The organism is Haemophilus haemolyticus M19501, assembly GCF_000222025.1.
Classification (GTDB): domain Bacteria; phylum Pseudomonadota; class Gammaproteobacteria; order Enterobacterales; family Pasteurellaceae; genus Haemophilus; species Haemophilus haemolyticus_G.
In genome coordinates this window covers 115,343-230,685 of record NZ_AFQO01000015.1, presented here as the reverse complement: position 1 = coordinate 230,685, position 115,343 = coordinate 115,343, and the positions used below count along the sequence as shown (strand labels likewise).

97 protein-coding genes, 5 tRNA genes, 1 other RNA gene, 1 pseudogene and 1 riboswitch (2 of these 105 running past the window's edge) are annotated in these 115,343 nt (G+C 38.3%); of the genes and pseudogenes, 61 read left to right on the top strand and 43 right to left on the bottom strand.

The genetic code is table 11. The annotated features are described in order from the left end of the window. Positions 1-2,080, bottom strand: the 5' portion of a protein-coding gene (locus tag GG9_RS01125) for a PqiB family protein (RefSeq protein WP_005632561.1). The gene continues 563 nt to the left of window position 1, outside the view; only the first 2,080 of its 2,643 coding nucleotides appear in the window; it begins with the start codon at positions 2,078-2,080; the stop codon falls past the left edge of the window. Next, complete coding sequence (locus tag GG9_RS01130) at positions 2,064-3,314, bottom strand: PqiA/YebS family transporter subunit (protein ID WP_005632559.1); 1,251 nt, start codon at positions 3,312-3,314, stop codon at positions 2,064-2,066. Before GG9_RS01130 ends, GG9_RS01125 begins: the two co-directional genes overlap by 17 nt. A 179-nt stretch (positions 3,315-3,493) precedes the next feature. Between GG9_RS01130 and proQ the strand changes: the two genes are divergently transcribed. The 8 genes from proQ to odhB all read left to right on the top strand — a co-directional run bounded on the left by proQ (position 3,494) and on the right by odhB (position 14,167). Then, complete coding sequence (proQ, locus tag GG9_RS01135) at positions 3,494-4,132, top strand: RNA chaperone ProQ (protein WP_005632557.1); 639 nt, start codon at positions 3,494-3,496, stop codon at positions 4,130-4,132. 27 nt (positions 4,133-4,159) lie between these two features. Beyond that, on the top strand, positions 4,160-6,235 hold the full coding sequence (gene prc / locus GG9_RS01140; RefSeq protein WP_005632555.1) for a carboxy terminal-processing peptidase: 2,076 nt from the start codon (positions 4,160-4,162) through the stop codon (positions 6,233-6,235). Between the two features lie 75 nt (positions 6,236-6,310). Next, complete coding sequence (locus tag GG9_RS01145; RefSeq protein WP_005632554.1) at positions 6,311-7,774, top strand: L,D-transpeptidase family protein; 1,464 nt, start codon at positions 6,311-6,313, stop codon at positions 7,772-7,774. A gap of 15 nt (positions 7,775-7,789) precedes the next feature. Continuing rightward, positions 7,790-8,350, top strand: a complete 561-nt coding sequence (gene mepK / locus GG9_RS01150) for a peptidoglycan L,D-endopeptidase MepK (RefSeq protein ID WP_005632553.1) — start codon at positions 7,790-7,792, stop codon at positions 8,348-8,350. Positions 8,351-8,401: 51 nt separating this feature from the next. Beyond that, entirely contained in the window at positions 8,402-9,157 is a 756-nt protein-coding gene (locus GG9_RS01155) for a TatD family hydrolase (RefSeq protein ID WP_005632551.1), read from the top strand. Between the two features lie 9 nt (positions 9,158-9,166). Continuing rightward, positions 9,167-9,799, top strand: a complete 633-nt coding sequence (locus GG9_RS01160) for an MBL fold metallo-hydrolase (RefSeq protein ID WP_005632549.1) — start codon at positions 9,167-9,169, stop codon at positions 9,797-9,799. A gap of 204 nt (positions 9,800-10,003) precedes the next feature. Beyond that, on the top strand, positions 10,004-12,811 hold the full coding sequence (gene sucA / locus GG9_RS01165) for a 2-oxoglutarate dehydrogenase E1 component (protein ID WP_005632547.1): 2,808 nt from the start codon (positions 10,004-10,006) through the stop codon (positions 12,809-12,811). 126 nt (positions 12,812-12,937) lie between these two features. Next, entirely contained in the window at positions 12,938-14,167 is a 1,230-nt protein-coding gene (gene odhB / locus GG9_RS01170) for a 2-oxoglutarate dehydrogenase complex dihydrolipoyllysine-residue succinyltransferase (RefSeq protein ID WP_005632545.1), read from the top strand. Positions 14,168-14,282: 115 nt separating this feature from the next. On the opposite strand, the gene nrdB is transcribed toward odhB, so the two are convergent. The 8 genes from nrdB to GG9_RS01205 form a co-directional block, all read right to left on the bottom strand. Further along, complete coding sequence (nrdB, locus tag GG9_RS01175) at positions 14,283-15,413, bottom strand: class Ia ribonucleoside-diphosphate reductase subunit beta (protein WP_005632543.1); 1,131 nt, start codon at positions 15,411-15,413, stop codon at positions 14,283-14,285. Between the two features lie 77 nt (positions 15,414-15,490). Beyond that, entirely contained in the window at positions 15,491-15,694 is a 204-nt protein-coding gene (locus GG9_RS0108945; RefSeq protein WP_032825145.1) for a hypothetical protein, read from the bottom strand. Then, positions 15,681-16,346, bottom strand: coding sequence for a hypothetical protein (locus GG9_RS01180; protein WP_005632540.1), 666 nt, complete (start codon positions 16,344-16,346; stop codon positions 15,681-15,683). Before GG9_RS01180 ends, GG9_RS0108945 begins: the two co-directional genes overlap by 14 nt. Before the next feature lie 55 nt (positions 16,347-16,401). Further along, positions 16,402-18,672, bottom strand: coding sequence for a class 1a ribonucleoside-diphosphate reductase subunit alpha (gene nrdA / locus GG9_RS01185; protein WP_005632538.1), 2,271 nt, complete (start codon positions 18,670-18,672; stop codon positions 16,402-16,404). 254 nt (positions 18,673-18,926) lie between these two features. Further along, positions 18,927-19,508 (bottom strand): division/outer membrane stress-associated lipid-binding lipoprotein, encoded by a 582-nt coding sequence (gene dolP / locus GG9_RS01190; protein WP_005632536.1) that lies wholly within the window; start codon positions 19,506-19,508, stop codon positions 18,927-18,929. 56 nt (positions 19,509-19,564) lie between these two features. Then, positions 19,565-20,149, bottom strand: coding sequence for a D-sedoheptulose-7-phosphate isomerase (locus GG9_RS01195; RefSeq protein WP_005632534.1), 585 nt, complete (start codon positions 20,147-20,149; stop codon positions 19,565-19,567). Positions 20,150-20,161: 12 nt separating this feature from the next. Then, positions 20,162-20,521: a YraN family protein gene (locus GG9_RS01200; RefSeq protein ID WP_005632532.1), complete on the bottom strand. Its 360-nt coding sequence runs from the start codon at positions 20,519-20,521 to the stop codon at positions 20,162-20,164. After that, entirely contained in the window at positions 20,521-22,248 is a 1,728-nt protein-coding gene (locus GG9_RS01205; RefSeq protein WP_005632530.1) for a penicillin-binding protein activator, read from the bottom strand. Before GG9_RS01205 ends, GG9_RS01200 begins: the two co-directional genes overlap by 1 nt. Before the next feature lie 71 nt (positions 22,249-22,319). Between GG9_RS01205 and rsmI the strand changes: the two genes are divergently transcribed. The 3 genes from rsmI (at position 22,320) to GG9_RS01220 (ending at position 25,395) form a co-directional block, all read left to right on the top strand. Next, on the top strand, positions 22,320-23,171 hold the full coding sequence (gene rsmI, locus GG9_RS01210) for a 16S rRNA (cytidine(1402)-2'-O)-methyltransferase (protein WP_005632528.1): 852 nt from the start codon (positions 22,320-22,322) through the stop codon (positions 23,169-23,171). A gap of 102 nt (positions 23,172-23,273) precedes the next feature. After that, complete coding sequence (tldD, locus tag GG9_RS01215) at positions 23,274-24,722, top strand: metalloprotease TldD (RefSeq protein WP_005632525.1); 1,449 nt, start codon at positions 23,274-23,276, stop codon at positions 24,720-24,722. A 121-nt stretch (positions 24,723-24,843) separates the two neighbouring features. Continuing rightward, positions 24,844-25,395, top strand: coding sequence for an NlpC/P60 family protein (locus tag GG9_RS01220; RefSeq protein WP_005632523.1), 552 nt, complete (start codon positions 24,844-24,846; stop codon positions 25,393-25,395). Between the two features lie 83 nt (positions 25,396-25,478). On the opposite strand, the gene fbp is transcribed toward GG9_RS01220, so the two are convergent. Next, complete coding sequence (fbp, locus tag GG9_RS01225) at positions 25,479-26,480, bottom strand: class 1 fructose-bisphosphatase (protein WP_005632521.1); 1,002 nt, start codon at positions 26,478-26,480, stop codon at positions 25,479-25,481. Between the two features lie 234 nt (positions 26,481-26,714). Here fbp and truA point away from each other — a divergent pair, with 234 nt between their 5' ends. After that, positions 26,715-27,524, top strand: coding sequence for a tRNA pseudouridine(38-40) synthase TruA (gene truA, locus GG9_RS01230; RefSeq protein WP_005632520.1), 810 nt, complete (start codon positions 26,715-26,717; stop codon positions 27,522-27,524). Positions 27,525-27,616: 92 nt separating this feature from the next. Here the strand turns inward: truA and GG9_RS01235 are convergent, their stop codons facing one another. From GG9_RS01235 to GG9_RS01260, 6 genes are read right to left on the bottom strand one after another with little or no spacing between them, the layout of a single operon-like run. Continuing rightward, positions 27,617-28,633, bottom strand: a complete 1,017-nt coding sequence (locus tag GG9_RS01235) for a YeiH family protein (protein WP_005632519.1) — start codon at positions 28,631-28,633, stop codon at positions 27,617-27,619. A gap of 11 nt (positions 28,634-28,644) precedes the next feature. Continuing rightward, positions 28,645-29,454: a peptide ABC transporter ATP-binding protein gene (locus GG9_RS01240; protein ID WP_005632518.1), complete on the bottom strand. Its 810-nt coding sequence runs from the start codon at positions 29,452-29,454 to the stop codon at positions 28,645-28,647. Next, a complete protein-coding gene (locus GG9_RS01245; RefSeq protein WP_005632517.1) occupies positions 29,454-30,503 on the bottom strand; it encodes a peptide ABC transporter ATP-binding protein in 1,050 nt (349 codons plus the stop codon). The genes GG9_RS01240 and GG9_RS01245 overlap by 1 nt, the downstream gene beginning before the upstream one ends. 3 nt (positions 30,504-30,506) lie before the next feature. Next, positions 30,507-31,394: an ABC transporter permease subunit gene (locus GG9_RS01250; RefSeq protein WP_005632516.1), complete on the bottom strand. Its 888-nt coding sequence runs from the start codon at positions 31,392-31,394 to the stop codon at positions 30,507-30,509. Next, complete coding sequence (locus tag GG9_RS01255) at positions 31,384-32,349, bottom strand: ABC transporter permease (protein ID WP_005632514.1); 966 nt, start codon at positions 32,347-32,349, stop codon at positions 31,384-31,386. Before GG9_RS01255 ends, GG9_RS01250 begins: the two co-directional genes overlap by 11 nt. Further along, the gene (locus GG9_RS01260; protein WP_005632512.1) at positions 32,349-34,043 is read right to left on the bottom strand and encodes an ABC transporter substrate-binding protein; all 1,695 of its coding nucleotides are present in this window, start codon (positions 34,041-34,043) and stop codon (positions 32,349-32,351) included. The genes GG9_RS01255 and GG9_RS01260 overlap by 1 nt, the downstream gene beginning before the upstream one ends. Positions 34,044-34,112: 69 nt before the next feature. Between GG9_RS01260 and GG9_RS01265 the strand changes: the two genes are divergently transcribed. Beyond that, the gene (locus GG9_RS01265) at positions 34,113-35,525 is read left to right on the top strand and encodes a YcjX family GTP-binding protein (RefSeq protein ID WP_005632511.1); all 1,413 of its coding nucleotides are present in this window, start codon (positions 34,113-34,115) and stop codon (positions 35,523-35,525) included. Between the two features lie 37 nt (positions 35,526-35,562). Here the strand turns inward: GG9_RS01265 and ppc are convergent, their stop codons facing one another. Both ppc and purR read right to left on the bottom strand, forming a co-directional pair. Further along, positions 35,563-38,202: a phosphoenolpyruvate carboxylase gene (gene ppc, locus GG9_RS01270; protein WP_005632509.1), complete on the bottom strand. Its 2,640-nt coding sequence runs from the start codon at positions 38,200-38,202 to the stop codon at positions 35,563-35,565. A 183-nt stretch (positions 38,203-38,385) separates the two neighbouring features. Next, on the bottom strand, positions 38,386-39,396 hold the full coding sequence (purR, locus tag GG9_RS01275) for an HTH-type transcriptional repressor PurR (protein ID WP_005632506.1): 1,011 nt from the start codon (positions 39,394-39,396) through the stop codon (positions 38,386-38,388). Between the two features lie 358 nt (positions 39,397-39,754). Between purR and dapD the strand changes: the two genes are divergently transcribed. Together dapD and GG9_RS01285 are read left to right on the top strand one after the other, a co-directional pair. Beyond that, the gene (dapD, locus tag GG9_RS01280; protein WP_005632504.1) at positions 39,755-40,582 is read left to right on the top strand and encodes a 2,3,4,5-tetrahydropyridine-2,6-dicarboxylate N-succinyltransferase; all 828 of its coding nucleotides are present in this window, start codon (positions 39,755-39,757) and stop codon (positions 40,580-40,582) included. Positions 40,583-40,922: 340 nt separating this feature from the next. Beyond that, positions 40,923-53,900 (top strand): ESPR-type extended signal peptide-containing protein, encoded by a 12,978-nt coding sequence (locus tag GG9_RS01285; protein ID WP_005632500.1) that lies wholly within the window; start codon positions 40,923-40,925, stop codon positions 53,898-53,900. Between the two features lie 131 nt (positions 53,901-54,031). Here the strand turns inward: GG9_RS01285 and purA are convergent, their stop codons facing one another. Both purA and lysC read right to left on the bottom strand, forming a co-directional pair. Beyond that, complete coding sequence (gene purA / locus GG9_RS01290) at positions 54,032-55,330, bottom strand: adenylosuccinate synthase (RefSeq protein ID WP_005632497.1); 1,299 nt, start codon at positions 55,328-55,330, stop codon at positions 54,032-54,034. Positions 55,331-55,459: 129 nt separating this feature from the next. Further along, the gene (gene lysC, locus GG9_RS01295; protein WP_005632496.1) at positions 55,460-56,812 is read right to left on the bottom strand and encodes a lysine-sensitive aspartokinase 3; all 1,353 of its coding nucleotides are present in this window, start codon (positions 56,810-56,812) and stop codon (positions 55,460-55,462) included. 364 nt (positions 56,813-57,176) lie between these two features. Between lysC and GG9_RS0108940 the strand changes: the two genes are divergently transcribed. The 5 genes from GG9_RS0108940 to GG9_RS01300 all read left to right on the top strand — a co-directional run bounded on the left by GG9_RS0108940 (position 57,177) and on the right by GG9_RS01300 (position 58,216). Next, a tRNA-Met gene (locus GG9_RS0108940) sits at positions 57,177-57,253 on the top strand. Positions 57,254-57,258: 5 nt separating this feature from the next. Then, positions 57,259-57,343 (top strand) — tRNA-Leu (locus GG9_RS0108935). 28 nt (positions 57,344-57,371) lie between these two features. Next, positions 57,372-57,446, top strand: a tRNA-Gln gene (locus GG9_RS0108930). 46 nt (positions 57,447-57,492) lie between these two features. Further along, a tRNA-Gln gene (locus tag GG9_RS0108925) sits at positions 57,493-57,567 on the top strand. 151 nt (positions 57,568-57,718) lie between these two features. Beyond that, positions 57,719-58,216, top strand: a complete 498-nt coding sequence (locus GG9_RS01300; RefSeq protein WP_005632494.1) for a DUF2726 domain-containing protein — start codon at positions 57,719-57,721, stop codon at positions 58,214-58,216. Between the two features lie 169 nt (positions 58,217-58,385). Here the strand turns inward: GG9_RS01300 and rplY are convergent, their stop codons facing one another. Then, complete coding sequence (gene rplY, locus GG9_RS01305; protein ID WP_005632491.1) at positions 58,386-58,673, bottom strand: 50S ribosomal protein L25; 288 nt, start codon at positions 58,671-58,673, stop codon at positions 58,386-58,388. A 225-nt stretch (positions 58,674-58,898) separates the two neighbouring features. Here rplY and GG9_RS01310 point away from each other — a divergent pair, with 225 nt between their 5' ends. Next, the gene (locus tag GG9_RS01310; RefSeq protein ID WP_005632488.1) at positions 58,899-59,495 is read left to right on the top strand and encodes a DedA family protein; all 597 of its coding nucleotides are present in this window, start codon (positions 58,899-58,901) and stop codon (positions 59,493-59,495) included. 70 nt (positions 59,496-59,565) lie between these two features. Here the strand turns inward: GG9_RS01310 and ribE are convergent, their stop codons facing one another. Then, positions 59,566-60,180 carry a riboflavin synthase gene (ribE, locus tag GG9_RS01315; protein WP_005632486.1) on the bottom strand — a complete coding sequence of 205 codons (615 nt, stop codon included), beginning with the start codon at positions 60,178-60,180 and terminating at the stop codon, positions 59,566-59,568. 42 nt (positions 60,181-60,222) lie between these two features. Here ribE and hmrM point away from each other — a divergent pair, with 42 nt between their 5' ends. The 3 genes from hmrM to tyrS all read left to right on the top strand — a co-directional run bounded on the left by hmrM (position 60,223) and on the right by tyrS (position 63,727). Next, positions 60,223-61,617, top strand: coding sequence for a sodium-coupled multidrug efflux MATE transporter HmrM (gene hmrM, locus GG9_RS01320; RefSeq protein ID WP_005632485.1), 1,395 nt, complete (start codon positions 60,223-60,225; stop codon positions 61,615-61,617). Between the two features lie 8 nt (positions 61,618-61,625). After that, a complete protein-coding gene (gene sfsA, locus GG9_RS01325; RefSeq protein ID WP_005632483.1) occupies positions 61,626-62,342 on the top strand; it encodes a DNA/RNA nuclease SfsA in 717 nt (238 codons plus the stop codon). A gap of 197 nt (positions 62,343-62,539) precedes the next feature. Next, positions 62,540-63,727 (top strand): tyrosine--tRNA ligase, encoded by a 1,188-nt coding sequence (tyrS, locus tag GG9_RS01330; RefSeq protein WP_005632482.1) that lies wholly within the window; start codon positions 62,540-62,542, stop codon positions 63,725-63,727. Positions 63,728-63,809: 82 nt separating this feature from the next. On the opposite strand, the gene GG9_RS01335 is transcribed toward tyrS, so the two are convergent. The 7 genes from GG9_RS01335 to GG9_RS01365 form a co-directional block, all read right to left on the bottom strand. Then, on the bottom strand, positions 63,810-64,757 hold the full coding sequence (locus tag GG9_RS01335) for a ribose-phosphate pyrophosphokinase (protein WP_005632481.1): 948 nt from the start codon (positions 64,755-64,757) through the stop codon (positions 63,810-63,812). A gap of 1 nt (position 64,758) precedes the next feature. Then, entirely contained in the window at positions 64,759-65,700 is a 942-nt protein-coding gene (gene ispE / locus GG9_RS01340) for a 4-(cytidine 5'-diphospho)-2-C-methyl-D-erythritol kinase (protein ID WP_032825168.1), read from the bottom strand. Positions 65,701-65,711: 11 nt separating this feature from the next. After that, positions 65,712-66,332 (bottom strand): lipoprotein insertase outer membrane protein LolB, encoded by a 621-nt coding sequence (gene lolB, locus GG9_RS01345; RefSeq protein ID WP_032825167.1) that lies wholly within the window; start codon positions 66,330-66,332, stop codon positions 65,712-65,714. A 64-nt stretch (positions 66,333-66,396) separates the two neighbouring features. Further along, entirely contained in the window at positions 66,397-67,653 is a 1,257-nt protein-coding gene (locus tag GG9_RS01350; RefSeq protein WP_005632478.1) for a multifunctional CCA addition/repair protein, read from the bottom strand. Positions 67,654-67,659: 6 nt separating this feature from the next. Next, positions 67,660-68,271 carry a TIGR04211 family SH3 domain-containing protein gene (locus GG9_RS01355; RefSeq protein ID WP_005632476.1) on the bottom strand — a complete coding sequence of 204 codons (612 nt, stop codon included), beginning with the start codon at positions 68,269-68,271 and terminating at the stop codon, positions 67,660-67,662. Positions 68,272-68,335: 64 nt separating this feature from the next. Continuing rightward, positions 68,336-69,598, bottom strand: a complete 1,263-nt coding sequence (locus GG9_RS01360; RefSeq protein ID WP_005632473.1) for an inorganic phosphate transporter — start codon at positions 69,596-69,598, stop codon at positions 68,336-68,338. Between the two features lie 24 nt (positions 69,599-69,622). Then, positions 69,623-70,303: a TIGR00153 family protein gene (locus GG9_RS01365; protein ID WP_005632472.1), complete on the bottom strand. Its 681-nt coding sequence runs from the start codon at positions 70,301-70,303 to the stop codon at positions 69,623-69,625. Positions 70,304-70,525: 222 nt separating this feature from the next. On the opposite strand from GG9_RS01365, the gene GG9_RS01370 reads away from it, so the two are divergent. From GG9_RS01370 to GG9_RS01415, 10 genes are all read left to right on the top strand, one after another. Then, entirely contained in the window at positions 70,526-70,966 is a 441-nt protein-coding gene (locus GG9_RS01370; protein WP_005632470.1) for an HvfX family Cu-binding RiPP maturation protein, read from the top strand. Between the two features lie 38 nt (positions 70,967-71,004). Further along, positions 71,005-71,292 carry an oxazolone/thioamide-modified RiPP metallophore HvfA gene (hvfA, locus tag GG9_RS01375; RefSeq protein ID WP_005632469.1) on the top strand — a complete coding sequence of 96 codons (288 nt, stop codon included), beginning with the start codon at positions 71,005-71,007 and terminating at the stop codon, positions 71,290-71,292. A gap of 77 nt (positions 71,293-71,369) precedes the next feature. Beyond that, positions 71,370-72,290 carry an HvfB family MNIO-type RiPP peptide maturase gene (locus GG9_RS01380; protein WP_005632468.1) on the top strand — a complete coding sequence of 307 codons (921 nt, stop codon included), beginning with the start codon at positions 71,370-71,372 and terminating at the stop codon, positions 72,288-72,290. Further along, complete coding sequence (locus tag GG9_RS01385) at positions 72,280-72,996, top strand: HvfC family RiPP maturation protein (protein ID WP_005632467.1); 717 nt, start codon at positions 72,280-72,282, stop codon at positions 72,994-72,996. Before GG9_RS01380 ends, GG9_RS01385 begins: the two co-directional genes overlap by 11 nt. 323 nt (positions 72,997-73,319) lie before the next feature. Further along, positions 73,320-74,366: a CYTH domain-containing protein gene (locus GG9_RS01390; RefSeq protein ID WP_032825142.1), complete on the top strand. Its 1,047-nt coding sequence runs from the start codon at positions 73,320-73,322 to the stop codon at positions 74,364-74,366. 344 nt (positions 74,367-74,710) lie between these two features. Then, positions 74,711-76,087 carry a DNA repair protein RadA gene (gene radA / locus GG9_RS01395; RefSeq protein WP_005632465.1) on the top strand — a complete coding sequence of 459 codons (1,377 nt, stop codon included), beginning with the start codon at positions 74,711-74,713 and terminating at the stop codon, positions 76,085-76,087. A gap of 122 nt (positions 76,088-76,209) precedes the next feature. Beyond that, the gene (lrp, locus tag GG9_RS01400) at positions 76,210-76,689 is read left to right on the top strand and encodes a leucine-responsive transcriptional regulator Lrp (RefSeq protein WP_005632464.1); all 480 of its coding nucleotides are present in this window, start codon (positions 76,210-76,212) and stop codon (positions 76,687-76,689) included. A gap of 1 nt (position 76,690) precedes the next feature. Further along, positions 76,691-79,459, top strand: coding sequence for a DNA translocase FtsK (locus GG9_RS01405; RefSeq protein WP_005632463.1), 2,769 nt, complete (start codon positions 76,691-76,693; stop codon positions 79,457-79,459). Between the two features lie 17 nt (positions 79,460-79,476). Beyond that, complete coding sequence (gene lolA / locus GG9_RS01410) at positions 79,477-80,094, top strand: outer membrane lipoprotein periplasmic chaperone LolA (RefSeq protein ID WP_005632462.1); 618 nt, start codon at positions 79,477-79,479, stop codon at positions 80,092-80,094. Positions 80,095-80,154: 60 nt separating this feature from the next. Continuing rightward, positions 80,155-81,495 carry a replication-associated recombination protein A gene (locus GG9_RS01415; protein WP_005632461.1) on the top strand — a complete coding sequence of 447 codons (1,341 nt, stop codon included), beginning with the start codon at positions 80,155-80,157 and terminating at the stop codon, positions 81,493-81,495. An 81-nt stretch (positions 81,496-81,576) separates the two neighbouring features. Here the strand turns inward: GG9_RS01415 and aroA are convergent, their stop codons facing one another. The 3 genes from aroA to GG9_RS01430 form a co-directional block, all read right to left on the bottom strand. Further along, positions 81,577-82,875: a 3-phosphoshikimate 1-carboxyvinyltransferase gene (gene aroA / locus GG9_RS01420; protein ID WP_005632460.1), complete on the bottom strand. Its 1,299-nt coding sequence runs from the start codon at positions 82,873-82,875 to the stop codon at positions 81,577-81,579. Then, complete coding sequence (gene purU, locus GG9_RS01425) at positions 82,875-83,711, bottom strand: formyltetrahydrofolate deformylase (RefSeq protein WP_005632459.1); 837 nt, start codon at positions 83,709-83,711, stop codon at positions 82,875-82,877. Before purU ends, aroA begins: the two co-directional genes overlap by 1 nt. Before the next feature lie 70 nt (positions 83,712-83,781). Further along, positions 83,782-84,186 (bottom strand): H-NS histone family protein, encoded by a 405-nt coding sequence (locus GG9_RS01430; protein ID WP_005632458.1) that lies wholly within the window; start codon positions 84,184-84,186, stop codon positions 83,782-83,784. 218 nt (positions 84,187-84,404) lie between these two features. Next, a riboswitch (Lysine riboswitch) is annotated at positions 84,405-84,581 on the top strand. A gap of 57 nt (positions 84,582-84,638) precedes the next feature. Between GG9_RS01430 and GG9_RS01435 the strand changes: the two genes are divergently transcribed. The 3 genes from GG9_RS01435 to ilvN all read left to right on the top strand — a co-directional run bounded on the left by GG9_RS01435 (position 84,639) and on the right by ilvN (position 88,637). After that, a complete protein-coding gene (locus GG9_RS01435) occupies positions 84,639-86,159 on the top strand; it encodes a Na+/H+ antiporter NhaC family protein (RefSeq protein WP_005632456.1) in 1,521 nt (506 codons plus the stop codon). 266 nt (positions 86,160-86,425) lie between these two features. After that, positions 86,426-88,153 carry an acetolactate synthase 3 large subunit gene (locus tag GG9_RS01440; protein WP_005632455.1) on the top strand — a complete coding sequence of 576 codons (1,728 nt, stop codon included), beginning with the start codon at positions 86,426-86,428 and terminating at the stop codon, positions 88,151-88,153. After that, complete coding sequence (gene ilvN / locus GG9_RS01445; protein ID WP_005626246.1) at positions 88,146-88,637, top strand: acetolactate synthase small subunit; 492 nt, start codon at positions 88,146-88,148, stop codon at positions 88,635-88,637. The genes GG9_RS01440 and ilvN overlap by 8 nt, the downstream gene beginning before the upstream one ends. Before the next feature lie 293 nt (positions 88,638-88,930). On the opposite strand, the gene argS is transcribed toward ilvN, so the two are convergent. Next, the gene (gene argS / locus GG9_RS01450) at positions 88,931-90,664 is read right to left on the bottom strand and encodes an arginine--tRNA ligase (protein ID WP_005632452.1); all 1,734 of its coding nucleotides are present in this window, start codon (positions 90,662-90,664) and stop codon (positions 88,931-88,933) included. Between the two features lie 79 nt (positions 90,665-90,743). On the opposite strand from argS, the gene GG9_RS01455 reads away from it, so the two are divergent. Genes GG9_RS01455 through GG9_RS01465 form a run of 3 tightly spaced genes read left to right on the top strand, consistent with a single transcriptional unit; the run spans position 90,744 to position 92,108 of the window. Continuing rightward, a complete protein-coding gene (locus GG9_RS01455; RefSeq protein WP_005632450.1) occupies positions 90,744-91,313 on the top strand; it encodes a VOC family protein in 570 nt (189 codons plus the stop codon). A 4-nt stretch (positions 91,314-91,317) separates the two neighbouring features. Next, positions 91,318-91,614, top strand: a complete 297-nt coding sequence (locus GG9_RS01460) for a hypothetical protein (protein ID WP_005632448.1) — start codon at positions 91,318-91,320, stop codon at positions 91,612-91,614. A 29-nt stretch (positions 91,615-91,643) separates the two neighbouring features. Then, positions 91,644-92,108, top strand: a complete 465-nt coding sequence (locus tag GG9_RS01465; RefSeq protein ID WP_005632446.1) for an outer membrane lipoprotein — start codon at positions 91,644-91,646, stop codon at positions 92,106-92,108. Positions 92,109-92,332: 224 nt separating this feature from the next. On the opposite strand, the gene pgi is transcribed toward GG9_RS01465, so the two are convergent. The 4 genes from pgi to pyk all read right to left on the bottom strand — a co-directional run bounded on the left by pgi (position 92,333) and on the right by pyk (position 98,165). Next, positions 92,333-93,982, bottom strand: coding sequence for a glucose-6-phosphate isomerase (pgi, locus tag GG9_RS01470; protein WP_032825141.1), 1,650 nt, complete (start codon positions 93,980-93,982; stop codon positions 92,333-92,335). A gap of 106 nt (positions 93,983-94,088) precedes the next feature. Next, entirely contained in the window at positions 94,089-95,171 is a 1,083-nt protein-coding gene (gene alr / locus GG9_RS01475) for an alanine racemase (RefSeq protein ID WP_005632443.1), read from the bottom strand. Between the two features lie 9 nt (positions 95,172-95,180). After that, the gene (locus tag GG9_RS01480; protein ID WP_272941228.1) at positions 95,181-96,596 is read right to left on the bottom strand and encodes a replicative DNA helicase; all 1,416 of its coding nucleotides are present in this window, start codon (positions 96,594-96,596) and stop codon (positions 95,181-95,183) included. 132 nt (positions 96,597-96,728) lie between these two features. Further along, positions 96,729-98,165 carry a pyruvate kinase gene (gene pyk, locus GG9_RS01485; protein WP_005632441.1) on the bottom strand — a complete coding sequence of 479 codons (1,437 nt, stop codon included), beginning with the start codon at positions 98,163-98,165 and terminating at the stop codon, positions 96,729-96,731. Between the two features lie 229 nt (positions 98,166-98,394). Here pyk and GG9_RS0108920 point away from each other — a divergent pair. Continuing rightward, positions 98,395-98,471, top strand: a tRNA-Val gene (locus GG9_RS0108920). A gap of 134 nt (positions 98,472-98,605) precedes the next feature. On the opposite strand, the gene GG9_RS01490 is transcribed toward GG9_RS0108920, so the two are convergent. Then, positions 98,606-99,010: a Z-ring associated ZapG family protein gene (locus GG9_RS01490; protein ID WP_032825139.1), complete on the bottom strand. Its 405-nt coding sequence runs from the start codon at positions 99,008-99,010 to the stop codon at positions 98,606-98,608. Between the two features lie 29 nt (positions 99,011-99,039). Further along, positions 99,040-99,390 (bottom strand): RidA family protein, encoded by a 351-nt coding sequence (locus GG9_RS01495; RefSeq protein ID WP_005632439.1) that lies wholly within the window; start codon positions 99,388-99,390, stop codon positions 99,040-99,042. Positions 99,391-99,501: 111 nt separating this feature from the next. Between GG9_RS01495 and GG9_RS01500 the strand changes: the two genes are divergently transcribed. Together GG9_RS01500 and GG9_RS01505 are read left to right on the top strand one after the other, a co-directional pair. Continuing rightward, positions 99,502-100,218, top strand: a complete 717-nt coding sequence (locus GG9_RS01500; RefSeq protein ID WP_005632438.1) for a YwiC-like family protein — start codon at positions 99,502-99,504, stop codon at positions 100,216-100,218. Continuing rightward, a complete protein-coding gene (locus GG9_RS01505; protein WP_005632437.1) occupies positions 100,219-100,761 on the top strand; it encodes a tetratricopeptide repeat protein in 543 nt (180 codons plus the stop codon). A gap of 13 nt (positions 100,762-100,774) precedes the next feature. On the opposite strand, the gene GG9_RS01510 is transcribed toward GG9_RS01505, so the two are convergent. Beyond that, positions 100,775-101,182, bottom strand: coding sequence for a Cd(II)/Pb(II)-responsive transcriptional regulator (locus tag GG9_RS01510; RefSeq protein ID WP_005632435.1), 408 nt, complete (start codon positions 101,180-101,182; stop codon positions 100,775-100,777). 89 nt (positions 101,183-101,271) lie between these two features. Between GG9_RS01510 and GG9_RS01515 the strand changes: the two genes are divergently transcribed. The 8 genes from GG9_RS01515 (at position 101,272) to hypE (ending at position 107,412) form a co-directional block, all read left to right on the top strand. Beyond that, complete coding sequence (locus GG9_RS01515) at positions 101,272-101,955, top strand: DUF4198 domain-containing protein (RefSeq protein ID WP_005632432.1); 684 nt, start codon at positions 101,272-101,274, stop codon at positions 101,953-101,955. A 12-nt stretch (positions 101,956-101,967) separates the two neighbouring features. Continuing rightward, complete coding sequence (locus GG9_RS01520; protein ID WP_005632431.1) at positions 101,968-102,453, top strand: hypothetical protein; 486 nt, start codon at positions 101,968-101,970, stop codon at positions 102,451-102,453. Continuing rightward, positions 102,453-103,073 (top strand): cobalt transporter CbiM, encoded by a 621-nt coding sequence (gene cbiM, locus GG9_RS01525; protein WP_005632429.1) that lies wholly within the window; start codon positions 102,453-102,455, stop codon positions 103,071-103,073. The genes GG9_RS01520 and cbiM overlap by 1 nt, the downstream gene beginning before the upstream one ends. Next, on the top strand, positions 103,073-103,705 hold the full coding sequence (locus GG9_RS01530) for an energy-coupling factor transporter transmembrane component T family protein (RefSeq protein WP_005632427.1): 633 nt from the start codon (positions 103,073-103,075) through the stop codon (positions 103,703-103,705). The genes cbiM and GG9_RS01530 overlap by 1 nt, the downstream gene beginning before the upstream one ends. Before the next feature lies 1 nt (position 103,706). Next, positions 103,707-104,324 carry an energy-coupling factor ABC transporter ATP-binding protein gene (locus tag GG9_RS01535; protein ID WP_005632426.1) on the top strand — a complete coding sequence of 206 codons (618 nt, stop codon included), beginning with the start codon at positions 103,707-103,709 and terminating at the stop codon, positions 104,322-104,324. Positions 104,325-104,471: 147 nt separating this feature from the next. Further along, positions 104,472-105,281 carry a hydrogenase nickel incorporation protein HypB gene (gene hypB, locus GG9_RS01540; RefSeq protein ID WP_005632424.1) on the top strand — a complete coding sequence of 270 codons (810 nt, stop codon included), beginning with the start codon at positions 104,472-104,474 and terminating at the stop codon, positions 105,279-105,281. 3 nt (positions 105,282-105,284) lie between these two features. Beyond that, on the top strand, positions 105,285-106,397 hold the full coding sequence (gene hypD, locus GG9_RS01545) for a hydrogenase formation protein HypD (protein ID WP_005632422.1): 1,113 nt from the start codon (positions 105,285-105,287) through the stop codon (positions 106,395-106,397). A 1-nt stretch (position 106,398) separates the two neighbouring features. Continuing rightward, positions 106,399-107,412, top strand: a complete 1,014-nt coding sequence (gene hypE, locus GG9_RS01550) for a hydrogenase expression/formation protein HypE (RefSeq protein ID WP_005632421.1) — start codon at positions 106,399-106,401, stop codon at positions 107,410-107,412. Positions 107,413-107,463: 51 nt separating this feature from the next. Here hypE and ssrA read toward each other — a convergent pair. After that, positions 107,464-107,829: a transfer-messenger RNA gene (ssrA, locus tag GG9_RS09370) on the bottom strand. A 173-nt stretch (positions 107,830-108,002) separates the two neighbouring features. Here ssrA and dinB point away from each other — a divergent pair. The 5 genes from dinB to GG9_RS01570 all read left to right on the top strand — a co-directional run bounded on the left by dinB (position 108,003) and on the right by GG9_RS01570 (position 110,532). Then, the gene (gene dinB / locus GG9_RS01555) at positions 108,003-109,070 is read left to right on the top strand and encodes a DNA polymerase IV (protein ID WP_005632419.1); all 1,068 of its coding nucleotides are present in this window, start codon (positions 108,003-108,005) and stop codon (positions 109,068-109,070) included. A gap of 32 nt (positions 109,071-109,102) precedes the next feature. After that, positions 109,103-109,612: an elongation factor P hydroxylase gene (locus tag GG9_RS01560; RefSeq protein ID WP_005632418.1), complete on the top strand. Its 510-nt coding sequence runs from the start codon at positions 109,103-109,105 to the stop codon at positions 109,610-109,612. Positions 109,613-109,788: 176 nt separating this feature from the next. Next, the gene (locus GG9_RS01565; protein ID WP_005632416.1) at positions 109,789-110,028 is read left to right on the top strand and encodes a hypothetical protein; all 240 of its coding nucleotides are present in this window, start codon (positions 109,789-109,791) and stop codon (positions 110,026-110,028) included. Continuing rightward, complete coding sequence (gene yidD / locus GG9_RS09365; RefSeq protein ID WP_005632412.1) at positions 110,028-110,231, top strand: membrane protein insertion efficiency factor YidD; 204 nt, start codon at positions 110,028-110,030, stop codon at positions 110,229-110,231. The genes GG9_RS01565 and yidD overlap by 1 nt, the downstream gene beginning before the upstream one ends. 76 nt (positions 110,232-110,307) lie before the next feature. Next, positions 110,308-110,532, top strand: coding sequence for an excalibur calcium-binding domain-containing protein (locus GG9_RS01570; RefSeq protein WP_005632410.1), 225 nt, complete (start codon positions 110,308-110,310; stop codon positions 110,530-110,532). 215 nt (positions 110,533-110,747) lie between these two features. Here GG9_RS01570 and GG9_RS01575 read toward each other — a convergent pair. Then, positions 110,748-111,637: pseudogene (locus GG9_RS01575) on the bottom strand (LysR substrate-binding domain-containing protein). Positions 111,638-111,747: 110 nt separating this feature from the next. Here GG9_RS01575 and GG9_RS01580 point away from each other — a divergent pair. From GG9_RS01580 to GG9_RS01600, 5 genes are all read left to right on the top strand, one after another. Beyond that, positions 111,748-112,326, top strand: a complete 579-nt coding sequence (locus tag GG9_RS01580) for an NAD(P)H-dependent oxidoreductase (protein WP_005632404.1) — start codon at positions 111,748-111,750, stop codon at positions 112,324-112,326. A gap of 555 nt (positions 112,327-112,881) precedes the next feature. After that, on the top strand, positions 112,882-113,442 hold the full coding sequence (locus tag GG9_RS01585; RefSeq protein WP_005632400.1) for a Pycsar system effector family protein: 561 nt from the start codon (positions 112,882-112,884) through the stop codon (positions 113,440-113,442). 9 nt (positions 113,443-113,451) lie between these two features. After that, the gene (locus GG9_RS01590) at positions 113,452-114,201 is read left to right on the top strand and encodes an adenylate/guanylate cyclase domain-containing protein (protein WP_005632397.1); all 750 of its coding nucleotides are present in this window, start codon (positions 113,452-113,454) and stop codon (positions 114,199-114,201) included. 261 nt (positions 114,202-114,462) lie between these two features. Beyond that, on the top strand, positions 114,463-114,999 hold the full coding sequence (locus tag GG9_RS01595; RefSeq protein WP_005632394.1) for an elongation factor P hydroxylase: 537 nt from the start codon (positions 114,463-114,465) through the stop codon (positions 114,997-114,999). A gap of 200 nt (positions 115,000-115,199) precedes the next feature. After that, positions 115,200-115,343, top strand: partial view of a tetratricopeptide repeat protein gene (locus GG9_RS01600; RefSeq protein ID WP_032825137.1) — the start only. It continues 408 nt past the right edge of the window; only the first 144 of its 552 coding nucleotides appear in the window; it begins with the start codon at positions 115,200-115,202; the stop codon falls past the right edge of the window.

The following is a 115,343-nucleotide window of genomic DNA, read 5'->3' as shown; positions in this document are numbered from 1 at the left end:
CTTTTGCAATCATATTCATATAATTAGGGTTGATTAACGCTTTTGCAGTGATGCGTTTAGATTTGGCATCAAGCTGAATACTGTCAATTTGCCCCACGTCTAAACCCAAATAGCGCAGACTCATCCCTTTACTCAGATTGGTTGCATCATCTGCCGTTAAGGTGATGGCGAGTCCGATGGATTTTGCATAACTTTCATTTTCGTAAAGTGTTCGATTATTACCCGAACCAATATTATCAAAGCTAATCGCACCTTTTAACGAACGTGCAAGTGGCGTCGCTTGAATGCTAATTCCTTTTGGTGTGATATCAATTTTCGCCGCACTTTCTACCCAAAAGAGGCTTTTATCCGTTAATAAATGTTGATAGGCAGGGTAAATATAAACTTCTACATCAAAGCTATTAGTTTTAGGTTTAATATTTAAAATTTTTCCCACTTCAAATTGGCGATATAGTACGAGGGAACCTTTATCAATGCTTGGTAACGTTTGGGTTTGTAAGGTTATCGTTGGCGTAAGAATATTTCCTGTGATGCCATGTTCAGCATTGCTGATATTTTGATAAAGCGGATAGCTATCTTTAGCTTTTCCCTGACCTTGTTTCGTTAGTATTCGTACGCCACCTTGTAACCATTTTTCTGGTGTCGCGGATTCAAAACGCAATCCGTCTAATCCAACGCTGATATCAAAATTTGTTGCGGCGACAAATTGTGTATTTTCGTGAATTAAATTGCGATATTCAGATGCAATTGCTGCCTTAAATTGCACACCATTTACGTCGATTTTTTGTGAAACAATTTGTCCGATTGGCATGTTGTTATAAAACACATTTTGCCCTTCACTTACACCATAATTTTCTGGTGCGGTGAGTGTTAAAACTAATGTATTAGGTGCATTGAGTAATAACTCATTTTCTTTAATGACATCAAATTGATGCTTAGTTTCACCATCTCCAGCAATGACATCAAAATATTCGCCACGAAAGAATTTTTTGGGATCTGCTAAATTACCAAGATCCGTTTTTTTATTGCGAAGTACGATTTTGCTATTCGCTTTAAATAAAGAGGCTTGGTTTGGATCTATCAATAAACTGCCTTCTAAAATTTCATCGTTATTTTCAACCGCACTTATTTTAGAAAGAATCCCGATAGGATTATCTTGAGAATAAACTTCGGTCTGTCCTGCAACGAGACCAGCAGATGCAGGGATATTTACGCTGACTTCAATCCCACGTTTTGCGGCTTTTAAATTGGTATAGAGTGTGAAATGACTATTTTCATCTGCTTTTGGACTGTCAGCTGGAGAGTCAAAAGAAACAGCACCTTGTACAACCGCATTTAAACTTTCTACATTTAGATTTAAGCCTGACGGGCTAATGTTGGCGTTAATGCCGCTGATGTTCCAAAAACGTGAATCTTTTTTCACAAACTGTGCATAGGCTTTATCAATCACCACATCTATTTGCACTTTATTGTCTTTATTAATGCGGTAATCGTAAATTTTTCCTACAGGTAGTTTTTTAAAATAGACGGATGCACCGATAGAAATTGAGCCTAAGTCATCAGAAATTAAGTGAATCAATAAATCTCCAGGCGAAACTTGGGCAATGGGGCCTTGTTCTTCCGCAATAAATTCATCTTCGCGATCACCATCACCTGGTTGAAGAGTGATGTAATTGCCTGATACGAGAGAATCTAAACCTGAAATTCCTGCAAGTGAAACATTTGGTTGAACCAGCCAGAATTTTGTATTTTCACGCAAAATACTTGACGCTTCAGAATTGATATTGGCAACAACTTCCACTTTTTGCATGTTATCTGTGAAATTTACTTTTTTCACCACACCAATTTGCAAACCTTGATAGCGAACTTGTGTTTTATCCGCAACGATGCCAGAGCCATTGGTAAAAGTAATCGTGATGCTTGTGCCACGTTCCTTAACAATTTGGAAGAATAAAATTGCCCCAATACATAATGCAATAAAGGGAAGTAACCAAAATGGAGAAATACGACGAGTTTTTCGAACTGCCGCTGTCATTTCTGTATGTTGATCTTTCATTGAAGAACTATTTTTCTCTGTCATAAATTTTCCAAATTAATCGACTATCAAATTGTGAGGTTGAAATCATGCTGCAAAATACGGCAGCGCCGAAGTAAAATGCGCCGGGACCAACGGTAAAATTAATAATTTCACCGCGTGTTACTAGTGACATCATTAAGGCTAATACAAATAAATCGAGCATCGACCAGCGCCCAACGAAATGCACAATATGCAATAAACGTATTTGCCATTTTATAGAGTGTCGCCATTTAAAATGAACACAACTTAGCAAATAAAGTAAAATTGCAGCTTTACTGATTGGGACAAAAATACTCGCAAAGAATACCACGAAAGCAACAAAATAACTGCCCATGTTAACAAAAGAAATTACACCAGATATTAATGTATCTTCAGAGAGCGAACCTGTTAAATAAATGCCTGATATGGGTAATAAATTTGCTGGGAAAAGCATAATAATCCCTGCAATTAAACTTGCCCAAGTGCGTTGTAACTTAATATTATCTGAAATATGAACAGGCGATAAACAGCGCGGACATCGTGGGTTGTTCTTTTTATCGTAATGAATACCATTTTTTGAAAATGTATAGTTGCAAGCATCACATAATTCAATATTGTTTGCATCATAAGCTGGCTCATTTTCGGGATAAAACTCTTTCCATAATGCTTTAAGGTTTAATTTGATAAAAAGTAAGGTTGTCAAAAGTGCGGTGAAAATAAAGGGGATTAAATAAACATTAATTTCCAGTGTTGCATATTCACGCACTTTGAACATCGTCACGCCTAGTGCGACTAAATAAACATCAAACATAACCCAAGGTTTTATATAACCTAAAAAAAGCAAAATACTACGTGGTTTAATATGCAAAATTTTTGCAATCCAGAGCATGATGACTAAAATTGCAAAGGTAATAGGCATCACAACGGCACAGATAAACACCATAAAGGCTGTGTATTCATAGCCTGCCACTGCCATTTTCCAAATACCATCCCAAATAGAAGCATCAATTTTTACACCTAATAAATGAAGACTTAATAGGGGATAATCCAAGGCAAATGGCATCAAAATAAGGATCGATAAAGCAACCATTGCACAACGATGAACAGACCAACGCCCACCTGTCGCTAAATAGTGATGACAACGTGGACATTCAGCTTGTTCATCTTTATTTAATATTAAAGGTGTCGTTACACTAGCATCACATTCTTCGCATTTTATAATTTGAAATGATTTTTGTGTGAGGTTTGATTCTTGCACGAAAGATTATCTTTTATTCAATTGTTAAAAACGGCGCATTTTAGCCTTGTTTAAGTATATATGGGAAGTGATCTTGACTATTTTTGTGCGAAATTTATTCACAATGTTTTGATTCATTGTAAATTTTGTAAAAAGTGCGATAAACTAAGTCGGTTTATATTTACCCTAGGATAACTAACATGACTGATTCTCAATCTAGCGTTCAGACCACTGATGCACAAGTAAATTCACAAAAATTAACCAATACAAAAGATATTATTGCGTATTTGGCTGAAAAATTCCCACTTTGCTTTATTTTAGAAGGCGAAGCAAAACCATTAAAAATTGGTCTGTTCCAAGATTTAGCGGATGCATTACAAGATGATGAGCGTGTAAGCAAAACTCAGTTGCGTCAGGCTCTTCGTCAATACACATCAAATTGGCGTTATTTACATGGTTGTCGCGAAGGCGCGGTACGCGTAGATTTACAAGGTAATACAGCTGGAGTATTAGAAGCGGAACATGTAGCCCACGCAGCTCAACAGCTTGCTGATGCTAAAGCGCGTGTTGCTGAAAAGCGTAAAGCCGAAGCTGCAGCGAAAAAAGCTCAACAAAAACAACGCCCACGTAAACCTGCAAATAAAAATGCTAAACATTTCAATAAGCCGTCATTAAGTGCGGTTGATTTTTCACAAATTTCTGTGGGTTCTGTGGTGAAAGTGAAAGCAGGTGATCATGCGAAAAAAGCAACTGTGGTGGAAGTTCTAAAAGATTCAGCACGTGTTCAACTTGAAAACGGTTTGGTTATGAGTGTAGCTGCAGATCGTTTATTTGCATAATGATTTAATTTTTACTCGGGAAAGGTTATGAGATCTAATATTTCAAAAAATGTGATTACTCGCGCATTGTTATCGGCATTGTTAATTGGCTCTATGCCTGCTTTTGCTGTGCAGCCTAAATTAAAATTGAGCGATATTACTATTCCAACAGCAAGCGAAGCGAATCAGTTGGCGACCAAGCGTGCAACGACTCGATTAACCCAATCGCATTATCGAAAAATCTCATTGGATGATGCTTTTTCTGAGAAGATTTTTGATCGTTATATTAAAAATATTGATTTTAGCCATAACACCTTTTTGCAATCTGATGTAGATGAACTTCGTCAAAAATATGGCGCGAAGTTGGATGACCAGTTAAATCAAGGTGATCTTTCTGCTGCTTTTGATATTTATGATGTAATGATGAAACGTCGTTATGAACGTTATGCTTATGCGTTGTCTTTATTAGATAAAGAGCCTAATTTGAATGGACAGGATCAAATTGAAATTGATCGTGAAAAAGCGGCATTTCCGAAAAACGAAGAGGAAGCCAACAAACTTTGGGAAGAACGAGTAAAAAATGACATTATTAATCTTAAATTAAAAGATAAAAAATGGTCAGAAATTAAAACAAAACTTACCAAACGTTATAATTTGGCAATTCGCCGTTTAACTCAAACGAAGGCAGATGACATTTTGCAAACTTATTTAAATGCATTTGCTCGCGAAATTGATCCGCATACCAGCTATCTTGCACCAAGAACCGCGAAAAGTTTTAATGAAAGCATGAATCTTTCTCTTGAGGGGATTGGGGCTACTTTACAATCAGAAGATGATGAAACAAGCATTAAGTCGCTTGTTCCTGGCGCACCAGCGGAGAAAAGTAAAAAATTACATCCTGGAGATAAAATTATTGGTGTGGGCCAAGCAACAGGTGAAATTGAAGATATCGTTGGCTGGCGTTTAGAAGATATTGTTGAGAAAATCAAAGGTAAAAAAGGCACAAAAGTGCGGTTAGAAATTGAGCCGTCTAAAGGTGGAAAATCCCGTATTATTACTTTAGTGCGCGATAAAGTGCGTATTGAAGATCAAGCTGCAAAATTAACCATGGATAAAGCAGATGGTAAAAATATTGCGGTAATCAAAGTGCCAAGTTTCTATATTGGTTTAACTGATGATGTTAAAAAATTATTGGTTAAAGCAGAGAAACAAAAAGCCGATGCGTTAATTATTGATTTACGTGAGAACGGTGGTGGTGCATTAACAGAAGCGGTTGCTTTAAGTGGTTTGTTTATTACGAATGGTCCCGTTGTCCAAGTACGTGATGCTTACCAACGAATTCGTGTACACGAAGATGATGATGCTGAGCAACAATATAAAGGTCCTTTATTTGTGATGATTAACCGTTACAGCGCTTCTGCATCAGAAATTTTTGCAGCGGCAATGCAGGATTACAATCGTGGTATTGTTATTGGACAAAATACTTACGGTAAAGGTACCGTTCAGCAAAGTCGTCCTTTGAATTTTGTGTATGATTTGGATCAGACGCCGTTAGGTTTATTGCAATATACTATCCAAAAATTCTATCGAATTAATGGCGGTTCAACACAATTAAAAGGTGTTGCGGCAGATATTAATTTCCCTGAAATTATCGATGCGAAAGAGTATGGCGAAGATAAAGAAGATAATGCATTGCCGTGGGATAAAATTCCATCCGCAACTTATAAAGAAGTTGGTAATGCGCGTAAAGATGTTGATGTATTAAATAAAAAACATCTTGAGCGTATTGCCAAAGATCCTGAATTTGTTGCATTGAATGAAGATTTAAAAATCCGTAATGAACGCCGTGATCGTAAATTCTTATCGTTGAATTATCAAACTCGTAAAGCTGAAAACGATAAAGATGATGCAAGACGTTTAAAAGATATTAATGAACGTTTTAAACGTGAAGGCAAAAAAACGTTAAAGGATATTGATGATTTACCAAAAGATTATGAAGCACCAGATTTCTTCTTAAAAGAAGCTGAAAAAATGGCTGCAGATTTTGTTACGTTGAATTTGAGCGAACAGGATATTGGTAAAGAAATTCAGAAACCAACAGAAACAGTAGAAGAGAAAAAATAAAATTATTTTAGCCGCACTTTGTTTTAGCATTTAAATAAAGTGCGGTTGTTTTTAGGAAATGTTTAAGGAATGGCTATGTTTAAAAGCACTGCAAAGCTCTCAGTATTTGTATTGTCATTATCAATGATGATGTCAGGATGCGCTTTAGCAGATTTTGCAAAAAATGGGCAATCGGCGCAACTTCATGGCGTTGATGTTTCGCGTTTATCCATGGAAGAAAGGCAAAAGCTTGAAGAAGAAATTAAATTTGATCAATCTCGTCTAGCGCAAGAAAAGCAAGCGATTCTAGAGATGTCGCTAACCCATGAAATAGGCGAGCATACTTTACAGTTTAAGCCTTTGTTGGCTCGTTTATATGCAGAACGTAAATATGCACCATTATGGAAAGATAATGCTGCGACTCGCCAATTATTACAGGATTATGCTGCGATGGTGGCTAGCGGTATTTCTAAACGTTCAGCAAAATCCTTAGAATCCTTTGAATTGATCGAGCAACAAGGCGGGTTAGCTTATGATGTTTTATTGAGCGATATATTGCTAGATTATTTGTATTATACTCAAAATGTAGGTGTGCAAGCTCAACGTTGGCTTTATTCATCTAGCGCTTATCAAGTTCAACAACCTGCAGATGAGCATATTCAACGTTGGTTAAGTGCGGTAGAAAATGGCCAACTTTTAGGTTTTGTACAAAGTTTATCGGGCGATAATCACTTATATCATCAAACTGTTAAAGCGTTATCATCAATGGTATCTGCATCAGGCTTGTCAGAAGTTGGGCAGAAACTTGCAATTAATGCACAGCGTTTGCGAGTAATTCCTGATTTTCATAATGGTATATTTGTAAATATTCCAAGCTATAAATTACAGTATTATCGGGATGGTGAGCTGATTTTAGAATCTCGGGTGATTGTTGGAAAAAATTCGCGCAGAACACCAGTAATGTATAGTAAATTAAGCAATGTAGTAGTTAATCCCCCTTGGAATGCGCCAACTCGTTTAATCAATGAAGATTTATTGCCAAAAATGAAAGCGGATCCAAATTATATTGCGGAGCATAATTATTCAATTTTAGATAGTCAGGGAAATGTCGTTGATCCAGCTTCTATTGATTGGGAATCTATTAGTAATAAATTCCCTTATCGTGTTCGACAAGCCGCTGGCGATAGTGCATTAGGTAATTATAAATTTAATATGCCAAGTTCTGATGCAATTTATTTACACGATACGCCAAATCACGGCTTGTTTAATCGTAAGAATCGAGCATTAAGTTCTGGCTGTGTACGTATTGAAAAATCAGATCAATTGGCAAGTATTTTATTAAAAGAAGCAGGTTGGACAGAAACTCGAAAAAATACAGTATTAGCAAGTAAAAAAACCACTTCTGCGCCGATACGCTCGGATAATCCTGTCTTTTTATATTATGTTACTGCGTGGATTGAAAACGGAAATATTGTAAATTTACCTGATATTTATGGTTATGATCGCCAGATTAATCTTGCTGAGATTAATTGGGATCTCGTAAAAAAATATCTTCAATAAAATAAGGGAGCTATAATGAATTATGTGGATCAAAATAAACGAAAATGGTTATCGCTGGGCGGTATTGCGTTAGGAATATCTATTTTACCCAATTCTGTATTAGCAATGGTTTCAACGCCTAAACCTCGTATTTTAACTTTCCGCAATATTAATACGGGCGAAAGATTAAGTGGCGAGTTTTCTTTAGCAAAAGGTTTTTCGCCAGCGATGTTAAAAAAATTGGATTATTTAATGCGTGATAAAAGGACAAATCAAGTGCATAAAATGGATCCAAATTTATTCCATAAATTTTATAATATTCAAACTAATTTAGGTTTACGCAATGCTGAAATTGAAGTCATTTGTGGTTATCGTTCAGCTGCCACTAATGCAATGCGTCGTCGCCAAAGTCGCGGTGTAGCGAAAAATAGTTATCACATTAAAGGAAAAGCCATTGATTTTCGTATTGCGGGAGTGCCTTTGATTAAAGTGAAATCTTCTGCGGAAAGTCTTAGAAATGGTGGCGTGGGTTATTATCCAACCAGCAATTTTATTCACGTAGATACAGGCCCTGTGAGAACTTGGAAAGGCGTGTAAAACAAATGTAAAATTAACCGCACTTTTGTGCGGTTTTTCATTGGAAAAGATATGTTATTTGACAGCCATCTTCATTTAGACCAACTCTCTGACGAGAATATTCAGCAAACACTTGGTCATTCAAAGATTATAGCTATGCTTGCGGTGAGCACTAATCTCAAAAGTGCTAAAAAACTGCTGAATTTAAAACAGACTTACCCAAAGAAACTTTATATTGCAGCTGGTTTTCATCCTGAACAGCAATTACCTAGTTTAGAAGAACAAAAAGAATTATTTCAGTGGATTGACGAACATCATTCCTTAATTTCTGCCATTGGCGAGGTGGGCTTGCCACATTATTCTAAACGAGAAAATCCGAATTTAGATTACGCACCTTACATTGAATTACTAGAACGATTTATTCTGATCGCGAAAAAATGGGATTTACCGTTAAATTTGCATATTGTACATAACGATGTAGAGATTGCCCTTGAATTATTGCAGAAACATAATATCCAATGTGCTCATTTTCATTGGTTTAAGACAGATGAAAAATCTTTTCAGAAATTTTTATCTACACCCTATTTTGCAAGCCTAACGCCTGATATTTTATGGAACCCTAAAACCCAATATGTCGCACAACATTTACCCCTAAATCGCTTGATGATTGAAACGGATAGTCCTTGGCCACATGAAGGATTTGAAAGTGCGGTCATTTCTGAGCAATTATTCGCAGTAGTGAAGAAAGTAGCTGAATTAAAATCTTTGCCATTACATTATGTTCAAGAGAAAATGTTTTTGAATACTCAACAGTTTTATCGATTATAAGGATCAAACATGAATATTGAAATTATCCCAGTCACCGCATTTCAACAAAATTGTTCTTTGATTTGGGATGACGACAAAAATTCAGCAATCATTGATCCGGGCGGCGAAGCTGAACGCCTAATTCAGCGTATTGAAGAACTAGATTTAAATCTTAAAGTGATTTTGCTTACCCACGGTCATTTAGATCATGTTGGCGCAGCGATGCAATTAAAACAACATTTTGGCGTCGAAATTTGGGGCTCTCATGAAGAAGATAAATTTTTATTTGAGAGTTTGCCAGAACAAGCACAACGTTTTGGTTTACCAAATATTGAGTCCTTTTTACCTGATCGTTGGTTTAATCAGGAAGGTGAAATTTTAAAATTAGATGGCTTTAATTTCGAGATTTTACATTTACCGGGGCATACGCCAGGGCATATTGGTTTTATTGAACATGAGAAAAAAGTGGCATTTACAGGCGATGTATTATTTCAAGGCGGAATTGGTCGTACCGATTTCCCTCGCGGGGATTATGAAACATTGATTTCTTCAATTCGAACAAAACTATTACCGTTGAATGATGATCTGATTATTATTGCTGGGCATGGGCCTTATACAACCATTGGCCGAGAAAAACAGACAAACCCATTTTTAAATCGTTAAAAGTGCGGTGAATTTTATTCTTATTTTCTAAAAGAGTTGATTTTTTATCGGCTCTTTTTATTTGAAAAAGGAAAGAGTTTGAGTCAGATCACAAATCTGTAACAATTTCTGATAATAGGCTTATTTCCTTTTCAATCCTATGTATAATGCATAAAAAATGGAGCGAAAACTATTGTTCCAAATAATCATAATAAAGAGGTAATTATGCAGCAAAACAAGGCATTTGATGATTGGTTAGCCAGCACAGCATTAGGCGGTGCAAATCAATCTTATATAGAAGAGCTTTATGAAAGCTATTTGAGTGATCCGCAGTCGGTGGAGGAAAGCTGGCGAGCCACTTTTGATTCTTTACCAAAAACGACCGCACTTGAACAGCCTCATACACCAGTACGAGATTATTTCCGTCGCTTAGCGAGAGAAAATCATAATGAAGCGGTGACAGTGATAGATCCTGCTGCTGGCGCAAAATTGGTGAAAGTTCTACAATTTATCAATGCCTATCGTTTTCGTGGCCATTTAGAGGCTAATCTCGATCCCCTCAATTATTATCGTTGGAAAGTATCTTCCGTCCCTGAATTAGATTATCGTCATCACGGTTTTACTGAACAAGATCTCAACGAAACCTTCAATATTAATCATTACGTTTACAAACGCGATACCATTAAGCTTGGTGAGTTAGCTCAAATGTTGAAAGAGACATATTGTGGCTCAATTGGTTTGGAGTTTATGCATGTGCAAGATATGGCACAGAAAACTTGGCTTCAGAGCAAGATGGAAAGTGTGTTAGATAAACCGCTTTTTACATCTGAGGAACGTGTTAATTTTCTTCGTGAACTGACCGCCGCAGACGGTTTAGAACGTTATCTGGGTGCAAAATTCCCGGGAGCGAAACGTTTTTCTTTAGAAGGAAGTGATGCGTTTATTCCATTGATGAAAGAAATTATCCGTCATGCTAGTCGCCAAGGCGTAAATAATGTGGTAATGGGAATGGCACACCGTGGGCGTTTGAATATGCTCGTGAATGTATTAGGTAAAAAGCCTGAAAATTTATTCGATGAATTTGCGGGTAAACATTCGAGCGAACGTACGGGAGATGTGAAATACCATCAAGGTTTTTCTTCTGATTTCGCCGTAGATGATAAGCGAGTTCACTTAACTTTGGCATTTAATCCGTCTCATTTGGAAATTGTAAGCCCTGTTGTGATTGGTTCTGTTCGATCTCGACAAACTCGTATGAATGATACAGAACATAGCAAAGTGCTTGCTATTACTGTTCACGGAGATTCAGCCGTGGCAGGGCAGGGGGTTGTTCAAGAAACATTGAATATGTCAAATTCCCGTGGTTATAGTGTGGGTGGTACTATTCGCATCGTGATTAATAACCAAATTGGTTTTACGACATCTAACCCGAATGACACTCGTTCCACAGAGTATTGCACCGATATTGCGAAAATGATTCAAGCACCGATTATTCACGTTAATGGTGATGATCCTGAAGCGGTGGCTTTTGCTGCGCGTATGGCGGTGGAATATCGTAATTTATTCAAACGAGATATTTTTATTGATTTGATTTCTTATCGTCGTCATGGTCATAACGAAGCCGATGAGCCATTAGCTACTCAGCCAATGATGTATAGCATCATCAAAAAACACCCTACACCGCGTAAAGTTTATGCAGATCGCTTAGTTTCAGAAGGCGTGATGACTGAAGAACAAGTTACCGAAATGGTGAATGATTATCGCGATGCGCTAGATAATGGTGATCGAGTCGTATCTGAATGGCGAGAAATGGATACGGCAAAAATGGATTGGTTGCAATATCTCAACTATGATTGGACTGCGCCGTATGAAAGCAAATTTTCACAGGAACGTTTTTTAACACTGGCTAAACGTGTATGTGAATATCCAGAAAGTTTACGTGCGCATCCTCGTGTAGAAAAAATCTATAATGATCGTAAAGCAATGTATCAAGGCGAAAAATTGCTCGATTGGGGGATGGCTGAAACCATGGCTTATGCAACCTTGCTTGATGAAGGTGTTAATGTTCGTTTATCAGGCGAAGATGCGGGGCGGGGAACCTTTTTCCATCGTCATGCCGTTGTGCATAATCAAAATGATGGTACGGGGTATGTACCATTAACACATTTGCATGCTAACCAAGGTCGTTTTGAAGTATGGGATTCTGTACTTTCAGAAGAGTCTGTACTTGCTTTTGAATATGGTTATGCAACAACAGATCCAAAAACGTTAACCATTTGGGAGGCGCAATTTGGTGATTTTGCTAATGGTGCACAAATTGTTATCGACCAATTTATTAGCTCTGGCGAACAAAAATGGGGCAGAATGTGTGGTTTAGTTATGCTATTGCCTCATGGCTATGAGGGACAGGGCCCAGAACATTCTTCTGCTCGCCTTGAACGTTATTTGCAACTTTGTGCTGAACAAAATATGCAGGTCTGTGTGCCATCAACGCCAGCACAGGTGTATCACATGTTGCGTCGTCAGTCATTGCGTAAAATGCGCCGTCCATTGATTGCGATTTCTCCAAAATCTTTGCTACGTCACCCATTAGCCGTATCTAGTTTAGATGAGTTGATTAATGGGGCTTTCCAAACGGTAATTGGAGAAATTGACGAGCTTGATCCTAAAGATGTAAAACGTGTGGTAATGTGTTCAGGCAAAGTTTATTACGATTTACTTGAACAACGTCGTGCAAATAATCAGAAAGATGTGGCGATTATTCGTATTGAGCAGCTTTATCCATTCCCGCATGAGGATGTGAAGAAAGCGCTTGAGTCTTATGCACATGTCTCGGATTATGTATGGTGCCAAGAAGAACCACTTAACCAAGGGGCTTGGTATTGCAGCAAACATAATTTTGAATCAGCAATTCCAGAATCCGTTAAACTTAAATATGCAGGGCGTCCAGCTTCAGCTTCGCCTGCAGTGGGTTATATGTCGCTTCACACTAAACAGCAAAAACAGTTAGTGGAAGATGCGCTAAGCCTATAAAGTGCGGTTAAAAATTAAGATATTTTTATAAATTTACAGGTGTACTTGTTGCATCTCGGATAAAAAGTAAAAGAGTAATTCAGTGCAATAAGTTGCACTTTAAGTTAAGAGATAAGGAAAAATAAAATGACCATTGAAATTCTTGTTCCAGACCTACCTGAATCAGTTGCGGATGCAACAGTGGCTACTTGGCATAAAAAAGTAGGTGATACTGTTAAACGTGATGAAGTTATTGTAGAAATTGAAACGGATAAAGTTGTGCTAGAAGTGCCCGCACTTTCTGATGGCGTACTGGCAGAAGTTGTTCAAGCTGAGGGTGAAACTGTGGTGAGTAAACAGCTGCTAGGCAAAATTTCTACGGCTCAAGAAGGGGATGTGAGTTCTGCGACATTAAAAGCAGTGAATGAACCCACTCCATCTGATCGTCAAAATGCAGCGATTGAAAACAGTCATAATCATAATGCGGATCAAGGCCCTGCGATTCGTCGTTTATTAGCAGAACATGATTTACAAGCAGATCAAATTCAAGGTTCTGGCGTGGGTGGCCGTTTAACGCGTGAAGATATTGAACGTGAAATCGTAAAACGACAAGCACTGCAAGCAAAACAAGAAGCTGCCACTGAGCAAAATACAATTAGTACGGTAGCTTATAGTGCACGTTCTGAAAAACGTGTGCCAATGACCCGTTTGCGTAAACGTATTGCTGAACGTTTACTGGAAGCCAAAAACAGTACGGCGATGCTAACAACTTTCAATGAAGTGGATATGCAGCCGATAATGACTCTGCGTAAAACCTACGGCGAAAAATTTGAAAAACAGCATGGGGTGCGTTTAGGATTTATGTCTTTTTATATCAAAGCGGTTGTGGAAGCATTAAAACGTTATCCTGAAGTGAATGCTTCTATCGATGGGGATGATGTTGTTTACCATAATTATTTTGATATTAGTATTGCGGTTTCGACTCCTCGTGGATTAGTCACTCCAGTGCTTCGTGATTGTGATAAGCTCAGTATGGCAGAGATTGAAAAACAAATTAAAGCATTAGCTGAGAAGGGGCGTGATGGAAAATTGACTGTAGAAGATCTCACTGGCGGTAATTTTACCATTACAAATGGAGGAGTGTTCGGTTCTCTTATGTCCACTCCAATTATCAATCCACCACAAAGTGCGATTTTAGGAATGCACGCTATTAAAGAACGCCCGATTGCGCTTAATGGTCAAGTTGTGATTCGTCCTATGATGTACCTTGCTTTATCTTACGATCATCGTTTAATTGACGGCCGTGAATCTGTTGGTTTCTTGGTAACGATTAAAGAATTATTGGAAGATCCAACAAGATTGTTATTGGAAATCTAAGAAATAAAAGGCTTTCTGTGTTAGAAAGCCTTTTAAAATGAACAAAAAATTAACCGCACTTTAAATATTTAAAAAGAATATTCCAAAGTGCGGTTATTTTCTTATGTGTTTTTAATTAGAGATCGAAATCTCCAAAATCATTCGTATCAACTTTTGAGTCAATTTGGCCTACAAGGTAAGAACTCACTTCCACTTCTTGTGGTGCCACTTGTACGTTGTCAGAAACAAGCCATGCGTTAATCCATGGAATTGGGTTAGAACGCGCACCAAATGGCAATGGAAGACCAACGGCTTGCATACGGATATTGGTGATGTATTCCACGTATTGCACCAAAATGTCTTTGTTCAAACCGATCATAGAACCGTCTTTGAATAAGTAATCAGCCCAGTCTTTTTCTTGTTCCGCAGCAGCTAAGAATAGATCATAGGCTTCTTGTTTACATTCTTCCGCAATTTCTGCCATTTCAGGATCGTCTTGACCCGCAGCCATAATGTTTAAAATGTGCTGCGTACCAGTTAAGTGTAGGGCTTCATCACGAGCGATAAATTTAATAATTTTCGCATTACCTTCCATTAATTGACGTTCTGCAAAGGCAAAGGAGCAAGCAAACGATACATAGAAACGAATCGCTTCAAGCGCGTTTACACTCATTAAGCAAAGATAAAGTTGTTTTTTCAAATTACGTAATGTGACGATACATTCTTTGCCATCCACGGTGTAAGTGCCTTCGCCGTATAGGCTATAAAGTTGGCTGTCGCGGATTAAATCATCGTAATAAGAAGAAATGTCACGTGCACGTTTTATGATTTCTTCGTTGGTCACGATGTCATCAAACACGATAGATGGATCGTTCACAATATTACGAATAATGTGGGTGTAAGAGCGAGAGTGGATGGTTTCAGAGAATGTCCAAGTTTCAATCCAAGTTTCCAATTCAGGAATGGATACCAACGGCAACAACGCCACGTTTGGACTACGACCCTGAATAGAATCTAATAAGGTTTGATATTTTAAGTTACTGATGAAAATGTGTTTTTCATGCTCAGGTAACGCGGCATAGTCGATACGGTCTTGAGACACATCCACTTCTTCCGGACGCCAGAAGAAAGAAAGTTGTTTTTCAATGAGCTTTTCAAAGGTCTCATATTTTTGTTGATCGTAACGCGCAACGTTAACGTTTTGACCAAAGAACATTGGTTCTTTTAATTGGTCGTTTTTGTTTTGTGAGAAAGTGGTGTATGCCATTTTTGTTTGTCCTTTAATCTTAAGAGTAAAGTGGGGTCATTTTTTAAAACGTTTTTTCATGTTGGCGCAAGCGTACGCTATGGTTGTTTCCTATTTTTTATTTGAGGACTTACTGGTGGTTTTGTTGGTCTAGGTCTTGAAGGTTGAGGATTAACTCTTAAATTAAAGCCTTCCATTCCAAGTTGGCTATTAAGGGGAACAACACCAGATCTTAAATTTACACCCTCATTTAGACTTACACTTCCTGGAACAAAATTTGTTTTTGTTTTACTGTCGCTCATATGTTACCTCATCATTTGGAGCTGTTAATATTATTAAATTATCATATTTCTCAGATATACTAATATAATTTACTCGGTATAAAGAATTAGTTGATTCATCATCAAAATTAAAAACCTCAGCATCATATATACATAGTTCACAAAGTCCATTTGATTCATGTATAGAAACGGGAATTCCTCGAATGATTATTTTTTTATCCCAAATTGTAATATCCATCCAATCATTTTCGTTCACTCTGAGTATCTGCTGATAAACACTATAATCTCCATATTTTCTTGTTATTTTTAATGTCATAAGAAGTTTAGCTAAATATTCTTTGTTATCTATATAAGTCATAAATAAACCAAGAAAAAATGAGATCATGCTTGCAGCAATTACTTCACTATAAGGTAGAGCAAAATTTGAATTAACTTCCCATACTTGGAGATATTCTGCATTATTTAATTTGAAATTTTCATATCCAACTTTAGCGCATTGATTTAGTAATGATAGAATTTGCAATATTAAATAAGACAATATTCCATAAGAAATAACAAATAATGAATATTTATAATTATTCCATATTTTATGTTCAGTAAACTTGTCTATAAGCATAGTAACTATAATGCCGGGAAGTAAAAGCATTACGATTTTAATTGTTAGTTCATTCATATTAATTAACTCATTAAATTAATCAGACCTATCCAAATGAGAGAAAAATTAGGAACTAAATCTTACACGCTCCACCGGCACAGCCGTCATCAAGATCTTCTTGAGCATCTTCAGCGCCATCGCGAGTGTTTTGATAGTAAAGGGTTTTTAAGCCATATTTATAAGCGGTTAAAAGATCTTTTAACAACACTTTCATAGGTACTTTTCCATCTTCAAAACGTTTCGGATCGTAGTTGGTGTTGGCGGAGATCGCTTGGTCTACGAATTTTTGCATAATACCGACTAGGTGTAAGTAGCCGTCATTGCTTGGGATATCCCAAAGTAATTCGTAGTTGTCGCTTAAGTTTTCGTATTCCGGTACAACTTGTTTTAGGATGCCATCTTTTGACGCTTTAATACTTACATGACCACGCGGTGGCTCGATACCATTAGTCGCATTTGAAATTTGCGATGAGGTTTCAGATGGCATTAAGGCGGTTAATGTTGAGTTACGTAAACCAAATTCTTGAATATCTTTACGCAAACTTTCCCAATCATAATGTAATGGCTCTTGTGTTAAGGCATCTAAATCTTTCTTATAGGTATCAATAGGTAAAATGCCTTTTGCATAAGTGGTTTCATTGAAGTATTCGCAAGCACCTTGCTCTTTTGCTAAGTTCATAGAGGCTTTCAATAAATAGTATTGAATGGCTTCAAAAGTGCGGTGAGTTAAGTCATTGGCTGAGCCATCGGAATAACGAACACCATTTTTCGCAAGATAATAAGCATAGTTAATGACACCGATACCTAATGCACGACGAGCAAGTGAACTACGTTTTGCCGCCACAACAGGGTAATCTTGATAATCTAATAATGCATCAAGTGAACGCACAGCAAGATCGGCAAGTTCTTCTAATTCATCTAAGTTTTCAATTTTACCTAAGTTAAATGCGGAAAGGGTACAAAGTGCGATTTCTCCATTTTCATCATTAATGTGCTCAAGCGGCTTCGTAGGTAACGCGATTTCTAAACATAAGTTAGATTGGCGGACGGGTGCCACTTGTGGATCAAACGGAGAGTGAGTATTACAGTGGTCTACATTTTGAATGTAGATACGACCTGTTGATGCACGCTCTTGCATTAATAAAGAGAAAATCTCAACTGCTTTGACAGTACGTTTTCGGATAGTTGGATCTTGTTCGTATTTTACGTACAGTTCTTCAAATTTGTCTTGATCCGCAAAGAATGCTTCATAAAGTCCTGGTACATCAGATGGACTAAATAAAGTAATTTCTCCGCCTTTAATTAAGCGTTGATACATTAATTTGTTTAACTGGACGCCATAATCCATATGACGAACACGGTTGTCTTCTACACCACGGTTATTTTTTAACACAAGCAAGCTTTCCGCTTCTAAGTGCCAAATAGGGTAATAAAGTGTCGCAGCACCGCCACGAACGCCACCCTGTGAGCAAGATTTCACTGCAGTTTGGAAATATTTATAGAATGGAATACAACCCGTATGGAATGCTTCACCACCACGAATCTCACTACCTAATGCACGAATTGCACCTGCATTAATACCAATCCCCGCACGTTGTGAAACATATTTTACAATAGCTGATGCCGTTGCATTGATTGAATCTAAACTGTCATCACATTCAATTAATACGCAAGAGCTGAATTGACGAGTTGGAGTACGCACACCCGCCATAATTGGCGTTGGTAAGGAAATTTTGAAAGTCGATGTTGCATCGTAGAAACGTTTTACATAATCCAAACGTGTTTCTTTTGGATATTTAGAGAATAGACTTGCGGAAACGAGCAAATATAAGAATTGTGCAGACTCGTAGATTTCTCCTGTCACACGATTTTGTACTAAATATTTACCCTCCAATTGCTTCACGGCTGCATAAGAAAACGTCATATCACGCCAATGATCGATGAAGCCGTCCATTGTGTCCCATTCTTCACGGGTATAATCATCCAATAAGGCATGATCGTATTTTCCCATGCGTACTAATTTTTTAACGTGATCGTATAAACGAGGGGGATCGAAATGACCATAGGCTTTTTTACGTAAATGGAAAATCGCTAAACGAGCAGCTAAATATTGATAATCTGGCGAATCTTTGCTGATTAAATCTGCGGCTGCTTTAATGATGGTTTCGTGGATGTCTGAAGTGCGAATGCCTTCATAAAATTGAATATGTGAACGAAGTTCTACTTGGGAAACAGAAACATTGTCTAGTCCTTCAGCAGCCCACGTAATCACACGATGGATTTTATCAAGATTGATTTGTTCTTGCGTACCGTCACGCTTTGTAACCATTAAACTTTTATTCATTGTATTAGCCTTCTTGTTGTTATTTAAAACAGGATTTAAAACACAAGATATAGTGTTTTTATGAAAACGATGCACAAGATAATGTGTTTGAGAAAAGATCGCAAGTAATAAATTTTTTGTTTTAATTCTTGACAATAGATAACTTATTTAAAAATAAACGGTTTTTGTAAGAATAAAAATTAAAATCTTTTATTTATAAAAATAAGAAAAAGTGCGGTAAAAATTTGTTGAATTTTTCACCGCACTTTGAAAGATTAGTCTAGGTATTTGAATACTTTAATTACTTTTTTTACCCCGCTGATTTTGCTGGCAATGTCGGCTGCCGCATTGGCTTGGGATTGTGTGACGTTACCCAGTAAAAATACTTCTCCATTTTCACTAATCACTTTGACATCGGTGGCTTTAACTCGACCATCAACGAACATCTTAGATTTGACTTGTGTTGTGATCCAACTATCTTTACTTATTTGTGCAAAGGAAATTTTAGGGCCTATAGTGAGTTGGTTATAAGTATCATTAACGCCTTCAACGCCACGTGTTAAGTCCGTTGCTGTTTCCTTGACGTTATCATTTGGTACTTGACCGATTAAAAGTACTCGGCCATTGTAAGATACTGCATTTACACGGCCTTCAGATTTAATTTGGGCATCTTTTTCAATAGCATTTTCTACTTTAAATTCTAGGGTTTCGTCATCAATTTGGGAGCCAGTGGTTCGAGGATCTGTTCCTACTTTAGCTGCGACAGCTCCTCCTCCAATAACTGCAGCGACACAGCCTTGTAAAAAAATGGTAGTCCCAAACACTATAGCGAGTTTTTTTAATAGGGATAATGTCATAATTAACTCCTTTTTAGATTAAATTACTATTAGTTTGAAAGTGATTTATTTTCCTGTCAAGCACTTGGGAATAAAGTCTGATCAACTAATTCACAAAGTGCATTAATCACAAAAAGATGGTTTTCTAAAATGCGGCTTTCTTTGCTGGCTGGGATTGATATTTCTAAATCCTTGTCTGCTAAAATTCCTTGAATGGCATCGTTGTTAGAGCCAGTTAGCGCAATAACATTAATTTCTTTGCTGACAGCGTGGGAAATCGTATTTAGCACGATTTTTTCTGTCCCTAAAGGTGCAAAAGCAATAAGTAAGTCGCCCGATTTTGCAACAGCATTAAATTGATGACAATACAATTCTTTAGGCGATTGTTCAAAAATAAGCGAAGAACCCACCGCACTTTCTAAGCTTAATAACACAGATGGGAAGCTCGGTCTAACTAAATCATATCGATTCAGCAAGTTAGATACGAGAAACTGTGCATTGGCATAAGAACGCGAGACGCCACAAGCGATCACTTTATTACCGCCTAATAAACATTGCATTACCATTTGTGTGGCGTTGGTAATATTTTCAGAAAGCATACTTGATGCTGCAATTTGAATTTGAATACTTTCGCTATAAATATCTTTTACTTTTTGTAACATTATAAAAAGCCGTTAATCGAGAAAATTAGGAATCCATTGAATATCTTGAGGTGTTTTGCCAAAAGCGATTAAATCAAAGCGGCAATTAGCATCTTCTAAGCTCATATTTTGTTTTGCAAGCCATAAATTTGCGGCATCTAACCATTTTTGTTGTTTTCGCCAATCTACGCTTTCTATTGCAGAACCAAAGGCGGAATGACTTCGTTGGCGAACTTCAATAAAGACGATAGTTTCTTTGTCATTCATTATTAGATCAAGTTCACCACATTTGAAATTTTGATTAGCCGCAATAAATGTTAAGCCTTTTGCTTCTAAAAAAAGGCGAGCTTGATGCTCAAAGCTCGCCCCTTGCTGACGTTTTAAAGAAAACATTAGTTTGCAACTGGTACAATTGCACCATCTTGATATTGATACCAAGTCATATCGCGTTCAACATTACAGTTGGTATCAGCACTTAAAATACCCGTTAAGCCACTCAAGCGATAGCCTGGCACTTGGCGTAATTCATTGAATTGATTAATTAGCAACCACGCATCCGCACCCATTGCATATAAACGCATCAATTGATATTCGCCTCCCGTGGATTTTGCTAACTTCTGATATTGTGGAGAATTGGTATCTTTAAAAAATGGAATATCACTAAACTGTACGCCATTCATCTGTGTAATGAAGTCAGCATTAGTGTTTGTTGCACTTGCGCTTGCTCGAGAGCTGGCATAAATCGGTAAATTAGGTACGATATTTGTTAAATAACCTTTCATTTCTGCCAGTTCAGTTGGACTTGCTACGACATAAAGTGCGGTTGTATTTGAGTTATTTTCTTGAACGAAATAAGTCACATCCGCAGGCAAATTGTAGTAACGGATATTCGCATCAGTACCTGCTAATTGCTGCCAACGTACATTAAAGGCATTGCCTACGCGTTGTCCTAAATCATTTTGCGGCATTGCGACAAGTGGATTACGCACGCCATCGTTCCACATTTTATTGGCAGCAGATTCAGCTTCATCTTCTGGAGAAAGTCCGTAATAACAAAGTTGAGGAATCGCACGAGAATTTGGTGTGGCATTTAATGCAAGCACATCTATACCTTGAATTTGAGCAGGATCCGCTAAAATCACATCAAGATTTTGTTTTAGTAATGGACCCACTAAGGTTTTAATCCCCGCTTGTTTTGCTTGCGCAATGATATCTTGTACAGAATTCATTGAGGTATCAAACACTTGCACTGGAATGGTTGAGTTACCTTTCGCGTCGTTGAAACCCGATTGAATGGTTGTACCAAGAATTTGTCCGTCACCACTTAATGGCAAGAGTAAACCAATTTGTGACACATTCGTTTGTTGGAAATTAAGCAATGTAAGCAATTCTTTTGGGAATAACGTTGCGGCTGCATGATTTGGGTAAGCATTTTTCCAACTTTGCAATGCTTGGCTTAATTGAACTGGTTGACGAATATAATCATTGTAGGTTTTGATTAAGTTTAACCAACCGCCTAAAGCCGCGTTGCCTTCATCTGAAGCATTATTGATTACGCCAGTATTTGCTGAACGTAACAATGCCCAAGTTTTATCAACGTTATCTTGGCGACGTTGTACATCTGTTAAATTCTCATCAATTTTTACCCGCGCTTTTACGGCTTCAATGATGTCTTTACGGTTTTCAGCAACAATAGCTAAGGTTTCGTAATAACGAGATTTTTGTGACGGGCTTAATTTATTTAAATCCAATGCACGTAATTGATTTTGAGCGATTTCATTAGCATTTTTTGCAGCAGAAATTCTCGCTTCAATTAATGTACGATCTAATTTTTGCGCATCATTTAATTCACCTAATTCACTTAATAACGCTTCTGATTGTTCAACTTTATTTTCACTGATTAACACGCGAGCCGCGAGCAATTTATAGGTTTGTTGATCTTCGAGTTCTTGTGCTTGTCCTAATTTATTCATATAAAATTCAGAACTTGCATTCGCATCTTGTTGTAAAGTTTGCGTAAAACTGCTGCCAAGTAGATTTGAACAGCCAGCTAAGGCCATTGACAATAAAATTGGTATTAAACGTTTTTTAAAACGTCCGCCTTGTAATAGAATAGACATTCTTGCTCCATCATTAACAGACAATAGTTGTGGCAGATCTTACTTATCTCATAACTTAAAAGCAAACAAAAATGACTGATTTAACCGGAATTTTATACATTGTTGCCACGCCGATTGGCAATTTACAGGATATTACCCAGCGTGCTTTAGATACTTTTGCTCAAGTGGATTTAATTGCAGCAGAAGATACCCGTCATAGTGGCCTTTTATTAAGTCATTACGGTATCAAAAAGCCCTTTTTTGCTTTGCATGATCACAATGAACAAGAAAAAGCCCATATTTTGGTGGAAAAACTTAAACAAGGTAGCAATATTGCTTTGATTTCTGATGCGGGGACGCCATTAATTAGTGATCCTGGTTTTCATTTAGTACGCCAATGCCGTGAAGCTGGTATTCGCGTTGTTCCTTTACCCGGAGCATGTGCGGCAATTACCGCTCTTTGTGCATCGGGGATTGCTTCTGATAGATTTTGTTTTGAAGGCTTTTTACCTGCGAAAAGTAAAGCGCGCAAAGATAAATTAGAAAATATCGCAGAAGAAGACCGCACTTTGATTTTTTATGAATCCACTCACCGTATTTTAGATACGCTAGAAGATATGCAATTGGTGTTAGGGGAAGAACGATATATTGTGTTAGCCCGCGAAATTACTAAAACTTGGGAAACGATTACGGGTAATACGATTAAAAATTTACGAGAATGGCTTTCAGAAGATCCAAATCGTACAAAAGGCGAGATGGTTTTGATTGTTGAAGGCAAACCAAAGTCTGACAATAACGATGAAATCTCCCCACAAGCGGTGAAGGCGCTTGAATTAATTGCAGAGGAATTACCGCTAAAAAAAGCGGCGGCTATTGTTGCTGAGTTGTATGGTTATAAGAAGAATGCTTTGTATCAATTTGGATTAGCGCATTTGGAAAAATAACCTCAAAATTAACCGCACTTTATTAATCCGATTTTAATCTGTTTGGTTGCTCCAAACTGATACAAGCTCTTACAAGATATTTACTTTTAGACTGGAAAAAATATGTTAAACCAAGTTTCAAATACATTACTGACACCAAGTAATCTTTCAACTAAAGCATTGCTCAATATTTTTGACATGATGTCGCATCGTAATATTGACTATGCTGATTTGTATTTTCAACTTAGCCAAGATGAAAGTTGGGTATTGGAAGATGGCATTATAAAAGAAGGCGGTTTTCATATTGATCGTGGTGTTGGCATGCGGGCAGTTTCTGGTGAGAAAACAGGCTTTGCTTATTCTGATCAAATTAATCTTGCTTCTTTGCAGCAATGTGCGGAGGCGGTAAAGGGGATTGCGCAAGTAAAACAGGGAAATTTGATTTCGCCATCTGCTTTTAATGTTGTAAATCCTATTGCTCGTTATGCAGCGATTAATCCTTTGGAAAGTTTGACTAAAGAGAAAAAAATTGAGTTATTACATTTGGTTGATCGTACAGCACGCGCAGAAGATCATCGCGTAACTCGCGTATCAGCAAGCCTTAGTTCCGTTTATGAAGAAGTATTAGTCATGGCGACGGATGGTACGCTAGCTGCAGATATTCGTCCTTTAGTTCGCTTATCTATTTCTGTGCTAGTAGAGGAAAATGGCAAACGTGAACGAGGCAGTTGTGGTTCTGGTGGGCGTTTCGGTTTAGATTGGTTCTTTGAAGTGATTGATGGCGATATTAGAGCAGTACGATTTGCTAAAGAAGCGGTTCGTCAAGCTTTAGTAAATCTTAGCGCAGTTGCAGCCCCAGCTGGATTAATGCCTGTTGTATTAGGTGCTGGTTGGCCAGGCGTATTGTTACACGAGGCGGTAGGGCACGGTTTAGAAGGGGATTTTAACCGTAAAGAAAGTTCACTTTTCACAGGCAAGATTGGTGAACAAGTGACTTCAGCGTTATGTACGATTGTGGATGATGGCACGATTGAAAATCGTCGAGGTTCATTAACTATTGATGATGAAGGTGTGCCAAGTCAATGTAATGTATTAATCAAAGAGGGTATTTTGCAAGGTTATATGCAAGATAAAATGAATGCCCGTTTGATGGGTGTCGCGCCAACAGGAAATGGTCGTCGCGAGTCTTATGCCCATTTGCCAATGCCTCGAATGACTAACACCTATATGCTTGCGGGACAAAGTCAGTTTGATGATTTGATTGCTTCTGTAGAACAGGGTATTTATGCACCGCACTTTGGTGGCGGTCAAGTGGATATTACCTCTGGTAAATTTGTATTTTCTACTTCAGAAGCTTATTTAATTGAAAAAGGAAAAATCACGAAACCTGTGAAGGGCGCAACTTTAATCGGTAGCGGCATTGAAGTTATGCAAAAAATTTCTATGGTTGCAGATAAATCAGAGCTTGATTTAGGTATTGGGGTTTGTGGTAAAGAAGGGCAAAGTGTGCCTGTCGGTGTTGGACAGCCAGCACTAAAAATTGATGAAATTACTGTTGGTGGTACAAATTAAATTAAAATTGCGCAAAAGATCACAAAAATCCCATTAAAATTGGATTTTTACTAGCAATCTTATTCAAATTTTGATAGTCTCAGGCAGAATTTTATTTTATATCTTTTAATTATTTTAAATTATGTTGAAAAGAATTTTAGTTATTATCGGTTTAGCGACGCTCGCAACTGCTTGTTCTAATGGTCCACGAACGGCAAATCATCAGATTATTTCAGAAAATGATGATGTTCAATTAACGGGTTTAATTAATAATTTAGAAAAAGATAATCGAACAGGTATTTTTCACAAAGTGAGAACAAACCGCTCCTCGGCTTTGATGGGCGATAAGGCTCTCGCTAGTGTTTATAATGAATGGGTTGGCACTCGCTATCGTATGGGCGGTACGACTAAACGTGGTATTGATTGTTCAGCATTTATGCAAACAACTTTTTCTGAAGTTTTTGGTATTGAATTGCCTCGCTCTACGGCTGAACAGCGTCATTTAGGTAGAAAAATTAATAAATCCGAACTTAAAAAAGGCGATTTAGTTTTCTTCCGTAAAAATAATCACGTTGGTGTTTATATTGGTAATAACCAATTTATGCACGCAAGTACAGGGCAAGGTGTGACGATAAGTTCCCTTGATGAAGAATATTGGGCTAGAACTTACACTCAATCGCGCCGTATCATGTAATGAAAAAGAAAACCGAACATTAAGTTCGGTTTTTTTGATCAGTTTATTGATAAAAACCCCCTCTTTAGTCGAGGGGATTTTTATTATTCTTTAAATTCTTCCATCATTTCTTGCGCTTTTTTCACCATGTCTTGTGAACCAACAAATAGTGGAACACGCTCATGAAGTGCGGTCGGTTCTATATCTAAAATTCGACGATAACCATCTGTTGCCACACCACCAGCTTGCTCCGCTAAAAATGCAATTGGATTGCCTTCATATAATAAACGGAGTTTTCCATTTGGATAGTTGGTTGCACTTGGGTAAATATAAATGCCGCCTTTTAATAAATTGCGGTGGAAGTCTGCTACAAGTGAACCAATATAGCGAGAGGCGTAAGGACGATGAGTCGCTTTATCTTCTTCTTGGCAATATTTAATATATTTTTTCACACCTTGTGGGAATTTGAGGTATTGCCCTTCATTGATGGAATAAATGCGACCCGTTTTTGGCATTTGCATATTTTCGTGTGATAGACAGAATGTACCGATTGATGGATCATAAGTAAAACCATTAACCCCATTACCAGTGGTATATACCAACATAGTTGATGAACCGTAAACAATATAACCCGCGGCAACTTGTTTATTCCCTGGTTGTAAGAAATCTTCTAAGGTGACAGGTGTGCCAATTGGAGATACGCGACGGTAAATAGAGAAAATTGTACCGACGGATACATTTACATCAATATTTGAAGAACCATCAAGGGGATCGGTTAAAATAATGTATTTTGCATTGCGTCCACGTTCCGTATCAAATGCGATAAAACTTTCTTCTTCTTCAGATGCAAAACCAGCCACTTCTTCGCGTGCCATTAATGCCGCTTTCATCGTGTTATGGGCGAATAAATCAAGTTTCATCTGACTTTCGCCTTGTACATTTTCAACACCAGATTGACCGAGAATATTTGTTAAGCCTGCTTTGTTAATATCTCGATGAATAATTTTCGCTAAAAGACGAATTGACGACAAAATACCACTCAATTCCCCCTTTGCGTTTGGGTATTCAGCTTGGCGTTCAACGATAAATTCACTCAATGTTTTCATAATTTTCCTTTTAGTTTTTCATAATGCGTAAGTCAATTATAGGGAGTTTGGAGTGTAAACTCTAATGGCAGATTATCAGAATGGGATCTTTATCACAAAAATTTCACATTTATTGCTGTAATTTTTAGAAACTATCATTTATTTGTTAATAAATCTTGGAGTAATTTTATGAATTTGCGCTCCAAATAAACTTGAGCTACCATAACCGCACTTTATTAAGCCAAAAGGTAAAAAATGAAAATTGCATTAGGCATTGAGTATAACGGGAAAAATTATTATGGTTGGCAGAGACAAGAAAAAGTCCGTAGTATACAAGAAGAATTAGAAAAGGCACTTTCTTGTATTGCAAATGAAAAAATTGAAATATTTTGTGCTGGCAGAACGGATTCTGGTGTGAGTGGAACGGGGCAGGTTGTTCATTTTGAAACCAATGTGATTCGTCCTGAGAAAGCTTGGGCTTTTGGCACTAATGCTCATTTACCTGATGACATTGCAGTGAGTTGGGCAAAACAAGTTGATAATGAATTTCACGCCAGATTTTCCGCAACAGCACGCCGTTATCGCTATATTCTTTATTGTAATAAATTACGCTCTGCGATTTTAGCGGGTGGAATGACCCATTGCCATTTAGATTTAGATGCTGAAAAAATGCATCAGGCAGGGCAATGTTTATTAGGGGAACATGATTTTTCCTCTTTCCGTGCTGCACAATGCCAGTCTCATACGCCTTGGCGTAATGTGCATCATTTGAATGTGTCTCGTATCGGAAAATATATTATTGTTGATATTCAAGCGAATGCTTTTGTGCATCATATGGTGCGCAATATTGTGGGAAGTTTGATTGTGGTCGGTGCTGGAAATCAGCCGATTGAATGGATGCAATGGCTACTTGAGCAGAAAAATCGTCAGCTTGCCGCACCTACAGCAAAACCCGATGGATTGTATTTGGTGGATGTGATTTATCCACAAAAGTTTGATATTCCTAAACGCCCAATTGGTCCTTTATTTTTAGAGGATGGTTTATTAAATCGCATTTTGAAATAAAGCGTAATTTCATATTTTAAATCACCATATCTGAAAATATTCTTCATAAAAAAAGACCGCACTTTAAAAGTGCGGTCAATCTTAAGTGAATTTTATATTAATTTTGATATTCCATAATTCACTAAAAATCCACCAATCACTAGCCATAAATAAATTAGTGTTCCTAAAACAAGCGGTTTTAATCCAGCCTTTTTGATTGCGCTTGCTTGCGTAGTTAAGCCAAGGGCAGCCATCGCTGAAATTAATAAGAAAGAATCGATTTCAACTAATAATTTCACGAGTTCTTTTGGTAATAAATCAAAAGAATTAAAAATCGCAACGCCAATAAAAAGTACAGCAAACCAAGGAATTGTAATTTTGTGTGAGGTATTTTCTGATACTCCATTACTACGTGTTAATAACCAAGAAAGCATTAATAAAAATGGTGCGAGCATCATTACTCGGATCATTTTGGTAATGACGGCGGTATTTGCTACGATAGGATCAATATTTCCCCCAATCGCATAAACTTGAGCCACTTCATGTACACTAGAACCAACATAAATACCGAATTGATGAGCATTAATTAAATCTTGTGACCAAGTGTAGAAAAATGGATAAGTAAAAATAGAAAGCGTCCCGAAAATGACCACTACGGCAATCGCCACTGAAACTTTATGAGATTCTGCTTTGGTAACAGGCTCTGCCGCCATAACCGCTGCCGCACCACAAATACTACATCCAGCCCCAGTGAGATAAACCAATTGTTTATCCATTTTTAGATAACGAATGCCCAAAAGTGCGGTAAGAAAAAAGGTTGAAATTAGCATAATGGCATCAGTGACAACAGCATTTAAGCCAACATCGGCAATATCGCCAAAAGTGAGACGAAAACCATACAGCACAATGCCAGTGCGAAGAAGCGTGCCTTTGGCAAATAATACGCCTTTTTCCACTAGTGTTGAAAATTGCGGGTAAATGGTATTGCCGATTGCCATTCCCAGTAAGATGGCAATAATTAAGGCACTGATATGATAATGATGGGAAAAGTCGGTGCTTCCTAAATAGTTAGCAAGTATAGCGATAATCGCGATAAATATAAGTCCGAAATAAAAGGGACGAGTGTTCATTTTTTCTTTCCTTAGTGAGTGTTTTTGTCTTTTACCCAAGCGGTTTCATCTAAAATTTTGCCAAAATAGCTTTCGACTAAGCGACGAGTAACATCAGTTTGTGGAGCGGTAAAAAGATTTTGAGGGCTGCCATATTCAATCATTTTTCCTTCATCCATTACGATAATCGTATCTGCAATATGTTTAATTACACCGAGATCTTGCCCTACATAAATATAAGAAATACCTAAACGTTGCTGCAGATCAAGGGTTAAATTTAGTAGCTGAATGCGTACTGAAGCATCTAGATTGCCAAGTGCATCATCTATAATAATTATTTCAGGTTCTAAAATCAGCGCGCGTGCCAAAGCGACACGCTGTTTTTGGCTGATAGAAAGATTTTTGATTTTTAGATTTGTGTAATCGGGGTAAAGCCCTACAAGTAATAGTGTTTCAAAGATTTTTTGATTGCGACGTTCTTCATCCCAATCTATTGCTAAACGTAGCGGCGCATCTAATGCCTCACCGATGTTTAAGCGAGGATTAAACGCTGAATTCGCATCTTGGAACACCATTCGAATATGTTGCGCGCGGTATTGAAAATCCTCAAATTGCAATTCATGATCGTTAAATAAAATTCTGCCAGAAGTGGGCTGAGTAATGCCCGCAATCATTTTTACTAACGTTGATTTCCCAGAACCATTTTTGCCGATAATTGCTAAGGTTTGTTGGCGCTCAAGAGAAAAACTTACATTTTCTACCGCATTAAAGTCACTCATACCAAATAAACGCTTGCGGCCTTTAAAGGTTTTCGTCAAATCTTCTACTTGTAATAACGGCATTATTCATTTCCTTTGCTTGCAAGTGTTAATGGTGTACTCATTGCTTTTTCTTTGAAGGTTTTCTCGCGTAAATTAATTGGATAATGGCAAGAAAATTCATGTTGTTTTATTTTGAATCGAGTTGGTTTTTCAATACATTTTTTCTGTGCAAAAGGGCAACGAGGACCAAGACGGCAACCAATAGGCATTTGTTCTAAAATTGGCACGGTACCTTCTAAGGTGCTTAGTTTTGTTTTAAATCCCAAAGGCTGCGTAAAATCAGGTACGGCATTAATCAACGCTTGTGTGTAAGGATGATGAGGACTTTCAAGCAACATTTGCGTTGGGCCTGATTCCGTATTTTGCCCGCAATAGAGTACAGAAATCTGATCGCACCATTCACTAATACTTCTGATGTCATTGCTAGCCAATAAAACAGTTGTACCTTGGTTTTGGTTCATACTAGAAAGTAATCGAAATACCTGTAATGCTGTTGTTGCTTCTAATGCATTAGTCGGTTCATCGGCAATAAGCAAGCGGGGCTGATTTGCTACTGCGATAGCAATCATGACTTTTTGTCCTTCGCCTTCCGTTAATTCATTAGGATAGCTTGTCATGATGTCTTTGTGTTCTTTTATCCCTACACGATGCAATAATTCAACGGTACGGCGTTTTTTCCAACCAAACCATTGCCACCATTTTCCTTTAAAGGTCCAATTCGGGATATTTTGGATTAATTGTTTACCAATTTTCCGACTTGGATCAAGACAAGAAAGGGGATCTTGGAAAATCATGGATATTTCTTTGCCGACCAGTTTTCGACGTTTATTGGGACTGAGTTTTAGTAACTCTACATCATGAAAGCGAAAGCGATCAGCGGTAATAATCCAGTTTTCTTTGATGGCATTACAAATTACTTTGGCGATTAAACTTTTACCAGAGCCTGATTCGCCAACAAGCCCACAAATTTCCCCTTCATTGATCGATAAGTTTACGCCGTCCACAATCTTAACGAGGCCGTTTGAGGTTTGTATTTCGATATTTAGGTTACGGATGTCTAGTAGTGCCATAAATTATTCGTAATATTGGTTGATAGCTTTAGTTAAGCCATTGCTAAAAATAATGCTTAATAAAATAGTAAAAATAATTGCAAAGCCTGGAAGTAATACCGTCCAAGGTGCAAGATAGAGGAGTTCTAAAGAATCTCGAATCATTGCGCCCCATTCTGGGGTTGGTCGCTGTGCGCCAAGAGAAATAAAACTCAAGGCGCTAATATCCAATATAGCGACAACAAATGCTCGTGCAATTTCTTGAACATAGATTACGGTGATATTTGGCAAAATCGTACTTTTTAATAATTCCCAGTTAGAAATGCCTTCAAGTTTTAACATGAGGACGTAATCTTTTTTCAATTCTTGTTGAATGGCGCGATAAATTGCATGGATGAAATACGGTAATATCGCTAAAAGTGTTGCGAACATTGCATTCAATAAACTCGGTTCCATCAGAGTGGAAATTACGATGGCAATGAGCAAAATAGGGAGCGATAAAAAGGCATCAAAAATATGGCCGACAAAACGCGCTTTTAAGCCCTTCAACATACCAGCAACAATGCCTAAGGTTCCACCAATTAAGGCAACTGCAAGTACGACTAGCAACGATGATCCAATAGTGTAACTTGTGCCCATAATTAGTCGGCTTAGTACATCACGGCCTAAATCATCAGTACCAAAGAAAAAAGCAATTTGCCCTTTTTCTACCCAAGATGGCGGCATTAATTCTTGCCCAACAAACTGCATATTATGAGCATAAGGTGCGATCCAACCGCTGAAAAGTGCGGTTAGAATTAACAACGTTAATAAATAAAAGCTGAACAACGCAATGGTATTTTTGCGAAATAGTAGCCAAATTTGGAATATTGAGGTATTTTCTCTAAATTCTTCAGGTTCTTTATCTTGCATACCAACCTTTCTTTTTAAATGGATCGAGCACGAAAGTAAGCGCTTTAATGAATGTGTCGATCAAAATAATGCAAACGCCAATTACAACTACACCCGCAGAAATACTATTGTAATCTTGTTGCGTTACGGCATCGATCAGCCATCGACCAATTCCAGGCCAACCCAAAGCGGTTTCTACCAACATACATTGAGTTAATACTAGGGTGAACACGCGCGGTACTTGTGGAACAAGCAGAGGAAACGTATTACGGAATACATATTGGTGGAGAATTTTCCATTTTGACCAACCCCGTGTTGTGGCAACTTTGGCAAAATTTTGGTTCAAAACATATTCTGCGCGTTGTCGAATAATTCGGATAATTTCCATTGTTGGCAAAATGCAAAGCACCAGTGTTGGTAAGGCTAAATGTTGCAAAACATTTTGTACAATTTTGGTGCGATAAGGCACATCCATAAACCAAACATCAATGACTGGGAAACCAGTAATCGGTTTTATTTCATAGAGTAAATTGTATTGCCCAATAGATGCGATTTCCCAATGATTTACCGCTGCGACATAAAGCAAAATCGGTGCGAGCCAAAATATCGGGATCGACAAACCAACATAAGATAAACTTTTTAAGCTCTTTGCAAAAATATGCTGAGAATTTACAGCACTTATAATGCCAAGCGGTACACCAAGAATGAATGCCAATAAAAGTGCGGTAAAACAAAGCTCTAATGTGGGTGGAAGTACCGTTAGAATTAGATCTATCAGCGATTTTCCACCGTTATAAGTAATCCCAAAATCACCATGTAATAAGGTGCTTAAATAATTAAGATAACTGGTGTAAATATTGTGAGTGACAAGATCTGAATTAAGCGGATCTCGCAATAAAATGACGAAACTTAGCAAAGATAACACAAGCAAGAGCAAGGTTACCCAAAGGGTATGGCGAATAACAGACCACAACATTAGGGTTTCTCCTTGTGTAAGCGTAAGTCAGAAAAGTTAAGGCTACCAAAAGGTGTTATTTCCACGCCTTTTACTTGGCTATTTGCCACCAAAATACGTTTTACATTTGCGATAGGGATAATTGGCAATTCATGTAGAATCAGTTCTTGAGCGTCATTATAAGCACGCGCCCGTTCAGATAAATTAGATGTGGCAATCGCGCGATCCATTAAATTATTAAATTCTTCGTTACACCAGTTAGATAAATTAGTGATTTCATTTTGCGTATTACAGCTCAAAATAGGGCGCATAAAACCGTCAGGATCAAGATTTCCTGCTAACCATCCCGCTAAAATTAAATCGTAATTTTCTGATTTATTGCGAAGTTGCTCACTCAAAAATGTGCGTGTTACTGTCCGCACTTTTACTTTTACGCCGACTTGATCCAAATCGGATTTAATCATTTCCGCCATTTTAAAAGGCGCAGGGTTATACATTTGTTCTTCATTAATCACCCATAAATTGAGCGAAAGATGTTTATTTTCTAATTTTTTCTTCGCGACTTTTGGACTGTAATCAAAGTCAAATTCTGGCGTGTTTACGCTAGAAGCCCAAGATATTTCAGGAATAATATTATTCGCCACTGTCGCAGTATTGTGATAGATGTTGTGAATAATACGTGCGCGATTCAAACTTTGTGAGATAGCTTCTCGAATGGTGCGATCCTGCATCAATGGTTTTTCAAAATTGAAAGCAAGATATGCCAAATTCATTCCGTCAGTGGATTGCATATAGTAGTGCTTATCGTTGCTTTTTAATAAGCCAATTTGGCTCACTTCAGGATAAGAGGCTATTTGACATTCATTATTGAAAAATTTGACGATTCGCCCGTTTCTATCAGTAGATAAATCCACGATAATATTTTGAATTTTTGCTTCTTTTTTCCAATAGTTTTCGTTACGCACTAAGCGAACATATTGGTTATACACATAATCCTTTACTTGATAAGGCCCTGTGCCCACAGGGTGAGTATCTAATTGAGTAAGATTATCGTCAGCGCTTAATTGATAGGCATATTCTTGTGAAAAAATAATGGCATATTGGCTGGCAAGATGCGACAAGATCGATGAATCAGGCTCAAACAATTCAATTTTCACTTGATAAGGTGAAAGTGCGGTCACTGATTTAATTTTTTCATTAAGCTTAATACTATCAAAATAAGGAAAGCGAACTTTTCTTGCTTGCTCGTGAAACACTTTATATTGCGGATTTTTATAGGTAATTGCTGTTTCTGCTAAGGTTGGCAAGTAAGTATCATGACCCAACACACGATTGATTGAAAACACCACATCTTCCGCATTAAAATCACGCGTTGGGGTAAACCAAGGCGTATGATGAAATTTCACCCCACGGCGTAAATTAATCAAAATTTCTTTGTTATCTGGTGAAATTGAATAGGATTGCGCGAGTACGGGGGTAACGTTCGCACTATGGTTTTTTATTTCAAAAAGTTTGTTATAAATTTGCTCTGTTACGACATTCATACTCGTGCCTGCATCCGCAGTTTGCGGATTAAAAGAAAATCCAGAGGCATTAGTACAATAAGTTAGTCCGTTTTCTGTTAGGTGTTCTGGTACGCGGGGAGCAGCTTGAAGTTCGGAGTTCAAGCCAATACCAAATAGAAAACAGAAAAACGTAAGATTTTTGCGTAACATAACAAATGCATTGTGATAAATTATGTGCCAAATTGTAAGGCATATTAGTAAAAATGGCTAGGATATTGAATGTTTAATAGGGTTCAAAACGAAATCAATCAAATCATTAATCGTGGTTTTGACCGCACTTTGCGCTTGGCGGTAACAGGGTTAAGTCGGAGTGGAAAAACGGCGTTTATTACAAGTTTAATCAATCAACTTCTCTCCATTAATCAAAATTCATCACAGCATTTGCCCTTGTTTGAAGCGGCTAGAAATGCTGCAATCTTGGCGGTGAAACGAGTATCGCAACAAGATCTCAGTGTGCCACGTTTTGATTATGAAAGTAATTTAAATGATTTGTCACAAAATCCGCCTCAGTGGTTTCAATCTACTCGTGGCGTGAGTGAAACACGTTTAGCAATTCGTTTTCAACGCCAATCTGGCTTGCTACGCCATTTGAAAGAACGAGGCACGCTTTATCTGGATATTTTTGATTATCCCGGTGAATGGCTGCTCGATTTGCCGTTGTTAAATCTAGATTTTCAACAATGGTCGCAAGAGCAAATTAAGGTCACCACTGGCATTCGAGAAGAATTGGCGCAGAATTGGCTTTCCATGTTGCAGGATTTAGATTTAAGTGCGGTCGCAAATGAAGATATTTTAGCCAAGATAGCGAAAAGTTATACGGATTATTTACACCAATGTAAGTCGCAAGGCATGCAATTTATTCAGCCTGGGCGATTTGTATTACCGAGTGATTTAGAGGGCGCGCCCGCATTACAATTTTTTCCATTAATTCATCTTTCAGAAGAACAGTGGAAAACCTTGAAAAAAACAGCCAAATCGAATAGCTATTTTGCCGTACTGACAAAACGTTATGATTATTATCGCAATAAAATTGTGAAAGGTTTTTACGAAAATTATTTTTCTACCTTTGATCGTCAAGTTATTTTGGCAGATTGTTTAACGCCTTTAAATCACAGTCAGCAAGCCTTTTTAGATATGCAAATGGGTTTAAACCAGTTATTTAATAATTTCCATTATGGCAGCAGAAATTTTATTTATCGTTTGTTTTCTCCACGAATTGATCGATTAATGTTTGTTGCGACGAAGGCGGATCATATTACTCGGGATCAAATTCCTAATTTAGTGAGTTTAATGCGCCAAATTGTGCAAGAGGGTGGTCGCCATGTGGAATTTGAAGGAATCGATACGGAATATACCGCTATTGCAGCTGTTCGTACCACAAAGCAAGTGATTGTAAATCAGCAAGGAAAAGAAATTAAAGCAATTCAAGGGATTCGTTCTATTGATAAACAACCGATTACGCTTTATCCAGGAACGGTGCCAAGTAAATTACCAAGATCAGAATTCTGGCAAAAACAACCGCACTTTGATTTTGATAGTTTTGAACCTCAGCCTTTGGAACAAGGCGAAACGATTCCTCATTTGAGAATGGATGCAGTTTTACAATTTTTATTAAGTGATCGATTTGAATAAAAAAGTGCGGAAAATTTTCCGCACTTTTTTCATCTTTCTAGCCTGTATTACGCATCCCAGCCGCGATACCTGTAATGGTAATCATCAATGCTTGTTCCACATCGGGATTTACTTGCTCTGGATTTTCACGGAAACGGTGAAGCAATTCCACTTGCAGTAGATTGAGTGGATCCGTGTAGATATTACGCAATGCGATTGAATCTGCAATCCAAGGTAAATCAGACATCAATTCACTTTGGTGAGAAAGTGAAAGCACAGTTTGAATATCATCTTTAAGTTGCTTACGTAAATTTTCGCCTAAATACCAAAGTTCTTTTTTCACTAATCGTTGATCATATTGTTGGGAAAGCCAAGCATCTGATTTACTAAATACCATTTCCAACATACCGATTCGAGTTGAAAAGAATGGCCAGTTTTCGCACATTTCATGAATGACATCGCCTTTGCCTTGTTCAATAATCTTACGGATAGATGCTCCAGCGCCTAACCAAGCGGGTAGCATTAAGCGATTTTGCATCCAGGCAAAAATCCAAGGAATGGCGCGTAAACTTTCCACGCCGCCATTTGGATTACGTTTTGCAGGGCGAGAGCCAAGCGGCAGTTTGGAGAGTTCCTGTTCTGGTGTCGCACTACGGAAATAAGGAACAAAATCTTTATCACCACGAACCACGCCACGATAAATATCGCAAGAAATCGTGGAAAGCTCGTCCATTATAGTGCGCCATTCTGGTTTCGGTTCCGGTGGTGGTAAAAGATTTGCTTCTAAAATGGCGCTGGCGTAGAGATCAAAGGTTTCTACCGCTACAGCGGGCAAACCCAGTTTGAAGCGAATCATTTCGCCTTGTTCTGTCACACGTAAACCATTTTTTAGTGAACGAGGCGGTTGAGAAAGTAATGCCGCATGTGCTGGCGCACCGCCACGACCAATCGTGCCACCACGTCCGTGGAATAAGGTGAGTTCAATGCCAAGTTTTTCCGTTAAATTTACTAAGGCTTCTTGTGCACGGTATTGCGCCCAAGAGGCAGCCATCATTCCCGCATCTTTTGCCGAATCCGAATAGCCAATCATCACCATTTGACGATTATTGATCACGCCACGATACCAACCCACATTGAAAAGTTGAGTCATCACTTTTTCGGCAGCATCTAAATCGTCTAAGGTTTCAAATAATGGCATGACAGGAATATGGTATGGCACACCCGCTTCTTTTAAGAGTAAATGAACGGCTAAAACGTCAGAGGCACTGCGTGCCATCGAAATAACATAACAAGCTATTACACCTTGTTTTTGTTGAGCAATCACTTTGCAAGTATCTAAAATTTCTTTGGTTTCAGGCGATGGCGTCCAGTTTTGCGGAATTAATGGACGGCGTGAGCTTAATTCCCGAATTAAGAAAGCCTGTTTATCGTCTTCTGTCCATTGAGAGTAATCGCCTAAACCAATATAGCGTGTAATTTCAGCAATGGCATCGGTGTGACGAGTGCTTTCTTGGCGAATATCCATTTGAGAAAGTGTCACGCCAAAACAACTAATACGGTGCAAAATATTTAACAATGAACCATTTGCAATAATGCGCATGCCACATTGAATTAAAGATTGATAACAATCGTAAAGCGGCTCCCAAAGTTGATTATCTTCCAAAATAATTTCGCTTTCGGATACGCGCGGTGTGCGATCTGATAGATGATCATCAAAATAAGCTAATGTTGCCGTAAGCTGATTGCGTAAATTTTTCACCACAAAGCGATAGGGTTCTAAATGCTCACCGTATTTAGCACGAAATTCATCGCTACATTTCACCATTGAAAGTTCATCGGCTAATTTGCTGATGTCTTGTAAGAATAAATCCGCCGCTTTCCAACGGGCAAAATAAAGTACTTTTTTGGTGATTTGTGCGGTGACAAATGGATTTCCATCACGGTCGCCGCCCATCCAAGAGGAAATGCGCACGGGTTTTAATCCCACTGGTAAATCGTAACCTAAAAATTCACGAGCGGTTTCGTTGAGTTGGCGTAAAAATTCTGGCACAGCTTGCCATAAGCTGTTTTCCAACATCGCAAATCCCCATTTGGCTTCATCGAATGGTGTTGGACGAACAGTACGAATTTCGTTGGTATGCCATGCTTCAGCGATTAAACGAAGTAATAGACGCTCAATAATATTGCGTTCTTTTTCCGTTAAATCATGATGTTCTAGCTTGCTTAAACATTTATTGATTTCAATATGCTTATGAATGAGTGAACGACGTGTTGTTTCTGTTGGGTGTGCGGTCAGAACAAGCTCAATTAATAATTTTTCGACGGTTTTATGCACCTCTTCCACTGAGGCATTTTGTTCTTTTAAGCGTTTGAAAAGTTCGCTTAAGGATTGAGAAGAACTTTGTGCAAGAGAATGTTCACGCGAAATTGTTTGATATTGTTCAGCTATGTTAGTGAGGTTTAAAAATTGGCTGAAAGCACGCGCAACAGGAATAATATTTTCATTAGAAATACTACCGAGCGTATCGAGCAATTCTTGTCTTGCTTTATCATCACCCGCCCGAGAATTACGAGAAAGTTTACGAATATTTTCGATTAATTCGAGAATATCGGCACCTTGGGCATCATTGATGGTTTCTCCGAGAAAACGCCCTAACATACTAATGTTATTGCGTAGAGTGCGGTACTCTTGTGTCATAGGAACTCCTAAAAGTAAAAAATAAACTTCGTAAGTTGGTGATAGATATAGCTAAAAACGGAAGATAGGGCAAATGCTATTCAAGGAAACCTTGAAGATAATCAAGAAAAGCTAAAAAATAGATAAAAAAGGACCGCACTTTTTATAGATTATTTAAAAAGTGCGGTTTATTTTTAATAAGTTTTATAAAATTGATTTAACAGATTTTCGAATAATAAGCTCAGGGCCAATGTCAATACGGCCATATTGCTGAACGCCCTGATCTTTTTGACTAATACGCTCTAACAAGATATTCACCGCCTGTCTGCCTAATCGTAGCTTAGATTGGTGAATGGTGGTTAATGGTGGCGCATAGAAACGTGAAGCATGAATATCATCATAGCCGATAATGGACATATCATCGGGCACGCGTAAGCCTTTTTCTGTCAGTGCAGAAATTGCACCTAACGCCATCACATCGTTACAACAGAATAGGGCAGTTGGTAATTCCTCTTGAGCCAATAAGCGATTCATACATTCATAGCCATCTTCAGGCTCAAATGCCCCTTCAAAAACCCAAGATTCACGCACCTCAAGATTCGCATCTGCCATCGCTTTTAAAAAGCCTTCATAACGCGTTTTTGCCGTAGTTTTATTGAGTTCACCGCAGATAATCCCGATTTTTTTATGACCGCACTCAATGAGATGTTTGGTTGCTAAATAACCGCCATCAAAACTATGATCATCAATTACATCGGTATTCGCATTTGGGCCCCAATCCATTACAACCATTGGAATAGTGGAAAATGACGAAAGTAAATCCAATGAATCTTGCGTATATTCAGAACACATTACGAGCAAACCATCTACCCGTTTTTTCGCCAACATTTCTAAATGATTTTTGACTTTTTCAGGATCGTTTTGTGTGTTACACAAAAATAAAGAATAACCTTGTCGATAGCAATGTTCTTCAACAGAATGGATTATTTCGGCAAAATACGGCGCTTCACTGGTCGTCACAATCATTCCAATGGATTTGGTGGTATTGACTTTTAAACTGCGTGCCACAGCACTAGGGGAATAATTAAGTTGTTTAATTGCGGATAACACCGCTTCTTCCGTATCTTTTGCAACGAAACGGGTTTTATTAATTACGTGAGATACGGTTGTGGTGGACACACCAGCCATTTTTGCCACATCTTTAATTGTTGCCATATATTTAAATCCCTAAAAAATTTTTCCTATTATAAAGGTTTGTTGAGAATTTAGTCATCTTTATTGCAAATTTTTTATAAAAAGAAGTGATTTTTTCGTATTATTCTTGCTAGAATGTCTGCGTTATTTTTTTATGAGGAGAACAAAATGAGCGATTTTGGTTATGCAATGATTATGGTTGTTTTTAGTATGTCTGTTGTCGTGGGGCTTGCACTTTCAATCTTTTAATCAAATCAACTTTTTATTATCACCGCAGTTTTGTTTCTACAAAGTGCGGTGATTTTTTTCGGTGTTTTGCTTGCCCGTTTAAAATATGGTAAAACTAACACCGTTTTATTCACAACATATAGGAAGTTCTATGTCAAATTTACAAGCAATTATTGAAGCTGCATTTGAAAAACGTGCAGAAATTACACCAAAAACCGTTGATGCAGAAACGCGCGCGGCAATTGAAGAAGTGATCGAAGGATTAGATTCTGGAAAATATCGTGTAGCCGAAAAAATTGCTGGCGAATGGGTAACACATCAATGGTTAAAAAAAGCGGTTTTACTTTCATTCCGTATTAATGACAATCAAATCATTGATGGCGCAGAAACAAAATATTACGACAAAGTGGCATTAAAATTTGCGGATTACACTGAAGAACGTTTTACTGAAGAAGGTTTCCGTGTTGTGCCTTCGGCAACGGTGCGTAAAGGTGCATACATTTCTAAAAACTGCGTATTAATGCCATCTTATGTAAACATTGGTGCTTACGTTGGCGAAGGCACCATGGTCGATACTTGGGCAACGGTAGGTTCATGCGCACAAATTGGTAAAAACGTTCACTTATCTGGTGGTGTAGGCATCGGCGGCGTATTAGAACCATTACAAGCTAACCCAACCATTATCGGTGATAACTGCTTTATCGGCGCACGTTCAGAAGTGGTGGAAGGCGTGATTGTAGAAGATGGCTGTGTTATTTCAATGGGTGTATTCATCGGTCAATCAACCAAAATTTATGATCGTGAAACAGGCGAAATTCATTACGGCCGTGTACCAGCAGGTTCTGTGGTGGTATCTGGTAGCCTTCCATCAAAATGTGGAAAATACAGCTTATACTGCGCCGTGATCGTGAAAAAAGTGGATGCAAAAACTTTAGGTAAAGTTGGCATTAACGAATTATTACGTTCTATCGAAGAATAATTAAAAAACTTATAAAAAATACCGCACTTTAATCATCTGCCCTGAAAAGTGAGTTTGACTCTCACTGATTAAGGGCAGATTTTTATTGGCAAGTCGCTGAAACTTTACCCCAAAAAAACATCCCCAAAATTAACCGCACTTTTTAACTTTTTCTCTCTGAAAGACTGTAAATATATTTGTGTAAATAATATACAAATCCTGTTTAAAAAAAAAGCAGTCGTTCGCGCTTTTATTGAGTTTTATCTGCATAGTCATATAATCTTTGCGGTTTTTATTTCTCACTTCTTTATAAATAGAAAAAAGTGGGGAATTTGTTTTTTATATGGTTAGTGAGGCATTTATGAATAAAATTTTCCGTATTGTATGGAACCAAGCAACCCAATCTTGGGTGGCGGTATCCGAATTAACCAAAGCACACAAAAAACAAAGCTCATCAAATGCACAAAAAAGTGCGGTCAAATTTTCAGGCAATTTTATTAAATCTTCAGCCATCGCCTTGACGTTATTAAGCGGTCATTCGGCTTATGCGGCTGAGACCGCAGCAAGTGGGTTGATTCAGATTAATTCAACTGGGGGGTCGGCTACTGCAAATGGTAGCGATGCCATTGCTATTGGTAAAGATTCTCAGGCAACTGGAAATGATGGTATTGCTGTTGGTAGGGAAGCTGAAACAACTTCAAATGACGCTATGGCATTAGGTCATAAAGCGAAAGCAAAAAATACAAATGCTGTAGCTATTGGTAAAGATTCTAAAGCAACTGGTGCTACATCTGTAGCATTGGGTGCCGGATCGAATGCGACAGGTAACGATAGTTATGCCATTGGATGGGGAAGCAATGCAAGCAAGGAAAAATCTATTTCTATAGGTAATAGCTCCGCTGCAAGCGGTGATTATAGTGTTGCTTTAGGTGCTCAGGCAACAGCAACTGGTAGGGAATCTATGGCATTGGGAAAAGGCTCGAATGCGACAAAGGACTATAGTTATGCCATTGGATCGGGAAGTAATGCAAGTGCGCCTAAATCTATTTCTATAGGGTATAACTCTGCTGCAAGCCATAATAACAGTCTTGCTTTAGGTTGGAACTCTAAAGCACTTGGTCCTTCATCTGTAGCATTGGGAGCTGGATCGAACGCGCTAGGTGACGATAGTTATGCCATAGGATATGGCAGTAAAACAAATACCGGTGCTAATTTTGCAATGGCTTTTGGTAACTCCAGTAAAGCAAATAAAGCTAATGATATTGCTTTCGGTAAAGAAGCTGAAACTCGAGATCAAGGTCAAGGTCATAGTATTGCCATTGGTTATGGTGCTATGTCGGGAACTAACAATGCTGGGAAAAATCTTAATGGTGGAGATGCTGGCGGTGTAGCTATTGGTACTGGTGCTTATACAGGGGTAAATCAAACTGATGGACGCTCTGTAAACTCTTCTGTTGCAGTAGGGGCCGGTGCCGGTGCTGGATTTAGAAAGTTAGATAATAATGGTATGCCTGCGCAGAATGCTACAGATGTTGATAGTAATGATGAAGTGCTGAAAAAAGCGTTTGGTGTTAAAAATGTTGCAGATTATCAAAAAATAGCAGGTGGTACTAACGGATACACAAATGTAAATATTAATGAAGGCACAGCCTTAGGTCGTAATGCACGTGCTATAGGAGACCAATCTGTGGCAATAGGGGCTCAAACTATTGCTGGTATGGGTGCTATTGCATTAGGTGGAAATGATATTACTCAATTTGCAGATAAAAAATATTATAAATCAACAAAAGAAAATTTTGCTGCTACAGAAACAGAAGATCATAATCAAGATGCAGAGATATCTAAGGACACGATTAGTGGTGCATATAATAGACTTGTTGGTACCAGGTTAGATAAGAAATATAAAGCAACTTATGCACAAGATGGTTCAGTAGTATTAGGGGTTCAAGCTCACTCAAGCACACCATTGGGAACGGCACTTGGTACGAATGCTTTAATACGTAAAGGTGCATTTGGTGCAACAGCCATTGGCGCGGGCTCACAAGTTCAAGCTAATGCAGAAGCAGCGGTAGCAATTGGTATGGGATCTTTTGCTGATGGTAAGTATGCAGTAGCGGCAGGTACGGCGGCGAATGCAAAAGAATCTGCGGTGGCCGCAGGTTATAAGGCAAAAGCTGACAAATCTGCGGTAGCTGTCGGTGATAGCTCTGAGGCTACAACCTCTTCTGTTGCAGTCGGTCAATTGGCTAAAGCCGAAAAAGTAGCAGATATTGCGGTCGGTCAAGGCGCGGTTGCTTCCGGTGAGCAAGGCGCGATTGCTATGGGTTTAGGCACCATTGCAAAAGGACATTCCTCCATTATGATTGGCGGCTCAGATATTTCGAAAGCAGCAAGCGAAACCGTCAATTATGTCGAAGAAGACCATAATAATATAACAGACGTTACCGTGGAGGAAACCATCAACGGCGAAAAGGTAAAACGTCATTACAAGGTTGTCGGTACGACCAGCAAAAGCGACACGCTCGCCAAAGCTTATGAGGCACTGACCGGAAAACCAATGGACACGACTAGTTTGGATTACTCCAAGGTAACAAATGGTCATTCCTCCATTTCCCTCGGTATCCACGCCCTGTCTCAAGGGGATTTGGGCACGGCAATCGGTACGGGCGCACGCGCCGACAGCCTAGGTTCAATCGCGCTCGGCGCGGGGGCGAAGGCAGACCGTCAAAATGCCGTGGCAATCGGCACCGGTTCGACAACCGAGTTGCAAGGCACGCGCCAAACCGACGTATCCTACAATGCCGCCGGCTCAATTGTCTCTTTTGATTCGCCTGATGTTGCCTACACCTTCAAATGGGCGGGCGGTATCAATACTTCCTCCGGAGACGTGGTATCCTTCGGCAGCGCAGGCGCGGAACGCCAGTTGAAAAATGTGGCGGCGGGTCGCGTGGCTGAAGATTCAACAGATGCCATCAACGGCTCACAGTTAAACTCCGTGGCGCGCAAAGTGGCATCCGGCTGGCAGGTTGCCGGCAATGGGAAAACCAAGGTTGCCGGCATAGGTTCGGACGATCAGGTCAACTTCACCAACGGCAACGGCACGACGGTAAGCGTGACGGTGCAGAACGAGGTAAAAGAAACCGTTACCGAAAACGGCAAACAGGTTGAAAAAATCAAAACCCCGAAAGGCGCGAACGTCAAATTTGATGTAAAGGCAGCAGATACATCTTTGGAAGTCGGTGCAGACGGCGTGAAGGTCAAGGTTTCAGACGGCATCGAGACCACGACAGACGGCATTAAGGTCAACACGGGCAAAGGTCTGAAAATCGATACGGCAGACGACAAAAAAGTTGCTGTCGATGCCGATGATAAAACAATCACTGTCGGCACAGACGGAAAAGTGAAGGCGGTTACAGGTTCGATAGAAACGGTTACGGATGATAATAAAACCGGAACGGAAAAAGCCGGACAGGTGCGTGTTGCAGATGCGGAAAAAGGCAAACTGGCGACAGTCGATGCGGTGGCAAGTGCCGTCAACAATGCCGCGTGGAGCATTACGTCCGGCACCGACGGCGGCAGCTTCGCAACGTCCGGCCATACCAAAACCACCGAAAAAATCAGCGCGGGCGGCAGCGTAACCTTTAAAGCGGGCGACAACCTGATAATCAAACAGGCAGGTACGGACTTTACCTACTCGCTCAATCCAATTTTAAGCGGGCTGACATCGGCAGAGTTTAAAGGCACAGGCAAAAATGCGCCGACCACCAAACTCACCAATGCAGGCATAACCATTACTTCGGCAACTACAGGCAAGAATCCGGTTTCATTGACCGAAAAGGGCTTAAATAACGGTGGCAATGCGATTACCAATGTAGCCGGCAACCTTGACGGCGCGAAAGCAAATACTCAAGCACCAACGACCAATGCGGCAGCACCAAATACAACGGATAAAGATGGTGATAAATACATTAATCCAAACAACGCCGCAACCGTGGGCGATGTATTGAATGCAGGCTGGAACTTGCAAGGAAATAACGCGGCAAAAGATTTTGTTACCGCTTATGACACCGTTAATTTTGTTGACGGCGACGGCACAACTGTATCTGTTGAAAATACAGACAATAAAACCAGTAAAATCAAATACAGCGTAAATCTTGGCGATGGTTTAGAAAAAGATGCTACGACCAACAAAATCAAAGCCAAAACAGGCAAAGGTGTAAGTGTTGATTCAGACGGCATTAAGGTTGATACGGGTAAAGGTCTGAAAATCGATACGGCAGACGGCAAAAAAGTTGCTGTCGATGCCGATGATAAAACAATCACTGTCGGCACAGACGGAAAAGTGAAGGCGGTTACAGGTTCGATCGAAGCGGTTACAGATACTAAAGGTACTGGTGAAAAAGCGGGTCAAGTACGTCCTGTTGCTGCAGATGCTGCAGATAAAGGTAAACTGGCAACAGTTGATGCGGTGGCAAATGCCGTTAACTCTGCGAAATGGATGGCTAAAGCGACCAACACAGATGCAGAGATTGCAGACAATGAAAAAACAAACGATGGCACAAAAGCAGGTGAAGGCATTGCCGCAGGCGATGAAGTAACCTTTACGGCAGGCAAAAACCTACGTGTCAAACGTGATGGTAAAAACTTTACCTTTGCAACGGATAAAGACGTATCGTTTGATTCTGTGAAAGTGGGAGCAGAGGACACGGCTGCGAACGGTAAAAAACCGGTTAACTTAACAACCGGAGCGGCAACATCTGCCGATAATAATCAGACAGGGAAAGCCCCGACGACCGCGTTGAATATCAGCAGCGGCACGGGTAAGGATGCGAAACCGACGCAGATTACAGGCGTAGGTTCGGTATTGAATACAACAACGGTTACAAGCGCACCGGATGGCATCGCACCCGCAACCCAACCGAAATTGGTCAATCTTGGTACGGCACATAATCAGACGGCATTGGCAGACAATGTTTTAAACTCTGCCGCCACTGTGCGGGATTTGGCTAATATGGGCTGGAAAATCTCATCAGATAAAGCGACTGGTGCAGACGGCAAAGCCTACAGTGATGTTGTGAGAAATGCGGACGAAGTGAAATTCGTCGGCAAAAACGCAGCCAAAGTATCGGGTAAAACAGATCCTACGACAGGTATTCGCACCATTACCGTTGATGTGGAAGTGCCTGATGTTAAAACTGCCGAGCTTGTTTCAAGCAAAGACGGTTCTGTGATTGCGCCATCAACTAATTCTAAACTCCAAGAAGAATTAAAAGCTGCAAAAGACGAGTTGGCTGCATTGCCTAAAGATGCGACAGATGAACAAAAGAAAGAGGCTGAGAAAAAAGTCAAAGATGCCGAGACCGCATTAAATGACAATGTAGATAAAAAAGGCGTTGCTACGGCTAAAAATGTTGCGGATATGATTAACACATCCGGCTTTACACTGAAGACTTCTGCCACTGCCGACGGTAAGAAAGATGCTGCATCAACCGGTGACGAAGTTATCAACCCGGGCAAAACCGTTGAAATGGTGGCAGGTAAAAACTTAACCGTGAAACAGGAAGCGAACGGTAAAGTAACTTATAGCTTGAATCCGGAATTAAGTAACTTAACCAGTGCGGAGTTTAAAGGTACAGGCACAAATGCGCCGACCACCAAACTTACCAATGAAGGTGTAACCATTACTCCGGCTACAGGCAAGAATCCGGTTTCATTGACCGAAAACGGTTTAAATAACGGCAGCAATACGATTACCAATGTAGCCGGTAACCTTGACGGTGCAAAAACCGGTACAAATGCGCCGACAACTTCAGCAACAAAACCGACCGCACTTACCGAAACCAATGCGGCAACCGTGGGCGATGTATTGAATGCAGGCTGGAACTTGCAAGGAAATAACACGGCAAAAGATTTTGTTACCGCCTATGACACCGTTAATTTTGTTGACGGCGACGGCACAACTGTATCTGTTAAAAATACAGACAAGATAACCAGCACAATCAAATACAGCGTAAACCTTGGTGATGGTTTGGAAAAAGATGCTACGACCAACAAAATCAAGGTAAAAGCAGCAGATAAGTCTTTAGAAGTAACAAATGGCGGCGTTAAAGTTAATACCGGCAACATTACTGCCTCATCTGTACCAACCGTAGCCGATGCCGATAAAGACAAAATCGCCACCGTAGGCAACGTGGCAGATGCCATTAAAGCGGCTGCTTGGAAGGCAACTTCTGCTGCCACAACAAACGGCGAAAATAGTGGTAAGAAAGAGCAAGAAGTCAAAGCTGGCGATACAGTAACCTTCGAAGCCGATAAAAACATCAAGATTACTCAGGCACAAGGCAAATTTACCTTTGCAACCAAAGACGATGTCAAGTTCAACAGCATACAGCTCGGTGGGAATGACGGTCCTAAATTAACTAAAGACGGTAACAATTTGAAAGTATCTGGCAGCAACGGAACTGATCCGGTCAAAATTACCAACGTCGCAGACGGAAACATTAGCGCAGATTCTAAAGATGCGATTAACGGCAGCCAATTTAACGCCGTTGCCAATAACAATATCAAATTGGGCGGCGACAATAAGAGCGAAACAAACGGTCAAAGCTTGAATAAGGCTGGGGGGATGAAGTTTAATATCAATGGTGCAAACGGCATTGAGACGGAGGCATCAGGAGATAGCGTAACAGTTAAAATTAACGCTGAGACCAAAGCGAAAATCGATTCTGTTGATGACAAAGCCGATAAAAATCTAAGTAACATTACTGCAGATGGTGAAACCAAGATTAAAAATTTGGTTACATGGAAAGCGAAGGCAAGCAACTCAGGTAGCGAGCTGGTTGAAGGCGATAAGACTGCGGATAGTGATACGGATGCCCAACAAGTGGGTGCAGATGGCGTATTGACTTTAGACGCAGGTAAAAACTTGCTATTAAAACGCTCGGAAAAAACCTTTACCTATGCGTTATCTAAAACCCTCAGCGACTTAACTTCTGCCGAGTTTAAAAAAGGTGATGTAACCACCAAAATAAATGGCGACGGATTGACCATTCAGGCTCCGACCCCGGCAGGCGGCACAGCACCTAAAGCCATAACCGTCAATAAAGACGGCATTAGTGCAGGTGATAAGGCGATTACGGATGTAAACAGCGGACTGACCAATTATGGCGGTACTGATGCCAAAAAAGATTTAATAAATTTAGGCAACTCAAGTACAGGTTCAAAAGTATCGGACAATAACGCCGCTACCGTAGGTGATTTACGTAACATGGGCTGGGTTGTATCTTCTAATAAAAAGACAGATGATTTAATTAAGGAATACTCCGATACAGTGAAAAATGCAAACGAAGTAAGATTCGTTGGCGAAGGCACAGCCATTGTAACAGGTAAAACAGAAGGCAATGTGCGTACAATTACTGTGAAAGTGGATGACCAAACGTCTACGAATAAATCTGTTACACCTGTGAGCTATACGAAAAAAGATGGCACGAAAGTATATCCTAAAGAAGTAGATAATGGGGATGGCACTAAATCCGTTAAATTCTATCCGAACCCAGATGGATCAGGTACAGAAATTCCGCCTAGTGAGGTAATCACTTCCGTAAATGGGCCAAAAGGCACAAAAACACCAACTACATTGTCTAATGTAGAAGGTAACTTGGATGGTGCTAAAACAAATACAACAGCACCAACGACAAGCCATGCAGGTGTAGATACAAAAAATCCAACAGCGAATAATTATGTAAACACACATAATGCAGCAACAGTAGGCGATGTATTACAAGCAGGCTGGAACTTACAAAATAATGGCACTGCGAAAGATTTCGTAAAACCATATGATACTGTAAACTTTGTGAATGGTATCAATACAACAGCGGTAGTGACTACATCAGATGATGGCACTACAAGCAATGTAACGTACAATGTAACAGGGTTACCTGTGACATACACAACAGCAGATGGCACACCAGTATCTAAAATTGGAGATAAATACTACAAAGTCAACGATAAAGGTCAACCAGTGGATGCGAATGGTAAACCAAGCACTAAGGTCAATGCCAATGGTCAACCTCTTGATGAAAATGGTGTGGTAATTCAACCGATTGATACTACTACAAATCCATTAACATCTAAATTGGTGAATCCAAATGTAACTAATACAACTACAGAGCCGAATAAGAAAACGACAGATCCTACACAACTAGGAAATGTAACATCTGGATTACAAAAATATGGTGATACAGTAGATGGAAAAGAAGTTCCAGGATCTACAAAAGCGAATAATGGCTTAATCGATTTATCGACTCCAACAGATGGTTCCAAACCAAAAGTAAGCGACAACACTGCCGCTACTGTAGGTGATCTACGTAACATGGGTTGGATTGTATCTTCGGATAAAACAACAGGTGAAACAGACAAGGCGTATACAGATACAGTGAAAAATGCAAACGAAGTGAAATTTGTAGGTGCAGGCACTGCGATTGTATCTGGTAAAACAGTCGACGGTGTACGTACTATCACTGTGAAAGTAGATGACCAAACGTCTACGAATAACTCTGTTACACCAGTGAACTATACAAAAGCAGATGGAACAAAAGTATATCCTAAGATGGTTACAAATCCAGATACTGGAAAAGAAGAGCTTAAATTCTTTGAAAAGCTTGATGGATCTGGTGCAGAAGTTCCAAAAGGTGATGTGATTACATCCATCAATGGACCAGAAGGCACAACAAGCCCAACGACATTGAAAAATGTAAAAAATAACATTCCAAATGTAAATGATGGTTCTAAAACGATTACGACTCCAGATGGTAAAGAAAAAGCAGGCGATGTAGAAAAGATCAACAAAGCGCCATTAAAAGCGGAAGAAGCTGCGGCATTATCAAATCCAAAAACAAAAGATGGACAAGCTAATCCGAAGTACATTGGTAACAATGCAGCCACAGTTTCTGACGTATTGAACGCAGGTTGGAACTTACAAAACAATGGTGCAGCGAAAGACTTCGTAAAACCATTTGACACTGTAAACTTCCGTGATGGTGGTAACACTGTCGCTGTAGTAACCACATCGGATGATGGCACTACAAGTAATGTGACTTTCAACGTAGTAGGCCTACCTGTGGCAACAACTGTGAATACAGAGGATGGTCCGGTACACTTAACAAAAGTAGGTGACAATTATTATCCTGTAAATGGTGATGGTACACCGAACATTCAAACAAATGCAGATGGTAATCCAACAAATGGCTATGTGAAAGCGGATGATGGTAATTACTATCCAGCTGGAAATGTGACTTTCACTAAGGATCCTGTTACAGGTGCTACAACGATTACACCAGTAACGGGTGCTAAGCCAGTAACATTAGGTAATACACTGACAAATCCAAATGTATCGAATACAAATGCGGAACCAAATAAATCTGTTTCTACACCGACATCCTTAACTAATGTGAAACACAACTTAGATCAAGTGGATGATGGAAATGAAGTTATTACAAAACCAGATGGTACAGTAGTGCCTAAGAAGGCTGACAAAGCAAATGTAACGCATGGCCCAATTAGCGCTGCTGAAGCTGCAAAACTTGCCAATCCTAAATTAGAAAATGGAACAACAAATCCAGACTATATTGGTAATAATGCGGCTACGATTGGTGATGTATTAAACGCTGGCTGGAACTTACAAGGCAACGGTAAAGCTGTAGACTTCGTGAAACCATATGACACTGTAAACTTCCGTGATGGTGGTAACACAACCGTATCTGTTACAACAGATGATAACTTAACATCTCATGTACAAGTGAATGTAACAGGCTTGCCTGTCACAAACACGATTACAGATGCTAATGGTAAAAAAATTCCAGTGGTAAAAGTAGGCGATGCGTTCTATCGTACAAATCCAGATGGCACACCAAATATCGAAAGAGATACAGCTGGTAATCCAACGAATGGATATGTACGTGCGAACGATGGCAAATTGTATTCACGTGAAGATGTGACTGTGACTCCGGCAGCGGATCCAACACAACCGCCAACAATTACACCGAAAGCTGGTAAAACACCAACGACAGTGAATACTAACTTGGTAAATCCAAATGTGGACAATACAAAAGATAACCCAGGTAACAATGTAAACACGCCAAACCAATTGGGCAATGTTGCGAACGGTGCGAAAACATTTACTCCAGTAGCAGCTGATGGTACAGAAGCAACAGATGCTAAACCAGCAGTGAAATTGGCTAACGATGGCAAATGGTATCCAGCAGATCAAGTGGAACCAAATGGTAAACCAAAAGAAAATGCAATACCAGTAGCTAACCCATTGGCACCTAAAAATGCAGATGGCGATGTTCTTGAAAAAGGCAACGACGGTAAATGGTATAAAGCAGCTGACTTAACAAATGGTAAACCAAATAATGGAGCGACTGTACAACAACTAGTAGCTAAACCAGCTAACTCTGAAAAGTCTGGTTTAATCGATTTCACAAACTCTAACCCTAATAACGCTGCTACTATCGGCGACTTACAAAACATGGGTTGGGTAGTGTCAGCAGAAGGCAACAGCTACTCAGATCAAGTACGTAACGCTAACGAAGTAAAATTCGTTGGCAAAAATGGAATACAAGTAAGTGGAAAAACTGATGATAAAGGTGTAAGAACATTAACATTTGAAATGGAAGCTGGAGAAGTCACTTCAACTGAAATAACAAAAGCTGATGGAACTAAACTTGTTAAAGTTGGAGATAAAGTTTATAAACCTGAAGATATAGGAACAGATGGACAACCTAAACAAGGAAAAGATCCAGTTGGAACTATAGCAAATGATGGAAAAGTTTATAACAATGGAGATGTGACAAACGGAGCTCCAAATAATGGGGCAAATCCTATAGATGGCATAACTGTAACTCGAAATAATGGATCTAAGTTTGTAACAGGAAATCAAGTTGCAGATGCTATTGAAAAATCAGGATTTATTGTAGGTAAAAATAATAAAGCATTACCAGTATCAGATTTCAAAAATGAAGATGAGAAAGTAAATCCTAATGATGAATTAAGATTTGCAGATGGTGATAATACCAATGTGAAACTTGCAACGAAGGAAGTGTTAGATGCTTCTGGAAAAGTTAAAACAGTAACAACTGTAAAAGTTGATGTTGTAGACTTACCTGTAAAATATACAGATGCAGATGGAAACATTGTTAAAAAAGGTGAAGATGGAAAATATTACAATCCTAAAGATTTAGAAGGAAAAGTGTATGATCCAACAACTAAGGAATTTAAAAATTCTGATGGAACAGCTTTAGATAAACAACCAGAAGCCAAAAATAATATAGTATCTAGTTTGGTTAATCCAAATGATGCGAAAGATGGTAAAGTAGGAACACCAAGTACATTAACAAATGTAGCGAGTGGAACTAAAACAATCCAACCAGCAGCAGGAGAAACCGTTAAAGATAAAGATAATAAAGAATTAGCACTTGCAAATAATGGAAAATGGTATGAAAAAGAAAAAGTTGGAACAGATGGAAAACCAGTAGATGGAGCAACTCCATTAACACCAGTAAATCCAGATAAAGCAGGATTAGCAGATTTAGATAATTCAAAATCAACTAATGCGTTATCTGTTGAAGATGCTAAAAAACTTGGATGGGTAGTAGGAACGCCAGATAATAACTATAATGACCAAGTACGTAATGCTAACAAAGTAGACTTTAAAGGTGAAAATGGTATTGAAGTCACTGGAAAAACTACTGCTGATGGAATTCGTGAAATTACAGTAGGTATCAAAGAAGGAACTGTAACAAATAATGTAAAAGTTACAAAAGAAGATGGAACAGTTATAGAAGCAATAAGAGATAAAGATGGAAAACTTTATGAAAAAGATGTAAATGGTAAAGTTGATAAAACTAAACCAGTTGAAACTACAAATAAAGATAAAGTTGAAAATAACGGTTCAGGATTTGTAACAGGAAATACAGTAGCAACTGCTATTCAAGAATCAGGTTGGAATGTTGGTTTGGCTGATTCATCTAAAGCTAATGAAGCATTTAATGATGATAGTAAAGCGTTATCAGCAGATAAACTTGAGAAAGTAAATCCAGATGACAATGTTCGTTTTGCCGATGGTAAAAATACCAAAGTTCAAGCTGTAACTATGGATGAGGTGAATAAAGATGGTAAAAAAATCACAAATACTTATGTGAGATTTAATGTTGATTTGCCAATTAGTCAAATTACCTCTAAAGATAAGGATGGTAATAAGGTTGCTAAAGCTGCTGATGGTAAATGGCACCTAGTTAAAGCAGATGGTACACTTGATACAACCAAAGAAGTAGAACCAAGTAACGTTCGTACATCAGCTTCAATGGATCCTGATGGCTTAGGAGATAAATACACCTCAACAAGTCGTAAAGAAGATTTAACTACAATTCAGCTTGCTGAATTGACGGGTAAACAAGAAGCTGCCGCAAAAGCTGCAGAAGAGAAGATTAAGGATTTATTGAAAGGTCAATCTAAGGATGTTATTGAGGCCGCTTCTAAAGCCGCAGTGGATGCAGCGAAGAAAGAAGCTAAAGTACAATATCTAAAAGATAAAGGCTTAGATAAAGGTACTGGCGGTACCGTCATCTCTAATGTTGCATGGGGTACGAAACCAAGTGATGCGGTGAATGTTGATCAATTACAAAATAGTGGCATCAATGTTCATTCTAGAACGGTAGAAGGTTCAACAGGTAAAGTCATTTCAGGTAATACTTCTCCAACTAAAGTTAAAATGGATGAGACGGTTAATGTTGATGCAGGTAACAATATTGAGATTACACGTAATGGTCGTGATATTGCGATTGCAACTTCAATGACCCCTCAATTTGATAGTGTCCAATTTGGTAAAGAAGGTCCTAAGATTACAGGTAAAGCAGCCCAACCTGCAAAACCAGCAACAGCGACTAGCCCAGCTACACCAGCTCAGCCTGCTGAACTTAGTGTGAATGGTGCGAAAATTACTGGTGTTGCACCTGGTCAAATTTCAGCAACTTCTAAAGATGCTATAAATGGTAGCCAGTTACATGCGATGGGTAATAAGTTACAAGGCCAAATTAATAAATTAGGCAACCGTATGAATGCGGGCATGGCGACTTCTGCTGCGATGGCTAACTTATTACAACCGCATAAACCAGGTCAATCTGTCGCAACAGCGGGTATTGGTCAGCATAAAGACCAAGCTGCAGTGGCTGTGGGTTACTCTCGTGTTTCTGATAATGGTAAATATGGTATTCGTTTCTCAATGGGGGCTAACACGCAAGGTGAAGTGACGAGTGGTGCAGCAGTAGGATACTTCTGGTAATCTAACCGCACTTTATAGCGAGTAAATTAAAGGGCTAAGTTCTGTAAATAGGACTTAGCCCTTTTAGTTTTTTGTAAAAACAAGGTAAAAAAAGACCGCTCTTTTAAAGTGCGGTCTGAAAATCAAAAAAATTAAGCTGCGAACGGATCACGTAAAATCATGGTTTCTACACGATCAGGACCTGTTGAAAGAATATCAATTGGTACGCCAGTTACTTCTTCAATACGTTTAATATAGTTAATGCAGTTTTGTGGTAATTTATTTACATCTGTAATACGGAAGGTATTTTCTTTCCAACCCGGTAATGTTTCATAAATTGGTTCTACGCCTTCCCAATCTTTCGCTGCTAATGGCGCATATTCAACGATTTCACCATTTGGCATTTTGTATGCAACACAGATTTTAACTTCATCAAAACCATCCAATACGTCCAGTTTGGTCATGCAGAAGCCAGAAATAGAGTTAAGTTGGATTGCACGACGAATGGCTACAGCATCGAACCAACCACAACGACGTGGACGACCTGTTACAGCACCAAATTCGTTACCTTTACGAGCAATTTCAGCACCCACATCATCAAATAATTCAGTTGTGAATGGGCCTCCACCTACACGAGTACAGTAAGCTTTGATGATACCAAGTACATAATCAAGATTGCGCGGGCCAAAACCAGAACCAGTTGCAACACCACCAGCCGTTGTGTTTGAGCTGGTTACATACGGATAAGTACCGTGGTCGATATCCAACATTGTCCCTTGTGCGCCTTCAAATAAAATATGTTCGCCATTTTTGCGTGCTGTATCAAGAATTGTAGTGATGTCTGCCACCATACCTGTGATTACATCGGCAATTGCTATTACATCATCTAAGGTTTTTTGATAATCGACAGGTTCAACTTTGTAGTAGTTCACCAATTGGAAATTATAGTATTCAAGGATATTTTTGAGTTTTTCGGCAAAAGCTTCTTTATCAAATAAATCGCCTACGCGTAAACCACGACGAGCCACTTTATCTTCATAAGCAGGGCCAATACCACGACCAGTTGTGCCGATAGCTTTTTTGCCGAGTGCTGCTTCACGGGCGTGATCCATCGCCACATGATAAGGCAAGATTAAAGGGCACGCTTCAGAAATTAACAAACGTTCACGAACTTTAATACCACGGCTTTCAAGTTCGCCCATTTCTTTCATTAATGCTTCAGGTGAAACCACAACGCCATTACCAATTAAGCAAGTTACGTTTGGATGTAACATACCAGATGGAATTAAACGTAATACGGTTTTCTCTCCATTGATGATAAGTGTGTGACCTGCGTTGTGACCGCCTTGGTAACGAACTACGTATTTTACGCGATCCGTTAGAAGATCGACGATTTTCCCTTTACCTTCATCGCCCCATTGAGCGCCTAAGATAACAACACTTTTTCCCATAATTTCCGCCTTTTATTCGGTTAAATTAGTCAAATGAACAGCCGTTTACTTTACTCTTTTTTAGCTTTAATCTCAATGATATAAAAGAAAAAGTGCGGTGATTTTTCACCGCACTTTAGGCTTTTTACTCTATTCAAATAAAGATTTGTGTAATGAACGAACGACTTCGTCAGCATGTTCACTTTGCACGAGCATACAAATATTGTTGGTACTCGCGCCATAACTAATCATGCGCACGTTATAAGATTGAAGCGTATCAAAAATACGTTTTGCTACACCGGAAGCAATATGTAAGTCGTTGCCGATTAATGCAACTAATGACAATCCAGTATCGACTTTTACTGCACAATATTGACGAAGCTCATCTAATAATTCGGTTGAAAGTAATTCCGCTCCTGAAGATGCTGAGCCAGTTTTATCTAATGTTAATGCAACGCTCACTTCTGATGTGGTGATAGTATCCACTGAAATTTTGTGTTTAGCCAAAATGTTAAATACATTCGCTAAGAAACCTTGCGCATGCAGCATACTTAAGCTTGAAAGAGTGAGTAAAGTTTGATCTCGGCGTAATGCAATTGCACGGAAAGTTGGACGAGGTTGAGGATCGCGAGTGACCCAAGTTCCGCCTGCTTCTGGTGCTTTACTTGACCCCACATAAACGGGGATATTGCTGCGTACAGCAGGGAGTAATGTGGCTGGGTGTAGCACTTTTGCGCCAAAGGTTGCCATTTCAGCTGCTTCAGCAAAGCTCATTGTGTCGATGCGTTGTGCAGCAGGAACAATGCGTGGATCGGTTGTGTAAATACCCGCAACATCAGTCCAAATTAAAACATCTTTTGCATTTAATACTTCGGCTAACAAAGCAGCAGAGTAGTCGCTACCGCCACGGCCTAATGTAGTTGTTTTACCGCTTGGCTCACGTCCGATAAAACCTTGGGTGATGACTAATTCACCGTGGTCAATTAATGGTTTTAAAATGCTATCGCTGTTTGATTGAGTTTGTTCATCATTTGGTGCGGCTTTACCAAAATGGTTATTGGTTGCAACAATTGTACGTACATCAACCCAAGTACCCGATGCGTTTTGTTCACGTAAAATCTCAATAAAGATTTGAGTTGACATCATTTCACCGTGGCTGATGAGTTCATCGGTTAATGCTGGTGAAGTCGCAAGACTAGCCGCTTCAGAAAGTGCGGTAATATTTTCAAGATATTTTTCAATAATCGGACGAACATGGCTGTCGTCTTTTAATTCATTTAAAATATTCTCTTGAATTTGACGGATTTCACCAATTAATTTTTCACGTTCTGTCGCTTCTACACCATTTGCTAACGCAACTAATAAATTCGTCACACCAGCTGATGCAGAAAGCACGACTACGCGTGTATTTGGATCAGCGATGACAATTTTTGCACAAGCCGTCATAGCTGCATGATTGGCTACAGATGTTCCGCCAAATTTGGCGACTGAGAGATGGGACATAAGATACTCCATTGATGTTGTGTGTTTTTTTATATAATTAGCTATACAAATAACGAGTTAGCTTTTTATTGTCAAATAGATTTTTGTTTAAAATTTATAGAGTGTTTGTTTTTTAAACACAACTATATTTAGACATGATCTTTGTCATAAATCTGATTATGACAAGAGAGAAAAATTAAAGCGTAAAACGAATAATCTCGTTGGGAATTCAGACTATAAATGCGTAAAAAATAATTGATGTGTTTTATTAATAATCAAATGAAAGGGAAAATCCAAATATTTTAAAAAAAGTATTTGACGAGTATCGCCAAAATCAGCATAATACGCCCCGCAAAGCCGATATGGTTAGGCAAATTAAGGTAATGGCTACATAGCTCAGTTGGTTAGAGCACAACACTCATAATGTTGGGGTCGCAAGTTCGAATCTCGCTGTAGCCACCAAATTTGCGGGACTGGCGAAATTGGTAGACGCACCAGATTTAGGTTCTGGCGCCGAGAGGTGTGTGGGTTCAAGTCCCTCGTCCCGCACCATTTATCGCTTTGTAAGTCAAATAGTAGTTGGGGTATCGCCAAGCGGTAAGGCACCGGGTTTTGATCTCGGCATCCCTAGGTTCGAATCCTAGTACCCCAGCCATACTATCAAATAAATCTTCTTTATATCTAATTAAAGATTTCTCTGTTGGGGTATCGCCAAGCGGTAAGGCACCGGGTTTTGATCTCGGCATCCCTAGGTTCGAATCCTAGTACCCCAGCCATATTTTTTAAATTCTCATAGTTCTAATAAAAGCTAGTTTTTGCCTTATTTAAGGTTGTTTTTACGATCCAGATCTCAAACACGTTTATTTGTAATATGAAGTAATATTCTATTAATGCTATCTTGTTTTCCTGTTCATTTAGGAGAGCAATATGGAATTTTCTTTACAATACATCATTATTTTCATTTTTGTTATTTTATTTCTAATTGGCTTATTTTCATCTAAATCGAGATCAACTCGTCGTAATGCAAAGAAGAGTCGTTTTTATCTTTCGACAGAAAACAAAATTAATATTGTGAATAAAAATGATCATCTTGATGTCGTCATATTGAGTAAGTATAAAAGAAAAGCCTTGATGAATAAGAGTGAATATCAACTTTTTCTTCGTTTAGAAAAGTTGTTATCTAAAGGTTATCAAGAGTTCCGTTTATTTACTCAGGTTTCAATGGGAGAGTTTTTAGAATCAATAGATAAAGAGGCCCATTTTGCGATAAATAGTAAACGAGTAGATTTTTTGATTGTAGATAAGAACGGCTATGCCGTAATAGTAATTGAATATCAAGGGCAGGGACATTATCAGGATAATGCGGCGAAGCGTGATGCAGTGAAACGGGAGGCTTGTCGAAAGGCTGGGGTGATTTTTTTATAATTTCAGGCAAACTATGGAAAAGCAGAATTAGAATTTGTTGTTGAAAATTTAAAACGTTATTTGATAAAAAATTAAAGTTTAGGTATTTATTGAGAAATAATTAAAATACTCAGAACAAAAAAGCTAAGACTGATATCTTAGCTTTTTTTACTTTGTTCAAACTTGTGAATTACGCGCGTTTGAAGTCAATGTGAACCAATTTTGGTTTGAATGGGTGACGTTGCATTGCTTGTACTTTAACTGCAACTTCTTTACCACCGATCACTAAAGTGATTACTTCAGAATAGAAAGATTCATGTGCTTGCGCGTTGTTTAATTCATCATGGTTTAAGATGATTGAAACTGGCTCTTCGCTGCCACCGTAAACGATTGCAGGAATTTGACCACTATGACGCAGGCGGCGGCTCGCACCCTTACCTTGCGCTGTACGAACTTCAGCGTTAAATTTAAATGCCATTTTAATGTTCTCTTTAAATTAATGTTAAAAGAAAGAAAATTGCAGGCGACCCAGCAATTTTCCAAATATTGGTCTCAAAGACAAGCACTGAGCCACGCTTTGAGACGGTGAATTATAGAATATCCCTCTTTTCAAAGCAAACTTTTTCTAGGTTTTTTACCCTGAAAAGATTAGAATGCTTAGCAGTTTTTTACGATATTCATTAAAAAATAAAGTAGGAAGATTATGGAATTTCTAATTGGATTTTTTACTGATTACGGCTATTGGGCTGTTCTTTTTGTTTTAATTATTTGCGGATTTGGTGTGCCGATTCCTGAGGACATTACGTTAGTTTCTGGCGGTGTCATTGCTGGGCTTTATCCAGAAAGCGTTAATTCACATTTGATGTTGCTAGTCAGTATGATTGGTGTACTTGCGGGCGATTCTAGCATGTATTGGCTTGGTCGTATTTATGGCACAAAAATTTTACGTTTCCGCCCAATGCGTAAAATCGTGACATTACAACGTTTAAGAATGGTGCGTGAAAAATTCAGCCAATATGGCAACCGAGTGTTATTTGTCGCACGTTTTTTACCTGGTTTGCGTGCTCCAATTTATATGGTCTCTGGCATTACTCGCCGTGTAAGTTACACACGTTTTGTCTTAATTGATTTCTGTGCTGCCATTATTTCTGTGCCAATTTGGGTATATTTAGGCGAACTGGGCGCAAAAAATTTAGACTGGTTACATGCTCAAATTCAAAAAGGCCAAATAGTGATTTATGTGCTTATCGCTTTACTTGCCCTATTTCTTTTCTGGAAATGGAAAAAATCGAAAAAATAAGCAAAGTAATCAAACAAAAGAGCGGTTAAAAAATTCTGTGTTTTTTTAACCGCTCTTTTATTTCAATAGACTATAAATTTCTCGCTTTTAAATAATTTTCCACCGTATTTACTATGGCTTGTGTTTGCGGATCGATTTCAATATTCACAATATCGCCCACTTTACGTTGCCCCATTAAGGTTCGTTGCAAAGTTTCAGGAATTAAATTCACGCAGAATTGCGTGCCTTTTACTTCACCAATAGTGAGGCTAATACCATCTACGGCAACAAATCCTTTCGTTAAAATATATTTCATTACATCTGCGCTTGGCAGTTCAAACCAAATTTGTCGGTTGTTTTCACTGGCAATAATGTCTGAAATGGTTGCGGTGCAATATACATGACCAGATAACAAATGCCCGCCGATTTCGGTTCCCATTTGCATGGCTCGTTCGATATTCACATGATCGCCTACTTTCAACAAGCCTAGATTCGTAATTCTTAAGGTTTCTTGCATGAGGTCAAAGCTAACGAGATCGCCGTTAATTTCAGTCACGGTTAAACATACACCATTATTTGCCACCGATGCGCCAATTTCTAAGTCTTTACGCATTTCAGGTGGTAATTTTACCACTTGTGTTCTAAAATTAGCCTTTTCTGTAATTGAATGAATAGGCGCTGTGCCTTGTACAATTCCGGTAAACATATTTTCTCCTTTTCTAAAAATTTTTCTTAGTATATCAAATTTATGAATTTTGGTCTTTTATCCCAATATCACGCTGATATTAAAAAATTAATTAAAATCTCTTTACCCATTTTGTTAGCGCAAATCGCCCAAAACTCAATGGGATTAGCGGATACCATTATGGCTGGCCGAGTGAGTTCTACTGATATGGCAGCGATTTCTGTCGGCGCATCTATTTGGATGCCATTGGTGCTTTTCGGTCAAGGTTTATTATTGGCGCTGCCACCGACTATTTCTTACCTAAACGGTTCTGGCCAACGCCATCGCATTGCCCATCAAGTTCGCCAAGGTATTTGGATTGTGTTAGGCGTGAGTATTCCTTTAGGTTTGCTGATTTATTTCTGTGAAATCCCGCTGCAATATATGCAAATGGAAAGCAAAATGTCAGATTTAGCACGCGATTATTTACACGCCATGTTGTGGGGATTACCTGCTTATTTAATGCTGATTAATTTTCGTTGTTTAAATGATGGGATTGCCAAAACCAAGCCTGCAATGGTCATTACCTTTTTAGGTTTACTGCTGAATATTCCGCTTAATTACATTTTTATTTATGGAAAATTTGGCATGCCTGCTTTTGGTGCAGTGGGCTGTGGTATTGCGACAGCGATTGTGAACTGGGCAATGTGCTTAATGATGATGTTCTATTCCTACACGAATACCCAAGAACGTTCGCTAAAAGTATTTAGCCAATTAATTGAAATGCCGAATCCCAAAACCCTTAAAAAACTACTGCGTTTAGGCTTGCCCATTGCTATTGCACTTTGTTGTGAAGTGGCGTTATTTGCCCTCACTTCGTTAATGCTTTCTCCGCTAGGCTCAGCTATTGTGGCGAGCCATCAAATTACATTGAATACCAGCTCTTTCATTTTTATGTTCCCCCTGTCAATTGGTATGGCAACAACGATTTTAGTCGGACAAGCATTGGGAGCTGGTTCACCACAAAATGCGAAAAAAATGGGCTATGCCGCATTATTATTAGGGCTAACGGTGACAATCATTACCGCATTAATTACGATTTTCTTCCGTTATGAAATTGCCTCTATTTTCGTAACCGATGAAATTGTCATCGTCATAGCGGCAAATTTATTATTATTTGCCGCACTTTATCAATTTTCAGATACCGTTCAAATGGTAGTTGGTGGCATTTTACGGGGCTATAAAGATACTAAAGTCATTTTATACATTACCCTTTTCTCTTATTGGGTAATTGGTGTGCCACTTGGTTATACGCTCGGTCGTACAGATTGGCTTGTGCCACACATTGATGCGAAAGGTTTCTGGATTGCCTTTGTGGTCTCACTCACTTTCGCCGCAATCTTGCTTTCTTTGAGAATGAAAAAAATGCAAGCTATGAGCGATAACGCTATTTTACAACGTTTAGAAAAACTTAAATAAGGAACTTTATGCAACTTCCAGCTTTACAATCGGCAAAATTAATTCGTCGTTACAAACGCTTTCTTGCGGATATTGAATTGCCAACAGGTGATGTGATGACAATTCATTGCGCCAATACAGGTGCGATGACTGGCTGCGGTGAAAAAGGCGATACCATTTGGTATTCACATTCCGATAGTCAAACTCGAAAATATCCCCATTCTTGGGAACTCACTCAACTCGCAAATGGACAACTTTGCTGTATCAATACCCATCGTTCTAATCAGCTTGTCTTTGAAGCATTGCAAAATAAGCAAATCAAAGAATTGGCAATGTATGATGAAATTTACCCTGAAGTGAAATACGGTGAGGAAAATAGCCGCATTGATTTCTTACTAAAAGGCGAGGGTTTGCCTGATTGTTATGTAGAAGTGAAATCAATCACTTTAGTGAAAGGAAATTTAGGTATGTTTCCCGATGCGGTTACTACGCGTGGACAAAAACACGTTCGAGAATTATTGGCAATGAAAAAACAAGGTCATCGAGCAGTAGTGCTGTTTGCTGGGTTACATAATGGTTTTGATCGCTTCAAAATCGCGGAATATATTGATCCTGAATATGATCGCTTATTAAAAGAAGCAATGGAACAAGGTGTTGAAGCCTATGCTTATGCGGGACAATTTGAAATTTCTAATGAAATTCCTACCGCACTTTCTTTGACAGAATCGGTGCCTTATATAAAATAATATTTTTTTGATAATTATTTTCATTTAGTTATTGACAAGGTTATTGATAACAATTATCATCTAATCATTCCAACAACAATATTAGATAATCACTCCAACATTCCCGCCTATTTCCCCACAAATAGGCGTTTTTTTTATTCACAAATTGCTAAGAATCCCTATAATAAAACCTTTAAAACATAATTTAGGAAATAATAATGACTGACATTAATACCGTTCTCGCGGAACTAAAGCGTGGTACTGATGAAATCCTTTCAGAAGCGGATTTAATCGAAAAACTGAAAGAAAATCGCCCATTAAAAGTAAAATTAGGCGCAGATCCAACCGCACCAGATATTCATTTAGGACATACTGTTGTATTAAACAAATTACGTCAATTTCAACAACTCGGTCATGAAGTCTATTTCTTAATTGGCGATTTTACTGGAATGGTGGGCGATCCATCGGGCAAAAATGCCACACGTCCTCCACTTAGCCGTGAAGATGTATTGCGTAATGCTGAAACCTATAAAGAGCAAATTTATAAAATTCTCGATCCACAAAAAACCAAAATCGTCTTCAACTCTGAATGGTTAAGCAAACTTGGTACGGAAGGTATGATTCGCCTTGCAAGCAACTACACGGTTGCGCGTATGCTTGAACGTGATGACTTCAAAAAACGCTTTGGTAATAACCAACCTATTGCCATCCATGAATTTATTTACCCATTACTACAAGGCTACGATTCCGTTGCATTAGATGCAGATGTGGAATTAGGTGGTACAGACCAAAAATTCAACTTACTTGTTGGTCGTGAACTACAAAAATCAGCAGGCAAAAAACCACAGGTTGCGATTACACTTCCATTGCTCGTTGGCTTAGATGGCGAGAAAAAAATGTCCAAATCACTTGGTAACTATATCGGCGTAACAGAAGCACCAAGCGATATGTTCGGTAAAGTGATGTCCATTTCCGATGAACTGATGTGGGATTGGTATAATCTTCTTTCATTCCGCCCATTAAGCGAAATTGCACAATTAAAATCGGAAGTAGAAAACGGAAAAAATCCACGTGATGTAAAAATCTTATTAGCAAAAGAATTAATTGCACGTTTCCACAACGAAGCAGCAGCAAATGCAGCAGAACAAGAATTTATTAATCGTTTCCAAAAAGGCGCAATGCCTGATGAAATGCCTGAATTTACGTTTTCTGGCGAAATAGGTTTAGCTACTTTATTAAAAGAAGCGGGACTTGTGCCTTCCACTTCAGAAGCAATTCGCTCTGCTCAACAAGGCGGCGTGAAAATCAACGGCGAAAAAGTCGATAACGTGAAAGACAATGCACCAAAAGGCACAAATGTTTACCAAGTGGGTAAACGAAAATTTGCGCGTGTAACGGTTGAATAAAGTAGATACAGTTAAATAAAGTAAATAAAAAAATACCGCACTTTGGCAATAAAAGTGCGGTATTTTTTATTGAAATTTTAATTTAGTTAAACATCGCAGAAATAGATTCTTCGTTGCTAATGCGACGAATGGCTTCAGCTAGCATAGAAGAAAGTGTTAATACACGAACTTTACCGATCGCTTGCATTTCTTCTGATAGAGGAATAGTATCGGTAACAACAACTTCATCAATGGCATCGCTGGCTAAGTTTTTGGCTGCTGCACCAGAGAAAACAGCGTGAGTTGCATAAGCAAAAACGCGTTTTGCACCACGTTCTTTTAATGCTTCAGCGGCTTTACAAAGCGTACCGCCAGTATCAATCATATCATCTACCAAAATACAATCACGATCTGCAACATCACCGATAATATGCATTACTTGTGCTACGTTTGCACGAGGGCGACGTTTGTCAATAATAGCCATATCCGTATCGTTTAATAATTTAGCCACAGCGCGAGCACGTACAACACCGCCAATATCTGGAGAAACAACGATAGGGTTTTCAAGATCAGATTTTTTCAAAATATCGTGAATTAAAACTGGAGAACCAAATACATTATCCACTGGAACATCAAAGAAACCTTGGATTTGTTCTGCGTGTAGGTCGCAGGTTAATACACGGTCAATACCAACAGTTGAAAGTAAATCAGCTACAACTTTAGCGGTAATTGGTACACGAGCAGAACGAACACGACGATCTTGGCGAGCATAGCCGAAATAAGGAATCACGGCAGTAATACGACCAGCAGATGCTCGACGTAATGCATCTACCATCACAATCAATTCCATCAAGTTATCATTGGTTGGCGCACAAGTTGATTGGATGATAAATACATCCGCACCACGCACATTTTCATTGATTTGAACTTGAATTTCACCATCGCTGAAACGTGCGACCGTTGCATCGCCTAGTGAAATATATAAACGTTCAGAAATACGTTTTGCAAGTTCAGGTGTTGCATTACCCGCGAAGAGTTTAATGTCAGGCATTTTATAAAACCTCAGGTTTAGATTGTCGATGAGTATAAGTTGATGATAGCTGCTTCAACATTGAGTGCAAGGGAGAAACATTGAGTCCTTTAGCGACGAAGCCAAAAAATTCTTCTGGTTTTTGTCTAAATACCGCTTGCGCTTCTGCTTCATTATCAAATTCAGCAAAAACACATGCTCCCGTTCCTGTTAATCTTGCCGGCGCATATTGTAGCAACCAGTTTAGCGCTTTTTCAACGTTTGAATAATGATTTATCACAACTTTTTCGCAATCGTTTACATAAGGTTCACTCAAAAGTTGTTCTAGAGATTTTTTCGGTGTATTACGTGGTAAATTTGGATCTTGAAATATCACAGCCGTCGATATTGAATCATCGGGTTTTAATACAACAAACCATTTTTCGGTAGGTTCACAATAAGTGATTTTTTCCCCAACACCTTCAGCAAAAGCAGCGTGTCCATGTACAAATATTGGCACATCAGCGCCTAGTGTTAATCCTAATTTTGCCAGTTTATCAATGGATAAATTGGCTTGCCATAAATAATTTAACGCGACCAATGCGGTTGCTGCATTGGATGAACCACCACCAACACCGCCTCCCATTGGAAGAATTTTGTCTAAATGAATATTTGCACCCAATTGAATATTGGCTTTTTCTTGTAAAAGTTTTGCTGCTCGATAAATTAGATTATCTTCCGTTTTTAGATTTGGAATTTCTGGGGTTAAAGTAATTTGATTATCTTCTTCTCGAATACTCATTTCTAACCAATCGCCGAAATCTAAAAATTGGAAAAGTGTTTGTAATTCATGATAGCCGTTTGGCAATTTTCCGTTGATATAAAGAAATAAATTCAGTTTGGCTGGGCTAGGGAAGCGCAATGGCTTCCCATTTGATTGTGTTGTATTTTGACAAAGTGCGGTAGAAAATTGATGTGATTTCATTAATGTATTCATTAGTAAATCCACTCATCCACGCGAATTTTTAGAGTTTGTTTCGTGCTGTCATTTTTTAGCAAAATATTTTCAGGCATCGAATTATTTGAGTGATAAGTGAGATAATCTGCTGTCCATTGAGAACCATCCACATGATAAGTAAATGCGCCAAGTAAATGGTTGGTGCCAACTTGATAATCCGCGTTTATTGCCGGTTGGCCTTTCAGCCAATAAGCTAAATGTTCTAATGGCACATCCATGCCAATGATCTCTTGTAATAGCAGTTTGGCATTGGCTGCAGATTGTTGATTGCCGTTGTTATCGGAAATTGTCATCCCGCTTTGATGCATTTGAATCCAAAGGGTAGATTTACTGATTAAAGAATAGAGTTTAAGCGTATAAGATTTTGGATTTTGGTATTGCCATTCAAAGCGGCTAGAAAAGCGTTCTGTAGGACTGATATAACCAATTTGTCCTTTAGCTTGATAGGATTGAATTTTTTGAATCTTTTGTAGATGCTGTTGCCATGTGGCATCCGTTTTATCGATATATTGCACGTTAACTGGACGTTCAGCATCCATTGTACAGGCAGTTAGTATGCTGGTTACAAAAAGTGCGGTGAGAAATTTAAACGTTTTCATATTATTCATCAAGTTAATAAGCTTGCGTATTTTAAGGATTTAGTTTAATTGAGTAAAGTTACTTTTATTTGTTAATTTTTTGGTAATTCGCTTTTGTTTGTTTAACCGCTAAGATTCTTCGTTTCGTCAATTCATTTCTGATTTCTTGTTTCTCAAATCCATCTGCAATAACTTGCTGTACATCTACTTCATTTGCCGCTTGTAATAATTGATTGATGTAATCTATTTGTGGATAGTCTTTATTTTCAAAACCTGTTCTACCTCGAGTATCAGCTAGACATACTTGTAGAAATTCTTGAAAGCGTTGTGGTTTTCTCCACACATCAAAACGATTAAACAACGTTATGACGGTTTCAGCTCGAAGCTCAAAGGCTTGGTGAATATGCGTGTGAAATTCACAAGTCAGTTCTGCAAGTTCTTGAAAATAACTTGGAACTTTCAAGCGTTTGCACAATGATCTCGTTGGTTTTATGCCAGCTTGTTCATGCCCATAATGATGAGGAATAATATTTTGAGGTGTAAGAGCCTTGCCAAGATCATGACAAATTGCGGCAAAACGGACCGCACTTTTATTTAGGATAGGGTTATTTTCAGTCAAATTAACCGCTTGTTTTAATACCAACATGGTATGAATAAAACTATCCACTTCTGGATGATGTTTTACTGGATTTGGCACACCATAAAGGGCATCGATTTCAGGAAATAAAACGCTTAATGCGCCTGTTTTATGTAAGGTTTCAAAATAAATTTCAGGATTTTTTTCGTTTAAGGCTTTTTCTGTTTCTAGCCAAACGCGTTCCGCCGTGAGATATTGTAATTCTCCCGATTGGGCAAGTTCTGCCATTAGGGATAGAGTTTCCGATGCGATTTTAAAACCGAGGGAATGATAACGGGCTGCAAAGCGTGCTACGCGTAATACTCGTAAAGGGTCTTCTGAAAAAGCGGGAGAAATATGGCGCAAAATTCGATTTTCTAAATCTTGTTTTCCACCATAAGGATCGATAATTTCACCGTCTTCTCTTTGAGCCATCGCGTTAATGGTGAGATCTCGTCGAATTAAATCTTGTTCTAATGTGATTGTTGGGGAGAAATCACAAATAAAGCCAGTGTAACCTGAGCTAGATTTACGTTCCGTTCGGGCAAGCGCATATTCTTCTTTCGTTTTAGGATTGAGAAAAACCGGAAAATCCTTGCCTACTTGTTGATAACCGAGAGAGAGTAGCGTAGCGGGGTCTGCGCCAACTACAATCCAATCACGATCTTTTACGGGTAAACCCAATAATTGATCGCGAACAGCTCCACCAACCAAATAAACTTTCATTCGTGATTATACCCAACCATCACGACGGCGACGTTTTGGTAATACATAAGGAATAAGCAAGCCGAAGAGTAAGCCTACGCCCAATACTGAACCGCCATAAATAAACCATTGGATCGCAATTTCTCGTTTACCTGCATCAAGCATCGCTTCTAAATCACGATTTTTATTTTTGGTCATTTCAAGTTCACGTTTCAATTGTGAATTTTGTTCTAAAAGATCCGCACTTTGTTGCTCAGCTTGTTTGGTTCGACGTTGCATTTCGACGGTACGCTGTTGCCAATCGCCATCTAAACGACTAAGTTTTAAGGTTAATTCTTGAACTTGAGCTTTTAATTTTGGATTTTCTTCTTTACTACTTGGCGTGCTACTTAAGTCTGAATTTAAAATCCAAGCTTCACGATTTTTATTGTCGCGAATGAGTGTGTATTTGCCTTGGCGATCTAATACGTTCACCGCTTCGCCCGCTTGAATTGAACCTGCAATCTTAAATTGTTCACCGGCACCTCGGCGTAAGAAAGTACTTAAATTTTCAGTAACATATTGGGTTTCTGCATAAGCAATGCTTATTGAAGTGCTTAAAAGTAAAGATGAGATTAAGGCTTTATAGATCTTTTTCATTTTTTCCCTTAAACATCACAACAAAAGTGCGGTTAAAATTAACCGCACTTTTTATTGAGATCAATTAATTAAAGATAGTTCTTAGCACATAGAAAATAATAATGGCGAAAAATGCGCCAGCTGGTAATGTGACAATCCAAGAACTAATGATGTTTCGGATAACCGTTAAATTCAGTGCAGCGATACCGCGTGCAAAACCGATACCTAAAATTGCCCCAACAAGAGTTTGTGTTGTTGAGATCGGCAAGCCTGTACCGGATGCAACTACAACGGTCATCGCGGTGGCAAATTGAGCGGCAAAGCCACGGCTTGGCGTTAAATCGGTGATCCCAGATCCAACAGTCGCCATTACTTTTTGTCCCATAGTAATTAAGCCCACAGCAATACCTAATGCACCTAGTGGTAAAATCCACCAAGTTAAGGTTCCGCCTGAAACAATTTTGCCACCTTGTTCTACGATTGATACAACCGCTGAAAGAGGGCCAATTGCATTGGCTACATCATTTGAACCATGAGCAAAAGCCATCGCACAGGCGGTTAATAACATTAAAATACTGAAGACTTTTTCTACTGCACCAAAAGTGCCTTTGTTTGCTGATTGAGTGAAGGTTTTGCTTTTAAAATAGAAGTGGAAAAATAGCATGCCAATAAGGCTGATAACAAGTGAAATAAGTAGCGTTTCTTTACCTGAAAGATTTAAACCAACGTGTTTTAAACCTTTTGTCATGGTTACGATACAAAGCACAAATACAGTAATCGCCATATAATAAGGACCATATTTTTGTGCATTTTTTAGTGGTTGTTCGGTATCGAAAATAAGTTTTTGCGTACTTGCAAAGATTGCATAAGCCAAAATACCCGCGATGACAGGCGTGATGAACCAGCTACCAACAATGCTGCCAATATTTGACCAATCTACTGCGCCAGGACCAATCGTAATACAGGCAAATCCAATAATTGCACCGATGATAGTGTGAGTACCTGAAACTGGCCATCCCATTTTGGTTGCAATAAATAACCAAGCACCCGATGCAAATAAGGTTGAAAGCATACCTAGAGCTAAAATATCTGGCGTATCGACAAATTGCATTGGATCGATTACACCACTTTTAATGGTTTCTGTTACTTCACCACCAGCTAGATAGGCACCAGCTGATTCAAAAATTAACGCAATAATAATTGCTTGTTTGGCTGTTACGGTACCAGATCCTACGGATGTTCCCATTGAGTTTGATACATCATTCGCTCCAATTCCGAATGCCATAAAAAAGCCAAAGGCTGCTGTGATCCACACCAACCAAGAACCATATTGACTAATAATTTCCATAGTTTATTTCCTATGTTTTGTTGATTATGAACGTGCGAGCATTAATTCTATACGCGAGCCAACACGTTGTGCTTGGTCAGCCAAAACGCCAACCCATTCAATAATTTTATATAAGAACATCACATCAATTGGGTTATAACGGCTCTCAATAGTGTAAAGCATTTTACGCAATTTGATTTGCATTTGGTCAGTATCATCTTCAATTGAATCAAGTTCTTGAATCATATCATTAACTAATTTGAGTTCACGACCTTTAAAACCAGTTTCCAAAAGTTGATCCATTTCTTCAATTACTCGATGTGCTTGGTGAATGGCATCTAAACTACGTTTTACGTAATGTAAGAATTCTTCCTGCATTTCTTCAGGAATACCAAATTGACGACCAATCATACGGCCTGCAATATCTTTGGCATAATTGGCAAGTTTATCTTGTTGCGTGACTAATTCTAATAAATCAGTACGATCGATAGGTAAGAATAAACCACGTGGCAATTTCAAACGAATCTCACGTTTCAAGCTATCCGCTTCACGTTCACGCTGAGAGATTTCTAAGCGTTTTTCTTCCGCTTTTTCCCAATTCTTTGAGAAGGTTGTTTCAAAAAAAGGAATTAAAAGATCGCTACATTCAGTGACTTTTTCCGAATGTTTTTGCAATGGTTTTAAAGGCGAATGGGCAAATAATCCGAGAATATTATTCATTGCCATAAGTGATTTACTCCAAATTAAGGGGTTAAAAATTCGTGCGCATATTACCCGATTTTTGTTGATAGTTAAAATTTTTCAAAAAAATTTGTAAGAAAAAAGGTTTATCTTCGACTAACTAAATAACTGGGTAATATTTCCTAGTGTGGTAAGATGAGTAACTCAATACACTTTTCGCTTTAAAAGCGAGAAAATTTAAAAGGTAAAAAAATGAAGGATTGTAAGATGCAAGGTATCGGCAGTGGCGTAAGTTTATTGATTTTACGCCTTTTTCTCGCGTGGGAGTTTTTTGAAGCAGGATTAGAAAAATGGAATGGACAAAATTGGTTCGCTGAAATACAAGATCGTTTTCCTTTTCCATTTAATCTTATTCCAGCCGATATTAATTGGCACGTTGCAATGGGATCAGAATTAATTTTCCCATTCTTGCTGATATTTGGGGTGTTAACACGTTTTAGTGCATTAAGTTTAACGATTTTAATCTCTGTCGCGTGGTATAGCATTCACGCCGATTCAGGTTATAACGTATGTGATAATGGTTATAAATTACCATTAATTTATGTGGTGACTTTATTAATCTTAATTACGCAGGGAGCAGGGAAACTCTCTTTAGACACGCTTATTAAGAAGGTTTATCCAACTAAAAGCTGGTTGAAATTTCTCTAATTATTTATTCAAAATTCAAACTCTAGGAGATTATTCAAATGAAAAAATTAGCAACATTAACAGCATTAGCAAGTGCATTAACGATGGCAGTAGCGACAGCAGCACATGCTGAGTCAAAATCAAGCAGTACAGATAAAGCTGCAACACCTTGTGTGGGTGATAAATGTGTGAAAACAAAAGCTGCAGAAGGTAAATGCGGAGAAGGCAAATGTGGTGCAAACGAAACGAAAGCCGCAGAAGGTAAATGTGGTGAAGGTAAATGCGGTGCGAGCAAACCAAAAGCTGCAGAAGGTAAATGTGGTGAAGGTAAATGCGGTTCTAAATAATCGTATTTAAATCTAGATGCCATACATAACACTGGTGTAAATTTACGCCAGTGTTGTATTAAAAGGAGTAAATAATTATGTTACAAGGTGCAGGATTAGGGTATCGTCGAGATTTAGCAAATGATTTTTTGAATTTATCATCAAATAATGCGATTCAGTTTATGGAAGTTGCTCCAGAAAATTGGGTAAAAATGGGAGGATCTGCTCGTTATAAATTTGATCAGGCAGCGGAAAGATATCCACTTGCGGTACACGGACTATCACTTTCATTAGGTGGGCAAGCTCCACTTGATCGCGAGTTATTAAAAAATACTAAAGCATTAATGACTCAATATAATTCGACATTTTTTTCTGAACATTTGAGTTATTGTGAATGTGAAGGGCATTTATATGATTTATTACCTATGCCATTTACAGAAGAAGCTGTAAAACACGTAGCACAGAGAATCCGCTATGTGCAAGATTTCTTAGGATTACAAATTTCATTAGAAAATACTTCTTATTATTTGCATTCTCCTACTAGCACAATGAATGAAGTGGAATTTTTAAATGCTATCGCACAAGAGGCTGATTGTGGCATTCATTTAGATGTAAATAATATTTATGTTAATGGTGTTAATCACGGATTGCTTGATCCTTATGTCTTTTTAGATCAAGTGGATGTTAAACGTGTTAATTACATTCATATTGCAGGGCACGATGAAGAACATTCTGCGGCACAAGTTGTGGAGGATTTAGAAGGAGAATCATTTAATAAAATAAAAGGGGCATATCGCTATTTACCAGAGTTATTAATTGATACGCACGGTGAGGCAGTAAAAGGTACTGTGTGGGATTTATTAGAATATGCCTATCAACGACTACCCGTCATTCCGCCAACATTATTAGAGCGTGATTTCAATTTCCCTCCATTTGCAGAACTTTATGCTGAAGTTGAACATATTGCACAATTACAGCAAAAATATGCTCAAAAAGAGGTAATTTCCTATGCAGCCTAAACCTTCGCTTATTGAAACACAAAAAGCACTTGCCACAGCCGTTCGATTGGCTCATGCTCAACCTCTAAATGGTTATGCTCCGAATCGCCTCGCGGTTTATGCTCGCTTAGTTCGAAATAACATCTTTGGTTTTATTGACCGCTGTTTTGTTGAAGCACCTAAACACGTTTCTGCTGAGAGTTGGTCTCAGGCAAAAGAAACGTTTGTATTAACAGGAAAATCACATTCGCCTTATTTTCAAGATATTGCAGGAGAATTTCTTTTATTTTGTCAAGAAAAAGAGAGTTTTGACGCCAATATACTGGCATTGATGGATTTTGAAAATACACAATTACTCGCAGAAGTTTCTTTAGCCAAAGTGCCTGAAAAATTTGAGTGGAATAGACATAGCGTAATGCAATTATCTGGTGTAGCTTATTTAAAAAGTTATGACGTGGATTTTTTATCAAGTGACTTTAAACAATTTGATGACACGCCAATTCAAGCTATTATATGGCGTGATAGTGATTTTAGTATTCAGCAACAAATCCTTTCAGAGTTAGATTACTGGTTGTTAAGTTATCTACAAGAACAACCAAATTCATTAGAAAATGTTTTGTCTGCTCTTAATACAATGGTTGAAGACAGTACCTCAATAATCCCATTATTAGAGCAAGTATGGATGAAATGGGTTACATCTGAAGTAATTTACCCCGAACAAAGATAAAATTTTTGAAAATGCTGAGTAAGATGAAAATATTCATATTTTCATCTTACTTGTTTTAATTGACATTTCACAATTATTGCTAATTTAGATTAGTAAATATTCACATTTTAATCTGGCTTTGTTATTTAAAATTATCAATATTATCCGATGAAATTTGTTTATGTTTTTCGGATTATTTTTTTATTTAAAAGCCGCAATATTTTAATCACAATAAATAAAAATTCATTTATAGCTATTTAATATGTAAAGTAAAACACCACAAAAATCTTGATTTATTTCTATTGTATTGTATATTTAACCAGTTAATTTAAGTGGAGAATATTATGTTACAAGAAATTGAATTAAAATTGGCGATTTCGCCACAAATAGGTATTGAATTGCCACAATATCTTGCAAAATTTACGATTTTAGATTATCAAGATTTATTTTTGGGTAATACTTATTATGATTATCCCGATCATTTTCTTGCTAAACAAAAAATAGGATTACGTATTCGTCAAGAAGATCAGGAACTTACATTAACGCTTAAAACTAACGGCGAAGTTGTTGGTGGATTGCATAGTCGTCCAGAATATAATTTACCATTAACCGAAAAAGAAATGCCAACCAATGACCAATTAAGAGAACTTTATCCTTTTGAACAATTACCTAGCTCTACACTACAACCTATTTTCTCCACAGATTTTAACCGCACTTTTTGGTTAGTTGAATTTCAACAATCCAAAATTGAAGTGGCGTTCGATCAAGGTAAAATTATTGCAGGCGAATTTGAGCAACCTATTTGTGAAATAGAGTTTGAATTGAAATCTGGTAATGTGCAGGATCTTTTTGATTTTGTGGAAATTTTGCCTTTCGAAAGAGATATTTATTTTAGTAGCGCAAGTAAAGCGAAGCGGGGTTATTTGCTGGGCTCAAAACAATTTTTGACGGATTGGCTAAATAAATGGCGTGATTTCTTAAAAGAAGAACGAGAAGAAAGTGCGGTAAATTTTTGTGCAAAATTTAATTCCGTGTTGAAAATGGAACAGAAACTTTTGGAAGAAACTTTATCCTTTTCTCCCGCACTTTTTAGCCAAGATTTTATGAAAACAGTAGAGCGAGTCGGGGCATTTTTTAATCTTTATCATTATTATGATGAAAATGGAAAAATCCTAGAAGCGGTGGCAACAGAAAAACAAAAAGAAACGCTCTTACCAGTTTTGTTAGAAAGCAATCAGAAAATTTTTGCTGAAATTCGTGATTTGATTCGTTTTCATAGTGAAACGAAAGACAATGAAAAAACTATTGAAAAATTGACCGCACTTTTGAAAAGTCGAGTTTATTTTGAGCGAATGATCAAATTAATGGAATTATCTTATGACCTAGGGTAGGTATACCCTAGGCTAATCTCAGTGTTACTCCGTTGGGGTAGTTTGATGTTCCCCAAAGGGGAACCATTATAAGCATAATTAACTGAGGGGATTTAATGTAACCTAGGGTAGGTATACCCTAGGCTAATCTCAGTGCTACTCCGTTGGAGTAGTTTGATGTTCCCCAAAGGGGGAACCATTATAAGCATAATTAACTGAGGGGATGTAAAGTGACCTAGGGTAGGTATACCCTAGGCTAATCTCAGTGTTACCCCGTTGGGGTAGTTTGATGTTCCCCAAAGGGGAACCACTATAACTATAATTAACCGTGGGTATACTTACCCACGGCAAATACGGAGAATAAAATGGCTAAAGCCCCGAAAACAGCTTATGTATGTAACGATTGTGGTGCGGAGTTTTCTCGTTGGCAAGGGCAATGCTCGGCTTGTAAAGCGTGGAATACAATCACGGAAGTGCGGTTAATTTCCACAGCGAAATCAAAAAACGATCGTTTTAGTGGTTACGCAGGTGAAACTCAGGCAAAAATTCAAACGCTCTCTGAAATTAGTTTGCAAGAAACACCACGTTTTTCCAGTGGCTTTAATGAATTGGATCGCGTACTGGGTGGCGGGATTGTACCGGGCAGTGCGATTTTAATTGGTGGGCATCCTGGTGCAGGGAAAAGTACCTTGTTATTACAAGTCATGTGTGGTTTAGCGAAAAATATGACCGCACTTTATGTGACGGGAGAGGAATCGTTACAACAGGTTGCGATGCGTGCAAGTCGATTGGGATTGCCAAACGATCAATTAAAAATGTTGTCAGAAACCTCTGTGGAACAGATTTGTAATTTAGCGGATCAATTAAAACCGCAAATTATAGTGGTGGATTCCATTCAAGTGATGCATTTAGCCGATATTCAATCATCGCCAGGGAGTGTAGCTCAAGTGCGTGAATGCGCTTCTTTCCTCACTCGTTATGCGAAAACCCGACAAGTCGCCATTATTATGGTGGGGCATGTAACGAAAGACGGTACCCTTGCTGGGCCGAAAGTGTTAGAGCATGCGATTGACTGTTCATTACTATTAGAAGGCGAAGCCGATTCTCGCTATCGTACTTTGCGTAGCCATAAAAACCGTTTTGGTGCGGTGAATGAATTGGGCGTATTTGGTATGACCGAGCAAGGTTTGCGAGAAGTAAAAAATCCATCGGCGATCTTTTTAAGTCGAGGTGATGAGATTACATCAGGTAGCTCCGTTATGGTACTTTGGGAGGGCACGCGTCCTCTTTTAGTTGAAATTCAAGCCTTAGTGGATCATTCAATGCTAGCGAATCCTCGCCGTGTTGCGGTGGGATTAGAGCAAAATCGCTTAGCACTATTATTGGCGGTGTTACATCGACATGGTGGCTTGCAAATGGCCGATCAAGATGTCTTTGTCAATGTCGTGGGTGGTGTAAAAGTGAGTGAAACAAGTGCGGATTTGGCTTTGTTGCTTGCATTAATTTCTAGTTTTCGTAATCGCCCTTTGCCACAAGATTTAGTGATCTTTGGTGAAGTTGGATTAGCAGGAGAAATTCGCCCTGTGCCAAGTGGGCAAGGGCGTATTAGTGAAGCGGCAAAGCATGGTTTTAAACGTGCTATTGTTCCTTTTGGTAACAAGCCGAAAAGTGCGGTCGAAAATATGCAAGTTTTTACGGTGAAGAAACTTTCCGATGCGTTAGCCGTGTTGGATAATTTCTAAATACTTCCATTAGAGATAATTAATAGCCTCAATGGAAATGAATTATCTAATTCCGTTGTGCTGAAAACGTTAGCAAAATTTGTTAAAATAAACGTACTTTTTATTCAAAGAAAAATAAGAAAATGGAAAAAAAACTGAATAAAGCGCTGGATGCGATTGATATAAAAATTCTTAATGAATTACAACGCAACGGTAAAATTTCTAATATTGATTTGTCAAAAAAAGTAGGGCTTTCACCCACGCCTTGTTTAGAACGTGTTAAACGTTTAGAAAAACAAGGTGTGATTATGGGATATCGCGCATTGTTGAATCCCGAATTATTGGAAGCACCTTTGCTTGTGATCGTGGAAATTACGTTAGTTCGTGGAAAACCTGATATATTTGAGGAATTTAATGCAGCTATTCAAGAGTTGGAAGAAATTCAAGAATGCCATTTAGTATCGGGCGATTTTGATTATTTATTAAAAACTCGCGTTGCTGACATGGCTGAATACAGAAAATTGCTAGGGACGACATTATTGCGTTTACCTGGTGTAAATGACACTCGCACTTATGTTGTGATGGAAGAAGTAAAACAAACCAATTTCCTTGTATTGAAATAATATGATTAAACAAATAACAGAACGATTTACACCAAGACAGTATTTAGCTGAACTTTTACTTGGATTGACCGCACTTTTCGGGCTTTATTTAATTATTGCTTGGTCAAGTTATACTCCGCTTGATAATTCTTGGGCAACGGCTGGTGCGCATGGTGAAACAATTAATAAAGTCGGCGCATTTGGTGCGTGGATTATCGATCTTTCTTTTGTTTTCTTAGGCTATGTCGCCCATGTTATTCCTTTTACGGCTTTTTTTGTACCAATCTATTTATTGAAAACAAAAGCAGTTAAAAATCTTTCCTGTATTCGAATTATTTTACGTAGTTTTGGCTTTACAATGCTGATTATTGGACTTTGCGTAATGAGTATGTTGCTTTTGCAAAGTAATGCCTTTTATTTAAGTGGTGGCGTATTGGGCGGTTCACTTGTTGTAAATTGGCTTTATCCAGCATTAGGTAAATTCGGAGCAGTTTTAATTGGTTTTACATTTGCTTTAATCGGTTTTATTTTTTGCTCTGGCGCCTCATTAATTCGACTGATTGTGGCCTTTTATCATTGGTTGACAATGAAAAATGAGCAGAAAGAACGTGTTGAGCAAGAAAAAACAACGGAAGAATTAGAGCAAATCGTGATTGTAAAATCAGATAGTTCAGAAACAGAAAATCTAGATCAAAATAATCTTAATGTAGAACAAAATAGTGAGATTGAAACTCAAAAATCATCTTTAGAGGCAGAAGAAAACTCAGTTGAGCATCCTTCGCATTTAATTAATATTCATGGTTTAAATCCAGAGGTCTCGATTAAATCAGAATATGAAGTTTCTCCTGAAGAGAGTGTAAAACCTCAGTTTTCTCTTGAGTTTGAATCTGAAGCATTACCTAGCGTGAATTTATCGAGCGACGCGCATGGAAAAACGGTAAGTAAAAATGATTTTGTGCCATTGTGGAATAAACCGATAAAGCCTGCTGTTCAGGATAATGTCTCAATGAATCAAAGTGCAGATGATTTTACTAAGGTTTCCTTGCTTACAAATGATGAAATGCCAACAGTTTCATTAAAACCGACTCATGAATCCTTGACGGAAATGGCGGATAATAATTTTAATGTTCAAGCTGATGAAAAAGTCCGTTTAGGTGATGATGAACTAAAATTTAACGTATCCTTACAGGATGATATGAGGGATGTTCAATTAGATAAAAATCAAGAGGAATCACCTAATTATAAAGGTTATAGCGGTAGCTTGATTCATCCTGCATTCCAACAGCAAACAACTAAACGTGAAAAGCCTAGTACACCGTTACCAAGTTTAGAGTTATTATCAAAACACCCCGCAGTGGAACAAAATATTACGCAAGAAGAAGTTTTGGAAACATCTCAACGTATTGAGCAACAATTACGTAATTTTAATGTGAAAGCGACTGTAAAAGATGTGCTTGTAGGCCCAGTTGTCACTCGCTATGAATTAGAATTACAACCTGGGGTGAAAGCGTCAAAAGTAACGAGTATTGATACTGATTTGGCGCGTGCATTAATGTTCCGCTCAATTCGTGTAGCTGAGGCCATTCCTGGTAAGCCTTATATTGGTATTGAAACACCTAATCTTCACCGTCAAATGGTGCCATTACGTGATGTGTTAGATAGCAGCGAATTCCGTGATACTCATGCCACTTTGCCAATGGCTTTAGGTAAAGATATTAGCGGAAAGGCAGTGATTGTTGATTTAGCGAAAATGCCACATTTGTTGGTAGCCGGCTCAACGGGATCAGGTAAGTCTGTTGGTGTGAATACGATGATTCTAAGTTTACTTTATCGTGTTCAACCAGAAGATGTGAAATTTATTATGATTGATCCTAAAGTCGTCGAACTTTCTGTTTATAATGATATTCCGCATTTACTGACACCAGTTGTAACGGATATGAAAAAAGCCGCTAATGCGTTGCGTTGGTGCGTAGATGAAATGGAACGTCGTTATCAGTTACTTTCAGCTTTACGCGTACGAAACATTGAAGGCTTTAACGAAAAAATAGATGAATATGAAGCAATGGGAATGCCAGTGCCAAATCCAATTTGGCGACCTGGCGATACAATGGATGCAATGCCACCCGCATTGAAAAAATTGAGTTATATTGTGGTTATTGTTGATGAGTTTGCTGATCTAATGATGGTAGCAGGTAAGCAAATCGAAGAACTTATTGCTCGCTTGGCACAAAAAGCCCGAGCCATTGGTATCCATTTAATTTTAGCCACACAACGCCCCTCTGTGGATGTGATTACTGGTTTAATTAAAGCAAATATTCCAAGTCGCATTGCTTTTACCGTTGCAAGTAAAATTGATTCACGCACTATCCTTGATCAAGGTGGCGCAGAAGCCCTTTTAGGGCGTGGAGATATGCTTTATTCGGGACAAGGTTCATCTGATTTAATTCGCGTACACGGAGCCTATATGAGTGATGACGAAGTAATTAATATTGCGGATGATTGGCGAGCACGTGGTAAACCTGATTATATTGATGGAATTTTGGAAAGTGTGGATGATGAAGATAATGTTGAAAAAGGAATATCAAGTGGTGGAGAATTAGATCCGCTCTTTGATGAAGTAATGGATTTTGTTATTAATACTGGTACAACTTCAGTATCTTCTATTCAACGTAAATTCAGCGTAGGTTTTAACCGAGCCGCTCGCATTATGGATCAAATGGAAGAACAAGGGATTGTCAGCCCAATGCAAAATGGTAAGCGTGAGATTTTATCGCGTCGTCCAGAATACTAATTTAAAAGGAAAGTAAAATGAAAAAAACAACTCTAAAATTTACCGCACTTGCATTGCTTGGTTTGAGTAATTTGGCATTGGCTGATGCGGCAAGTGAATTACAAATGCGTTTGGCTAAAGTCGATGTTTTAAGCGCAGAATTTGTGCAAACAGTGACTTCTGGAAGTGGCAAAAATGTTCAACAAGGAAGTGGCAAACTTCAAATTAAACGCCCAAATTTATTCCGCATGGAGACTCAAACCCCTCAAGAAACCCAGATTATTTCTGATGGTAAAACCTTATGGTTCTATGATCCATTTGTGCAACAAGTAACGGCACAATGGGTTAAAGATGCGGTAAGTAACACGCCTTTCGTGTTGCTTACCAGTGATGATAAGACCCATTGGCATCAATATACGGTAACACAACAAGCGGATACTTTTGTGTTAAAACCAACCTTATCAACAAGCAATATTAAGCAATTTGATATTCGCGTTGATGTTAATGGAATATTGAGAAATTTCAGTACGACCGAGAAAGATGGTCAAACCAATCTTTATGTTTTACGTAATATTACTAATCAAACCTTGTCTGATAGCTTGTTCCAATTCAAGCCAGAAAAAGGCGTTGAAGTGGATGATCAACGTAAAAAATAATGAATGATTATTTGAAATAAGGGCGTAGAAATACGCCCTTCAATTTTGTGAGAAATAAACATGTCGAACCTCAATTTTGATTTTGCCGAAAATGATTTTCGTCCACTGGCAGCCAAGATGCGTCCAACGAGTCTAGAGCAGTATTTTGGGCAAACTCATCTTATTGGTGAAGGTAAGCCACTGCGTAAAGCTATTCAAGCTGGGCATATTCATTCTATGATTTTCTGGGGGCCACCAGGTACAGGAAAAACAACGCTCGCAGAAATTATTGCGCAACGTATTAATGCAGAAGTTGAGCGAATTTCTGCGGTGACGAGTGGCATCAAAGAAATTCGTGAAGCCATTGATCGTGCAAAACAAAATTGTCTTGCAGATCGTAAAACCATCTTGTTTGTGGATGAAGTCCATCGTTTTAATAAAAGCCAGCAAGATGCATTTTTACCGCACATTGAAGACGGAACGGTTATTTTCATTGGGGCGACAACAGAAAATCCATCTTTTGAGCTAAATAATGCGTTGCTTTCTCGTGCCCGAGTGTATGTGCTGAAATCACTCACAACGGCTGAAATTGAACAAGTTTTGCAGCAAGCTGTAGAAGATCCTAAACGTGGATTGGGTAAAGAGCGGTTAATTTTAGAAGAGAATTTACTGCAAGTACTTGCCGAATATGTTAATGGGGATGCACGATTAGCTTTGAATTGCCTCGAATTAATGGTGGATATGGCGGATGAAACGGAAAATGGAAAGAAAATTGACCACACTTTATTAAAAGAAGTCTTAGGCGAACGTCAAGCGAGATTTGATAAACAAGGTGATCGTTTCTATGATTTAATTTCTGCGCTACATAAATCTGTTCGCGGTTCTGCACCAGATGCGGCATTGTATTGGTATGCACGAATTTTAACGGCAGGCGGTGATCCTTTATATGTTGCGCGACGATTACTTGCCATTGCTTCAGAAGATGTGGGAAATGCAGATCCTCGAGCTATGCAAGTCGCATTGGCTGCTTGGGATTGCTTTACTAGAGTGGGAGCTTATGAAGGGGAGCGAGCCATTGCCCAAGCCATTATCTATCTTGCGGTAGCGCCAAAAAGTAATGCCGTTTATACCGCATTTAACACTGCGAAACAGCAAGCGAAAGATTTGCCAGATTATGATGTTCCACCACATTTACGCAATGCGCCGACTAATTTAATGAAAGAGCTTGGCTATGGTGCTGAATATCGTTATGCTCATGATGAACCTAACGCTTATGTGGCAGGTGAAAATTATTTCCCGCCTGAATTAAAAGACACTCAATATTATTTTCCGACGAATAGAGGTATGGAAATTCAGATTAAGGAAAAACTAGAACGATTACGTGAGCAAGATAAAAGTGCGGTGAAAAGACGGTATAAATAATCTTTATTTAGGATTTTTTAGAATGGAATGAAAGTGCGGTTAATTTTGAAAACTGTTTTGAAATTTACCGCACTTTTTAATTTAATCTCTTAAGCAGATTTTCTCAAATTCACTAAAGAATGTTGGAAAGGTTTTGGCAGTACATTTGGGATCTAAAATTGTCACTGGTGTATTGGACAGAGCGATTAGAGAAAAACACATTGCCATGCGGTGATCGTTATAAGTTTCAATATCAGCATGTTTAAACTGATTGAGTGCAAGCGGTTGAATTCGAATAAAATCTTCACCTTCTTCGACTTCTGCACCGACTTTACGCAGTTCGGTTGCCATTGCTGTTAAACGATCTGTTTCTTTCACACGCCAGTTATAAATATTTCGAATGACGCTTTCCCCTTTAGCAAAAAGAGCAGTGGTAGCAATCGTCATTGCGGCATCTGGAATGTGGTTCATATCCATATCAATGCCATGCAATTCATCACGTTCGGCTTGAATAAAATCCTCTCCCCAAGTAATTTTTGCCCCCATTTTTTCTAAGACATCAGCAAATAAACGATCGCCTTGAATAGAGTTTTTACCAATTCCCGTTACTTTCACTTTTCCTTTAATGGCGCCAGCTGCGAGAAAGTAAGATGCTGATGAGGCATCGCCTTCTACCAAATATTTTCCAGGTGAAACGTAGGATTGATTTCCCTTAACTTGAAATTTTTGATAGTGATGGTTTTCAACGTCTACACCAAAATCTCGCATCATCGCAAGGGTGATGTCAATATAGGGTTTAGAGACTAGTTCACCGATAATTTCGATTTCTGTGTCATTTTCTGCAAGTGGTGCAGACATTAAAAGTGCGGTCAAAAATTGGGATGAAATAGAGCCATTAATTTTTACATTTCCACCTTTTATTCCTTTGTTGCGAATTGCGAGCGGAGGATAACCTTCATTTTCTAAGTAGCGAATATCTGCACCCGCTTGGCGTAAAGCATCGACTAAATGGAGTATTGGACGCTCTTTCATACGAGGTTCACCCGTTAAGATGATTTCAACTTCGGAGGTGCCTTTTAAGCAAAGCGCAGCGGTTAATGGACGCATTGCCGTCCCCGCATTGCCAAGAAAGAGCGAAAGATTATCCTGTATATTGAATGCTCCGCCTAATCCCTCTATTTCACAAATAGTTTTGTCGTCAGAAAGCTGATAGCGTACGCCTAATGCTTTGAGTGCGTTAAGCATATGTCGAATATCATCGCTATCTAATAAATTGGTTACTTTTGTTGTGCCTTTAGCTAAGGCGGCTAAAAGTAATGCGCGATTAGATAAACTTTTAGAACCTGGTAAATTAATTGTTCCTTCAACCGCACTTATTGGCGCAAGGGTGATTTTTTCCACTACAACACCACCGTTTTATTTTTATAAACAAAAATTCTATCGTGTAAAGCAAGATCAAGGGCACGACTTAGCACGGTTTTTTCCACATCACGGCCAGCACGCATCATTGCTTCAGCGCTATAAGTATGATCCACATTAATGACGTTTTGCATAATGATTGGGCCTTGATCCAATTCATTATTAATGAAATGAGCCGTTGCGCCGATAATTTTTACACCTCGTTCATAGGCTTGTTGATAAGGCTTGGCACCAATAAAAGCAGGTAAGAATGAATGATGGATATTAATCACTCGATTTGGATAATGAGCGACAAATTCAGGATTTAACACACGCATATATTTAGCGAGGACAATATAATCTGGCGTGTATTCATCAATTTTTTCAGCTAATAATTTATCGTGCTCAATACGAGTTAAGCCTTCATGACTAACCAAATGAAACGGAATATTAAAACGCTCAACGAGTTCGCGTAAATTATCATGGTTGCCAATCACTGCAGCAATTTCTACATCAAGCGCACCATAATAATTTTTCATTAAAATATCGCCGAGACAGTGAGCTTCTTTTGTGACTAAAATAACAATTCGTTTACGTTGTGTACTAATTAATCGACAATGCGTTCCTTCGGGTAAGCTATATTTTAGATCTTCTAATAAAGTAGCTTCGTTAAAAATACCTTCCAATTCTGTACGCATAAAGAAATGCTTGGTTTCAAAATCTACAAATTCATTATTATGCAGAATGTTTAGTTGATGTTTGTAACAAATGTTGGTTATTTTAGCTATTAAGCCTTTATCATCGGGACAATCGGTGAGTAATATTTTTTTTTCGATCATAATGTTGTGTGCTACGTTTAGATAAAAAAATAGAACCCATAAAAATGGGTTCTAGTTTCAAATAGAAAAATTAAATTTCGAAATCAGATAATGATTTACCAGAATTCAATGCATTTTGAATTGGGCGTGGTGTGCGGCCTTGGCCAGTCCATGTTTTACGCTCGCCATTTTCATCAATAAATGCATATTTTGCTGGGCGAGGTGGACGTTTTGCTCTAGCAGATGTTGCTGCTGTACCAAAGATCTCTTGTAATTCTTCAGGTGTAATACCTTCTTTTTCCATTAATTCTTTATATTTAGCTAAACGTTCTTTTCGCTCTGTTTCTGCTTTAATTAATTCTGCTTCATTAGCACGTTTCTCTTCAACAGCAGTTTGTAATTTTTCAAGAGCACTTTCCGCTTGTTCTAAAGTTAATTCGCGCACTGCCGCACGTAAACTACGAAGATTTGTCAAACCTTTTGCTAATTCGCTCATAATAAACCTCGATAAAATAATCTTGTATGTGGAAAAATTTATTTAATAATAGAGAAAATAATATTTATTGTAAATATCTATTTTAAATAAATGGTCGGAGCAGGTATATATCTTTAAATTTCTTTTTGTTTATTTTTTATATTTTTAATTCAATCTAATAAAAAATTTTATAAAACCTGTTGGCATTTGGATTTTTTTACGGTAATCTCTTGAATCACTACAAAAGTAGAGGTGCAATCATTATAAGTATTTTTTCAGAGTGGATAACGATGAAGAAAAAAGAAAGGAATGATTGCCGAAATCAAACAGAAGTCATTTTGTTTGGTTGGTGGCGTACTCGAAAGGGGCGACACTGTCATAGTTTTTTTGATTAACTATGGAGCGCTACGGTTGTTCTGGTCTTATTCTGTCCTTTGCTTTCCGTTCTCTCCATTAATTGTAGGTATCTCTTAATGGAACTTATCGATTTTTCATCCTCAGTTTGGTCAATCATTCCAGCTTTATTGGCGATTGTCTTGGCGATTGCAACTCGTCGTGTATTGGTGTCTCTCAGCGCAGGGATTATTGTTGGTGCGTTAATGTTAGGCGGCTGGAATATTGGTTCGTCTTTCAGCTATTTATCAAGCAACGTGATTTCACTTGTTTATGCTGATGGCGCAATTAACTCTAATATGAACATTGTTTTGTTCTTATTATTGCTTGGTGTTTTAACCGCACTTTTAACGGTATCAGGCAGTAATCGTGCGTTTGCTGAATGGGCACAAAACCGTATTAAAGGTCGTCGTGGTGCTAAATTATTAGCTGCATCATTAGTTTTTGTTACTTTTATTGATGATTATTTCCACAGTCTTGCTGTAGGCGCAATTGCTCGTCCAGTGACAGACCGTTTTAAAGTTTCTCGTGCGAAACTCGCTTATATTTTGGATTCAACGGCAGCACCGATGTGTGTAATGATGCCTGTTTCAAGTTGGGGCGCATACATTATTACTTTAGTAGGCGGTTTATTAGCGACTTATTCGATCACTGAATACACACCAATTGGTGCATTCGTGGCAATGAGCTCAATGAACTTCTATGCCATTTTCTCAATTATCATGGTGTTCTTTGTTGCATATTTTTCTTTCGATATTGCTTCAATGGCACGCCATGAAAAATTAGCTTTGGAAGATTCTGAAAATGAATTAGAAGAAGAAACGGGTGCAAAAGGTCACGTACGTAATCTTGTATTGCCTATTTTAGTTTTAATTATTTCAACAGTTTCAATGATGATTTACACGGGTGCAGATGCATTAGCAGCGGATGGAAAAGAATTTAGCATTCTAGGTGCATTTGAAAATACTGTTGTTGGAACTTCTTTAGTTTTTGGTGGTACTTGCTCTATTCTTGTTTCTACTTTATTAATTATTCTTGATCGTCAAGTCAGTGTTCCAGAATATGCACGCTCTTGGATTTCAGGTATTAAATCAATGTCTGGTGCCATTGCGATTTTATTCTTTGCGTGGACAATTAATAAAGTCGTTGGGGATATGCAAACTGGTAAATATTTATCTTCTCTTGTTTCTGGTAATATCCCAATGCAATTCTTACCAGTAATTTTATTTATTCTTGGTTCTGCAATGGCGTTCTCAACAGGTACGAGCTGGGGGACATTTGGCATTATGCTACCAATTGCAGCGGCTATGGCTGCAAATGCGGCGCCAGAATTATTACTCCCTTGTTTATCAGCAGTAATGGCGGGGGCTGTATGTGGTGACCACTGTTCGCCAGTATCTGATACAACGATTTTATCTTCAACTGGTGCAAAATGTAACCATATGGATCATGTGACTACTCAGCTTCCTTATGCTGCCACAGTTGCAACAGCGACTTCTATTGGTTACATTGTGGTAGGGTTTACTTATTCAGGTTTAGCTGGTTTTGCTGCGACAGCGATTTCATTATTTTTAATCGTATTTGCAGTGAAAAAACGTTAAAAATGTGATCTTGCTCAAGAATATAAATAAAATATAAAATTTTGGTAAGTTTATAAAATGCGACATAAGGTCGCATTTTTTTATTTAAAAGTGTTATTTTTTTTATAAAAATCTAATTTTGTATTATTTCTTGACTTTTTATTCTGTTTTGTAGGTGTTTTTAGCCGTTATGTAGACTAGACAAAAACTTTTTGCTTAGTATGATGTAAATCATTGATACAAATCATGGGCACTTTTGAAAGTGCGGTGAATTTAAGGAGTGAAAAATGAAGAAGTTATCTGGCGCAGAGATGGTGGTTCAATCTTTACGTGATGAAGGCGTAGAGTATTTATTTGGTTATCCAGGTGGGGCAGTATTAGATATTTATGATGCGATCCATACACTAGGTGGTATTGAACATATTTTAGTTCGCCATGAACAAGCGGCTGTACACATGGCGGATGGTTATGCTCGTTCTACAGGTAAAGTTGGATGTGTGTTAGTGACTTCAGGACCCGGAGCAACAAATGCAATCACCGGGATTTTAACGGCTTATACAGATTCTGTGCCTATGGTCATTATTTCTGGTCAGGTCATGAGTAATTTAATTGGCCGAGATGCATTCCAAGAATGTGATATGGTGGGGATTTCTCGTCCAGTTGTGAAGCATAGCTTTATTGTCAAAAAAGCGGAAGATATTCCCTCTATTTTGAAAAAAGCTTTTTATATCGCATCAACTGGTCGTCCAGGTCCTGTAGTGGTGGATATTCCAAAAGATACCGTAAATCCGAATTTTAAATATCCTTATGAATACCCTGAATCTGTAGAATTACGTTCTTATAATCCAACAGTAAATGGGCACAAAGGCCAAATTAAAAAAGCATTAAAAGCACTTTTAGTAGCGAAGAAACCAATACTTTTCGTCGGTGGTGGTGCAATTGCTGCTGAATGTAGTCAACAGTTAATTCAGTTTGCACAACGTTTAAATTTGCCAGTTACTTCATCATTAATGGGGTTAGGGGCTTATCCAAGTACAGATAAACAATTCCTAGGCATGTTAGGGATGCACGGTACTTTCGAAGCTAATACGGCAATGCACGAAAGTGATCTTATTTTGGGGATTGGCGTTCGTTTTGATGATCGCACAACAAATAATTTAGAAAAATATTGCCCAAATGCCAAAGTAATTCATATTGATATTGATCCAACCTCGATTTCTAAAAATGTTCCAGCAGCGATTCCAATTGTCGGAAATGCGAAAAATGTCTTGGAAGAATTTTTGAGTTTATTGAATGAAGAGGGATTGAAATCTCAAACAGATCTTGAAAGTTGGTGGCAAGAAATCAACCAATGGAAAGCAAAAAAATGTTTGGAATTTGACCGCACTTCTAGCGTGATTAAACCACAACAAGTTATGGAAGCGGTATATCGCCTCACGAAAGGACAAGCTTATGTGGCTTCTGATGTAGGTCAGCACCAAATGTTTGCTGCGTTACATTATCCATTCGATGAACCGCGTCATTGGATTAATTCTGGGGGCGCAGGCACCATGGGATTTGGTTTACCCGCTGCATTAGGTGTGAAATTGGCTCATCCAGAAGGAACAGTTGTTTGTGTGACTGGTGATGGAAGTATTCAAATGAATATTCAAGAGCTTTCTACCGCAACGCAGTATGGTATCCCTGTTGTTATTATTTGTTTAAATAATCATTTCTTGGGAATGGTAAAACAATGGCAAGATTTGATTTATTCTGGTCGCCATTCGCAAACCTATATGAATTCCTTGCCTGATTTTGTGAAATTAGCAGAATCTTACGGTCATGTCGGTATAAAAATTGCTACCCCTGATGAACTTGAAAGCAAATTGCAAGAAGCATTCAGCATTAAAAATAAATTAGTCTTTGTGGATATTAATGTAGATGAATCTGAGCATGTGTATCCAATGCAAATCCGTGGTGGCGCAATGAATGAAATGATTTTAAGTAAACCTCAAGAGGAGACAACTAATGCGTAGAATTTTATCTGTTTTACTCGAAAATGAGTCTGGTGCTTTATCGCGTGTTGTTGGTTTATTCTCCCAACGTGCTTTTAATATTGAAAGTTTGACGGTGGCGCCAACGGATGATCCAACACTTTCTCGAATGACTATTGAAGCGGTGGGCGATGCTCAAGTATTGGAACAAATTGAGAAACAACTCCATAAATTAGTGGATGTGTTTAAAGTGATTAATTTGAGCGAGCAAGAGCATATAGTCCGTGAAATTGTTTTAGCGAAGGTGAGAGCAGTAGGGTCATCTCGCGATGAGATTAAACGTTTAGCCGATATTTTCCGTGGTCAAATTGTAGATGTCACACCAAAATCTTACACAATTCAATTAAGTGGAACCAAAGATAAAATTGATGCATTTATTTCTGCATTGAAAGAAGAAACCACATTGTTGGAAATTGTTCGTTCTGGATTGATTAGTGTGTCTCGTGGAGAAAAGAATATTCTCTAAAGTAGGGGCGTAAAGTGCGGAAATATTGTAATAGAATTTTACCGCACTTTATTAGAAATATATTTGTTTTTAGTTTTTTTATAAAAAAATCGTGACCAAGTTCACAAATCTAAAAATATGTATTTGCATAACTGATCGGATTTCTTTATTCTGAAACCACTAAAAACAAGTGCTATCTTAAATAGCCGACATCTATTTTGCTTTCCGAGTAGTGCCCCATTGGGGCACTTTTTTTATTCTGTAAATAAGCATAAAAAATCCCTTTCGTAAGAAAGGGATTTTAAGTATCTAAATTACATTTTTTCTACGGTTTTAATACCGAGTAACTCTAAACCTTGTTTTAAGGTTTTTTCCGTTAATAATGCCAATTTCAAACGGCTTAATTTTACGGACTCATCTTCAGCATTTAAAATTGGGCAATGCTCATAGAATGACGAGAATATGCCTGCTAGTTCGTATAAATAAGCACAAAGCACGTGTGGTGTGCCTTCTTTTCCGACAGTTTGCACCGCTTCTTCAAATTGTAGTAGTTTAATTGCAAGCGCTCTTTCTTTATCCTCTTCAAGCGTTAAAGGTGCAGCCAAAAGTGCGGTTGAATTTATATCTGTTTTATTAAAGATCGAACGAATTCGGGTATAAGCATATTGCATATATGGTGCAGTGTTACCTTCAAAGCTTAACATGTTATCCCAATCAAAAACGTAATCAGTAGTACGGTTTTTGGATAGATCTGCATATTTCACCGCACCAATACCGACAGCCTCAATCACAGCTTCTTTTTCATCATTAGATAAATTTGTATTTTTTTCATTAATTAATACAGTGGCGCGCTCAATCGCTTCATCTAATAGATCGGCTAATTTCACCGTGCCACCGGTACGGGTTTTAAATGGTTTGCCATCTTTACCAAGCATCATCCCAAAGTTTTTATGCTCTAAAGAGAAACTGTCTGGTACATAACCTGCTTTACGAGTAATTAACCAAGCTTGTTGCATATGTTGGCTTTGGCGAGTATCTGAAAAAACAAGTGCGCGATCAGCTTTTAATGTTTCATAACGATATTTTGCTGCAGCAATATCGGTTGTAGTGTAAAGGAAACCGCCATCTTTTTTCTGAACGATCACGCCCATTGGGTCGCCTTCTTTATTTTTGAATTCATCCAAATAAACAACCAATGCACCATCATCTTCTACAGCTAAACCTTGTTTTTTAAGATCTTCTACGATGCTTGGTAACATTGGATTATAAAGACTTTCACCCATCACATCTTTTTCGGTTAAAGTCACATTCAAGCGATCATAGTTGTGCTGATTTTGTTGCATCGTGATGTCAACTAAACGTTTCCACATAGCTCGGCAATATTCATCACCACCTTGTAATTTCACGACGTAATTACGTGCTTTTTCTGCGAAAACTTTATCTTCATCGTAATGTTTTTTGGCTTCGCGATAAAAGGCTTCAAGATCGTGCAATTCCATTTCACTCGCATGCTCGTTTTGCATTTTTTCAAGATAAGCAATAAGCATTCCGAATTGCGTTCCCCAGTCACCAACATGGTTTGCACGAATAACATTGTGACCTAAAAATTCTAGGGTTCTCACAACAGCATCGCCGATGATCGTAGAGCGCAAGTGACCAACATGCATTTCTTTTGCTACATTTGGAGATGAATAATCAATCACGACAGTTTGCTTATCCGTAGCTTGAATGCCTAAATTCTTTTGGGAAAGCGCAGTTGAAACCTCTGTTGTTAGCCAAGTTGGATTTAAGAAAATATTAATAAAGCCTGGTCCTGCGATTTCTAATTTTTCTGCAATATCAGATAGTTGAGCATTATCTAAAACTTTTTGAGCAAATTCTCGTGGATTTAAACCTAATTTTTTCGCCGCAGCCATAATGCCATTGGCTTGATAATCGCCAAATTGTGGTTTTCCTGATTGACGAACAAGCGCATCGCAAGATTGATCTGCCCCAGCAAGAATCATAGCTTGTTTGATTTTGTCGGATAAAATAGATTGAATATTCACGTTTTTTCCTATGTTCAAATTGAATAATGAAAATAATCGGCTATGATACCGTTCTTTATGAGTTTCTCAAAGGGACAAAATGACAAATTTACAGGAAAAATCACCCGCACTTTTTTCTGATTTGGCGGAATTTGAAAAAAAAATTCAACAATTAGCTCAAATGATGTCAATTGATTTTTCAAATTATGAAATCGATCACCTTGCTGTGCGTGTAAATAATGAACAAAATGCAAAAGACTGGCTGACACTTTTATTGAAATACGGTAGAATTTTGTCGGATAACATTGTCAACGGACGTAAGATTTATCTAATTCAGCTAGAGAAAGCAGTGAAATTCGCTAATCAGTTCGTTGATGTTATTGAACTTCCGTTCCCTAAAAATAAGCAGTATTCCGTAGAAGGTTGGGAGCATATTGAGGTTGTAATGCCATTTTTACCGAATGAATCGATAAATGAATGGGTACAGCGTATTAATATGCATTTTTTATGGAGCGAATTAACTCAATTAACCATTAAAGTGAGCGAGCCTAAAGTGGATGGCGAGAGATTGCCTAATCCATCTATTGCAGTAAGTTTTGTTGATAAGACATCAAATCATACTTGTATTAAGGTTCATCCTTATTCTATAAAGAAAATACTCGAGGTTTAGCAAAATGAAAAAATTATCTCTTGCATTAGCGGTTTTAGCAGCTGTAGGTTTAAGTGCTTGTTCTTCTTTCCAAAAAGATGAAAATGCTTATAAAGGTCAAATTGTTTTTAGCCAAATGGAAGGTGAAAATCTTAAATTAACCATCCGTAAAAATGATTGTTCAGGTCGTCAACAAGATGGTGAGCAAGTTGTGCTTACTCACAAGTATGATTCAACCTTAGTTGTGGGTGCTTGTGTTTTAGTATCAGAGAATAGTAATACTAAAAATATTTCAACTTTCTCTCCAAGAAATCCACTTTAATTACTTTCTGTAAATAAGGAGCGTAATATATGAAAAAGACAACAGTAGCTTTTGCATTGTTAGTCGCCTTTAGCGTAACAGGTTGTGCGAATACCGATATTTTCAGCGGTGATGTTTATAGCGCATCTCAAGCTAAAGAAGCTCGTTCAATTACTTATGGTACAATTGTTTCTGTGCGTCCCGTTAAGATCCAAGCAGATAATCAAGGCGTAATTGGTACGCTTGGTGGCGGTGCTTTAGGTGGTATTGCAGGTAGTGCAATTGGCGGTGGTCGTGGTCAAGCTATTGCAGCAGTAGTTGGCGCGATTGGAGGTGCAGTAGCTGGAAGCAAAATCGAAGAAAAAATGAGTCAAGTAAACGGTGCTGAACTTGTAATTAAGAAAGATGATGGTCAAGAAATCGTTGTCGTTCAAAAGGCTGACAGCAGTTTTGTGGCTGGTCGCCGAGTTCGTATTGTTGGTGGTGGCTCAAACTTAAATGTTTCTGTGCTATAACTAATAGCGTTAACGCCTAATATATTATTAATTAGCGTCTTAATCAGTTAAGGCGCTGATTTTTTTATTATTAAAAATACAAAAAAAACAATCAATTAAAAATTTTTACGTCTATTCATAACATCTTAAAGATAAATTTAAAGGACTAAATCCTATAATAAATACGGAATTTAGCCCTTTATATAAAATTATAATTGTTTAACTCTTTTATATTAAATAAACAATTAACGCCATGCTTTAAATTGATTAATTAGTCCATTGGTTGAACTGTCATGACTTGCTACTTTTTCAGAATCTGTTAATTCGGGAAGAATTCTGTTTGCAAGTTGTTTGCCTAGTTCTACACCCCATTGATCGAAGCTAAAGATATTAAAAATCACACCTTGTACGAAGATTTTATGTTCATACATAGCAATTAATGCACCCAAGGTAAATGGCGTGATTTTTTGAACGAGAATCGAATTAGTTGGCTTATTACCAGTGAATACTTTAAATGGAACAATATTTTTTACATCATCTAAAGATTTACCCGCTTTTACAAATTCAGCTTTGACTTCCTCTTTTGTTTTTCCGAATGCTAATGCTTCTGTTTGTGCAAAGAAGTTAGAAAGCAATTTATTGTGATGATCTGCCAATGGGTTATGGCTTTGAGCCGGTGCGATAAAATCACAAGGAATTAAAGTGGTGCCCTGGTGAATTAATTGATAGAACGCATGTTGTCCGTTTGTACCTGGTTCACCCCAAATAATTGGGCCAGTTTGGTAGTTGTTAATAATATTGCCATCACGATCCACATATTTACCATTTGATTCCATATTACCTTGTTGGAAATAGGCTGCGAAGCGATGTAAATATTGATCATAAGGTAAGATCGCTTCTGTTTGCGCACCAAGGAAATTGGTATTCCATAAGCCAACTAATGCTAAAGTGGTTGGAATATTTTTTTCAATTGGAGTAGAGCGGAAATGTTTATCCATTTCATGTGCGCCATTCAACAACTCTTCAAAGTTTTTAAAGCCAATTGATAGTGCAATTGAAAGACCAATAGCTGACCATAAAGAGTAACGACCGCCAACCCAATCCCAAAATTCAAACATATTATTTGTATCAATACCAAATTTTTCTACATCTTTAGCATTGGTTGATAATGCTGCAAAATGTTTTGCAACCGCACTTTCATCTTTCGCTGCTTTCAGTAACCAATCACGTGCACTTTGCGCATTTGTCATGGTTTCTTGAGTTGTAAACGTTTTCGATGCCACTAAGAAAAGTGTTGTTTCTGGATTGACTTTTTTTAAGGTTTCCGCGATGTGTGTACCATCCACATTTGAAACAAAGTGCATATTTAGATGATTTTTATATGGGCGAAGTGCTTCGGTTACCATATAAGGACCTAAATCAGAGCCACCAATACCAATATTCACAACATCAGTAATGGCTTTTCCTGTATAGCCTTTCCATTCACCGGAAATAATATGCTGACAGAAATCTTTCATTTTAGCTAGCACAGCATTGACTTCAGGCATGACATCTTTACCATCAACAAGTACTGGCGTATTAGCGCGATTGCGAAGTGCAGTATGCAGCACGGCACGATTTTCTGTACGATTGATTTTTTCGCCAGTAAACATCGCTTCTTTTGCGCTATCAAGCGCGCATTCTTGAGCAAGTTGGCGAAGATATGAAAGGGTTGTTTGATTGATGTTGTTTTTGGAAAAATCGACAAGAATTTGGTTATTGAATGTTAAAGAATAATCGTCAAAACGATTTTTTTCTTGTTTAAATAAATCTTGGATGGTGGTGTTTGACAATTCAGCTTTATGTGCTTCGAGAGATTTCCACGCATGGGTGTGAGTCGGGTTAATGTTTTTCATGGTATTTCCTTTCATTAAAAATAATCAAAATTTTAACCGCACTTTCTAGGATTTTTATTAGAGAGGGAGTGAATCCCTCTCTTCAGAAAATGCAGTGATTAACAGATTAATCAACATATTCAGTTATAACACGCGGTGTTAATTTTGTAATTAGCTCATAGCTTAAAATTCCTGTGAATTTAGCTACGGTTTCAATAGGTAATTCCTTACCCCATAGAATTACTTCATCACCTACTTGATCTTGGCTATCAGGTCCTAAATCAACGGTTAACATATCCATTGAAACCCTTCCAACAATTGGCACGATACGACCATTCAAATAAACAGGCGTGCCTTCAGGCACATCGCGAGGATATCCATCGCCATAACCAATAGCCACAACACCGATTTTTGTATCATGTGAACTTGTCCAAATGCCACCGTACCCAACTGGTTCACCTTGTTTATGGTTGCGAACAGCAATCAATGATGAAGTTAAATTCATTACTGGCGTTAAACCAAATTCAGCACCGACGGTATCAGTTGGTGAAATGCCATACATAATAATACCGGGGCGGATACATTCCAGATGAGATTCAGGCCAGAAAAGAATACCGCCCGATGCAGCAATAGTACGTTCACCTTGTTTATCTTTTGTGGCGGATAAAAAGCGGTTGATTTGAAGTTGGGTATAATTGGATTCTAATTCATCAGCGCGGCTAAAATGGCTGACAAAGCCTAAGTGCGGTTGAATATATGGAAGTTTTTTAAGTTCATTATAGAAAAAATCCACTTCATCTAATGCAACACCTAAACGATGCATGCCTGTGTCTATTTTTAACCAAACTTTAATTGGACTTGGTAAATTCGCACGTTTTAGTGCTTCCAATTGTTCACGATTATGTACGATAGTTTCGATATTATTGACCGCTAAGATGGGCAAATCTTGTTCATTAAAAAAGCCTTCAAGCAATAAAATCGGTTTAGTAATACCGTTGGAGCGTAATGCCAGAGCCTCTTCTAAACGAGCCACGCCAAAGCAATCGACATTTTGTTCTAAAGTTGATGCGACAAACACAACGCCGTGACCATAGGCATTTGCTTTAACCACAGCGATGATTTTACTATTTGGTGCTTTTTGTTTAATTATTTCTAAATTTTGTTTTAAGGCGTGCGAGCTAATTTTCGCTGTCGCCGGTTTTACATTCATTGTTATTCCTTAATAATCATCATGATATTCACGTTGTTCGGCGAGATTATCGAAGCGTGAGAATTGTCCATTAAATTTTAACCGCACTCGACCAATCGGGCCGTTACGCTGTTTACCGATAATAATTTCTGCAACACCTTTATCTTCCGAGTTATCGTTATAGACTTCATCTCGGTAAATAAACATAATCAAGTCTGCATCTTGTTCAATGGAGCCAGATTCACGTAAATCTGAGTTTACAGGGCGTTTGTCCGCACGTTGTTCTAAAGTACGATTTAACTGAGAAAGGGCGACTACTGGCACTTGTAATTCTTTGGCGAGTGCTTTGAGGGAACGAGAAATTTCTGCGATTTCTAATGTTCGGTTATCTGAGAATGCGGGTGCGCGCATTAATTGCAAATAATCCACCATAATCATACTTAATCCACCATTCTCACGATAAACTCGGCGTGCGCGCGAACGAACGTCGGTAGGAGTTAAACCTGAAGAATCATCGATAAAAAGATTATTTTTTTGCTTGAACATTCCCACTACGCTAGCAATTTTATTCCACTCGATTTCATCTAAATTTTGACCTGTTCGGATTTTAGTTTGATCAACGCGAGCAAGTGATGCGATCATACGCATCATAATTTGTTCTGCTGGCATTTCTAAACTAAATACTAAAACGGGTTTTTCACTTGCCATTGCGGCATTTTCGCAAAGGTTCATGGCGAAAGTAGTTTTACCCATTGACGGACGTGCCGCAACGATAATTAAGTCAGAAGGTTGTAAACCGGCCGTTTTTTTATCAAGATCAGTGAAACCTGTCGTAATGCCCGTTACGCCTGAATGATTTTCAAGTTTGCTCAAAATATCGATTTTTTCAATAGTACTTTCCAGCACATTGATCACATTTTGTGGGCCCTCGCTAGAAGTAGTCCGTTTTTCTGCAATCGCAAATACTTCACGCTCTGCTTCATCAAGAATTAACTTAATGTCTTGCCCTTTGGGAGAATAGCTATTTTCAGCAATGCGATTTCCTACCGAAATAAGTTCTCGTAATATGGCTTTCTCTCGCACAATATCCGCATAAGCCAAAATATTAATCGCGTTCGGAGTATTATTGGAAAGCTCTGCTAGATAGGCAAATCCACCCACTTCATCGCTTACACCACGGCTTCTTAAGGCTTGATCTAGCGTAATTAAATCAATAGGCGATTGATTACGCATTAGATGTTCCATTTCTGTAAAAATCAGACGATGCTGAAAAGTATAAAAATCGTCAGCAATGACACGTTCAGCAATGCCATCCCAATGTTGATTGCTCAGCATGATGCCCCCCAACACGGCTTGTTCAGCCTCAAGTGAGTGTGGTGGAATACTTATTTGTGCCGTTTTTTTGTCAGAAGATTTGATTTGAGGTTGTGAGGCCATAGGACTTATTTCGATACTAGAATGTCGCCTATGATACCGCAAATATCTATTGGGTTTAAGTGAAAAGTGCGGTAGAAAAAGGAAATAAAAAACGGTGGAAAAATCCACCGCTCTTTCATTTTAACGTATTTAGATTGTTGATTATTCAACAATTAATGTACGACATACGTTGGTTTGTGTCGCACCTTGACCACCGTGAGTAACAAGCACTAAATCCCCAGTAGATAAGTAACCTTTTTCTTTTAATGATTGAAGTGCTACTTTTGCACTGGTTTCTGTGCGGCTATCTTCACCATGATAAACGGGAGTTACACCACGGTATAGTGCACAAAGGTTTAAAGTTTCTTGATTACGAGATAAAGCAAAGATTGGTAAACCTGAGCTGATACGTGACATTAATAATGGGGTACGGCCTGTGCTAGTTAAAGTGACAATTGCCGCCACACCTTTCATGTGGTTTGCTGCATACATTGCAGACATCGCAACAGATTCTTCAATGGTTTCAAATTCTTTATCCATACGGTGACGAGAAACGTTAATGCTTGGCATTTTTTCTGCACCTAAACATACGCCAGCCATTGCGGCTACTGTTTCAGAAGGATATTGACCAGCTGCTGTTTCTGCAGAAAGCATAACTGCATCAGTACCATCTAATACTGCGTTTGCAACGTCCATTACTTCAGCACGAGTTGGCATTGGGTTGCTAATCATTGATTCCATCATTTGAGTTGCTGTAATTACAGCACGATTTAATTGACGTGAACGACGGATTAATTTTTTCTGTACACCGACTAATTCAGGATCGCCGATTTCTACACCTAAGTCACCGCGTGCAACCATGATGACATCAGATGCTAAAATAATATCGTCCATGGCTTCATCATTAGCAACGGTTTCTGCACGTTCAACTTTAGCAACGATTTTTGCATTTAAACCTGCTTGTTGAGCAAGTTCACGTGCATAATTTAAATCTGCACTTGAACGAGGGAAAGAAACGGCTAAGAAATCAACACCAATGCGTGCAGCGGTAATAATGTCTGCTTTATCTTTTTCTGTTAATGCTTCTGCAGATAAACCGCCGCCTAATTTGTTGATACCTTTATTATTTGATAATGGACCACCAACAGTGACTTCAGTAAAAACTTTTGCACCATCAGTTGATAATACTTTTAATTGAACACGGCCATCATCTAATAAAAGAATGTCGCCAGGAACAACATCTTGTGGAAGAGTTTTATAGTCTAAACCAACAGATTCTTGTGTGCCTTCGCCTTTTGGTAATTCCGCATCAAGAATGAATTTATCACCAACGCTTAAGAAAATTTTACCGTCTTTAAAAGTAGATACACGAATTTTAGGACCTTGTAAATCACCTAAGATTGCCACGGTTTTACCTAATTTTTTTGCGATAGAACGTACACGTTCAGCGCGTCCGATATGGTCATCAGGTGTACCGTGAGAGAAGTTCATACGAACTACGTTTGCGCCCGCTGCGATAATTTTTTCAAGATTGTTATCACGGTCAGTTGATGGGCCCATAGTACATACAATCTTCGTTCTTCTTAGTCTTCTAGACATTATTTACTCCGTCAATAATTACAAAATTTTAAAGATACTATTTTTATTTGGCTATATATTAGCCAGATGAAAAATCGGTGCGCATTATACGCTTAAAAATTTGGGAAATCAAAAACGGCTCGGTTATTTAAGGCAATACTGTTTACTTTTTTGCCAGTTATCTTTAGTTTTAAGAAAAATACTTGTTTTCAGGTAAAAAACATCTATAATTCCTAGCACTTTACACAGTGCAACTATAGCTCAGTTGGTTAGAGCACTACCTTGACATGGTGGGGGTCACTGGTTCGAGTCCAGCTAGTTGCACCAACTAACCCTTTCATAACCCCGCGAAACTAATCGCGGGGTTTTGTTTTATCTAGGTTTTATGAGTGATATAAGAGAACAATAAATTGTTCCTATATCAAAACGGCTAAAAACATTTCTATTTTTAGCCGCACTTTTTAATTTTCTTCTTTCTTTTCTTTAAACAAACCCGATGCACCCTCGGAATAATCTCTTGGTTGTTCATTTTGAGATTTATCTGTCGCAGTAATCAACTGTTGAGTGAATAAACCTTTGTGATCTTTTTCGCCCAGTAAATTATTGGAGGAGGTTGCGTAGTGGCGATAAAGTTTTTGATAATCGTTAATTAAGGTTTTGAATAATTCAGCACTTTCTGCAAAATGTTTTTCGATTTGAGCCTTTTGTGTATCAAGTTGGTTTTTGACTGTTTTTAATTCAGCTTCTGTTTTAGCTTGATGTTTTACGGAGCCTTTGGTTAAACGCACGGCAATGTAACCAATAAATAATCCAACAATAAAAGCGATACCAATCGCTACCCAAATTTCATTTGTCCAATTTTCCATAATATTCTCCTGTTTATTTGGCTTAAAAACTAACAAGTTGCAATAATAACAATTTCAACTTTCCAACGAGGATCCGCTAATTTAGCTTCGACTGTCGCTCGACTTGGAGGGCTAACACGATCGACCCATTCATCCCAAGCTTGATTTAATTGTGCATAATCTTGCATATCTGCCAAGAAAATTTGTGCAGTTAAAATATTGCTTTTATTGGAGCCAATTTCTGCTAATAATTTATCAATTAAACCTAATACTTCTTTGGTTTGTTCGTAGGCATTTTGCTCGATGGTTAATTCTGGAACTTGTCCTGCAAAATAGGCGAGGTTGTTATGAATTGAAATTTCACTTAAACGTGAACTAGGTAAAATGCGTTGAATTGTCATAGGATTCTCCTTTTGGGTATTTTCTTCTATTCTAAATAGCCTTTACTGCTTTGTAAAATCCTCTTTACTAAGCTAGAATACCCGACAATTATTCTCAATTATTTAATTATTATGAAATTGCTTATTTCTAATCAGCACGGTGCTATTGTTATGGCATTGGTGCCTTTTATTTACGGTATGTTACTTGCTAATCCAGTATGGGCGCACGTATTTTTATTATTAGGATGGTTTTCGCTTTATTTGATGACTTATCCTTTTTTGAATTTATTTAAAGGTAAAAATCTTGAGTTATACAAAAAATGGTCTGTGATTTATTTTGCTGCCGCAGTGATTTTTGCGATTCCCGCGTTAATTTATAATTGGCAAGTGCTTTATTTTATGTTTGCCATGCTGCCTTTTGTAATAGTAAATATTTACTTTACCAAGAAAAAAGATGAACGTAATTTATGGAATGATTTGGCTGGGATCTTAATTTTTGCTTTAGCTGGAATGGGATCTTATTATTTTTCTGACCGCACTTTTGATGAAAAAATACTTTGGGTAGCGATTTATCCAACATTATTTTTTATTGGAACAACACTTTATGTGAAATCTATGATGCGTGAGCGAAAAAATCCACGTTATTTTTGGGCATCAGTGATTTTTCACTTATTATGTGTGCTGATTTTTGTGGTTTCGCAACAATTTGTTTTAGCATTAGCTTTTGTCCCTGGATTAGTGCGAGCGGTTTATCTGCCCACTAAAAAGCTCTCTGTTATGCAAGTTGGACTAACCGAATTTGCGATTACTGCTGTGTTTTTTATTTTACTTTTAATAGCAACTTTATAAATGAAACTGAAGTTATTTTTTCATACAGTATTACTTTCTTGTAGTTTGCCTATTTGGGCAATGAAAACCGTTGATGTTACAGCAGGTTCGAAAATGGATGATCAAGCTAAAATGAATTTGGCACAAGAGTTTGCCAATAAACAGCAATGGATCTCTGTTTTCGATATTATGTATCCGATGGCGTTGGAAGGAAATATAACGGCTCAAAGCAATCTTGGTATGTTATATAATCTCGGGCGTGGCACAGCGAGAGATTATGAAAAGGCTTATTGGTGGTTTAGCGAAGCCGCAGAGAAGGGCAGCGTGAAAGGGCTAAATAACCTTGGCGTTATGTATCTACGTGGCGATTACGTCAAACAAAATACAGAGCAGGCCATTAAGCTTTTTGAACGTACCGCTCGGGCTAAAGATACGGATGCGATGATGATGTTAAGTAATATTTATCTCTCACAAAACCAGCCTAAAAAATCCTTAGAATGGTTGAAAAAAGCTGCTGAATTAGGTAATCAGGAAGCAAAACAGCGTTTATCTAGTCAGCCATAATCTAAAAGTGCGGTTATTTTAATCGCACAAATTTCACGCCACTATGTTGCAATAGCAATTTCATTGGATCTTCATCATTCGAGACTGTTTTCTCACGTAATTCCATTAATTTCATCCGCAAATGGGCGAGTTCGTGAATCCTTGTCGCCACCTCTTTAATGTGTTTGTCTAATACACGATTTATTTCTTCTGCTTGTTGTTTGGAGGCGTTTTCTAAATTCAGTAGGGTTTTTATTTCACTTAATGAAATATCTAGATTTCGGCAGTTACAAATAAATGATAAACGTTGCAAGTGTTCTTCATTATATTGCCTAAAATTGCCTGAAGTGCGTTTGGGGAGCGGGATTAAACCTTGTTGTTCATAATAACGAATGGTTTCTACGGTACAGCCTAGGGCTTTAGCAAGCGCTCCAATTTTCATCAATTTCCTTAAAAAATGACTTGATTCTAAAGTTACTTCATATTTTATCATACGCCTAGATTTTCTTAAACAAACAAGGAGTATCCAAAATGGAATTGAAAAAAATCGCAGTGGGATTAACCGCACTTTTAGGTGTGTCTGTTGCTAACGCTCACAATGTTTGGCTTGAGCCTGCTTCATCACAAGATGAATACGTAGTGAAATTTGGACATGAACAAACTGAAACTTATCCAGAATCTAAACTTAAATCTATCCAAGCCTTAAATGCGCAAGGAAAATTAACTGCCGTTGATTACCAATTCAGAAATGGCGAAGCCTATCTTATGCCTAAATCAGATTTAGTCTTCATTCATTTCGATAATGGTGTATGGTCAAAATTACCAAGCGGTAAATACGTTGAAAAAACAAAACGTGAAGAACCAACAGCAGAATTTAGTACCAACCCTGTTAAATTTGGTAAAGCGATTTTGAAATGGGATGCTGAATCTTTCAAATCTCATCAACAAGCTTACGAATTGATTCCTCAAGAAAAAGCACAAGCGAACAAACCACTTTCTATCCTTGTTTTACATAACGGTAAACCCGTTCAAGGCATTAAAGTAGGTGTAAGTGAAGATGCACCGTTCAATTTAACTAATGAAAAAGGTATTGCTCAATTTACGCCAGTTAAAGGTTTCAACAAAGTATGGGCAGAGTTTGAGGAAAAAGTAACTAATAATGCGGATTACGATCGTCGCTCTGTAGAATATATGCTAACTTTTGACGCACAATAATATGGATTTGGGATGAAGAAAATTGTTTTTTTAACCGCACTTTTTGCGGCTTGCTATCTCCCGAATGCTTATGCCCACGCGCTTTATGTGTTTGCCCAATATGATGGGCAAACACTCTCTGGCAAATCCTATTATTCTGATATGACCCCTGCAGCTGAAACTTATTTAGAAGTTTTCCGCTCGGGTGTTTCTGATCCCGTTTTAACTGGAAAAACAGACCGCCAAGGTGCATTTAAGCTTTCTATTGCTGATGTGCCACATACCACCTTAAAAGTGGTGGTGGAAGGCGATGAAGGACACCGCGCGTCAGTGGTTGCCGCTCATACATCTGCCGAAAATCAAAGCGGTGCAGATTTAATGCTGCTTCGTGAAGATATTGCGCATTTAAAAGATAAAATTTATTTGCATGATATTTTAGGTGGAATCGGTTATATCGTTGGTATTGCTGGACTTATTGCTTTACGTAATGCGCGTAAAATTAAACAAGGACGTATTTAATGCATTTATCTGAAGGCGTGTTACATACGCCTATTTTATTAGCTGGCGTAGTGCTTGCTGTTGTGGGAATTGCCGTGGGGTTGCGTCGTTTAGAATCAGAACGTTTACCGCTCACCGCACTTTTTGCTGCGGCATTTTTTGTGGCTGGAACCATTCATGTCCCCGTAGGTATTGGCAGTGTGCATTTAATTTTAAATGGTATGGCTGGTTTATTCCTTGGGTGGGCTGTTTTTCCTGCGTTTCTTATCGCCCTTTTATTGCAAGTCATCTTCTTTTCTTTTGGCGGATTTGCAGTGTTAGGCGTCAATCTATGCGTGATGGCAACGCCTGCAGTGATTGCTCATTATCTTTTTCGTTCTCGTTTACAACCGCACATAGCTTTAAAAGATCGCTTATTCGTCGGTATTGGAGCTGGCGTAATTGGCGTTGGCGGGGCAGGCGCACTTGCTTCTTTTGTGCTGATGTTAGATGGTGGAAAAAGTTATCTGAATCTTGTTTGGCTCTTGCTAGTCTCTCATATTCCGGTATTTATTTTGGATAGTATTATCAGCGTAGGAGTGATTACCTTGCTTGGTAAAATGTATCCTGAAGTCATGAATCGTATCGAGAATGTCTCTTAATGAAAATTCATCACTTATTTCAACCGCACTTTAGGTTGATTTATCTATTTATCTGGGGGCTAATTATTAGTGGATTGAGTGATCTCACTTGGCTTATCCCCCTTAATGTGCTTGCAGTTTCTCTCTTTTTTATTTCACTGCAGTTCAGTCAAAAATCTTTTTTGCCCTATCTTAAACGTTGGTTTGCTTTAATCATTTTTATTGCTTTAATGTGGGCGACATTAAGTTGGAAAATTGGCGAAAATGGCATTGAACTCAATTTTCAAGGTATAGAATTAGCAGAAAAATTGAGTTTGCGTACTCATTTATTGTTGATTTCTCTTTGGCTTTTTTTGTGGAATATTAATGATGCGGTGCTTGTTCAAGCCATTGGCAAATTGCCTTTGCCAGAAAAATTAATTCAACTTTTTGTGCTGACTGTACGTTACATTGCACTGCTTGGCGAATTGCGTCAAAAAATGGATATTGCCATGCGCGCTCGTGGATTTCGTCCAGGACTTAATCGCCGAACCCTTTATGTGACCGCTCAAAGTGTCGCTTTATTATTGATTCATGCCCTGTTGAAAGCCGAAACTGTGCAAATGGCGTTAAAATGTCGTGGTTTTCAGTTTGGCAAAAAGAGAGAAAAATAATATGTTAGCTGTAAATAATCTTTGTATAGAACGCAATGGTAGAGCGATTATTCAAGATTTGAGTTTTACCTTGGAAGGTCAAAAACGTCTTATCGTACAAGGGGAAATTGGCTCAGGAAAAACCACTTTACTGCTTGCTTTGTTGGGATTTGTTCCAGTAACCAAGGGGGAAATTAAACTATTTGGCAAAGTTTGTCGTAAAGAAAAAGATTTTGCGCCATTTCGTGGCACGATTGGTATTTGTTTTCAAAATGCTGATGATCAACTTTTTGGCCCAACAGTATTGGATGATATTGCCTTTGGACCATTAAACCAAAATGTGCCTAGAGAGCAGGCGTATCATATCGCAGAGCAGCAATTAGAACGTCTTGGTATTACACGTTTAAAAGATCGTATGGTGCATACCTTATCTGGTGGTGAAAAAAATTTTACCGCACTTGCGGGTGTCTTAGCGATGCAACCAAAAATCTTATTATTAGATGAGCCCACCAATGGATTAGATCGAAAAAATACTGAAAAATTGACCGCACTTTTGCGAGAACTTTCCTTACCCATTTTGATTTCATCCCATCATCATGGATTTATTAACGAATTAGCCACAGAAATTATCAGTTTATGATCTTCATCAAAAAGCCGAATTTTGATTGTGCTATGCTTGTTGCAAATTTGTTGACAAAGCTAAGGGCTTTGAGGGTTTTAAACATCATTTCTGTTGAAAGTCAGTTTGAAACCTCAGCCCAAATAAGCACATTAAAACGGAGGATTTATGTGTACAACCTGTGGCTGCGGACATCCAGAGCAAGTCCGTATTGGTGAATTGCCTCATACTCATGATGATCAAGGAAGTCATCAATCAGGTACGCCAAACTTTTCACATTCAACATTTCATTTCAATAAACCAGTCGATGCAGACGATACTCAAAAACGTTTGTTAAAAATCGAACAAGATGTTCTCGGAAAAAATAATCAATTAGCTGATCACAACCGAGCATTCTTTGCTAAACAACATATTTTATCCTTGAATCTTGTATCGAGTCCGGGTTCAGGCAAAACCACCCTTTTAACGACGACACTAAATGCCCTCAAAAATGACCGCACTTGTTATGTCATTGAAGGCGATCAACAAACTGAAAATGATGCAGATCGTATTCGTGCTACTGGCGTGCCGGCTATTCAAGTAAATACAGGCAAAGGCTGCCACTTGGATGCACAAATGATTAGCGAAGCAATGGTGAAATTAAGACCTCAAGTTGACAGCATTATGTTTATCGAAAATGTGGGAAATTTAGTTTGTCCATCTGAATTTGATCTTGGTGAAAAAGCTAAAGTGGTGATTCTATCAGTGACAGAAGGCGAAGATAAACCACTTAAATATCCTCACATGTTTGCCGCATCAAGTTTGATGATTTTAAATAAAGTGGATTTATTACCTTACTTGAAATTTGATGTAAAACAATGCATTGCCAATGCAAAACGTGTGAATCCAAATATTGAAGTGATTCAACTTTCCGCTACCACTGAACAAGGTCTCAGTGAGTGGTTAAATTGGCTAGAACAACAACGTAAACAAGGATAATCGATGCGATTTGTTGATGAATTTCGCGATCCTGAACTTGCCCGTAGTTTAGTGGCGCAACTTGAAAAACTGATGGAAAAAATGCCGCACTTTACGGCGCAGAATCCATTGTATTTAATGGAAGTATGTGGCGGACATACCCATACGATTTTTAAATTTGGATTGGATCGGCTATTGCCAAAAAGTATCGAATTTATTCATGGCCCTGGTTGCCCTGTCTGTGTGCTTCCGATGGGGCGTATTGATGTTTGTATTGAAATTGCGCTGAAACCTGATGTCATTTTTTGTACCTTTGGTGATGCAATGCGGGTGAAAGGTCGCAAAGGTTCGCTTTTAGAAGCCAAAGCGAAAGGCGCAGATGTTCGCATTGTGTATTCACCTTTGGATGCGTTGAATATTGCACAAAATAATCCGAATAAAAAAGTCGTCTTTTTTTCCTTAGGATTTGAAACGACTATGCCGAGCACAGCAGTGACGCTTCAACAAGCCAAAAAACTAGGAACAAAAAATTTCTGGATTGTTTGCCAAAACATCACGATTATTCCAACGTTACATAGCTTGCTGGCACAAGATCAAGTCAAAATTGATGGTTTTCTTGCACCAGGGCATGTAAGTATGGTGATTGGTTCATCGCCTTATCAAGGGATTGTCGATAAATATCACAAACCTTTTGTGATTACAGGTTTTGAACCTTTAGATATTTTGCAGGCGATTGTAATGTTAGTGCAGCAATTTGTTGATGGCCGTTGTGAAATCGAAAATCAATATAAACGCATTGTTGATGATCACGGAAATGCTTTAGCCCAACGTTCAATGCAAGAAGTATTCCAGCTTAAAGCAAGCAGTGAATGGCGTGGATTGGGAGAAATTGAACAATCTGGCGTGGAATTGACGGATGCTTATCGTGAATTTGATGCCGAAATTTATTTCCAAAGCCAAGCTCAACAGGTGGCCGATGATCCTAATTCTCGTTGTGGTGATGTCTTGACTGGGCGTTGTAAACCATCTGATTGCCCATTATTTGGCACAGGTTGTAATCCAGATAATGCTTATGGCGCATTAATGGTTTCTTCCGAAGGCGCATGTGCAGCCTATTATCAATATCGGAGAGAATAAAATGAGCGAATTTATCACTATGGCGCACGGTAATGGCGGTGCAGCTATGCAAAAATTGATCCAAGATTATTTTGTAGAAGCCTTTGCAAATCCTATTTTGGTGCAAGGGGAAGATCAGGCAAGAATTCCATTAACCGAATTAGCAAAGCAAGGCGAAACACTGTCATTTAGCACAGATAGTTTTGTGATTGATCCCATTTTTTTCCCTGGTGGTAATATCGGGAAATTAGCGGTGTGCGGCACAGCAAATGATGTGGCGGTGTGCGGGGCGATACCAAAATACTTATCCTGTGGCTTTATTTTGGAAGAAGGATTGCCACTTGCGGATCTTAAAGCAATTATTCAATCAATGGCTGAAACCGCAAAAGCTGTGGGCATTCAGGTTGTTACTGGCGATACAAAAGTGGTACAAAAAGGCGCAGTGGATAAGATTTTTATCAATACCAGTGGAATTGGTGTTATTCCTCAAAATTTGGATTGGGGCGTTCATAAAATTCAAGCAGGCGATAAAATCATTGTTAGCGGCACTATTGGGGATCATGGCGCAACAATCTTAAATTTACGTGAAAAACTGGGTATCCAAACGGATCTTCATAGTGATTGCGCCGTGCTGTATCCATTGATTGAAAATTTACGCGAAGTAGATGGCGTGAAAGCAGTTCGAGATGCAACCCGTGGGGGAGTCAATGCTGTTTTGCATGAATTTGCACAGGCGCAACAGCTAGGCATTAATATTGATGAACAGGACTTACCAATTCGCCAAGAAGTGCGCGGAATTTGTGAATTACTTGGTCTTGAAGCATTAAACTTCGCTAATGAAGGAAAGCTTGTTATCGTTGCTTCAGATGAAAAAACACCAGAAATTTTGACCGCACTTCGTCGTCATCCATTAGGTGAAAATGCGGCTGTGATTGGTGAAGTGACAACCGATAAAAAAGTGCGTTTAGTGGGCATTTTTGGACAAAGTCGATTGTTAGATTTACCAACAAATGAACCGCTGCCGAGAATTTGTTAATGATTAGATAAAATTAAAGCCTTGATAATCAAGGCTTTAATTTTTTTTGTTTGGTGGAGCTGGGGGGAGTTGAACCCCCGTCCGAAATTACTCTACCTTCAGTACTACACGTTTAGTCTCGTCTTTAATTTCACTTAAGCATGCGGACAGACACGCTAAACTTAAGCTAGTTTGATTCAATTTAGTGCTTCGATCCTCAAACGGTGGCTTTCACACGATCTCGTTTTGGTTTGACTCCGCGTTATCCCCGTCTTACGAGCGGAAGCTGGGGCGCGAAGGCTAAATGCAGGTTATTAAGCTGCTAAAGCGTATTGTTCGTCGTTTGCGACTATTTTTTTGCGGTTTATTTACGAGGCCTACCGCACCTCGACGTGCACCTTGGGCTTCGCTAATCCCGTCGAATCCAGAATCAGCCCCAAAATTTTGCGTAGTCTAGCAAAAAAAGAAAGGTAGGGAAAGTTGAGATTGATTGAATTGCTGCTTTAAAGGGCATTTATAAAAGGTTAAATTGCAAGTATATTAATTTAAGTGTATATTTAAACAGTTGTTTGCTTGATTAATATTAGAAAATATTTAACCGCACTTTTTTTATGCTACAAGACAAAAAAATTATTCACATTGATATGGATTGTTTTTACGCATCAATTGAAATTCGTGAAAATCCTAATTTGCAGGGAAAGCCTGTTGCTGTAGGTGGTTCTTCTCGTCAACGTGGTGTATTAACAACTTGTAATTATGAGGCGAGAAAATTTGGTTTGCATAGTGCAATGCCAACGGCTCAAGCCATAAAAAAGTGTCCGAATCTCATTCTTGTGCCTGTGAATATGACGTTGTATAAACAGGTTTCGGCACAAATTCATCAAATCTTCCATCGTTACACCGATATTATTGAACCACTTTCTTTAGATGAAGCTTATTTAGATGTCACGCACTGCCAAAAATGTTCAGGCTCTGCGACCTGGATCGCACAAGAAATCCGTCAAGCAATTTTTGATGAGTTGAATTTAACTGCCTCGGCAGGTGTGGCACCTTTAAAATTCCTTGCCAAAATCGCTTCGGATATGAATAAACCTAATGGGCAATTTGTGATTAAGCCGAATGAAGTCGAGGAATTTATTAAAACCTTATCTTTAAATAAAATTCCTGGTGTGGGTAAAGTAACATCACAACGATTACTCGATATGGGATTAGAAACTTGTGCTGACATTCAAAACTTTGATCAAATCGTCTTATTAAACCAATTTGGTAAAGCGGGTAAACGTATTTGGGATTTTAGTCATGGCATTGATGATCGTGAAGTACAAGCCCATCGTGAACGTAAATCAGTTGGCGTAGAACAGACGTTGATTGAGAACATTCACACAGTTGAGCAAGCTTTAGCCTTATTGAATAATCTTTATGACGAGTTAATTCGTCGCCTTGAACGTGTTAGTCGTAATATACCGTTATCTTCATTCCGTAAAATTGGCGTAAAGCTTAAATTTGAAGATTTTCAAGTAACCACTTTAGAGAAAACAGGTTTGCCACTTTCTTTGGAGAGTTTTCAGCAATTACTTCCTCAAATTTTTATGCGATCAAAAGGGCGATCGATTCGTTTGATTGGACTACATGTCAATTTACCTGAAGAAAATAAACAAGAACAAATGAGCCTCTGGTGATATAATCTCGCGGTTTTTTAGGAGTCGATACCATGGAACATAAATTAGAAGATATTATTGCAATTTTTAATCAATGTTTTGAAGAGGAATACAACACTCGCTTAGTCAAAGGCGGTGAAGAACCCATTTATTTACCCGCAAATGATGAAGTGCCTTATAACGCAATTTATTTTGCGCGAGGCTTTTACAGCAGTGCATTGCACGAAATTGCCCATTGGTTAGTGGCAGGCAAAGAACGTCGTAAACTAGAAGATTTTGGTTATTGGTATGAGCCAGATGGACGTTCAGAAGAACGCCAGCGTGATTTTGAAAAGGTTGAAGTGAAACCTCAAGCGTTGGAATGGATTTTAGCGACTGCGGCGGGTTTTCGTTATTTTGCTAGTGCGGATAATTTGAATGGCAATCCGGGCGATACACAGCCTTTTAAACAAGCCGTGTATGAGCAAGTGAAAACCTATGCGGAAAAAGGTTTACCAAAACGAGCTGAAACCTTGCGTCATGCGTTGGCTCAATTTTATGGTACAGAAGATCGAATTGATTAAGCATTTTTAACAAGTAGATAACGAAATGCTCGTTATTTCTTGCAATCGAACTTATAAAGAATGGGCGTTTATGCAAGATGATGAGTTTATTCTCTGTCATGTTATTTTTAGTATGACTATTATGTGCTGGACGTGGAGATTTATTTTAATAAAACAAACCTAAGGAGAATTTGGTTATGCAATATGAATATAAAATGATTCAAGCTGCACCCCATATTATTGCGCAAAGAAAGAATATTCAAACTGCGGCAGCAGACTATTTACAAGAGCTAGTAAATGAGCAGGCTGGGTTAGGTTGGGAGTTCTTTCGAATAGATGATTTTTCTACTGAAGAAGCAGCAGGGTGTTTTTCTGGAGGAAAAACAACAGCCAAGGTTCATAAAGTTATCACTTTTAGACGTGAAAAAAATGATTGATGGCTTGGCTTAGTATCCAATTTATTTTACTTTATCAACATCTAGCTCCTCTCAGAATCCGTAATGCTTGTCGCTTTGAGCCTAGTTGTTCAAATTATGCCATTTTAGCTTTACAGAAATATGGCTTTATTCGTGGTTGGAAGATGACTTTAAATAGGTTGAAAAGGTGCAAATATCCGGATGGGGGAGAGGATTATCCTTAGTATCTAGTGGCTGCTGTTTTTAGTATACCGATGATGATGGAAATGGTGAACGATAGAGCTAATCTAAGGAAATTACATGAAAAAAGTAATGCTAATTTTAACTTCACTTTTCGTTATTTCTTCTCCAGCCTTAGCGAAAAGCAAAAAAGCTGATTTGGAACAGTTTAGTTGTGGAGAAAGAAAATATTGCAAAGAAATGGCTTCTTGTGCAGAAGCTAAATACCATTTAAATGAATGTGGCGAAAGCCGTTTAGATCGTGATGGTGATGGTATTCCATGTGAGAATGTTTGCAGACGATAATTTATGAAAAAGCGGTCTATTGACCGCTTTATTTTTTTCACTTTCTTCATATCTACTTTTTAGTTTATCAAAGATAGATTCGAGATTAATCTAAATTCTACCGCACTTTTAATAAGCTGCTTTATTTTTCGCCGCTTTTATTAAACCGTGTGACCATGCTTGATGACCGTTTACAGGGGGATTTATTGGTATGAATGAACTCGTAAAGATCCCGCTTATATTTTCCCCAGTTCCTCCACCAAAAAATCCAAAAATACGCGTAGGCGAAGATTAATTGCTTTATCGCTGTAATAAACAGCATTGAAGGGGGCGTTTTATTGGAGGTTTGTTCAGTCAGTAGGGGAATTAATTTTCCTTCAGCGATGTCATTGTCTACCAAAAAATCTGATAAGCAAGCGATACCACAACCTGAAAGGCATAATGACCGTAAGATTTCACCGCTGCTGGCGGTAAAGTGCGGTGAGATTTTATAGGAATTTCCTTGAGCATCGAAAACTGCCCATGTATTTAGAAAAGTAGGCTCGGTGAAGCCTAAACATTGATGGTTGGCAAGATCTTCAGTTGATTGTGGTGTGCCATGTTTTGCCAAGTATTCTGGACTGGCGACTACGCGGAAGTGGCTATCAAACAGATGACGAGCACGCAACCCAGAATCATCTAACTCTCCAGCTCGTAAGGCAATATCGACTTTGCGTTCAATCAGATTGATATAGCCTTCGGAAGAAACGAGCGAAAGTTGAATATGCGGATAGCGTTTGTTGAATTTCGCAGACAGTGGCACTAGTAGATGTAACACCATCGGCATAGCAGAATCTACTCGTAGTACGCCTTGTGGAACTTCGTGCACTGCCAACATTTCGGCTTCTGCTGCGGCCATTTCTTGTAGAACTTTCTGTACGCGACGAAAATATTGTAAGCCTTCTTCTGTTAGTCTAAGTTGTCTAGTAGTGCGGTTGATTAGGTTTACACCTAATTTTTCTTCTAGTCTTTTCACCACGCGGCTTACCGCTGAATTTGCCATTGATAGCTGGTTGGCTGCGCGGCTGAAACTGCCATTTTCGACTACTTGCACAAATACCGTTAATTCTTCAGAAGTTGTTTTCATTTTATTATTCTGTTTAACGCAAAAGAGTTTTTTTATTTTTGCACTTTTTAAGTATAAAGTAAAACAGCATAATAAAATCCCTGTTTGAATTATTTATTTTAGGAGCAAAGATGAATATTTTATTATTAGACGGTGGAAAAGAGTTTGGTCATTCACATGGCGAGTTGAACCACACACTTCACAAAAAAGCGAAAGAAGTTTTGACCGCACTTGGACACAATGTACAAGAAACCGTGATTGATGCCAGCTATGATGTTGAAGCAGAAATTGAAAAATTCTTGTGGATGGATGCCGTGATTTGGCAGATGCCAGGTTGGTGGATGCACGAACCTTGGACAGTGAAAAAATACATAGACGAAGTATTAACCGCTGGACACGGCAAGCTTTACCACAGCGATGGTCGCCATCGTACCAATCCAACTGAAGGCTACGGCACAGGTGGCTTGTTGCAAGGCAAAAAACACATGCTTTCACTTACTTGGAATGCGCCGATTGAAGCCTTCACCCGCGAAGGTGACTTCTTCGAAGGCAAAGGTGTGGATGCTTTATACATGCACTTCCATAAACTCAACGAGTTTATCGGATTGAGCCGTCTGCCGACATTCTTATGTAACGATGTGATTAAAAATCCACAAGTAGAACAATACTTAACAGAGTACCAAGAACACTTGGAAAAGGTGTTCGGATAATTACTAAATATTAGTTTATAAGGTGAGCATTTGGGCTCACTTTTTTTATTTCAAACGCTTATTAAATCCCTAGATAGAGAGGGGAAGATGAATAGACTGGCTTTAGATCAAACAAGCGGTCTAATTTTGAATTGAATTTGCAAAAACATCTAAAAATCTGACCGCACTTCATAATAAAAAGCTCTCTGAAAATTTCAGATGGCTTTTACTTTTAGTGCATCCACAATCAATTTAAACATTTCTGAATGCCCTAGGTAATAGGAATAATAAAGATAAAGCGAATCGTAGGTTATAAAAATTTAGGAAGTAACTTGACTAATTAGCTTGAATGGACTGTATCTATCACGTTCATATGTGTAATCCATACGATATCAAGACCATCTTAAAAGGTTTGTAGGTGTAGATGGCTGTTGTTGAAAAACTGTGATTTTAGACGTGAAGGTGAGAGGATTAATGTGAAATTTATTCTACTGAGAAAATTATTTTTCTAATAACTATTGAATTATTATCTTATTCCCCAAATAATTAAGAAAATTTAACAGATAAAGGTAAAAAATGTATAAGCAACAATGGAAATTATCGAGCGATACGGATAAATTGCATTTAACTCTTGATAGGATTATTGGGTTTATTTCAAATTGTGATACCAAAGTATCATTTTGGTTCTCATTTTTTGGCGCTATTTTAACCATTTTATCTACTTTAAAAACACCCACAACAGAATTTATAAAAAGTGTTTTTTGTGCAAATCCTAGAAATAGAACAGATGAAGTTGTTTTATTTATTTTTATGCTTATATTTTTGGTATCAGCTATATGTTTCATAATTGGACTTTACTTTCTAAGCAAGGCCTTGATGGCAAAAATAACCAATAACGAGGATAGAAAATCTAATATTTTCTTCGGGCATATTGCATCAAACAGGAACCAACAAGCCTATTTAAACCGTCTTGAAGCGACTAATTTGAATAAATACATTGAAGACTTAGTTTCACAAATATATATCAACTCCAAGATTTGTGAACAAAAATTTAAAAATTATAATAAGGGAGTAAAAATAAGTGGTATAAGCATTATTTTTTTATTGGTTTCGTGGCTTTACATTTTTCAGAAATAGGAGATAACAATGTCAGAGTATGACTATATACAGGGAAAAAACCGAGTAGAAAGTATTCTAGATAATCATATGATCATAGAAGAAAAGGAGAAATTACCAGTAGATGGTAGTTTTACTTTTGAAAATGGATATAGGACATGGTTAACCAGTATTTTTATAGATATTCGGAATTCAAGTAAATTATTTACAAGCAAGAATCAGGAGAAAACCGCAAAAGTAATCAGAGCATTTATTTCTGAACTGATTGAAATACTAAGAGATGATGATGGATTCATGCTTGAGATAGGTATTCGTGGAGATTGTGTTTATGCAATTTATAATACGCCTTTTCAGAAAGATATTCTAAATTGTGCAAATAAAACCTTCGATGCAAACACATTTATCAATATGTTTAATAAGATGTTAGAACAAAGAGGGATTGCTCCTATCCGAGCAGGAATAGGAATGTCGACAGGGTACGATTTAGTTATTAAAACAGGACGGAAAGGTGTTGGAATTAATGAAAAAGTATGGATTGGTACAGCTGTCACTGAAGCATCTAATCTTTCATCATTAGGAGATAAAAATGATTACCGTAGATTAATGTATTCATGGCGATCATATATTAATTTTATTGATGGATTAAAAGCTCAGAACAGTAATCAAAATGTTGAAAATTGGTTTACATCTATAAACAACCCTATACCTAATATAGGTATTGTATATAATGCAGGTATTATACAATCTACATTTAATGAGTGGATTAAGTCTAACGTATAAGGATATTGGTCGAAAGTAAATTATAGTTCCATTACTGATACTGTAAACGTCCGACCTTTTCCTTATCTCTACGCAAAAAGTGCGGTCAAATTCCTAATTAAAAATACCTGAAAATCTGGTCGCTCTTTATCATTTAAAAACTGTCTGAAATGATTATTCAGGCGGTTTTTTATTTAATTGAGGTTTTGTGAAAGCCATTAAAAATGAGATAATTCTCAAACCTTTTGAGAGACTTTATTGATAAAAATATTTGGAGAAAGCATGGAACATAAACTTGAGGACATCATTGTGATTTTTAATCAATGTTTTGAAGAAGAATATAATACGCGATTGGTTAAAGGCGGTGATGAGCCCATTTATTTACCCGCAAATGATGAAGTGCCTTATAACGCGATTTATTTTGCGCGAGGATTTTATAGCAGTGCATTGCACGAAATTGCCCATTGGTTAGTGGCAGGCAAAGAACGCCGTAAACTAGAAGATTTTGGTTATTGGTATGAGCCAGATGGACGTTCTGAAGAACGCCAGCGTGATTTTGAAAAAGTGGAAGTGAAGCCGCAAGCATTAGAATGGATTTTGGCAACAGCGGCAGGTTTTCGTTATTTTGCCAGTGCGGATAATTTAAATGGCAATCCGGGCGATACACAGCCTTTTAAACAAGCCGTGTATGAGCAAGTGAAAACGTATGTAGAAAAAGGTTTACCAAAACGAGCTGAAACGTTACGCCATGCTCTTGCTATGTTTTATGGCACAGAAGATGACATTAATTTGGCGAAGTTTGATGTCGCGCGTATTTAATAGCTGAAAGTGAGCAAGATTGCTCACTTTTTTCAGTCTTAATCCCCCCAATTCCCCCCTAATTAAATAGTTCAATTTTTAGTCATTTTACACCCAGTATACTGGGTGTTGTACTCTCTTTACAGAGAGTACAACAAAACATCTTGCTAAACAAAAAATGTTTGGTTATTTCAATTATTGATTAATAAATGGACGATTTTATGAAATTCTCAAAAACACTTATTACTACTGCTATTCTTGGCTTTTCACTTGCTTCTTTTCATTCTACTGCTTGGGCAGATACGCCCAAGCAGCAATTCCAACAAGGTTTTGAAGCCACTACGAGGGGGGACTATCAAACAGCC

Coding starts and splice junctions, on each gene's coding strand:
- proQ (WP_005632557.1), top strand. CDS start 3,494: ATGACTGATTCTCAATCTAGCGTTCAGACCACTGATGCACAAGTAAAT.
- prc (WP_005632555.1), top strand. CDS start 4,160: ATGAGATCTAATATTTCAAAAAATGTGATTACTCGCGCATTGTTATCG.
- GG9_RS01145 (WP_005632554.1), top strand. CDS start 6,311: ATGTTTAAAAGCACTGCAAAGCTCTCAGTATTTGTATTGTCATTATCA.
- mepK (WP_005632553.1), top strand. CDS start 7,790: ATGAATTATGTGGATCAAAATAAACGAAAATGGTTATCGCTGGGCGGT.
- GG9_RS01155 (WP_005632551.1), top strand. CDS start 8,402: ATGTTATTTGACAGCCATCTTCATTTAGACCAACTCTCTGACGAGAAT.
- GG9_RS01160 (WP_005632549.1), top strand. CDS start 9,167: ATGAATATTGAAATTATCCCAGTCACCGCATTTCAACAAAATTGTTCT.
- sucA (WP_005632547.1), top strand. CDS start 10,004: ATGCAGCAAAACAAGGCATTTGATGATTGGTTAGCCAGCACAGCATTA.
- odhB (WP_005632545.1), top strand. CDS start 12,938: ATGACCATTGAAATTCTTGTTCCAGACCTACCTGAATCAGTTGCGGAT.
- nrdB (WP_005632543.1), bottom strand. CDS start 15,413: ATGGCATACACCACTTTCTCACAAAACAAAAACGACCAATTAAAAGAA.
- GG9_RS0108945 (WP_032825145.1), bottom strand. CDS start 15,694: ATGAGCGACAGTAAAACAAAAACAAATTTTGTTCCAGGAAGTGTAAGT.
- GG9_RS01180 (WP_005632540.1), bottom strand. CDS start 16,346: ATGAATGAACTAACAATTAAAATCGTAATGCTTTTACTTCCCGGCATT.
- nrdA (WP_005632538.1), bottom strand. CDS start 18,672: ATGAATAAAAGTTTAATGGTTACAAAGCGTGACGGTACGCAAGAACAA.
- dolP (WP_005632536.1), bottom strand. CDS start 19,508: ATGACATTATCCCTATTAAAAAAACTCGCTATAGTGTTTGGGACTACC.
- GG9_RS01195 (WP_005632534.1), bottom strand. CDS start 20,149: ATGTTACAAAAAGTAAAAGATATTTATAGCGAAAGTATTCAAATTCAA.
- GG9_RS01200 (WP_005632532.1), bottom strand. CDS start 20,521: ATGTTTTCTTTAAAACGTCAGCAAGGGGCGAGCTTTGAGCATCAAGCT.
- GG9_RS01205 (WP_005632530.1), bottom strand. CDS start 22,248: ATGTCTATTCTATTACAAGGCGGACGTTTTAAAAAACGTTTAATACCA.
- rsmI (WP_005632528.1), top strand. CDS start 22,320: ATGACTGATTTAACCGGAATTTTATACATTGTTGCCACGCCGATTGGC.
- tldD (WP_005632525.1), top strand. CDS start 23,274: ATGTTAAACCAAGTTTCAAATACATTACTGACACCAAGTAATCTTTCA.
- GG9_RS01220 (WP_005632523.1), top strand. CDS start 24,844: ATGTTGAAAAGAATTTTAGTTATTATCGGTTTAGCGACGCTCGCAACT.
- fbp (WP_005632521.1), bottom strand. CDS start 26,480: ATGAAAACATTGAGTGAATTTATCGTTGAACGCCAAGCTGAATACCCA.
- truA (WP_005632520.1), top strand. CDS start 26,715: ATGAAAATTGCATTAGGCATTGAGTATAACGGGAAAAATTATTATGGT.
- GG9_RS01235 (WP_005632519.1), bottom strand. CDS start 28,633: ATGAACACTCGTCCCTTTTATTTCGGACTTATATTTATCGCGATTATC.
- GG9_RS01240 (WP_005632518.1), bottom strand. CDS start 29,454: ATGCCGTTATTACAAGTAGAAGATTTGACGAAAACCTTTAAAGGCCGC.
- GG9_RS01245 (WP_005632517.1), bottom strand. CDS start 30,503: ATGGCACTACTAGACATCCGTAACCTAAATATCGAAATACAAACCTCA.
- GG9_RS01250 (WP_005632516.1), bottom strand. CDS start 31,394: ATGCAAGATAAAGAACCTGAAGAATTTAGAGAAAATACCTCAATATTC.
- GG9_RS01255 (WP_005632514.1), bottom strand. CDS start 32,349: ATGTTGTGGTCTGTTATTCGCCATACCCTTTGGGTAACCTTGCTCTTG.
- GG9_RS01260 (WP_005632512.1), bottom strand. CDS start 34,043: ATGTTACGCAAAAATCTTACGTTTTTCTGTTTTCTATTTGGTATTGGC.
- GG9_RS01265 (WP_005632511.1), top strand. CDS start 34,113: ATGTTTAATAGGGTTCAAAACGAAATCAATCAAATCATTAATCGTGGT.
- ppc (WP_005632509.1), bottom strand. CDS start 38,202: ATGACACAAGAGTACCGCACTCTACGCAATAACATTAGTATGTTAGGG.
- purR (WP_005632506.1), bottom strand. CDS start 39,396: ATGGCAACAATTAAAGATGTGGCAAAAATGGCTGGTGTGTCCACCACA.
- dapD (WP_005632504.1), top strand. CDS start 39,755: ATGTCAAATTTACAAGCAATTATTGAAGCTGCATTTGAAAAACGTGCA.
- GG9_RS01285 (WP_005632500.1), top strand. CDS start 40,923: ATGAATAAAATTTTCCGTATTGTATGGAACCAAGCAACCCAATCTTGG.
- purA (WP_005632497.1), bottom strand. CDS start 55,330: ATGGGAAAAAGTGTTGTTATCTTAGGCGCTCAATGGGGCGATGAAGGT.
- lysC (WP_005632496.1), bottom strand. CDS start 56,812: ATGTCCCATCTCTCAGTCGCCAAATTTGGCGGAACATCTGTAGCCAAT.
- GG9_RS01300 (WP_005632494.1), top strand. CDS start 57,719: ATGGAATTTTCTTTACAATACATCATTATTTTCATTTTTGTTATTTTA.
- rplY (WP_005632491.1), bottom strand. CDS start 58,673: ATGGCATTTAAATTTAACGCTGAAGTTCGTACAGCGCAAGGTAAGGGT.
- GG9_RS01310 (WP_005632488.1), top strand. CDS start 58,899: ATGGAATTTCTAATTGGATTTTTTACTGATTACGGCTATTGGGCTGTT.
- ribE (WP_005632486.1), bottom strand. CDS start 60,180: ATGTTTACCGGAATTGTACAAGGCACAGCGCCTATTCATTCAATTACA.
- hmrM (WP_005632485.1), top strand. CDS start 60,223: ATGAATTTTGGTCTTTTATCCCAATATCACGCTGATATTAAAAAATTA.
- sfsA (WP_005632483.1), top strand. CDS start 61,626: ATGCAACTTCCAGCTTTACAATCGGCAAAATTAATTCGTCGTTACAAA.
- tyrS (WP_005632482.1), top strand. CDS start 62,540: ATGACTGACATTAATACCGTTCTCGCGGAACTAAAGCGTGGTACTGAT.
- GG9_RS01335 (WP_005632481.1), bottom strand. CDS start 64,757: ATGCCTGACATTAAACTCTTCGCGGGTAATGCAACACCTGAACTTGCA.
- ispE (WP_032825168.1), bottom strand. CDS start 65,700: ATGAAATCACATCAATTTTCTACCGCACTTTGTCAAAATACAACACAA.
- lolB (WP_032825167.1), bottom strand. CDS start 66,332: ATGAAAACGTTTAAATTTCTCACCGCACTTTTTGTAACCAGCATACTA.
- GG9_RS01350 (WP_005632478.1), bottom strand. CDS start 67,653: ATGAAAGTTTATTTGGTTGGTGGAGCTGTTCGCGATCAATTATTGGGT.
- GG9_RS01355 (WP_005632476.1), bottom strand. CDS start 68,271: ATGAAAAAGATCTATAAAGCCTTAATCTCATCTTTACTTTTAAGCACT.
- GG9_RS01360 (WP_005632473.1), bottom strand. CDS start 69,598: ATGGAAATTATTAGTCAATATGGTTCTTGGTTGGTGTGGATCACAGCA.
- GG9_RS01365 (WP_005632472.1), bottom strand. CDS start 70,303: ATGGCAATGAATAATATTCTCGGATTATTTGCCCATTCGCCTTTAAAA.
- GG9_RS01370 (WP_005632470.1), top strand. CDS start 70,526: ATGCAAGGTATCGGCAGTGGCGTAAGTTTATTGATTTTACGCCTTTTT.
- hvfA (WP_005632469.1), top strand. CDS start 71,005: ATGAAAAAATTAGCAACATTAACAGCATTAGCAAGTGCATTAACGATG.
- GG9_RS01380 (WP_005632468.1), top strand. CDS start 71,370: ATGTTACAAGGTGCAGGATTAGGGTATCGTCGAGATTTAGCAAATGAT.
- GG9_RS01385 (WP_005632467.1), top strand. CDS start 72,280: ATGCAGCCTAAACCTTCGCTTATTGAAACACAAAAAGCACTTGCCACA.
- GG9_RS01390 (WP_032825142.1), top strand. CDS start 73,320: ATGTTACAAGAAATTGAATTAAAATTGGCGATTTCGCCACAAATAGGT.
- radA (WP_005632465.1), top strand. CDS start 74,711: ATGGCTAAAGCCCCGAAAACAGCTTATGTATGTAACGATTGTGGTGCG.
- lrp (WP_005632464.1), top strand. CDS start 76,210: ATGGAAAAAAAACTGAATAAAGCGCTGGATGCGATTGATATAAAAATT.
- GG9_RS01405 (WP_005632463.1), top strand. CDS start 76,691: ATGATTAAACAAATAACAGAACGATTTACACCAAGACAGTATTTAGCT.
- lolA (WP_005632462.1), top strand. CDS start 79,477: ATGAAAAAAACAACTCTAAAATTTACCGCACTTGCATTGCTTGGTTTG.
- GG9_RS01415 (WP_005632461.1), top strand. CDS start 80,155: ATGTCGAACCTCAATTTTGATTTTGCCGAAAATGATTTTCGTCCACTG.
- purU (WP_005632459.1), bottom strand. CDS start 83,711: ATGATCGAAAAAAAAATATTACTCACCGATTGTCCCGATGATAAAGGC.
- GG9_RS01430 (WP_005632458.1), bottom strand. CDS start 84,186: ATGAGCGAATTAGCAAAAGGTTTGACAAATCTTCGTAGTTTACGTGCG.
- GG9_RS01435 (WP_005632456.1), top strand. CDS start 84,639: ATGGAACTTATCGATTTTTCATCCTCAGTTTGGTCAATCATTCCAGCT.
- GG9_RS01440 (WP_005632455.1), top strand. CDS start 86,426: ATGAAGAAGTTATCTGGCGCAGAGATGGTGGTTCAATCTTTACGTGAT.
- ilvN (WP_005626246.1), top strand. CDS start 88,146: ATGCGTAGAATTTTATCTGTTTTACTCGAAAATGAGTCTGGTGCTTTA.
- GG9_RS01455 (WP_005632450.1), top strand. CDS start 90,744: ATGACAAATTTACAGGAAAAATCACCCGCACTTTTTTCTGATTTGGCG.
- GG9_RS01460 (WP_005632448.1), top strand. CDS start 91,318: ATGAAAAAATTATCTCTTGCATTAGCGGTTTTAGCAGCTGTAGGTTTA.
- GG9_RS01465 (WP_005632446.1), top strand. CDS start 91,644: ATGAAAAAGACAACAGTAGCTTTTGCATTGTTAGTCGCCTTTAGCGTA.
- pgi (WP_032825141.1), bottom strand. CDS start 93,982: ATGAAAAACATTAACCCGACTCACACCCATGCGTGGAAATCTCTCGAA.
- alr (WP_005632443.1), bottom strand. CDS start 95,171: ATGAATGTAAAACCGGCGACAGCGAAAATTAGCTCGCACGCCTTAAAA.
- pyk (WP_005632441.1), bottom strand. CDS start 98,165: ATGTCTAGAAGACTAAGAAGAACGAAGATTGTATGTACTATGGGCCCA.
- GG9_RS01490 (WP_032825139.1), bottom strand. CDS start 99,010: ATGGAAAATTGGACAAATGAAATTTGGGTAGCGATTGGTATCGCTTTT.
- GG9_RS01495 (WP_005632439.1), bottom strand. CDS start 99,390: ATGACAATTCAACGCATTTTACCTAGTTCACGTTTAAGTGAAATTTCA.
- GG9_RS01500 (WP_005632438.1), top strand. CDS start 99,502: ATGAAATTGCTTATTTCTAATCAGCACGGTGCTATTGTTATGGCATTG.
- GG9_RS01505 (WP_005632437.1), top strand. CDS start 100,219: ATGAAACTGAAGTTATTTTTTCATACAGTATTACTTTCTTGTAGTTTG.
- GG9_RS01510 (WP_005632435.1), bottom strand. CDS start 101,182: ATGAAAATTGGAGCGCTTGCTAAAGCCCTAGGCTGTACCGTAGAAACC.
- GG9_RS01515 (WP_005632432.1), top strand. CDS start 101,272: ATGGAATTGAAAAAAATCGCAGTGGGATTAACCGCACTTTTAGGTGTG.
- GG9_RS01520 (WP_005632431.1), top strand. CDS start 101,968: ATGAAGAAAATTGTTTTTTTAACCGCACTTTTTGCGGCTTGCTATCTC.
- cbiM (WP_005632429.1), top strand. CDS start 102,453: ATGCATTTATCTGAAGGCGTGTTACATACGCCTATTTTATTAGCTGGC.
- GG9_RS01530 (WP_005632427.1), top strand. CDS start 103,073: ATGAAAATTCATCACTTATTTCAACCGCACTTTAGGTTGATTTATCTA.
- GG9_RS01535 (WP_005632426.1), top strand. CDS start 103,707: ATGTTAGCTGTAAATAATCTTTGTATAGAACGCAATGGTAGAGCGATT.
- hypB (WP_005632424.1), top strand. CDS start 104,472: ATGTGTACAACCTGTGGCTGCGGACATCCAGAGCAAGTCCGTATTGGT.
- hypD (WP_005632422.1), top strand. CDS start 105,285: ATGCGATTTGTTGATGAATTTCGCGATCCTGAACTTGCCCGTAGTTTA.
- hypE (WP_005632421.1), top strand. CDS start 106,399: ATGAGCGAATTTATCACTATGGCGCACGGTAATGGCGGTGCAGCTATG.
- dinB (WP_005632419.1), top strand. CDS start 108,003: ATGCTACAAGACAAAAAAATTATTCACATTGATATGGATTGTTTTTAC.
- GG9_RS01560 (WP_005632418.1), top strand. CDS start 109,103: ATGGAACATAAATTAGAAGATATTATTGCAATTTTTAATCAATGTTTT.
- GG9_RS01565 (WP_005632416.1), top strand. CDS start 109,789: ATGCAATATGAATATAAAATGATTCAAGCTGCACCCCATATTATTGCG.
- yidD (WP_005632412.1), top strand. CDS start 110,028: ATGGCTTGGCTTAGTATCCAATTTATTTTACTTTATCAACATCTAGCT.
- GG9_RS01570 (WP_005632410.1), top strand. CDS start 110,308: ATGAAAAAAGTAATGCTAATTTTAACTTCACTTTTCGTTATTTCTTCT.
- GG9_RS01580 (WP_005632404.1), top strand. CDS start 111,748: ATGAATATTTTATTATTAGACGGTGGAAAAGAGTTTGGTCATTCACAT.
- GG9_RS01585 (WP_005632400.1), top strand. CDS start 112,882: ATGTATAAGCAACAATGGAAATTATCGAGCGATACGGATAAATTGCAT.
- GG9_RS01590 (WP_005632397.1), top strand. CDS start 113,452: ATGTCAGAGTATGACTATATACAGGGAAAAAACCGAGTAGAAAGTATT.
- GG9_RS01595 (WP_005632394.1), top strand. CDS start 114,463: ATGGAACATAAACTTGAGGACATCATTGTGATTTTTAATCAATGTTTT.